The sequence below is a fragment of the Canibacter zhoujuaniae genome (assembly GCF_011752015.1).
Taxonomy (GTDB): domain Bacteria; phylum Actinomycetota; class Actinomycetes; order Actinomycetales; family Microbacteriaceae; genus Canibacter; species Canibacter zhoujuaniae.
On record NZ_JAAIKA010000002.1, the window covers coordinates 57672 to 173014 of the forward strand.

At 54.9% G+C, this 115343-nt stretch carries 101 protein-coding genes, 4 tRNA genes, 1 other RNA gene and 1 pseudogene (1 of these 107 only partly in view); 65 read left to right on the forward strand and 42 right to left on the reverse strand.

From position 1 onward, the window contains the following. The 10 genes from secA to HCQ99_RS04960 all read right to left on the reverse strand — a co-directional run. On the reverse strand, positions 1 to 2127 hold the 5' portion of the coding sequence (gene secA, locus HCQ99_RS04915; RefSeq protein ID WP_166987600.1) for a preprotein translocase subunit SecA. The gene continues 498 nt to the left of window position 1, outside the view; the window shows 2127 of its 2625 coding nt (coding positions 1-2127); it begins with the start codon at positions 2125 to 2127; its stop codon lies beyond the left edge, outside the window. An 86-nt stretch (positions 2128 to 2213) separates the two neighbouring features. Further along, positions 2214 to 2837: a ribosome hibernation-promoting factor, HPF/YfiA family gene (gene hpf, locus HCQ99_RS04920; protein ID WP_166986779.1), complete on the reverse strand. Its 624-nt coding sequence runs from the start codon at positions 2835 to 2837 to the stop codon at positions 2214 to 2216. Positions 2838 to 2939: 102 nt separating this feature from the next. Next, complete coding sequence (locus HCQ99_RS04925) at positions 2940 to 3653, reverse strand: ComF family protein (protein WP_166986782.1); 714 nt, start codon at positions 3651 to 3653, stop codon at positions 2940 to 2942. A gap of 74 nt (positions 3654 to 3727) precedes the next feature. Beyond that, positions 3728 to 5425 (reverse strand): LpqB family beta-propeller domain-containing protein, encoded by a 1698-nt coding sequence (locus HCQ99_RS04930; RefSeq protein ID WP_166986785.1) that lies wholly within the window; start codon positions 5423 to 5425, stop codon positions 3728 to 3730. Further along, the gene (gene mtrB, locus HCQ99_RS04935; RefSeq protein WP_166986788.1) at positions 5401 to 7089 is read right to left on the reverse strand and encodes an MtrAB system histidine kinase MtrB; all 1689 of its coding nucleotides are present in this window, start codon (positions 7087 to 7089) and stop codon (positions 5401 to 5403) included. Before mtrB ends, HCQ99_RS04930 begins: the two co-directional genes overlap by 25 nt. A 9-nt stretch (positions 7090 to 7098) precedes the next feature. After that, the gene (gene mtrA, locus HCQ99_RS04940; RefSeq protein ID WP_166986791.1) at positions 7099 to 7779 is read right to left on the reverse strand and encodes an MtrAB system response regulator MtrA; all 681 of its coding nucleotides are present in this window, start codon (positions 7777 to 7779) and stop codon (positions 7099 to 7101) included. A 43-nt stretch (positions 7780 to 7822) separates the two neighbouring features. Then, on the reverse strand, positions 7823 to 9208 hold the full coding sequence (locus HCQ99_RS04945) for a DUF5719 family protein (RefSeq protein WP_166986794.1): 1386 nt from the start codon (positions 9206 to 9208) through the stop codon (positions 7823 to 7825). Next, positions 9205 to 12123, reverse strand: coding sequence for a glycosyltransferase family 2 protein (locus HCQ99_RS04950; protein WP_166986797.1), 2919 nt, complete (start codon positions 12121 to 12123; stop codon positions 9205 to 9207). The genes HCQ99_RS04945 and HCQ99_RS04950 overlap by 4 nt, the downstream gene beginning before the upstream one ends. A gap of 51 nt (positions 12124 to 12174) precedes the next feature. Further along, a complete protein-coding gene (locus tag HCQ99_RS04955) occupies positions 12175 to 12447 on the reverse strand; it encodes a WhiB family transcriptional regulator (protein WP_424945202.1) in 273 nt (90 codons plus the stop codon). Between the two features lie 202 nt (positions 12448 to 12649). After that, positions 12650 to 13756: a mannose-1-phosphate guanylyltransferase gene (locus HCQ99_RS04960; RefSeq protein WP_166986803.1), complete on the reverse strand. Its 1107-nt coding sequence runs from the start codon at positions 13754 to 13756 to the stop codon at positions 12650 to 12652. A 195-nt stretch (positions 13757 to 13951) separates the two neighbouring features. On the opposite strand from HCQ99_RS04960, the gene sdhC reads away from it, so the two are divergent. The 5 genes from sdhC to HCQ99_RS04985 all read left to right on the forward strand — a co-directional run bounded on the left by sdhC (position 13952) and on the right by HCQ99_RS04985 (position 18663). After that, positions 13952 to 14371 carry a succinate dehydrogenase, cytochrome b556 subunit gene (gene sdhC, locus HCQ99_RS04965; protein WP_279586873.1) on the forward strand — a complete coding sequence of 140 codons (420 nt, stop codon included), beginning with the start codon at positions 13952 to 13954 and terminating at the stop codon, positions 14369 to 14371. Positions 14372 to 14385: 14 nt separating this feature from the next. Beyond that, positions 14386 to 14823, forward strand: coding sequence for a succinate dehydrogenase hydrophobic membrane anchor subunit (locus tag HCQ99_RS04970; protein WP_166986808.1), 438 nt, complete (start codon positions 14386 to 14388; stop codon positions 14821 to 14823). Between the two features lie 30 nt (positions 14824 to 14853). Further along, positions 14854 to 16659 carry a succinate dehydrogenase flavoprotein subunit gene (sdhA, locus tag HCQ99_RS04975; RefSeq protein WP_166986811.1) on the forward strand — a complete coding sequence of 602 codons (1806 nt, stop codon included), beginning with the start codon at positions 14854 to 14856 and terminating at the stop codon, positions 16657 to 16659. Continuing rightward, positions 16659 to 17450 (forward strand): succinate dehydrogenase iron-sulfur subunit, encoded by a 792-nt coding sequence (locus tag HCQ99_RS04980; RefSeq protein ID WP_166986814.1) that lies wholly within the window; start codon positions 16659 to 16661, stop codon positions 17448 to 17450. Before sdhA ends, HCQ99_RS04980 begins: the two co-directional genes overlap by 1 nt. Before the next feature lie 136 nt (positions 17451 to 17586). Further along, positions 17587 to 18663, forward strand: coding sequence for a YihY/virulence factor BrkB family protein (locus HCQ99_RS04985; RefSeq protein ID WP_166986817.1), 1077 nt, complete (start codon positions 17587 to 17589; stop codon positions 18661 to 18663). On the opposite strand, the gene HCQ99_RS04990 is transcribed toward HCQ99_RS04985, so the two are convergent. Then, a complete protein-coding gene (locus HCQ99_RS04990) occupies positions 18660 to 20414 on the reverse strand; it encodes a phospho-sugar mutase (RefSeq protein ID WP_166986821.1) in 1755 nt (584 codons plus the stop codon). The genes HCQ99_RS04985 and HCQ99_RS04990 overlap by 4 nt on opposite strands. Before the next feature lie 50 nt (positions 20415 to 20464). Next, on the reverse strand, positions 20465 to 21277 hold the full coding sequence (locus HCQ99_RS04995; protein WP_166986824.1) for a purine-nucleoside phosphorylase: 813 nt from the start codon (positions 21275 to 21277) through the stop codon (positions 20465 to 20467). Positions 21278 to 21405: 128 nt separating this feature from the next. Between HCQ99_RS04995 and HCQ99_RS05000 the strand changes: the two genes are divergently transcribed. Both HCQ99_RS05000 and HCQ99_RS05005 read left to right on the forward strand, forming a co-directional pair. Beyond that, positions 21406 to 22839: an NAD(P)H-quinone dehydrogenase gene (locus HCQ99_RS05000; protein WP_166986827.1), complete on the forward strand. Its 1434-nt coding sequence runs from the start codon at positions 21406 to 21408 to the stop codon at positions 22837 to 22839. Continuing rightward, positions 22829 to 23212, forward strand: coding sequence for a cupredoxin domain-containing protein (locus HCQ99_RS05005; protein WP_166986830.1), 384 nt, complete (start codon positions 22829 to 22831; stop codon positions 23210 to 23212). The genes HCQ99_RS05000 and HCQ99_RS05005 overlap by 11 nt, the downstream gene beginning before the upstream one ends. Positions 23213 to 23223: 11 nt before the next feature. On the opposite strand, the gene HCQ99_RS05010 is transcribed toward HCQ99_RS05005, so the two are convergent. The 5 genes from HCQ99_RS05010 to HCQ99_RS05030 are packed head-to-tail and all read right to left on the reverse strand — an operon-like array spanning position 23224 to position 29356. After that, positions 23224 to 24933 (reverse strand): sensor histidine kinase, encoded by a 1710-nt coding sequence (locus tag HCQ99_RS05010; protein ID WP_166986833.1) that lies wholly within the window; start codon positions 24931 to 24933, stop codon positions 23224 to 23226. After that, complete coding sequence (locus HCQ99_RS05015) at positions 24923 to 25624, reverse strand: response regulator transcription factor (protein WP_166986836.1); 702 nt, start codon at positions 25622 to 25624, stop codon at positions 24923 to 24925. Before HCQ99_RS05015 ends, HCQ99_RS05010 begins: the two co-directional genes overlap by 11 nt. A 22-nt stretch (positions 25625 to 25646) precedes the next feature. Further along, a complete protein-coding gene (locus HCQ99_RS05020; RefSeq protein ID WP_166986839.1) occupies positions 25647 to 27305 on the reverse strand; it encodes a DNA repair helicase XPB in 1659 nt (552 codons plus the stop codon). An 11-nt stretch (positions 27306 to 27316) separates the two neighbouring features. Continuing rightward, the gene (locus HCQ99_RS05025) at positions 27317 to 29101 is read right to left on the reverse strand and encodes a helicase-associated domain-containing protein (RefSeq protein ID WP_166986843.1); all 1785 of its coding nucleotides are present in this window, start codon (positions 29099 to 29101) and stop codon (positions 27317 to 27319) included. Continuing rightward, positions 29102 to 29356: a hypothetical protein gene (locus tag HCQ99_RS05030; RefSeq protein ID WP_166986846.1), complete on the reverse strand. Its 255-nt coding sequence runs from the start codon at positions 29354 to 29356 to the stop codon at positions 29102 to 29104. Between the two features lie 74 nt (positions 29357 to 29430). Between HCQ99_RS05030 and HCQ99_RS05035 the strand changes: the two genes are divergently transcribed. Together HCQ99_RS05035 and HCQ99_RS05040 are read left to right on the forward strand one after the other, a co-directional pair. After that, positions 29431 to 29808 (forward strand): cold-shock protein, encoded by a 378-nt coding sequence (locus tag HCQ99_RS05035; protein ID WP_166986849.1) that lies wholly within the window; start codon positions 29431 to 29433, stop codon positions 29806 to 29808. A gap of 14 nt (positions 29809 to 29822) precedes the next feature. Next, complete coding sequence (locus HCQ99_RS05040) at positions 29823 to 30413, forward strand: DUF3027 domain-containing protein (protein WP_166986852.1); 591 nt, start codon at positions 29823 to 29825, stop codon at positions 30411 to 30413. Here the strand turns inward: HCQ99_RS05040 and serC are convergent. Next, the gene (gene serC, locus HCQ99_RS05045; protein WP_166986855.1) at positions 30410 to 31525 is read right to left on the reverse strand and encodes a phosphoserine transaminase; all 1116 of its coding nucleotides are present in this window, start codon (positions 31523 to 31525) and stop codon (positions 30410 to 30412) included. The genes HCQ99_RS05040 and serC overlap by 4 nt on opposite strands. Positions 31526 to 31604: 79 nt before the next feature. On the opposite strand from serC, the gene HCQ99_RS05050 reads away from it, so the two are divergent. Both HCQ99_RS05050 and HCQ99_RS05055 read left to right on the forward strand, forming a co-directional pair. Beyond that, a complete protein-coding gene (locus tag HCQ99_RS05050) occupies positions 31605 to 32300 on the forward strand; it encodes an iron-dependent transcriptional repressor DtxR (protein WP_166986858.1) in 696 nt (231 codons plus the stop codon). Between the two features lie 33 nt (positions 32301 to 32333). Next, a tRNA-Arg gene (locus tag HCQ99_RS05055) sits at positions 32334 to 32406 on the forward strand. A gap of 51 nt (positions 32407 to 32457) precedes the next feature. Here the strand turns inward: HCQ99_RS05055 and HCQ99_RS05060 are convergent. Together HCQ99_RS05060 and HCQ99_RS07050 are read right to left on the reverse strand one after the other, a co-directional pair. Continuing rightward, positions 32458 to 33201 (reverse strand): Lrp/AsnC family transcriptional regulator, encoded by a 744-nt coding sequence (locus HCQ99_RS05060; protein ID WP_166986861.1) that lies wholly within the window; start codon positions 33199 to 33201, stop codon positions 32458 to 32460. 24 nt (positions 33202 to 33225) lie between these two features. Continuing rightward, positions 33226 to 33357, reverse strand: a pseudogene (locus HCQ99_RS07050) (AsnC family transcriptional regulator); the annotation flags it as partial. Between the two features lie 218 nt (positions 33358 to 33575). On the opposite strand from HCQ99_RS07050, the gene HCQ99_RS05070 reads away from it, so the two are divergent. From HCQ99_RS05070 to HCQ99_RS05085, 4 genes are read left to right on the forward strand one after another with little or no spacing between them, the layout of a single operon-like run. Beyond that, positions 33576 to 34901 (forward strand): MFS transporter, encoded by a 1326-nt coding sequence (locus tag HCQ99_RS05070; protein ID WP_166986865.1) that lies wholly within the window; start codon positions 33576 to 33578, stop codon positions 34899 to 34901. Positions 34902 to 34940: 39 nt separating this feature from the next. Then, positions 34941 to 36623, forward strand: coding sequence for an amidohydrolase (locus HCQ99_RS05075; protein WP_166986876.1), 1683 nt, complete (start codon positions 34941 to 34943; stop codon positions 36621 to 36623). 24 nt (positions 36624 to 36647) lie between these two features. Continuing rightward, entirely contained in the window at positions 36648 to 38243 is a 1596-nt protein-coding gene (locus tag HCQ99_RS05080; RefSeq protein WP_166986879.1) for a thiamine pyrophosphate-binding protein, read from the forward strand. Between the two features lie 51 nt (positions 38244 to 38294). After that, positions 38295 to 39287, forward strand: coding sequence for a C-terminal binding protein (locus tag HCQ99_RS05085; RefSeq protein WP_166986883.1), 993 nt, complete (start codon positions 38295 to 38297; stop codon positions 39285 to 39287). A 30-nt stretch (positions 39288 to 39317) separates the two neighbouring features. On the opposite strand, the gene HCQ99_RS05090 is transcribed toward HCQ99_RS05085, so the two are convergent. Together HCQ99_RS05090 and HCQ99_RS05095 are read right to left on the reverse strand one after the other, a co-directional pair. Next, positions 39318 to 40580: an FAD-dependent oxidoreductase gene (locus HCQ99_RS05090; protein ID WP_166986886.1), complete on the reverse strand. Its 1263-nt coding sequence runs from the start codon at positions 40578 to 40580 to the stop codon at positions 39318 to 39320. Between the two features lie 68 nt (positions 40581 to 40648). Next, complete coding sequence (locus HCQ99_RS05095) at positions 40649 to 41098, reverse strand: flavodoxin domain-containing protein (protein ID WP_166986891.1); 450 nt, start codon at positions 41096 to 41098, stop codon at positions 40649 to 40651. A gap of 275 nt (positions 41099 to 41373) precedes the next feature. Here HCQ99_RS05095 and HCQ99_RS05100 point away from each other — a divergent pair, with 275 nt between their 5' ends. The 5 genes from HCQ99_RS05100 (at position 41374) to HCQ99_RS05120 (ending at position 47138) form a co-directional block, all read left to right on the forward strand. Then, a complete protein-coding gene (locus HCQ99_RS05100) occupies positions 41374 to 43008 on the forward strand; it encodes an APC family permease (RefSeq protein WP_166986895.1) in 1635 nt (544 codons plus the stop codon). After that, positions 43008 to 44198 (forward strand): cytochrome P450, encoded by a 1191-nt coding sequence (locus HCQ99_RS05105; protein ID WP_166986898.1) that lies wholly within the window; start codon positions 43008 to 43010, stop codon positions 44196 to 44198. Before HCQ99_RS05100 ends, HCQ99_RS05105 begins: the two co-directional genes overlap by 1 nt. 62 nt (positions 44199 to 44260) lie before the next feature. Next, a complete protein-coding gene (locus HCQ99_RS05110; protein ID WP_166986901.1) occupies positions 44261 to 45724 on the forward strand; it encodes a glutamine synthetase family protein in 1464 nt (487 codons plus the stop codon). Then, positions 45724 to 46440: a substrate-binding periplasmic protein gene (locus tag HCQ99_RS05115; protein ID WP_166986904.1), complete on the forward strand. Its 717-nt coding sequence runs from the start codon at positions 45724 to 45726 to the stop codon at positions 46438 to 46440. The genes HCQ99_RS05110 and HCQ99_RS05115 overlap by 1 nt, the downstream gene beginning before the upstream one ends. Then, positions 46437 to 47138 carry a gamma-glutamyl-gamma-aminobutyrate hydrolase family protein gene (locus HCQ99_RS05120; RefSeq protein ID WP_166986907.1) on the forward strand — a complete coding sequence of 234 codons (702 nt, stop codon included), beginning with the start codon at positions 46437 to 46439 and terminating at the stop codon, positions 47136 to 47138. Before HCQ99_RS05115 ends, HCQ99_RS05120 begins: the two co-directional genes overlap by 4 nt. 112 nt (positions 47139 to 47250) lie before the next feature. On the opposite strand, the gene acs is transcribed toward HCQ99_RS05120, so the two are convergent. After that, on the reverse strand, positions 47251 to 49362 hold the full coding sequence (gene acs / locus HCQ99_RS05125; protein WP_166986910.1) for an acetate--CoA ligase: 2112 nt from the start codon (positions 49360 to 49362) through the stop codon (positions 47251 to 47253). Between the two features lie 94 nt (positions 49363 to 49456). Next, complete coding sequence (locus HCQ99_RS05130) at positions 49457 to 49987, reverse strand: hypothetical protein (RefSeq protein WP_166986913.1); 531 nt, start codon at positions 49985 to 49987, stop codon at positions 49457 to 49459. Between the two features lie 9 nt (positions 49988 to 49996). Here HCQ99_RS05130 and HCQ99_RS05135 point away from each other — a divergent pair, with 9 nt between their 5' ends. The 8 genes from HCQ99_RS05135 (at position 49997) to HCQ99_RS05170 (ending at position 59961) form a co-directional block, all read left to right on the forward strand. Further along, positions 49997 to 50779: a CYTH domain-containing protein gene (locus tag HCQ99_RS05135; RefSeq protein ID WP_166986916.1), complete on the forward strand. Its 783-nt coding sequence runs from the start codon at positions 49997 to 49999 to the stop codon at positions 50777 to 50779. Further along, a complete protein-coding gene (locus tag HCQ99_RS05140; RefSeq protein WP_166986919.1) occupies positions 50776 to 50973 on the forward strand; it encodes a hypothetical protein in 198 nt (65 codons plus the stop codon). The genes HCQ99_RS05135 and HCQ99_RS05140 overlap by 4 nt, the downstream gene beginning before the upstream one ends. Positions 50974 to 51071: 98 nt before the next feature. Next, positions 51072 to 52385 carry a uracil-xanthine permease family protein gene (locus tag HCQ99_RS05145; RefSeq protein ID WP_208317176.1) on the forward strand — a complete coding sequence of 438 codons (1314 nt, stop codon included), beginning with the start codon at positions 51072 to 51074 and terminating at the stop codon, positions 52383 to 52385. Between the two features lie 141 nt (positions 52386 to 52526). Continuing rightward, on the forward strand, positions 52527 to 56789 hold the full coding sequence (locus HCQ99_RS05150) for a DEAD/DEAH box helicase (protein WP_208317177.1): 4263 nt from the start codon (positions 52527 to 52529) through the stop codon (positions 56787 to 56789). Further along, on the forward strand, positions 56782 to 57018 hold the full coding sequence (locus HCQ99_RS05155; RefSeq protein ID WP_166986922.1) for a hypothetical protein: 237 nt from the start codon (positions 56782 to 56784) through the stop codon (positions 57016 to 57018). Before HCQ99_RS05150 ends, HCQ99_RS05155 begins: the two co-directional genes overlap by 8 nt. 282 nt (positions 57019 to 57300) lie before the next feature. Further along, positions 57301 to 58113, forward strand: a complete 813-nt coding sequence (locus HCQ99_RS05160; protein WP_166986925.1) for an ATP-binding cassette domain-containing protein — start codon at positions 57301 to 57303, stop codon at positions 58111 to 58113. Further along, positions 58100 to 59374 (forward strand): hypothetical protein, encoded by a 1275-nt coding sequence (locus HCQ99_RS05165; protein ID WP_166986928.1) that lies wholly within the window; start codon positions 58100 to 58102, stop codon positions 59372 to 59374. Before HCQ99_RS05160 ends, HCQ99_RS05165 begins: the two co-directional genes overlap by 14 nt. Beyond that, on the forward strand, positions 59371 to 59961 hold the full coding sequence (locus HCQ99_RS05170; RefSeq protein ID WP_166986931.1) for a hypothetical protein: 591 nt from the start codon (positions 59371 to 59373) through the stop codon (positions 59959 to 59961). Before HCQ99_RS05165 ends, HCQ99_RS05170 begins: the two co-directional genes overlap by 4 nt. Positions 59962 to 60025: 64 nt before the next feature. Here the strand turns inward: HCQ99_RS05170 and mscL are convergent, their stop codons facing one another. The 3 genes from mscL to HCQ99_RS05185 all read right to left on the reverse strand — a co-directional run bounded on the left by mscL (position 60026) and on the right by HCQ99_RS05185 (position 62390). Next, positions 60026 to 60418, reverse strand: coding sequence for a large conductance mechanosensitive channel protein MscL (mscL, locus tag HCQ99_RS05175; protein ID WP_166986934.1), 393 nt, complete (start codon positions 60416 to 60418; stop codon positions 60026 to 60028). A 71-nt stretch (positions 60419 to 60489) separates the two neighbouring features. After that, positions 60490 to 60777 (reverse strand): hypothetical protein, encoded by a 288-nt coding sequence (locus tag HCQ99_RS05180; protein WP_166986937.1) that lies wholly within the window; start codon positions 60775 to 60777, stop codon positions 60490 to 60492. A 14-nt stretch (positions 60778 to 60791) separates the two neighbouring features. Further along, the gene (locus tag HCQ99_RS05185; RefSeq protein WP_424945200.1) at positions 60792 to 62390 is read right to left on the reverse strand and encodes an acyl-CoA carboxylase subunit beta; all 1599 of its coding nucleotides are present in this window, start codon (positions 62388 to 62390) and stop codon (positions 60792 to 60794) included. A 48-nt stretch (positions 62391 to 62438) separates the two neighbouring features. Between HCQ99_RS05185 and HCQ99_RS05190 the strand changes: the two genes are divergently transcribed. Together HCQ99_RS05190 and HCQ99_RS05195 are read left to right on the forward strand one after the other, a co-directional pair. Then, entirely contained in the window at positions 62439 to 63272 is an 834-nt protein-coding gene (locus HCQ99_RS05190; protein ID WP_166986940.1) for a biotin--[acetyl-CoA-carboxylase] ligase, read from the forward strand. Positions 63273 to 63279: 7 nt separating this feature from the next. Further along, positions 63280 to 63861: a PH domain-containing protein gene (locus tag HCQ99_RS05195; protein ID WP_166986943.1), complete on the forward strand. Its 582-nt coding sequence runs from the start codon at positions 63280 to 63282 to the stop codon at positions 63859 to 63861. 60 nt (positions 63862 to 63921) lie between these two features. Here HCQ99_RS05195 and HCQ99_RS05200 read toward each other — a convergent pair whose 3' ends face one another. Further along, positions 63922 to 64515 carry a YqaJ viral recombinase family protein gene (locus HCQ99_RS05200; protein WP_166986946.1) on the reverse strand — a complete coding sequence of 198 codons (594 nt, stop codon included), beginning with the start codon at positions 64513 to 64515 and terminating at the stop codon, positions 63922 to 63924. A 129-nt stretch (positions 64516 to 64644) separates the two neighbouring features. On the opposite strand from HCQ99_RS05200, the gene HCQ99_RS05205 reads away from it, so the two are divergent. The 4 genes from HCQ99_RS05205 to ffs all read left to right on the forward strand — a co-directional run bounded on the left by HCQ99_RS05205 (position 64645) and on the right by ffs (position 66807). Beyond that, positions 64645 to 65358: a response regulator transcription factor gene (locus tag HCQ99_RS05205; protein WP_166986949.1), complete on the forward strand. Its 714-nt coding sequence runs from the start codon at positions 64645 to 64647 to the stop codon at positions 65356 to 65358. 267 nt (positions 65359 to 65625) lie between these two features. Then, positions 65626 to 66135 (forward strand): 50S ribosomal protein L10, encoded by a 510-nt coding sequence (gene rplJ / locus HCQ99_RS05210; RefSeq protein ID WP_166986953.1) that lies wholly within the window; start codon positions 65626 to 65628, stop codon positions 66133 to 66135. Between the two features lie 94 nt (positions 66136 to 66229). Continuing rightward, entirely contained in the window at positions 66230 to 66613 is a 384-nt protein-coding gene (gene rplL, locus HCQ99_RS05215) for a 50S ribosomal protein L7/L12 (protein ID WP_166986956.1), read from the forward strand. Positions 66614 to 66709: 96 nt separating this feature from the next. Beyond that, positions 66710 to 66807, forward strand: an RNA gene (gene ffs / locus HCQ99_RS05220) — signal recognition particle sRNA small type. A gap of 31 nt (positions 66808 to 66838) precedes the next feature. Here ffs and HCQ99_RS05225 read toward each other — a convergent pair. Next, positions 66839 to 68050: an acetate/propionate family kinase gene (locus tag HCQ99_RS05225; RefSeq protein ID WP_166986960.1), complete on the reverse strand. Its 1212-nt coding sequence runs from the start codon at positions 68048 to 68050 to the stop codon at positions 66839 to 66841. Beyond that, a complete protein-coding gene (pta, locus tag HCQ99_RS05230; protein ID WP_166986964.1) occupies positions 68047 to 70173 on the reverse strand; it encodes a phosphate acetyltransferase in 2127 nt (708 codons plus the stop codon). Before pta ends, HCQ99_RS05225 begins: the two co-directional genes overlap by 4 nt. 106 nt (positions 70174 to 70279) lie before the next feature. Here pta and HCQ99_RS05235 point away from each other — a divergent pair, with 106 nt between their 5' ends. The 4 genes from HCQ99_RS05235 (at position 70280) to HCQ99_RS05250 (ending at position 75485) form a co-directional block, all read left to right on the forward strand. Beyond that, a complete protein-coding gene (locus tag HCQ99_RS05235) occupies positions 70280 to 72436 on the forward strand; it encodes a DNA polymerase III subunit gamma and tau (RefSeq protein ID WP_166986967.1) in 2157 nt (718 codons plus the stop codon). Positions 72437 to 72462: 26 nt separating this feature from the next. Next, positions 72463 to 73059: a recombination mediator RecR gene (gene recR / locus HCQ99_RS05240; protein WP_166986971.1), complete on the forward strand. Its 597-nt coding sequence runs from the start codon at positions 72463 to 72465 to the stop codon at positions 73057 to 73059. A gap of 65 nt (positions 73060 to 73124) precedes the next feature. After that, positions 73125 to 74405, forward strand: a complete 1281-nt coding sequence (locus HCQ99_RS05245; protein WP_166986974.1) for an aspartate kinase — start codon at positions 73125 to 73127, stop codon at positions 74403 to 74405. A gap of 21 nt (positions 74406 to 74426) precedes the next feature. Beyond that, positions 74427 to 75485 carry an aspartate-semialdehyde dehydrogenase gene (locus tag HCQ99_RS05250; protein ID WP_166986977.1) on the forward strand — a complete coding sequence of 353 codons (1059 nt, stop codon included), beginning with the start codon at positions 74427 to 74429 and terminating at the stop codon, positions 75483 to 75485. Here the strand turns inward: HCQ99_RS05250 and HCQ99_RS05255 are convergent. Next, positions 75482 to 76414: a metallophosphoesterase gene (locus tag HCQ99_RS05255; RefSeq protein ID WP_166986980.1), complete on the reverse strand. Its 933-nt coding sequence runs from the start codon at positions 76412 to 76414 to the stop codon at positions 75482 to 75484. The two genes, HCQ99_RS05250 and HCQ99_RS05255, sit on opposite strands and share 4 nt — an antisense overlap. A 10-nt stretch (positions 76415 to 76424) precedes the next feature. Continuing rightward, positions 76425 to 79013 (reverse strand): transglycosylase domain-containing protein, encoded by a 2589-nt coding sequence (locus tag HCQ99_RS05260; RefSeq protein ID WP_166986984.1) that lies wholly within the window; start codon positions 79011 to 79013, stop codon positions 76425 to 76427. A gap of 69 nt (positions 79014 to 79082) precedes the next feature. On the opposite strand from HCQ99_RS05260, the gene sp36 reads away from it, so the two are divergent. The 9 genes from sp36 to tmk all read left to right on the forward strand — a co-directional run bounded on the left by sp36 (position 79083) and on the right by tmk (position 86443). After that, positions 79083 to 79265: a Sp36 family protein gene (gene sp36, locus HCQ99_RS05265; RefSeq protein ID WP_243854570.1), complete on the forward strand. Its 183-nt coding sequence runs from the start codon at positions 79083 to 79085 to the stop codon at positions 79263 to 79265. A 1-nt stretch (position 79266) separates the two neighbouring features. Then, complete coding sequence (locus tag HCQ99_RS05270) at positions 79267 to 79740, forward strand: RidA family protein (RefSeq protein ID WP_166986987.1); 474 nt, start codon at positions 79267 to 79269, stop codon at positions 79738 to 79740. Between the two features lie 169 nt (positions 79741 to 79909). Next, positions 79910 to 80905 (forward strand): TadA family conjugal transfer-associated ATPase, encoded by a 996-nt coding sequence (locus HCQ99_RS05275; protein WP_166986990.1) that lies wholly within the window; start codon positions 79910 to 79912, stop codon positions 80903 to 80905. After that, entirely contained in the window at positions 80893 to 81843 is a 951-nt protein-coding gene (locus HCQ99_RS05280; RefSeq protein ID WP_166986993.1) for a hypothetical protein, read from the forward strand. Before HCQ99_RS05275 ends, HCQ99_RS05280 begins: the two co-directional genes overlap by 13 nt. Positions 81844 to 81883: 40 nt before the next feature. Beyond that, positions 81884 to 82177: a DUF4244 domain-containing protein gene (locus HCQ99_RS07030; protein ID WP_341747201.1), complete on the forward strand. Its 294-nt coding sequence runs from the start codon at positions 81884 to 81886 to the stop codon at positions 82175 to 82177. A 28-nt stretch (positions 82178 to 82205) separates the two neighbouring features. Beyond that, entirely contained in the window at positions 82206 to 82577 is a 372-nt protein-coding gene (locus tag HCQ99_RS05290) for a TadE/TadG family type IV pilus assembly protein (protein WP_166986996.1), read from the forward strand. Continuing rightward, positions 82574 to 82921, forward strand: coding sequence for a hypothetical protein (locus tag HCQ99_RS05295; protein WP_166986999.1), 348 nt, complete (start codon positions 82574 to 82576; stop codon positions 82919 to 82921). Before HCQ99_RS05290 ends, HCQ99_RS05295 begins: the two co-directional genes overlap by 4 nt. Positions 82922 to 83009: 88 nt before the next feature. After that, positions 83010 to 85784 carry a type I DNA topoisomerase gene (gene topA, locus HCQ99_RS05300; RefSeq protein WP_166987002.1) on the forward strand — a complete coding sequence of 925 codons (2775 nt, stop codon included), beginning with the start codon at positions 83010 to 83012 and terminating at the stop codon, positions 85782 to 85784. A 26-nt stretch (positions 85785 to 85810) separates the two neighbouring features. Continuing rightward, entirely contained in the window at positions 85811 to 86443 is a 633-nt protein-coding gene (gene tmk / locus HCQ99_RS05305; protein WP_166987005.1) for a dTMP kinase, read from the forward strand. Between the two features lie 92 nt (positions 86444 to 86535). Here tmk and purL read toward each other — a convergent pair whose 3' ends face one another. Then, positions 86536 to 88848, reverse strand: a complete 2313-nt coding sequence (purL, locus tag HCQ99_RS05310; protein WP_208317178.1) for a phosphoribosylformylglycinamidine synthase subunit PurL — start codon at positions 88846 to 88848, stop codon at positions 86536 to 86538. Positions 88849 to 88939: 91 nt separating this feature from the next. Between purL and HCQ99_RS05315 the strand changes: the two genes are divergently transcribed. From HCQ99_RS05315 to HCQ99_RS05325, 3 genes are all read left to right on the forward strand, one after another. Further along, on the forward strand, positions 88940 to 89887 hold the full coding sequence (locus HCQ99_RS05315) for a hypothetical protein (protein WP_166987011.1): 948 nt from the start codon (positions 88940 to 88942) through the stop codon (positions 89885 to 89887). A gap of 110 nt (positions 89888 to 89997) precedes the next feature. Continuing rightward, the gene (locus HCQ99_RS05320; RefSeq protein WP_243854800.1) at positions 89998 to 91758 is read left to right on the forward strand and encodes an ABC transporter ATP-binding protein; all 1761 of its coding nucleotides are present in this window, start codon (positions 89998 to 90000) and stop codon (positions 91756 to 91758) included. Further along, positions 91751 to 93556 (forward strand): ABC transporter ATP-binding protein, encoded by a 1806-nt coding sequence (locus HCQ99_RS05325; RefSeq protein ID WP_166987014.1) that lies wholly within the window; start codon positions 91751 to 91753, stop codon positions 93554 to 93556. The genes HCQ99_RS05320 and HCQ99_RS05325 overlap by 8 nt, the downstream gene beginning before the upstream one ends. Here the strand turns inward: HCQ99_RS05325 and purQ are convergent. The 3 genes from purQ to HCQ99_RS05340 are packed head-to-tail and all read right to left on the reverse strand — an operon-like array spanning position 93553 to position 95440. After that, entirely contained in the window at positions 93553 to 94248 is a 696-nt protein-coding gene (gene purQ / locus HCQ99_RS05330; RefSeq protein ID WP_166987018.1) for a phosphoribosylformylglycinamidine synthase subunit PurQ, read from the reverse strand. The genes HCQ99_RS05325 and purQ overlap by 4 nt on opposite strands. Beyond that, the gene (locus HCQ99_RS05335; RefSeq protein ID WP_166987021.1) at positions 94248 to 94499 is read right to left on the reverse strand and encodes a phosphoribosylformylglycinamidine synthase subunit PurS; all 252 of its coding nucleotides are present in this window, start codon (positions 94497 to 94499) and stop codon (positions 94248 to 94250) included. Before HCQ99_RS05335 ends, purQ begins: the two co-directional genes overlap by 1 nt. Positions 94500 to 94549: 50 nt before the next feature. Beyond that, positions 94550 to 95440: a phosphoribosylaminoimidazolesuccinocarboxamide synthase gene (locus HCQ99_RS05340; protein WP_166987024.1), complete on the reverse strand. Its 891-nt coding sequence runs from the start codon at positions 95438 to 95440 to the stop codon at positions 94550 to 94552. Positions 95441 to 95481: 41 nt separating this feature from the next. On the opposite strand from HCQ99_RS05340, the gene HCQ99_RS05345 reads away from it, so the two are divergent. Then, a complete protein-coding gene (locus HCQ99_RS05345; protein WP_166987027.1) occupies positions 95482 to 96444 on the forward strand; it encodes an SRPBCC family protein in 963 nt (320 codons plus the stop codon). A gap of 75 nt (positions 96445 to 96519) precedes the next feature. Here the strand turns inward: HCQ99_RS05345 and HCQ99_RS05350 are convergent, their stop codons facing one another. Beyond that, on the reverse strand, positions 96520 to 96906 hold the full coding sequence (locus HCQ99_RS05350; protein WP_166987030.1) for a hypothetical protein: 387 nt from the start codon (positions 96904 to 96906) through the stop codon (positions 96520 to 96522). 193 nt (positions 96907 to 97099) lie between these two features. Continuing rightward, positions 97100 to 98347, reverse strand: a complete 1248-nt coding sequence (gene purD / locus HCQ99_RS05355; RefSeq protein ID WP_166987034.1) for a phosphoribosylamine--glycine ligase — start codon at positions 98345 to 98347, stop codon at positions 97100 to 97102. A gap of 23 nt (positions 98348 to 98370) precedes the next feature. Here purD and HCQ99_RS05360 point away from each other — a divergent pair, with 23 nt between their 5' ends. From HCQ99_RS05360 to tatA, 3 genes are all read left to right on the forward strand, one after another. Then, the gene (locus tag HCQ99_RS05360; RefSeq protein ID WP_166987037.1) at positions 98371 to 98751 is read left to right on the forward strand and encodes a sterol carrier family protein; all 381 of its coding nucleotides are present in this window, start codon (positions 98371 to 98373) and stop codon (positions 98749 to 98751) included. A 32-nt stretch (positions 98752 to 98783) separates the two neighbouring features. Next, positions 98784 to 99185 (forward strand): hypothetical protein, encoded by a 402-nt coding sequence (locus HCQ99_RS05365; protein WP_166987040.1) that lies wholly within the window; start codon positions 98784 to 98786, stop codon positions 99183 to 99185. 62 nt (positions 99186 to 99247) lie between these two features. Next, positions 99248 to 99511, forward strand: a complete 264-nt coding sequence (gene tatA, locus HCQ99_RS05370; RefSeq protein WP_166987043.1) for a twin-arginine translocase TatA/TatE family subunit — start codon at positions 99248 to 99250, stop codon at positions 99509 to 99511. A 70-nt stretch (positions 99512 to 99581) separates the two neighbouring features. On the opposite strand, the gene purF is transcribed toward tatA, so the two are convergent. After that, positions 99582 to 101045: an amidophosphoribosyltransferase gene (gene purF, locus HCQ99_RS05375; RefSeq protein ID WP_166987045.1), complete on the reverse strand. Its 1464-nt coding sequence runs from the start codon at positions 101043 to 101045 to the stop codon at positions 99582 to 99584. A gap of 154 nt (positions 101046 to 101199) precedes the next feature. Between purF and purM the strand changes: the two genes are divergently transcribed. Continuing rightward, a complete protein-coding gene (purM, locus tag HCQ99_RS05380; protein WP_166987048.1) occupies positions 101200 to 102300 on the forward strand; it encodes a phosphoribosylformylglycinamidine cyclo-ligase in 1101 nt (366 codons plus the stop codon). 115 nt (positions 102301 to 102415) lie between these two features. On the opposite strand, the gene HCQ99_RS05385 is transcribed toward purM, so the two are convergent. Next, a complete protein-coding gene (locus HCQ99_RS05385; RefSeq protein WP_166987051.1) occupies positions 102416 to 102610 on the reverse strand; it encodes a DUF3073 domain-containing protein in 195 nt (64 codons plus the stop codon). A gap of 149 nt (positions 102611 to 102759) precedes the next feature. Between HCQ99_RS05385 and HCQ99_RS05390 the strand changes: the two genes are divergently transcribed. The 4 genes from HCQ99_RS05390 (at position 102760) to pip (ending at position 108622) form a co-directional block, all read left to right on the forward strand. Continuing rightward, positions 102760 to 103377, forward strand: coding sequence for a hypothetical protein (locus tag HCQ99_RS05390; protein WP_166987054.1), 618 nt, complete (start codon positions 102760 to 102762; stop codon positions 103375 to 103377). 217 nt (positions 103378 to 103594) lie between these two features. Then, positions 103595 to 105370 carry a DEAD/DEAH box helicase gene (locus HCQ99_RS05395; protein ID WP_166987057.1) on the forward strand — a complete coding sequence of 592 codons (1776 nt, stop codon included), beginning with the start codon at positions 103595 to 103597 and terminating at the stop codon, positions 105368 to 105370. A 246-nt stretch (positions 105371 to 105616) separates the two neighbouring features. Next, positions 105617 to 107641, forward strand: coding sequence for an acyl-CoA dehydrogenase family protein (locus HCQ99_RS05400; protein WP_166987060.1), 2025 nt, complete (start codon positions 105617 to 105619; stop codon positions 107639 to 107641). A gap of 9 nt (positions 107642 to 107650) precedes the next feature. Then, positions 107651 to 108622, forward strand: coding sequence for a prolyl aminopeptidase (pip, locus tag HCQ99_RS05405; protein ID WP_166987063.1), 972 nt, complete (start codon positions 107651 to 107653; stop codon positions 108620 to 108622). A 45-nt stretch (positions 108623 to 108667) separates the two neighbouring features. On the opposite strand, the gene HCQ99_RS05410 is transcribed toward pip, so the two are convergent. Next, a complete protein-coding gene (locus HCQ99_RS05410; protein ID WP_166987066.1) occupies positions 108668 to 109576 on the reverse strand; it encodes a LysR substrate-binding domain-containing protein in 909 nt (302 codons plus the stop codon). Between the two features lie 29 nt (positions 109577 to 109605). After that, the gene (locus HCQ99_RS05415) at positions 109606 to 110334 is read right to left on the reverse strand and encodes a VIT1/CCC1 transporter family protein (protein WP_243854801.1); all 729 of its coding nucleotides are present in this window, start codon (positions 110332 to 110334) and stop codon (positions 109606 to 109608) included. Positions 110335 to 110544: 210 nt separating this feature from the next. Between HCQ99_RS05415 and HCQ99_RS05420 the strand changes: the two genes are divergently transcribed. The 6 genes from HCQ99_RS05420 (at position 110545) to tyrS (ending at position 115319) form a co-directional block, all read left to right on the forward strand. Next, positions 110545 to 112056: a leucyl aminopeptidase family protein gene (locus HCQ99_RS05420; protein ID WP_166987069.1), complete on the forward strand. Its 1512-nt coding sequence runs from the start codon at positions 110545 to 110547 to the stop codon at positions 112054 to 112056. Between the two features lie 77 nt (positions 112057 to 112133). Further along, on the forward strand, positions 112134 to 113444 hold the full coding sequence (locus HCQ99_RS05425) for a M18 family aminopeptidase (RefSeq protein WP_166987072.1): 1311 nt from the start codon (positions 112134 to 112136) through the stop codon (positions 113442 to 113444). Between the two features lie 155 nt (positions 113445 to 113599). Continuing rightward, positions 113600 to 113675: transfer RNA gene (locus HCQ99_RS05430), tRNA-Glu, on the forward strand. 22 nt (positions 113676 to 113697) lie between these two features. Next, positions 113698 to 113771: transfer RNA gene (locus HCQ99_RS05435), tRNA-Asp, on the forward strand. Positions 113772 to 113843: 72 nt separating this feature from the next. Then, positions 113844 to 113916: transfer RNA gene (locus HCQ99_RS05440), tRNA-Phe, on the forward strand. Between the two features lie 95 nt (positions 113917 to 114011). Then, a complete protein-coding gene (gene tyrS / locus HCQ99_RS05445) occupies positions 114012 to 115319 on the forward strand; it encodes a tyrosine--tRNA ligase (protein WP_166987075.1) in 1308 nt (435 codons plus the stop codon). The last annotated feature ends 24 nt before the right edge of the window (positions 115320 to 115343 follow it).

Sequence of the window (115343 nt, forward strand, 5' to 3'; positions counted from 1 at the left end):
TGGGTAGAGGCGACCCAGCTCGTTCCAGATACCGTCAAGATCCCAGCCGCCGTCAGCGTTCTGGTGTGCGTTAACAATATTGCGGATGGTGTCTTCTCTAAACTGAGTCACCCGATCACGAATATCGTCACCGTCCAAAATTTGCTCACGATCGGCGTAGATAGCCTGCCGCTGACGGTTTAAAACATCGTCATATTTGAGCACATTCTTGCGGATCTCGGCGTTCCTCGTCTCAACCTGCGTCTGTGCCGACTGAATACCGCGGCTCATGATCTTGCCTTCGAGCACTGCGTCGTCGGGAATGCGTGGATTATTCATCATAGTGCTTGCCAGACCAGACTGGAAGAGACGCATCAGATGGTCGGTCAGAGACAGGTAGAAGCGGCTCTCGCCAGGATCGCCCTGACGGCCGGCACGACCTCGCAACTGGTTATCGATGCGACGTGACTCGTGACGTTCGGTGCCGAGCACATAGAGACCTCCGGCAGCGATTACTTTTTCAGCCTCTTTGGCAACAGCGTCTTTGGTGTTTTCGAAAACCTCGTCCCAAGCAGCTTCGTACTCTTCAGGGTTTTCTTCGGTTGAGAATCCTCGTGCCGTCATCTCCTGCACCGCAAGAAACTCTGCGTTACCTCCGAGCATAATGTCGGTGCCGCGACCGGCCATATTGGTGGCTACGGTTACCGCACCCAGGCGACCGGCCTGGGCTACGATGGCCGCCTCACGTGCGTGGTTTTTTGCGTTCAGCACCTCGTGGCGGATGCCCTTCTTCGCCAACAGACGCGAGAGGTATTCGCTTTTTTCCACCGAGGTGGTGCCAACTAGCACAGGTTGACCCTTAGCGTGACGCTCAACAATATCGTTTACTATCATGTCGAACTTCACCTGCTCGTTTTTATAAACGAGGTCTGGCTGGTCGACGCGCTGCATTGGGCGGTTGGTCGGAATTGGCACAACACCCAGTTTGTAGGTGCTCATAAACTCTGCGGCTTCGGTTTCAGCCGTACCGGTCATGCCGGAGAGCTTTTCGTAGAGGCGGAAATAGTTCTGCAGAGTAACGGTTGCCAGCATCTGGTTTTCCGCTTTTACCTGGACACCCTCTTTGGCTTCAATCGCCTGGTGCATTCCCTCGTTGTAGCGGCGCCCCGGCAGGATACGGCCGGTGTGCTCATCAACGATCATCACCTCGCCGTCCAGCACGACGTAGTCCTTATCGCGAGTGAACAGCGCGTTAGCTTTAATCGAGTTATTCAAAAACGAAATGAGCGGGGTGTTGACTGACTCGTAAAGGTTTTCGATACCGAGGTAGTCTTCAACCTTTTCGATGCCTGGTTCGAGCACTCCAACGGTGCGCTTCTTTTCATCAACCTCATAATCAACGCCGGCAACCAGTGTTTTTGCAATTTTCGCAAAGTCTGCGTACCACCGGTTTGCATCCCCCGATGAAGGGCCAGAAATAATCAGCGGTGTGCGGGCCTCATCGATCAGAATCGAGTCAACCTCGTCAATAATGGCGAAGTAGTGACCGCGCTGTACGCGGGCGTCGGCGCTTGAAGCCATGTTGTCGCGCAGATAGTCGAAACCGAACTCGTTGTTCGTGCCGTAAGTGATATCTGCGTCATACTGTTTCCGGCGTTCTGCGGGGCTCTGGTTTGAGATGATGCAGCCCGTGGTCATACCCAGTGCGCGGAACACGCGACCCATTAGATCTGACTGATACTGCGCCAAATAGTCGTTTACGGTAATAACATGCACGCCGCGACCGGTGAGAGCATTTAGATATGCCGGCATAGTTGCCACAAGGGTTTTACCCTCACCGGTTTTCATCTCAGAGATATTGCCGAGATGCAGGTTTGCGCCACCCATGATCTGTACCGGATAGGGGCGCAAACCGATTGTGCGTTTTGCCGCCTCACGCACAGCCGCAAATGCTTCGGCCATAATGTCGTCGAGAGTTTCGCCAGCTTCGAGGCGCTGCCGAAACTCGGCTGTCTCTTCACGCAGCTCTTCGTCTGTTAACTCCTCGTAAAGTGGCTCTAGGTCTTCAACCTGCTTCGCAATCTTCTCAAGTTGTTTGCGAATACGACCCTCTCCAACACGGAGAATTTTCTCTATCACATTTGCCACGTGCGGCTCCATCAGGGTGTGCGTTAGTAAACCGTCTGCCGGGTTGGCAGACATACGTGACAAATTCTACCAATGCTGTCTGGGAACTACTCAGCCGCATCATCAAGCGAGATGACACCGTAGTTCCAGCCCTTGCGCCGATATACAACGCTTGGACGACCGTTAGCAGCATCAATAAACAGATAGAAATCGTGCCCGACCAGCTCCATCTGATCAACAGCCGCCTCTGCGGTCATCTCGACAGCTGGAAAACTCTTTGTGCGAATAAAAATGGGGGTGTAATCATCTTCCTGACCGTTTTCATCTCGCCCAGCATCGCCGGTGTGTAAACCAAACGCCTCAGGTGGTGCTGCTTCAATATCCAAACCAGCAAAAGCGCCATCAGCAACTGAAATCTTCCCTTTGCGGTGGTCAACCTTACGCTTGTCTTTTGCGCGTCGCACACGCTCCAGCACACGACCGTATGCGATATCGAACGCTGAGAATTTATCTCCGGATGTTGCCTCAGCGCGAATTACTGAACCGGGAACGACAATCGTGATCTCAACACGGTCACCGTGCTCGGGGCTTTTATCACTTGTGCGTGACACCCGCACCTCAAACTTTTGTGCCTTTGGTAGGAGAGAGGCAATCTTCTCTGTCTTGGCACCTACATAATCTTCAAAACGATCGGTGATGCTGACGTTACGTCCGCGAATGATGACGTCCATGATGGCCCTCCTTCAGTGCTACGCAAGGCGGGTGCCACCCAGGGTTGGGGGCAACTCTGCCCGCCTTAACCAAACCATACTCCCCTAAAGATGAGTTTTCAATCAAAACTTGTGACGTTTGGCGCTGCACAGTGTCACAGCCCCAAAAATCTTGCATCCCGTATCTGCAAGAACACTCGCCGCCGCGCTCAAAGTTGCCCCTGTTGTGCAGACATCGTCAACCAACAGTAACTGCGCTAATGGATATCGTTTGCGCAGACGTTGGAAATTACGTCGGTTGACTCGCACCCGCCGCGCGTTTCTCTCCCGATCACCCGCAGAGCTACCAACCTGGGAAGTGCGAAAGTAACTCGCGCGCAGCAACCAACAAACTGGAATTCGTGCCGCAGTAGCGTCACGAAAGCGCAGCAGCAACCGTAGGTGATTGTAGCCGCGCTCACGAGTTTTGCTGCGGCGCGAGGGCATCGGCACCAACACCAACTGCGGCGCAGCGGGGATTTTAGAGACAGCGCCGTTTAGAATAACCCCCAGCAGTTTCGCATACTGTGTTGCCCCCTGATGTTTGTAGCGCAGCAGACACTCTTTCAGAACACCTTCATAGCTTGCGAGATACCAAACTGAGAGGCCCTGAGCAGAATCTGACGTGCGGTAATAGACGGTGCGCGATTGCAGACTCTCTTGACTGAGTGCTCGAATTTGGTGTCGACAGTAGTGGCACAGGAACCTGTCAAAACGGCCGCAGCCAAAACAGTTGCTGGGAAACAGCAGTGCTCGCAGATCAAGGAGCACGCGATACCAATAGGGGTGTGCAGTCATAAAATAATGGTTGTGCAAGCTGGCCCCTGCCAGCACAAAGTTCTGAAAATCTGTGGATAATCTGTGCGAGAAACTCAGATACGTTTGGCCAGCAGCGCGATCTCGCTGGCAGCCTGCGTCCAGCCGTTGGCACCCTGCGGGCGTAGCACAGTTCCGTCTGTATCAAGAACTCGCAATCCGCGGCTGCTGTCTGCGGCGGCCACGCTAATACCGTTCGGCACTACGCCACGGTCGGTCGGCAACAAGCCGACACCGCCCACTGTCACCTTTGCCGCCTCGCTCACGCGGGACAGCACAACAAAGCGACTGCCGTCGATCCAGTCAATATCAACCGCATTACCGGTCTGAGTGAGCACTAGGTGAGCGGCGGGATCCAATCCGTTTGGGGCCCCGTGCGCATCACGGCTGATACCTGATACAAGCACACTGGTTTGTGAGTTGCGGGTGACGAGCATCGCGAGCAGATTGCCGTCAGCAGAGACGCGAATTTGCTGCAGCCCGTCCAACTCCACCGCCGGAACTTGGAACTCGGTGGGTGCGCCCTCGCCGTTCTGCACGAAAATCTGACTGCTGCTACCGGGGGCAGCCGTCCAGACGTAACCCCACGGGTCTAGTGAGGGGTTTAACAGATCCTTACGTGCATCAACCAAAGTCTCGCTATCGCCCTGCACAAGATGCACGCCCTTTGTTGTTAGCACCGCTGCGCGATCACCGGCGATATTCACCATTGCATCAAGGGGTTTTAACTTTTGCAGAGGCTCTGCCAACGCAGTCTGCCCCTCGATTAGTGAGCCGCGCAGCTCACCGAAGCTATTATTGCGCAGCGCGTAGGGGAACTTACTAAGCTCTTCTTCCTGCTTTGTCGCAACCCAGCCCTCTCTGACACTGCGGTTGCTTGCGGTTGAGATTGTGTAGTGATCGAGCACCCCAAGTGGCGCGAGCGTTGCGTTTAACTGGGCAGCGAAAGTGTCTATCGCGGTGTCGCTTAATTCAGCAAATGCGCTCGATAGCTCAACATTGATGCGACCGTCGTCGATCAGTGGCGGTGACTGCAGCGCAACAGAGTTTGGAATAGCCGGGCTGTAGGCGAGCTGATGCATTGCAGAGGGCCCTGCAAGCAGTTGCTCAAGCACCCGCTGCATCAGCAGGGTATCGTTTACAAACCAGCGTTGATCGGCGAAAAGTGTGCCGGTGCTGTCGGGATAGTACAGGCTAATTTGCATCCACACAGTGGTAAACATGCTTCGATCGAGCACGATTCCGACGGGCGCGCGAGAGATGCGCCACTCGTTGCCGACCCGCTCAAACTCAAAATTTAGTTCGCTTGTTTGGCTCTGCGTTGGGTTGACGGTGAGGATGCCATTGCGATCAACCTGGGCGATGGTTGAAATCGAAACTGAGGCGGATGTTTCGCTAATCTGCTGAAAAGGTCTGGTGCCCTCATCGATCAAAGCGATAGCTCGTGGCTCCCAAACGTCAGCAAAAGCGGGAGTTAGGTATTCACGGGCGACAGCATAATCGTGGTTGGCTGATGAGGCGGCCACGAGGAAACCGCGCAACACCTCCTCCTGCGTTGCGCCGGGGAGCGGGCCGCTCGGATCAAAAACCACCTGTTCGTCAGTCTGTTTTAGATTGCTGAGCCCCGTTTGTACACTGCCAGAGGACGGCACACCAGCACAGCCTACTAATGCTAATGCGCTTGTGAGAAGCACAGTCAGCAGTACAAAAATTTTCTTGAAACGGTGCACTAGCGCCCTCCCTTCGAGAGCCATCGGCGCGGACGATCCAACCAGCCGGTTTGCTCTGACTGTGTAGCAGGGTCTGCAACATCTGCGGGGGTCAGCGGCAGCGGCGACAAAAACGTGTCTTGGTTGTCATTTTTCGGGAGGGTCAGCCTGAAGTTGGCGCCGGCATCTGGAGCAGACCAGACATCAAGCACACCGCCGTGTGCCTCAGCATCTTCACGAGCGATTGCAAGCCCTAACCCGGTGCCGCCGAGAGTGCGCTTGCGGCTCGGATCTGCGCGCCAAAAACGATCAAAGACGCGATCCACCTGCGCTTCGGTCATGCCGATACCGTAGTCGCGTACCGTAATCGCAACGGCGCTTGAGTTGGAATCCAGCGTGACGATAATTGGGCGCCCCTCACCGTGTTCAATTGCGTTACCCACTAGATTGCGCACAATGCGACTAATGCGGCGCGGGTCTATTTCAATGGCGTTGTATGCCCCGAGTGGGCGCACCTCGATGATGCTTTGTGAGAGCGGCTGCAGTTGCTCGACCTGTTCCTGCACAAGCTGCACCAGTGATGTGGGCTCAGTGTCCAGCTGGACACGACCGGCATCGTAGCGTGAAATTTCGAGCAGATCATCAAGCAGCATGCCGAAGCGAGTGAGTTGTTCACCCATCACGCTCGCTGCTCGTTTCTCAACAGGTGGGAGATTTTCAGAATTTGTCAGCACCTCGCTTGCCAGGCGGATCGTGGTGAGCGGGGTGCGCAACTCGTGCGAAACGTCTGAGACGAAACGCTGCTGCATAACCGAGAGAGTGTCAAGCTCACTAATCCTGGCGCTTAGGGTGTCTGCCATCGTATTGAAGTTATTGCTTAGAGCATCAAAAGCGAAGTCACCCTGCTGTTCCATACGCGCCTTGGCGTCGCCTGAGGCGAGACGTTTAGAAGCTTCAGCCGCCTCCCTAATTGGAGCAAAAAGCTGCACCGCTGCATACCACACTAGGAGCAACAGAATTATGAGCGTGAATACTCCGGTAACAACAAGGGTGCGGGTGATAAAAGTGAGCGAGTCATCAGTTTCTGCAAATGAATAACCGATGAATAGATCATAGGTGCCGATTCCGGCAGGAAAAACAAGCTCAGTGGCAACAATTATGCCGGGCAGGGTATCCGTGTCAAACCCAGAGGTGGGAAGCTCTACATACTGCCAGAGTTGTTCTGCGTCAGAGGTTGCCGCCGCGTTGCTCAACTCAGTAGTAACCGCCTCCATCACACCAGCTCCGGTGCGAAAATCTAGTGGCGCGTCTTGCGAGGCCGCTTGCCCGGCTTGCCGTCGCACATATATTAGTGAGCTGGAGGAGATATCGCGGATCGCTGAGCGAACTGACAGCATTAGTGATGACAAAGATGAACGGTCGCTCGCATCAGAGCTGTCGATTATTCGCTGTGCGGCAACGGTTGCGCGAGCGCTATCTTCTAAGGCGTTCTCGAGTTTGCTCGCGGTTAAATCTTCGCGCACGCTAGAGAGAATAAAAGTGCCACCAAATAGGGTTAGCAGAGAAGCAATAACCACCGTCATCGTAATAACACGCAACGGCAGGGAATTTTGCCAGCGGCGACGAATCGGGCCGAATACTGGATCGATCCGACGTAAAAACCGGAGTTTGCGCAGCCTCCGCCGCCGCCGTTTTTCTCTAGCAGGCATCGCCTGAGATTACTTCCCGCTACCTGCGCGGTAACCAACGCCGCGCACGGTCACTACGATAGTTGGGTTGTCAGGATCAACCTCAATTTTTGCGCGCAGGCGCTGTACGTGCACATTTACGAGACGATTGTCTGCTTTGTACTGGTAGCCCCAAACCTTTTCCAGCAGAGCATCTCGAGTGAATGCTTGATCCGGATAGCGGGCAAGTAATTCGAGCAGATCAAACTCCAGCGGTGTCAGCTGAATTACCTCGTCACCGCGCTTTACCTCGTGTTTGCTAACGTCGATGCAAACATCGCCAATGCGTAGTTTGCTGTCGTTTGAGCCCTCAATTTTGCGCAACCTGGCACGCACACGCGCAAGCAATTCGGTGGGGTTGAACGGTTTCATGACGTAGTCATCGGCGCCAGCTTCAAGCCCGGCGACAACGTCTTGCGTGTCGGTGCGGGCGGTGAGCATAATGATTGGAGTGCCGCTAGTTTCGCGGATGGTGCGGCAAACCTGAATACCATCCATCCCCGGCAGCATCACATCTAGGAGCACTAGATCGGGCTGCAGAGAGTCAAATTTTGCAACCGCGTCGTTGCCGTCCCCTGCATGTGTTGTCTGGAATCCCTCAGCTGCAAGCACCAGCCCAAGCATTTCAGCCAGATCAAAATCATCGTCAACAATTAGGACGTGCGCGTTCATTGCTTAGGGATCCTTACGTGATGAAAATGGTTTTTAGAAAATTTTACTTTGTATAAACAGTAAGTTCGTTTAGGCGACTGCGGCTCGGCAGCACAGGATAGGCGGCTGCGCCACTATCAGTGAATATACGCACACCGGCATGTATGGCTCCGTCGCTGGCAGGGTCCGTTTTAATAGTAAAAGTTTGGTCGGGGGCGCTCGCAGTAACAGCAGCCCGAGCGGGTATGGTGACGGTGCTTGATTTGCTGCTATCGGCCGTTGCAGTAAGGGTGACGGTTGCTGGTGCGGCGCTGCTGTTTGCGAGATACAGCTGTCCATTGGGAAGGATCGCGCCGGCGGCGCCATTATTTAACGCCGGAGCTGGGGAATACCACACCATATCGGTGTTTGCGCCACGTAGCGAGTCGCCAACCGCCGCTGCGGCAATGTTTGTGTCTGCGATGATTAGCAATCCGGTGCTGTTTTGTGGCACCTCAATTTTGGTGTTCGTGAGGGTGTTTGCGGGCAGATCAACTTCGGCTAAGGCTATCTGCGTGCCAGCGTTGTCTAGTGAGTAGATTGTCGCGTGGCTTGCCGCTCCGGGTGAGATCACCTGGACATCAACAGCGGTGTCTGCGCCGGCATCAGAACCGGCCGTCGCGCGCTCGTTAGCGACACCCAATAGCAAGACCTCATTTGACCCTGCCACCTGTGAAGCGACAGTGTCTACCCCGTGCGGAGTGATGTCAGTGAGTGCGGAGGTGCCGAGCACCGCGCTGACCGCAGCACCGGTTGACTCAAGACGCAACGCAAGCGCCTCTGCGCCGGGGGTGATACCGTTTACCGAAACTGAGCGGGATTCACCGGCGGGCACCAAGAGACCGCTGATACTTGTGCTTTCGAGCTCACCTGCTTGTGTGAACCCCGTGATGTTGACAACAGCGGTTGTGTCGCCCGGGTTGGTGATAGAAACTGTGCTGTTGTTGCCGCCGAGTGTGCGCCCGCCGACAATCCACTGCACTGATTCGGGGGCGGCGCAGGCGTGTGCTGCGAGGCCGCGCAGAGTTGGCTCGTTTAATTGCTGCCAGGCTGCTGCTGCCAGCGGGGTATCGCCGGAGCTGCTGTAGGTGTGGCCGGCGCTTTCTGGCGCACCGATGTTGCGTTTAATTTCACGCTGCGAGGAGCTGGTGGTCACGTACTGCGGGCTGCCGATTGGGGTGACTGCCGCAGGGTTACTCGGATCGGATCCGAGCTGCCCAAACCCACCGTCGCATGCTACTAGGCGGGTGCTGTTGCCAGCAGCATCAACCCCAATCGGTTGCGGGCTCGCCTCCCACGAGGGAAGGGAGATAACGTTGAGCGCGAAAACCGTTGCAACACCGACTGCGGTGACGGCGAAGCCGGTGACTACACGCCCGGTGTATTGACCCAATTTTGTGCGCTTAGTCATCGGCTCTCCTTCCCATTCTCAGCGTTATTTGCGTCGGCCTTTTCATGCAGAATCACGGCCGCATCGGTGTCACGTACGCGCATGCGCTTGCGCCGACGTGGCCGTTTGGGTGGTGTTTCCGTCACTTCGCCAGTCGGCAGTGCTAGCAGGAGCATCGCAAGGAGCAGCACAATCTGTGCCGCCCACAGGGTGTGTGAGGTTAACTGCAAAGCAGAGATGTTTAGGATCGGCAGTTTTGTGTCGAGTTCGGCTGCCTGATTCGCGGATGCAGTCGCGTTCTGCTGTGCGGCTTCTGTAGCAACTACGGTCCAGAGTTGACCCGCCTCAGTTGGGCCGGTTACCTCCAGCGCTACCTGCTGGTCGAAAACTTCTTGGAGGGCGGAGCGCAGCGCTGTGTCTCCGGTGTTGCGAAGCAGCACAAAGCTAACACCGTTTTGCACGAGTTGGTCGTTTAGTTCGGGGGAGCCCTCGCTTGCGAGGATTGCTACCAGCTCAGCGAGCTGTTGATCCGCAGCAGAGAGTTCTGCCGTATAGTGGCCGGTGCGGATCTCGTCGAGCACAGTGCCAGAGCCGGTGATAATCTCAGCTTTAATGCTGTTGTCACCGAGTGCTTCAAGCGCCAGGGTGCGCATATTTTCGTTCGTGCTTCCCGCTGCTTGGATAATTGCCGGCACCGGAGTGCGGGTGTCGCGTGCCTCAGACTGGCCTGTCGCGAGACTTGCCAGCAGCGGAGTCACAACGACCATATTTGCGATAATTGCTATCGCTGCGATTGGTGTTGCAGCTTTCCCGAGCATAGACGATCCTGATGCTGCGAGGGTGATAACTGCGATCCAGTAGAGGGCGAGACCCGAGCCTGTCCACAGCGGCACAACATTTTCGCCGCTGGTTGTGAGGTATGTGTTGGCGCTGAAAATAGCGGTAATGAGACCGAGCCCGCCGAGAATGGAAGCAAAAATCGTGACGTTGACTTTTCCGAGGTAGATGCCGATCGCGGCGAGCAGGGCGAGCGGCGCGAGGAGCACTCCAACCAGGAGGGTTGTCGGCGCATCGGCCAGGCCGAAGTTTGCAAAAATAGCAGCCCAACCTTCAAGCCCGTTGCGTGGAAAGCCGAGCAGCAGGTGCCACAAATTGCCCGGTTCATAAGGAGTGTTTAGACCGGGATCACGCAGCGCCAAAATAGGGTTACCCACTGAGAAGGAATGCCACACGATTGGAAACAGCAGTGCGGCAGGCGCGATTGCGGTAGCAGCAACGCGGGTGATTTGGCGTGGGTGCAATAACATTCCCGCAACCCACATGACAAGCGCCATCGGAATCAGCACCGGTGCTGTCGCAAGCCCTGCCGCAGCGAGGAGCGAGGCGGTGCCCGCCCACGACCAGGATTGATGTGCGCGCGTTGCTGCGATGAGTAGCCACGGCAGAATTACTGCCAGCGCAACTGTCTGCAGCCGGGCGTGGTCGAGTGAGCCCAGCAGTACGGGGCTGAGCGCCCAGCCAAACCCAGAAAGTACACGGCCTGCTGTGGTGTCGGTGAATTGCGCGCCCCAGAACCAGCCGCCCACTGTTGCAAGCGGAATAGCCAGTGCGAGGAAAAGCACAACAGCAAGGGATGGATTAAAGAATGTTGTTGACCCGAGCGCGGCAAGCACCCAAGTGAAAGGATCGGCCGGTATGCCGTCAGCCATTTGTGTGTTTCGCCACAGTTGGGTGAAGTTTGAGAGTGGCGCGGTGCCCCCCGCAGAGATCTGCTGCTCACCCGCGAGCCACCAGGTCAGCGCGGCCGACATCACAATGCTAATGAGCAGTGTGGCAAGCCCGCCCGTAGAAATAAAATGAAGTTCTTTGCGGCTGCGACCCTGCGCTGCGAGAATCGCCTCACGGTCAATCATGCGTGCGGTGCGCACATCTTTCGGATCAGCGCGGAGCGGCCCGACAGCTCCCCAGCCCGCCACATTGTGTTTGCGCAGTCTCCGGCGGGCGCTAATAATTGCACCCGGGTTAAAGAAGACTTTGAGAGCGGCTAGGAGCTCACCGAGCATGTTGCCCGGTTGTTCACGCAGCAGCGCCCAGAAAATACGGAAAAGCCCGAGTAATGGGAGCAGCAGCCACATGCAGAAGGCGGAAACCGGATTTGCGTAAACGATTCGGCGGTGCATGTGTGAGGCGCGGGCGTGGTAGTGGTTGTGTCGCCTGGTTGTCGCGCGTCGATCCGAACGGGGGCCTGCAATACCTGAAAGCGCAACCCGCACGCGCGATTTGGGGGCAACAATTACACGGTGCCCAGCAAGTCTTGCGCGGACGCAAAAATCGAGGCTGTCATCGTAAATCGGCAGTGCCGGGTCAAAACCGTTAAGCTCTCGCCAGACATCGCGCCGCACAAGCACACCGATCGGGCCAACCCCGAGGGTGTCTTGCAGATGGTCATACTGCTGCTGGTCGAGCTCCTGACGGCGCAACAGCCAGCGTGAGCCGTAACGTGTCAGACTTTGACCGAGTTCGACGATACGCTCGGGGTGTTCCCAGTCGATGAGTTTTGGGCCGGCAACCGCTACTGATGGGGCGCTCATCACAACAGATAGGATGGCGCGCAGTGCTTTGGGCTCTGGCGCGGAGTCTTCGGTGAGCAACCACAGCCACTCAGAGACGGCATCGTCTGCGGCTTGCGCAAGCTGCAACGGCTCAATTTGACGCTCTGCTGCCGCTATTGCTGCGCCGAAAGAGGCCTGTTTTCCGGTCGCTACGAGCCTGGTTATACCAGCGTTTAAATACTGCTGTGTAATTTTGTCACTGCGCCCGTTAATAACGCCAATAATTCTGTCTGGTGGCAGAGTCTGACTACCCAGTGCTTCGAGAGTGGCGTCAAGCCATTCGCCAGACTGGGCTACAACGATTGCTGTAACTAAATTGCGCATACTGTTTCATACGATACGCGCGCCTGGGCTGGAAGTGTGTTGCCGCGCCGTTTAGCTTGCTTGTTGGCGGCGGAGTTTGCGGCGTTCGCGCTCTGATAGGCCGCCCCAGATGCCGAATCGTTCATCGTTTGCAAGCGCGTATTCGAGGCACTCTGCGCGCACCTCGCACTGTTCGCAGATGCGTTTAGCTTCACGGGTTGAGCCGCCTTTTTCTGGGAAAAACGCTTCGGGGTCGGTTTGTGCGCACAGTGCGTCTGCCTGCCAGGCGAGGGGGTTAGTGTCGTCGTCAGTGCTGTTACGTCGCACGCCAGGGATCCCAAGCAGCACTGGATCAATATGCCAGTCGCTTGGGACGGGGCCGTTTGCAATTGTGCTCACGCCCACTCCTTTCATCGTACGGCGGCGGGGGAGCCGTTGTTTAGTTATTTAATTACACCCGTGTAATTAGGGTGAAGTCAAACTAAAAAGCAAAAATCCTTAAACTTTTAAGTTAAGGTTTAAGGATTTTCGGCGTGTCGGATCGGCGTTACAGCAGTTGGGCGTTACCGGAGTCGCGCATATGGGAAACAAGTTTTTTGACGTCCTGAGCGTGTGCCTTATTCGTCACAAGCAAAACATCAGGGGTGTCGACGACGACAACATCATCCATTCCCACAACAGTTACAAGCCGCTTGCTGCCCGAAATTACAATGCCGTTTGATTTCTCAGCAAGCACACTAGAGCGCTTTCCCAAAACTGCCAGATCGTTTGCGCGACCGCGCGTCAAGAGGTTTGCGATACTCGCAAAATCTCCAACGTCATCCCAGCTAAAGTGCCCGGAGACGCAGAGCATTTTTCCGGCAGCGGCGGCTGGTTCTGCGACGGAGTAGTCGATAGCAATCTTCGGCAGCGTGTGCCAGAGACGCTCACGGGCTGCCGCTGCGTGCGGAGTGTTCCATGCATCCGCTATTTCATGCAGTGCCGCGACGAGCTCTGGCTCAGACTCCGCCATCTGTTCTAACAGAACGTCGGCGCGAGAGATGAAGATGCCGGCATTCCAGAGTTTGCCGTTGCGAATGTATCTCTCTGCCGTTTTTTTATCTGGCTTCTCAACGAACTTAGCAACGCGGAACACATCCATTGGCGCGATGTCTGGCCGCGGATCCGCCGTTTTTATATAGCCAAAGCCGGTTGCGGCGTGTGTTGGGCGAATGCCGATTGTGACAATTGCCCCCGTTGCCGCTGCGTTAACCGCGGTGTGCACGGCGCGCTGGAAAAGAAATTCATCACCGATGACGTGGTCGGCGGCAAAACTGCCGATAATGGCTTGTGGATCGCGCCGAAGGATCAACGCGGCGGCCAGGCCGATGGCGGCAGAAGAATCTTTGGGCTCTGACTCTGTTACGAGATTTGCTTCGGCAAGATCCGGAAGCTGCTCGCGCACCGAACGCTGATGCGCGTTTCCTGTGACCACCATAATGCGTTTCGGATCGGTGAGCGGAGTGAGGCGATCCCAGGTGGTTGCGAGCAGTGATTTACCGCTGTCGGTTAGATCTAACAGAAACTTCGGGGCGTCAGCGCGGGAGAGCGGCCACAGGCGAGAGCCCACGCCACCGGCCGGAATGACGCACCAAAAGTTTTCATTGTTTTGCATATTAAGCAGAGTAGCGCGCCGCCCGCCATTGGAACGGAGGCGCGGTGGGGCAATAAAAATCAGTAATTAAGCGCCTTAATAACATCAGATGAAGGAGCTTCGTAAATTCTTAAAATATGCCGTGAAAGGTGCGATAATTAGAGACACAGTAATTTCCCGCCAGAGGGTATTTAACATCTATCGAGGAGGATGTTCGTGGCAGCCGAAAGGGCGCAGCTCGCGCAGCCAGCTCAGCCGCAGGGTGAGCGACTGGGCGGCACTTTATACCGTGGAAACGAAGGCATGTGGTCGTGGGTGCTGCACCGGATTACCGGTATCGCAATCTACTTCTTCCTGCTTGTGCACGTGCTAGATACGGCACTCGTTCGGGTCAGCCCGCAGGTCTATGACGTTGTCATTGGCGCATACAAGAACCCAATTATGGGTCTTGGTGAGGTTGCGCTGGTGGGTGCGGTGGTTTTCCACGCACTGAACGGTTTGCGCATTATCTTGGTGGACTTCTGGAGTAAGGGCACCAAGTATCAGCGTCAGATGTTCTGGATTGTGATCGCAATCTGGGCGGTGCTGATGATCGGTTTCTGTGCTCGTCATCTACCAAACGTGTTTGCACACTAGGAGGCTCGTAAAAAATGTCAACTAACGCAAACAATCCGTTCATTAAGAACAAAAAAGTCACCAACTGGGAAAAATGGGGTTGGATCTACATGCGCGTGTCAGGTGTCATCCTGGTCGTGCTGATCTTTGGCCACCTCTTCTACAACCTGGTGCTCGGTGATGGCATTAAAGCAGTAGATTTCGGTTTTGTCGGCGGCAAGTTTGCCAATCCTGTCTGGCAGTGGTGGGATGTTGCAATGCTGTGGCTTGCGATTATCCACGGTTCAAACGGTATGCGCACCATCGTGAATGACTACGTAAACAAGCCGAACCTTGCAAAGGCTTTGAAGGTTGCAATCTGGTCTGCTGCAGCGCTGCTCATTCTGCTCGGCACCCTGGTCGTGTTTACCTTTGACCCCTGCCTGCCGGGGGCGCCTGAAGAGCTCGTTGCGAGCTTCTGCTCTTCCCTCTAAGTTTCGAGAAACAATTTTTAAGGACTGAAGTTGACTGACAACACAGCCGCAGAGGTAACCGTCAAAGACGGCGTAACCTATCACAAGTACGATGTCGTAATCATTGGCGCTGGTGGCGCCGGAATGCGTGCAGCGATTGAAGCCGCCCCAAAGGCACGCACCGCGGTAATCACCAAACTGTACCCAACCCGATCACACACCGGTGCGGCGCAGGGCGGTATGGCCGCTGCCCTTGCCAACGTGGAGGAAGACGGTTGGGAGTGGCACACCTACGACACTGTTAAGGGTGGCGACTATCTTGTAGACCAAGACTCGGCAGAGATTCTCGCGAAAGAAGCGATTGAAGCGGTTATTGACCTTGAAAACATGGGTCTGCCGTTTAACCGCACCCCAGAGGGAAAGATCGACCAGCGTCGATTCGGCGGTCACACCGCAGAGCACGGTAAGCGTCCGGTGCGCCGTGCGTGCTACGCAGCCGACCGTACAGGGCACATGATTTTGCAGACCCTGTACCAAAACTGTGTAAAGCACGAGGTGGAGTTCTTCAACGAGTACTACGCACTCGATCTTGCAATGACCGAAGATGCGAACGGTCAAAAGCGTGTGTCGGCTGTTATCGCCTACGAGCTTGCAACCGGGCAACTGCACGTATTCCAGGGCAAGTCATTCGTGTTTGCGACAGGCGGTTTCGGTAAGATCTTCAAAACCACCTCGAACGCACACACCCTCACAGGTGATGGTGTCGGTATCATTTGGCGCAAAGGCCTGCCACTGGAAGACATGGAGTTTTACCAGTTCCACCCAACAGGCTTGGCGGGTCTGGGCATTCTCCTCACAGAGGGGGCGCGCGGTGAGGGCGCAATCTTGCGTAACGCCAGCGGTGAGCGTTTCATGGAGCGTTATGCGCCAACCATTAAAGACCTCGCACCGCGCGACATTGTGGCGCGTTCCATGGTGCAGGAAGTGCTGGACGGTCGTGGCGCCGGGCCACACAAAGACTATGTCTACCTTGACTGTACCCACCTTGGTGCAGAGGTGCTTGAAACCAAGCTGCCAGATATTACGGAGTTTGCCCGCACATACTTAGGTGTCGATCCGGTTGTTGAGCCGGTGCCGGTTTACCCAACCGCACACTATGCAATGGGTGGGATCCCAACCAATAACGACGCAGAAGTTTTGCAGGATAACGACACCGTTGTGCCCGGCCTGTATGCCGCAGGTGAGTGCGCTTGTGTGTCTGTGCACGGCTCGAACCGTCTCGGCACCAACTCACTGCTCGATATCAACGTCTTTGGTAAGCGTGCCGGAAATAATGCTGCCGCTTACGCTAAAACAGCAGATTTCGTGCCGCTGCCGAACGACCCGACCAAAAACGTCCGTGAGTGGGTTGACCGTCTGCGCCACACAACCGGCACTGAGAGCGTTGCGGGCATTCGCCGTGAGCTCCAGGAAGCAATGGACCAGGGCGCACAGGTGTTCCGCACCGAAGAGTCACTAACCGCTGTGCTTGAAACTATCCGCAGTTTGCGCAAGCGCTATGAAAACATCGCTATCCACGACCGCGGTCAGCGCTACAACACTGACCTGCTTGAGGGGATCGAACTCGGATTCCTGCTCGATCTTGCAGAGATTCTGACGTTTACCGCCCGCAACCGGAAAGAAAGCCGGGGCGGTCACATGCGTGATGACTATCCAAAACGTGACGATGTGAACTACATGAAGCACACTATGGCTTACAAGGTTCAGGCAGACTCAGAGCTGCCTGAAGACCGCATCCGTCTTGACTGGAAGCCAGTGCGCATGACTCGATACGAGCCACAGGAGAGGAAGTACTAATGAGCACCGCAACAGTAGACGCTCAGAGTGTTGAGACGGCTGAAGCCGTTGAAGCTGCGGCACCAGAAGCCCCGCAGCCGTTCACTGTCACCCTCCTAGTGCGTCGCTACAACCCAGAAGTGCGTGAAGACGCCTACTGGGAAGACTTCGACGTTGAAATGTATCCGACAGACCGGATCCTTGACGCACTGCATCGCATCAAGTGGGAGCAAGACGGCACCCTCGCGTTCCGTCGCTCGTGCGCACACGGTATCTGCGGCTCAGACGCTATGCGTATCAACGGTCGCAACCGCCTGGCGTGCAAGACCCTGATTAAAGATCTTGACATCAGCAAACCGATCTACGTTGAAGCGATTAAGGGTCTGCCACTTGAAAAAGACCTCATCGTCGACATGGAGCCGTTCTTCGATGCGTTCCGCGCTGTGCAGCCGTTCCTGCAGACTGAGGCGAAGCCTGAGGGTGGAAAAGAACGCCTGCAGTCAATTGCGGATCGCGAGCGGTTTGATGACACCACCAAGTGCATTCTGTGCGCAGCCTGCACCACTTCATGCCCAGTATTCTGGACCGACGGCCAGTACTTTGGCCCGGCAGCGATCGTGAATGCGCACCGCTTCATTTTCGACTCCCGTGATGAGCAGGCTCAGGTGCGTCTCGACATCTTGAATGAGACCGAGGGCGTCTGGCGCTGCCGCACCACCTTCAACTGTTCAGAAGCCTGCCCGCGCGGTATTCAGATTACTAAGGCGATCGCCGAGGTTAAGTCTGCGCTGGTGTCTGGCAAAGTGAAGTAGTCGTAGACTATTCAGCACCGTTTGCTAGAAATAGGCTGAACTGTTTGCAATAACCGCTGCTGGGGAGAGTTTCCCAGCAGCGGTTTTGTTGTGAGACGGTAAGCGCAGCATTTTCAAAGACCGCTAAAATGTCAGGGTGACTAAGACCAATGACACAGCAGCGACTGCGGGCGCAGAAACAGCCAACCACGGCAAATCATTGAAAGACAAAGTACTGGCGCTCGTTGAGAAACTACAGCGCTCACGCCCGTTACGCGCAAACACGAACCTCACCGAAAATGGTGGCGAGGTGCTGTCTGCCGGCATGAGTTTCCAGGCACTTTTTGCAGTCTTTGCCGCCCTCTGGGTTGGGTTCAGCAGTTTTGGTTTCTACCTGCGCAGACAGCCGGAATTGCTGAAAGCGCTGATCGAAAATCTAGACACCCTGATTCCTGGCCTGTTTGGCGAGGGTGGTGCGATTGACGTCCAAGACCTGCTCGATAGTCCGGCGCTCGGCTGGTCAAACGCGATTGCTATTGCCTCTCTGTTTCTATTGGTGCTTACTTGGTTCAACAGCACCCGCTCTTCAATTCGTCTAATTAACGGGCTAGATGCCGTCCCCGGTCGGAACGGCATTATATTGAAGCTGCGCGATCTGCTGTTTGCAGTTGGTTTTGGGGTGCTCATTCTACTGTCGTCAGTGCTGTCGATCAGCTCTACCGCGGTGCTAAATTTCATTGAAAACCTCGAAATCCTGCCCGCTGACTCGTGGATTTTCGGCGGTCTCGGCACCCTCCTACGCTTTGGCACAATGTTCTTACTTAACTGGTTCGTGCTGTTTGCCATTCATAAATGGCTGGCTGAGCTCAAGATTCCAGCTAAGCGCATTTGGTTGGGCACGATCCCAGGCGCTATCGGGCTCGTAGTGCTCACCGTGCTCGGTTCTTCCCTGCTCGGCGGAGCATCTAGAAACCCGCTGCTCGCTTCCTTTGCGGTCATTGTCGGTTTGCTGCTCTGGTTCAACTTCATTTGCCGTGTGCTGCTGTTTACCGCGTCTTGGATCGCTGCCGGCGAAGATAAATCCTGCGGCCTGCCCGCTGCGCTGCGCGAAAAAGATTTAGAGCGGGCGCACTCTGAAGAAACTCTCGCCAACGCAGGTATCGCCTACACTGGAGCAGAGTCTGGTGCGATTGACATCAACAGCATTGAGCCCGCTGCCCGAGTAAAACGCTAGACCGCAAGCAGTTTGTGGATCGCGGTTTCCAGCTCGACAAGCAACCCCTCAGCCGCCTTTTTTCGCTCGGCAACTGTGCCCTCAGTGACGCACACATCAATGTAGAGTTTCAGTTTTGGCTCTGTGCCACTCGGGCGCACCATGACACGGCTCCCACCAGCAAGATCAAAACGCATAACGTTTGCGCGCAGTGTGCTCTCCGGGTGCTCAGCAAGATCCTGATAGTTGACTACCGAAACAGTGCCAAACTGTTCTGGTGGATTTTGTCGCAGCCTTTCCGCGAGAGCTAACACCGCCTCAGACGACTCGAGTCGCACAGTAACTTGAGTGCTTGCGAATGCTCCAAACAGCTCGTAGGCGGCGTCGAGCTCATCCCATAAAGTTTTGCCCTGCGCGTGCAGTGCAGTCAGCATTTCAGTGGCTGCGACAGCTGCCGAAATGCCGTCTTTATCACGAATTATGCTGGGGTTGACAAGATACCCCAAGGCTTCCTCAAAACCGAAGATCAGGCCGGGCACGCGCGACACCCACTTAAAACCAGAGAGGGTTTCAAAGTATGCGAGCCCGTAGTGGTCAGCCACAGTCTTGAGCGCGGGGGAAGAGACGATTGTGCAGGCGAGCGCCGGTTGCGGCTCAAGAGCCGATAGCGCAAGACCCTTTTCGGCGGCCCTGGCAGCAGCCTGGCGTGCTGCACGCCAGCCCAAGAGGAGGCCAAGCTGATTGCCGGTTAACATTTTCCAGCGGTCAGTTTTGGCTCCGTTAGCATCGCGTTCAGGCAGTGCGATTGCGAGGCGATCCGCGTCAGGGTCGTGGGCGATAATCGCGTCAGCGCCCACGAGCCTGGCGCGGGTGATGGCCAAATCTAGCGCTCCCGGCTCTTCTGGGTTTGGAAAGGCAACGGTTGGGAAGGTGCCGTCAGGCTCCACCTGCTCGGGCACGAGCTCAAGCTCTGGCAGGCCCGCAGCCGCAAATAAAGACACCGTTGGGGCGGTTCCGACACCGTGCATCGCCGTATAGACGAGCTTCGGATGGACTGCGGCTCCCTGCTGCTCGGCGTCGAGCACTGATTGCGCCGTAGCCCGCAGATAAGCGTAGATGATTTCTGCACCCACAAGCTGCACTCCGTCTGCGTTGCGAGGGTAGTCACTAATTGGAGTGGCGGCTACCTCATCAATAAACTCTGCGATTAAATCGTCAGCCGGTGGCACAATCTGCGATCCTGCATCAGCGTCACCAAGATATACTTTGTATCCGTTATCGTTTGGTGGGTTGTGGCTCGCGGTGATCATCACCCCAGCCGCAGCGTTTAAATGTCGCACAGCGAACGCGGTTACGGGAGTCGGCAGTGGGCCCGGCAACAGATGCGCATCAAACCCGGCGCCAGCAAAGATTTCTGCGGCATCACGGGCAAATATCTCTGAGTTTTTACGCGCATCAAAGCCGATAACAACGCGTTTTTTTGCAATCTCACCCTGCATAAAGCGCAGCTGTAGAAACTTCACGAAACCGGCGGTTGTTTGCTGCACAACCACCCGATTCATACGCTGCGGCCCCGCACCAAGCTCAGCCCTAAGACCTGCGGTGCCAAACTTCAGTCTGCCGGAAAAACGCTGCGTAAGATCGTGCGCTGCGGCCCGATCCTCCCCCAAAGCCTGATCGAGCAGAGCCTGTAACTCAGATGCTGTCGTAGGATCGGGGTCGGCGGCGATCCACTCGCGGACGCGAGTTAGCAGTTCTTGGGCGAGTGTCATGTGCGGCCTCTCGTTATTAAGTGCATGAATAGTGCAGCGTGTGTTGCGAGTTATGGCAGCCGGTGCACAATTTTGGTGAGCAGCTCACTCAGGCGAGACTCAGCCGCTTTGCCTGCGGCAATAACCTCTGCATGGCTGAGCGGTTCATCCTGCAAACCCGCAGCCGGGTTGGTGACAAACGAAAGCCCCAAAACCTTTAACCCGAGAGAGCGAGCTGTGATAGCCTCTAGCGCGGTAGACATGCCAACCGCGTCAGCGCCGATCGTCTGTAAGTAGCGAATCTCTGCAGGTGTCTCAAAGTGTGGGCCGGGCAGCTGAGCATACACGCCCTCGCGCAGCTCCGGCGCCACCTCGCGAGCAATTGCGCGCAACTCTAGAGCGTAAAGATCGGTCAGATCAACAAACTCTGCGCCCTTCAGCGGGCTGACGGCGGTGAGATTTAGATGGTCACTGATCAGCACAACCTCACCAACCCCGTAGTCCGGGTTGACTCCGCCAGCGCCGTTGGTGAGCACGAGAGTTTCAACGCCTGCGGCATGTGCAGTGCGCACACCGTGCGCCACCGCATCAACCCCGCGCCCCTCATAAAGGTGGGTGCGCGCCCCAATAATTAGCACATTGCGGCCGTCAGGCAGACGTAAAGCGGTGAGCTTGCCGGAATGGCCTATTACACCATTCGCATGAAAACCCGGCACCTCAGAGGCCGGCACCTCAGCAATAATCTCACCCATCGCCTCGGCGCTTTTGCCCCATCCAGAGCCCAAAGTGAGGGCAATATCAAACTTTTTAACCCCGCTTTTTACAAGCAAAGTCTTGGCAGCTTCTGCTGCGAGGGCACTATTTTCCTGCTGTAAGTCACTCATATTTAGAGCCTAAACCCCCTTCCTATGAGTTGCTAGCGCTGCTGCTTGGTTTCTCTAATTTGGCTGCCGCTGAGGCCGGCAAACACAGCCGACAAACACGGTGTCGCAAGCAAAGTAGACTGATTAGTATGGGAAACAGTGAGCGCAAGCATCGGATTGTGATCCTGGGTGGCGGCCCGGGCGGGTATGAGGCAGCTTTCGCAGCGGCACAGCAGGGGGCTGAGGTCACCCTCGTAGAGCGCGCCGGTGTTGGTGGCTCAGCGGTGCTCACAGACGTCGTGCCCTCAAAGAGTCTGGTTGCAACCGCAGACGCTGTCGCCGCTGTGCGTGAGAGTGAACAGCTCGGTGTGCAAACCACAGTGCCCGGCGCAGCAGGTAAACCAGTGCGACCAGAGGTTGTTGTAAACTTCGCAACCATCAACAAACGTCTTATGTCTATGGCAGCAGCACAGTCGGTAGATCTGCAGCACATGCTCGAAGAAGACGGCGTGCGCATTGTGCACGGAGAGGGGCGGATCGAAGCACCTGGCACAGTTGTTGTCGCCACAGCCAAGGGCGGGAAAGACTTTGACACTATTACGGCAGACACTATTGTGGTTGCCGTTGGCGCAAGCCCGCGCGAGCTAGACTCAGCAAAACCAGATGGTGAACGCATCCTCACATGGAAACAGCTCTACGATTTGAAAGAGCAGCCGGAGCACTTAATCGTCGTTGGTTCGGGTGTAACCGGCGCTGAATTTGCAAGCGCCTACCGCATCCTCGGCAGCGAGGTCACGCTGATATCGAGCCGTGAGCAGGTGCTCCCTGGTGAAGATAAAGACGCGGCAGAGCTAATCCAAAACGTTTTTGAGAGATCGGGTATGCACGTGCTCTCAAGGTCGCGCGCCGACAAAGTTGAACGCACCGCAGATGGCGTGCGAGTGACCCTCGCAGACGGGCGTGAAGTATTCGGTTCACACTGTCTTATGGCCGTTGGCTCAATCCCAAACACTGCCGGTATCGGTCTTGAAGAACTCGGTGTGCAACTGACAGAGAGCGGGCACATTAAGGTCAACCGTGTCGCCTCGACAAACGTCCCTTCAGTCTATGCAGCGGGCGACTGCACCAACTTTTTCCCGCTCGCATCGGTCGCGGCAATGCAGGGACGCACCGCCATCATGCACGCTATGGGTGACGTGGTGCGCCCAATCGATCTGCGCAATGTCGCATCAAACGTTTTCACCTCACCGGAGATCGCAACCGTCGGATACTCTGAGCAAGATTTAGAGGATCTCGGTGAGCTGCACACTCGATCTGTGGTGCACAAAATTCCGCTCGGCGTAAACCCGCGAGCAAAAATGTCGGGTGTCAAAGACGGTTTCGTCAAGATCATTGCCTCAAAGCGCACAGGCGTTGTGCAAGGCGGTGTGATCGTCGGGCCGCGAGCGAGCGAACTCATCTTTCCGCTCGCGCTCGCGGTTGAGCATATGCTCACAGTAGACCAGATAGGCAGCGCCTTTGCTGTCTATCCTTCCATGACCGGTTCAATTAGTGATGTGGCGCGTGATTTGCATGTTCGATAGTTTTTCAATCCAAAAGAAATCAGGGCGCATTATTGCGCTCGCTATGGCTGGCTTGTTGGCGGTAGGGGTGGCAGGTTGCAGCCCCACCAAGCCGGAGGTAACAGCCTCTGCGGAGGGGGTGACCGCCGCGGTTGAGGTGAGCGCTGTAGACAACGCATACTATCCGCAAACTGTGACAGTTAAAGTCGGTGAGGCTGTGCGGTGGACGTTTGACGGCGGTGCCAAACACGACGTTGTTGCAGCTGATGGCTCTTTCGTGAGTGAGCTGCAAAAGGGTGGCTCATTCACACACGTTTTCACCGAGCCCGGCAAATATGACTATGACTGTTCGATCCACCCAGAGATGCGCGGCACAGTTATTGTCGAGGAGTAAACGCTACGAGATTAGTCGGCGCTGGTAGAGCCCGCGTCACGGCGCACACGGCGCCCGATGCGGCGCACACGCCCGGTCTTCGCTGTTCCCTTCGCAGCAGCTCCTGCTGCCTGTGCGCTGCGGCTCTGCTCAAACACTGTGGCGGCATCGAGCCCAGACTCAGAAGTTTCAAGCCCGAGGATTGGCTCGGCGAGTGGCAGCTCGACCCTGAAGGTTGCGCCGCCGCCCTCGGTCTCAATGCAGCGGACTGTGCCGTTGTGAGCATCAACAATAGAGCGCACGATTGAGAGCCCCAATCCGCTGCCACCGGTTTCACGGTTGCGGGAGGTGTCTGCGCGCCAGAAACGATCAAAAATTTTGTCGCGAATCTGTTCTGGCACGCCGTCTCCGTGATCACGAATCTCAAAAACGGCGTGCTCTCTACTGCAGGTGACAAACACCTCAATCGGAGTGCCCTCATTAGTGTGGCGGAGCGCGTTACCGATTAGGTTGGTCATCACCTGACGAATTTTGTGTTCATCGCCAAGCGCTCGCGGGTTGTGCGGGCACTCAATCGCGGTGATCACACGATTTGGTGCCTGTGCCATACCGTCGAAGGCGGCATCGCGTGCAAACCTGTTTAGGTCAAGCGGTTTTAATTCAAGCTCACGTTTCGCGTCAAGCCGTGCCAGGTTGAGCAGATCTTCAACGAGTGAGGTCATGCGGATCGCTTCCTTCTCGATACGATCCATAGCCTGCTCTATATGCTCAGTCTCCTGCAGCATACCCATCCGGTACATTTCTGCGTAGCCGCGCAAAGAGACCAGCGGCGTGCGCAGTTCATGGCCGGCATCACCAACAAAGCGGCGCATTTTATCGATTGTTTCGGCGCGCTCATTAAAGGCGTTATTGATCTGGTCGAGCATCACGTTTAGTGACGTTCCCACATGGCCGACCTCCGTGTTTGGCGACGCCACATGAATACGTTTGGAGTAGTCACCGCGTGCGATTTCTCTAGCGGTTCGTTCAACCTCAGTGAGCGGTTCGAATGCAGCAGAGACGAAGATCCGCGTGAGCGCTGCGCCCAACAGAATCACCGCAATCCCAAAACCGGCGAAGATGCCAATATATTGCGCAGCAACCTGTTCGATTAGTTCGGTGGATCCGGCAACAAGCAGATAACCATCGATGTTGCCAAAGGCTGAGCCATAGACAGGAACCACTACGCCGCGCCAAACGACGCCATCATCGTCGGTGAAATGGACGATTTGGTCTATCTCACTGGGGCTCTCCTCGATGTCGAGGTCGTTATCATTGCCCTGCGGGAAACCGCCGCCAAGTCCGTGACCGCCGGGGGAGACCGCTTCTATCTGCAGATCATCAATCTCAAGATGTTCGATCTCGGGCAGCACCGCAGCCTCAGAGTTTCGATTGTCGTAGAGAAAGTCTCCCTCCGCATCAAACATAGCTACGTAGTTGCGCCCCGGCGCATAAATCACATCGTTCCGGGTTATCTGATCCTGCTGCGCCCCGGGTTGCAGGGCGCTCACAGGGTTATTGCTGATAGCTCTGAGCTCAGTATCTTGGTTTGCGTAGAGTGAGGGTTTCAGCAGTGACATTGTGCCGACACCAGCAACCAACAGGCCGAGGCTCAAAATCAGCACCGTCACACCGGTCATTTTGGCGCGCAGAGGCACATCAGCCCAGCGCTGCAGCAGTGACCGATTAGTTTTAATCTTCATCAACCTTCAGCATGTATCCAAAACCGCGCTTTGTTTGAATCAGTGATTCCTCAGTGAGCGGATCAAGCTTGCGTCGCAGATACGAGATATAAGACTCAACGATGCCAGCATCGCCGTTAAAATCGTACTCCCAAACATGATCGAGGATCTGGGTTTTTGACAGCACGCGGTTTGGGTTCTGCATCAGATAACGCAGCAGTTTGTATTCAGTCGGGCTGAGCTCAACAGAATTATCACCGACCTGCACTTCATGGGTGTCCTGATCCATGCGGATCGGCCCGATAGTGAGTGCGGTGTTGTCCTCTTCGGGCACAGTGCGGCGCAGAATTGCTTTAATGCGGGCAATGATCTCATCGAGGCTGAACGGTTTAGTAACGTAGTCATCGCCACCAACGCTTAAACCTTTGACCTTATCTTCCACATCATCTTTTGCGGTTAAGAACAGGATTGGGGAGGTGTAGCCTGCCTCCCGGAGCCGCTCGGTTACGCTAAAGCCGCTCATGTCGGGGAGCATCACGTCGAGCAGGATGAGGTCTGGTTCCTCTTCCAACACGGCAGAGATGGTCTGTGCGCCGTTTACAACCGCGCGCACACCGAACCCAGCGAAGCGCAAACTGGTCATTAGCAGTTCGCGGATGCTTGGCTCATCATCAACGATTAGGATTCGTGGACCTTTATTTTGCTGTGGCATAAGCTTAGTTTCTTATAGTTACCTATGAGTCTGCTGAATATTTGGCAGCCAGGTCTTGAACTGTCAGCAGCTCATAGGCGTAACCCTGTTCGGCGAGAAAGCGCTGCCTGTTTTGCGCAAAGTCCTGGTCTACTGTGTCGCGTGTCACTAGCGTGTAGAAGTGGGCCTGCTTGCCGTCTGATTTCGGGCGCAGAATACGCCCGAGCCGCTGCGCCTCCTCCTGACGCGAACCGTAGCTGCCTGAGATCTGGATCGCGACAGACGCCTCAGGCAGATCGATAGAAAAGTTAGCAACCTTTGACACCACAAGAGTCTGCACTCGCCCCGCTCGAAAGGCTGCAAACAGTTCTTCACGATCGCTCGTTGGGGTTTGCCCGGTAATTAACGGCACGTCCAAGGCCTCGGCTATCTGCTCGAGCTGGTCAATATACTGACCAATAATAAGGGACTGCTCACCGTCGTGGTGGGCTAAAATTTCCCGCGCAATATCTATCTTCTGCCTTGCGGTAGAGGCGATCCGATAGCGTTCGCGATCCTCTGCAGCGGCGTATTGCATTCTGGTATCGGCGTCGAGATCGATCCGCACCTCAAAACAGGTTGCCGGGGCGATGAACCCAGCGGCGGTCAGCTCATGCCACGGCACATCGAAACGTTTTGGCCCGATGAGACTGAAAACGTCACCCTCCCGACCGTCTTCGCGCACGAGTGTGGCGGTCAGCCCGAGGCGGCGTCGCGCCTGCAACTCGGCGGTAAGTTTGAACACAGGAGCCGGCAGCAGGTGCACTTCGTCGTAAATTATTAGCCCCCAGTTTTCGACACTCAGAAGCGATAAATGCGCATAGTTGCCGCCGCGTTTTGCGGTCAGAATCTGGTACGTCGCTATCGTAACGGGTTTTATTTCCTTGACTTCGCCTGAATACTCACCGATGTCATCGGGTGTTAGATCGGTGCGTCGCAATAGCTCTTCTCGCCACTGCCGGGCACTTACTGTGTTGGTCACTAGGATCAGTGTTTTTGCTGAAACTTCGGCGATTGCGCCAGCGCCGACAAGAGTTTTTCCAGCGCCGCACGGCAGCACAACAACGCCCGAGCCGCCGCGAGTAAACGCTGATACGGCCGCACGCTGATAGTCACGCAACTGCCAATCATTCTCTACCAGGGCGACAGCGTGCGGGTCACCGGGGGTGTATCCCGCATGATCTGCCGCAGGCCAACCGCGCTTTAGAAGCTGCTGTTTTAGCTCGCCACGCGCCCAGTCTGAAACCTCATAAGTGCTTTCGTTGCGTTCACGCAGCAACAGTGGCGCGATCTTTTTATCGGTTACCACCTCGCGCAAAATGTCTGGTCTGTCACTTCTGATGAGCAGCGCGCCCTCTGCATCACGCACGATCTCGAGTTTGCCGTAGCGTGCAACAGTGTCGCAGATACTGTTTTTAACTGCCTCCGGAATCGGAAACTTTGCGTAGGAATTAAGTGTGTCTAGTATTTCTTCGGCATCGTGCCCTGCGGCGCGTGCGTTCCACAGCCCGAGACGAGTGATGCGATAGGTGTGAATATGTTCCGGTGCGCGCTCAAGCTCGGCAAACACGGCCAAGGCTTCTCGTGCAGCGCCCGCCTGTGGGTGATAGGTTTCCAACAACACAGTGTTGTCGCTCTGCACGATTAGCGGGCCAAAACTCATAACTATCCAGCCTACTCTGGCCGGGATAGAATCTCAGCTTCACAAATCGCACTCACCGGCACTGTTCGCTCTACCTGCTGAACTGCATCGTAGAGGCGCACACGATCTGCGCTTAAAGTTTTTGCTACCGCAACCACTTCTATTTGACCTGTGTTAGAAGTGAGTAGTAAACGAAGGTTTGCGCCGGTGTGTATCGCGTACTCTAAACAGATTGAGATGCGGTCTGCGCTGCTCTCTTTGAGATGCGCAGCAGTTTTTGTGAAGTCTTTAGCGGGCGGAGTGTTGGTGCGCCTGTGCCTTGGTTGCAGCTGCGCTGCCGCGGCAAGCATTTCTGAAAATGGTCGCTGTGCGACAAAGTAGTGAGCATCCTGTAAAACGGCAGAGATATTAAGCGGCGCGAGCGGGCTTGTGAGTGTCGTTTCGCTGGACCCTGGCGTGAGTGAAAGCGCCTGCAGGGCGCGATCCTCATGCATTAATTTGGCTGTGTTTACTGATTTTGTATGAAGCAGTGTGAGCCGGCCAGACTGGTGTGGCGTTAAGCGCACAACCCGGTCAGAGTCGCGTATGTCTTTGATTAAGAAAGTGAGTGAGCTGGGTACGTCAGTGATGCTTAGCTCTGCCAACAGGCTCAACCACTCCTGCGTGGTGCGACTGTCGTTGAGCACACCGCGTGCGATGCTGGCTTCAGTGAAGCGGTAGACCGTCGCCACGCCGCTCTGCTCAATATCTGCCAACTCTAAAAGCAGAATTTCTGTTTCTGGCGATAGCGGTTGCGGCGCAATAGCCGACAGATCTGGTTGGATAATCACCTGCTGGCCGGGGGATGGCAGTAGCGCGCTAAGTTCTGTGGCAGCTTGGTTCAGCTCGTTGATGCTGCTCACTGCGGGAACTGCAAGCAGCTGCAACAGAGTCGCATCAGATTTCAGCTGCTGTGCGCGTTTTGGTGACTGCGGGCTGAGCTGTGCAAGCAAGCGGCTAACGGCTGTCAGCGCGTCGGTTTGGGTCACTGCAATTTCGGCAAGCAATTGCGGATCGGCGCTTGAGTATCCGGCTGCAGCGAGAATTCGCCAGCTAGCGGCAGTATCTGCGGTGAGCCACTCTCGTAACTGTGCGCCCGCGCTTGAAAAACCAGTGCTATCTGTTAGCAGGTTACAGTCTAAAGCGAGGTTTAAAAGCATTAAAGTTTGGTGCTCACTGAGCGCGAGCGTTTGCGCTGCTCGGGTAAGAGATTTTGTGACGACTCTGGTGGTGTCATCGAGACTGATGGGGTTGCGGATCAGGTGCACGCAAAGCTGGGTTACCTGCGCGACGGCTGTCGCGGCGTGCGTCCACCAATTTGTGCGATCTGTTGGGCTGTTATAAATCGCAAAGTTTTGTGTGTCACGGTCGGGTATGAGCATCGCGCGCCAGCGCTGCGCTGCGTGCTCGAGTGCTGCAATATCAAGCGACGGCTCTTCCGCTGTGTTAGCAGTCGCATGCACGGTGCGCGCCCAAGATTTAACAGGGTCTGGTATGCGCGTCGATCCGCCCCTCTCTTTGTATGCTAACCCGAGAGTGTGCAGAGTTTCTAGCCAAGCTGCTGGGGCGGTGTGTGCGACAGCGGGGTGGGCAAGCGCCGCAAGCTCGGCGCGTGTGAGAAACGCACTGCAGGCGTTGAGACTGTTCGGCTGCAACAGCTGGGCAGCAAGCCGTACGAAAGTATCTGCTCGGCGCGGTTTTCGTAACGCGATGAGGCTCAGCAGATGCTCGAGCGAGAGGGCGCTCAGGTGCTCCGCAAGATGCAGGATATCCGGCATCTATTTTGCTAACTGCTTTTTGCGACGCTTCCTGGAATCAAGAAAAAGCAGGGTGAAGAGCATCGCGAACCCGACCGGGAGGCCAACGTAGGCGATCCAGACAAGCTGGCGGATCCCGTTGCGGTTGAGCTCTTCAGGTGAGAGAAATACCGCAAAGATAAGTGTTACAAAAAATGCGAGCACCGAAATTAGGATCAGTGAAACCGAGCCCCACCCGAGGAATAATTCTAGCCGTGACGACTGTTTTTTACTCACAGGGCTAAGTCTAGTCGACAGCGCAATTACGGCGCTAAGCTAGGTGTGAAGAAAACTGTAAAGAAAGAGGGCATATGCCAACCGGAAAAGTTCGGTTCTTTGACGAAGAAAAGGGATTTGGTTTCATCTCAGGTGAGGGCGGTCAGCAGGTTTATGTGCACGCCTCGGTGCTTGGTGATGACGATGAGCTGTATCCTGGCGCCCGTGTTGAATACTCCGTGGTTGACGGGCGTCGTGGCCCGCAGGCTCTCTCGGTAAAACTGCTAACCGCCCCACGCCCGGTGCGTCGCAACCGGAAGCGCCCAGACGATTTGACGGTTATCGTGGAAGACCTGATGAAGCTGCTCGACGCTGCGGGTGAGAAGCTCAAGGTTGGTCAGTATCCGGATCGGAAGCAGTCGCGCATGCTGGCCACTCTGTTGCGCAGCGTGGCAGAAGAATTTGACGCTTAGAGATTAAAAAATACATGGCAGTAAACACTGAAGATAACGGCAGCGAAAATATCGTGCTGGAGCTTGACGCCGCAACTATTGAGCAGGGAGTCAAGCTCGCCCGTGAAACTCTGTTAGCAGACTTAGCCACAGCCGAGGAAGTCGGCGAACTTGTGAGCGTGCGAGCAGAGGCGCCGCGGGTGGCCACAATACTGTTTGCATACAGCGGCACGACCTACGAAGGTTGGTTGTGGGCGGTGAGCGTGACTCAGGTCGCAGATGATGCACCGCTGACCGTGCTTGAAACTGAGTTGATTGCGGGAGAGAATTCCATTGTGGCGCCAGAGTGGGTGCCATGGAGTGTGCGTTTGGCACAGTTCCGTGAGGCACGCGCGGCTGCGGCCGCCGAGGAAGCTGCAGCTGCCGCCGCCGCTCACGAGGAGCTTGATGAAGACGACGTTGACCCCGAAGACGATCTGCTCGAAAATGACTTCACGGATTTTGACGACGAGATGGACGGCATCGACATCGATGAGCTTGACGACTCCGACAGTGAGGACGAGCTTGACAGCAAGGACGAACCCGATAACGAAGACGAGTCTGCTGAAGACTCAGAAGGCGATTAGTCGAGGCGCTCAACCACGTAGTCGATGCAGGCGATCAGCTTTTCAACGTCTGCCGGATCAATCGCAGTGAATGTTGCAATACGCAACTGATTGCGACCGAGCTTACGGTATGGCTCAGTGTCCACGATGCCGTTTGCGCGCAAAGCTTTTGAAATCGCACTTGCGTCAACATCTGCATTGAAATCGATTGTTGCAACCACCTGTGAGCGCGCATCAGCGTCAGCTACGAAAGGAGTTGCGAAACTGCGCTCTGCTGCCCAAGTGTAGAGCAGCTGTGATGAGTGCTTGGTGCGCTCAGACGCCCACTCAAGGCCACCCTGTGAGAGGATCCACCGCAGCTGCTCGTCCATCAACGCCAGCGGCGCGATAGCCGGGGTGTTGAGAGTCTGCTGGAGCCTAGAGTTATTAACCGCGGTTTGCAGGTTCAGGGTGTCTGGAATGTAGCGGTCGGTGCCGTCTATCTCTGCGATGCGTGCGATAGCAGCAGGGGACATTAGCGCAAACCAGATACCCCCGTCACTCGCGAAATTCTTCTGCGGTGAGAAATAGTAAACATCAACATTAGCGGCATCAAAGTCGATCCCACCGGCGGCGCTTGTTGCATCTACAACGGTCAGTTGCCCATCTTTGCCGTAGCGGCGGATCGGGCTCATAACGCCGGTCGAGGTTTCGTTGTGTGCGTACGCGAAAATATCGACATCACTGGCGTCAACATTTTGCGCGAGGGTGCCAGGTTCACCCTTGATAACCGCAGGATCCGCAAGCCACGGAGCTTTTTTAGCAGCCGCAGCAAACTTCGAGCTGAACTCACCACAGGTGGCAAACTGGCCTTTTTCTTTGATGAGTGAGTGCACAGCCGCATCCCAGAAGCTGGTTGCGCCGCCGTTACCGAGCACAATTTCGTAACCCTCCGGTGCCCTGAAAAGGTCACGCAGCTGTTCTTGCACACTATTGACAAGATTCTTAACCGAAGCCTGCCGGTGCGAAGTGCCCAGCACAGTCGGCTGCAAGCTTGCCAGGAAGCTCACCTGCTCATCGCGGACTTTTGAAGGCCCGCATCCGAAGCGGCCATCGACGGGACGAATTTCAGCAGGAATCTCAATATGCGCCATACTCCTATTTTAAACGGCATTTTTCAGGTCTGCGGCACTATGCTTGAGGATAATTGCGACCATCAAGGAGGATTCTCAAGTGACCGACCTCATCGATACAACAGAGATGTACTTGCGAACGATCCTCGAGCTGGAGGAAGAGGACATCGTTCCTCTGCGCGCCCGTATTTCTGAACGCCTGTCTCATTCGGGGCCGACGGTGTCACAAACAATTGGGCGAATGGAGCGCGATGGGCTGGTTGTGGTGACCGGCGATAGACACCTTGAACTGACAGACAGCGGTCGCACGCTGGCGGTGCGAGTGATGCGCAAACACCGTCTAGCGGAACGGCTCTTGCACGATGTGATCGGGCTCGAATGGGAGTATGTCCACGATGAGGCGTGCCGCTGGGAACACGTTATGAGCGAGCGAGTCGAGCGCCGCATTCTGGAACTTATTGAGCAGCCCACAAAGTCACCATACGGGAATCCGATCCCCGGCCTGGAAGAGTTGGATGTCAAAACACGCGGCATGTTTTTGATGAGTGTTGTCGATGTTATGACCGTCTTTACAGAAAACGCAATCGACGACTTTGAAGCTGAGATTGCTAGGCTTGCCGAGCCTGCGCAGGTGGATCCTGAGCTGCTGCGCGCATTCGATGCGGCGGGCATTAAACCGGGTGCGCGGGCAAGTTTTGTGCTTGAAGATGAAATTGTGCGGATCGCTGTTGGGGTGTTTGAGCCGCTGGAAATTAGTCGCGCGATGGCTGCACACATTTTTGTGATTGAGCAGTAGGCTCGAGCGCGAACCGGTAAGCTGGTTTAGCCAGCCCCAGTAGCTCAGTGGATAGAGCACTTCTCTCCTAAAGAAGGTGTCGGAGGTTCGATTCCTCTCTGGGGCACTAAAACCACTGCGGCAGTGGTGTGGTGAATCAAAGCAAGGCTTGATTAGCTTAAGCTTCCCGCAGGCTGCGAGCGTAATCTTCTTTTGCTGTGTTGATGTGCAGCCAGGAGGAAATCTCGCCGACCAACCCGGTGGCACGCAGTGCTTCTAAAAAGTCAAAAATGACTCGAGGAGTGGCAGCAGTCACTGTCACGATCAGGTCAAAAGAGCCTGAACACGTTGTAGCAAAATCAACCTCTGGGCGGCCGCGTAAGAACTCGAGCACAGGATCTAGCGGCCCACACAGGGAGATCCCCAACCCAATCGCTATCTGCGAGTTAATGACACCGCGCTCTTCAACCGCCGATATGCGAATTACATTCGCCTCAACCATGCGATTCACGCGGGCGCGCACGGCTGACGGGCTAAGATTCACTTTATTTGCAATTGTGCGATAGTTCATGCGGCCGTCAGTTTGCAACAGATCGACGATCTGCCGATCCCGCTCATCGAGGGTGATATCTCCGCGATACTCAGCAACAAAAAAGCCCTTAACCACCCGCAGATAGCGGTTTGTTTTGACGCGCTGCACACGAGGTAGGCCCCGCAGATACTCGAGAAACAGTTGCAGCTCTGCTTCTGTGCGCAAACGTGATTCAACAACGACATTGCTGCTGCCTGTGACAGATGACACAAACACGGTCTCTGCCCGATCCTTGAGAAGCTTGAGCAGTTCAGCAGTGGGGCCATTAACCGTCACAAGGTGATGCGCGAGCACGCGATCCCCAGAATATCCAGGATCGAGCGCCGCCACTACACGTAATGCGCCGGATCTAAGGAGTCGGCCCAGACGATCGGCAACAACCGCTCGCGGTTGCCCAATATCTGCAGCGATAGCGCTGATGCTGGCGCGCCCGTTGTGCTGCAGTGCTGCAATGAGCGCAGTATCTAGAGACGGTTTCTGAATGATTTCACACCCTTTGTGGCTAAATCGTTATTAAAAAATGTTTGTTCCGGAAATGATCAAAAAGTTTGCATAACGCGTTTCAGACACTTATTTTAACGTCGATTTTATCTAAAATTACACAAATGATTTGTATATCACGCAATCGCATTGATTATTACTCACATATGATCGTTAAATCTGGATAGTATCTCCCACATACCTGTAGGCAAGGGAGCTTAATAATGACTGCAACTCAAACTTGGACCCCCGCAGAGCGCAAACGCGCGTATCGTGCCGGTTGGGGCGCCTTTGTCGGTACCACGATTGAATGGTACGACTTTTACGTCTACGCAACGGCTGCCGCAATATACTTTCCAACGCTGTTCTTTCCGGAACAGGATCGCTTCGTCGGAACGATCGCCGCGCTCGCAAGCAGCGCAGTCGCTTTTTTCTTCCGCCCGCTCGGCGGAATCATTTTCGGTCACATCGGTGACCGTCTCGGCCGCAGACCCGCTCTTGTTATCACTCTGGTAATGATGGGTGTCGCCACTGTCGCAGTAGGCTGCCTGCCGACATACGCGGCGATTGGGGTTGCAGCGCCGATCCTTCTTCTCCTGTTCCGCGCTGCGCAGGGTTTGGCTGTCGGCGGAGAGTGGGGCGGTGCCGCACTCATGAGCGTGGAGAGCGCACCGGCAGATAAGAAGGGCTTTTTCGGCGGCTTCACGCAGCTGGGCAACCCCGGTGGCGCCCTCCTAGCGACCGGCATCTTCTATGTGATGGAGTTGTTTGGCAAAGAGTGGATGATGGAGTGGGGCTGGCGCATCCCATTCTTGCTGAGCGCAGCCCTCATCGCTGTGGGCTTTTGGGTGCGTAAGAAAACTGAAGAAACCCCGGTCTTTGAGACTGAGGTGGAATCAGCAGAACAGGGTGCGCCCGTGTGGTATGCGATCCGCCGCAACTGGTGGCCGATCATTCTCGGAGCTTTTATCGTGCTGGTGCCGTCAGGTGGCTACACCATGGCAACCACATTTGTGCAGAATTACGCAACGAGCCCAGCCATCGGATTTAGTGAGCGGCATATTCTGCTTGCGATGACCATCGCATCTTTTGTGGAATTCCTGGTGACACTGCCGGTTGCGGCCCTCGCAGACAAGCTTGGCTCAAAGAAGGTGATGTACATCGGCTTAATCGGTGCGGTCGTCTGCATGATCCCGCTAATGCTCGCAATCGGTGGGCAGCAGCTGGCTTTGACCTACATTCTCGTATCCCTGATCCGTATCGCGATGAGCGCAACCTGGGCACCGCTCGCAACTATCATGGCGCAGATGTTCCGCCCGCAAGCACGCTACACCTCAATGTCAATGGCATACGGTCTCGGTGCTGCGCTGTGGGGTGGCCTCATGCCAATTGTCTCGGTCACGCTTGTGGAAATGACCGGCACAGACTGGAGCGTTGTGTGGCAGTTTATTGTGATGGCGGCGCTAAACTTCATCGCCATGTGGCTCGCGCCGCAGTACATCGATGAGCTGCCCAGAACCACCGCTGTGAAAACAACCGGCGCACGATAGAGGCTTGATGCCTGATTCCCATCCAGGCGGGAATACATTATGAAATCACTTGCAACATTTGATGACCGTAATTCTTCCCTAACGATTGTGACCGCAGAGCGTATTCACACTCTGAACCCTGCTGCTGAGAGCGCAACTGCGCTGCTTGTGCATAGGGGATCAGTGCTCGCCGTTGGCTCTGTTGCTGAGATCGAACGGATCGCGCTGGCGCAGCAGGAAGAAGTGAACAGGGTGGACTATCCAGGCGCAACAATTGTGCCCGGCTTTATAGATGCGCACGCTCATCCGCTGATGTACGGACAAATGCTGTCATGGGTGGATGTTGGGCCGGACAAAGCTAAGAACATTACGGAGATTGTTGCCCTGCTGCGGGAGGCAGAAAAGCAGCTTCCGCCGGGGGCTGCGCTGCGCGGTTACGGATACGAACAGCGCAACCTAGCTGAACGGCGACACCCCACCCGACAGGAGCTCGACCAGGTCTCAACATCACGCGAGGTCTACATTATGAACGCCTCCGGGCACGGCGGGGTCGTAAACTCCTTTACCTTTGCAGTGCACGGAGTGACGCGTGACACACCTAACCCGGACGGTGGCGAGTTTTTTCGAGACGCTAAGGGAGACCTTACCGGTGAGCTCTCAGACGCCGCCGCCAATGTGCTGACCGGCACCCACGGTGTCAAAATTGGCCACCACGGCCCGAACTTTCATCTCAGCGATGAGCCCGCCGAGCACCGGCGGCAGCTGCGCGCTGTGCAGACCGAATTCTTTCGCGGCGGAGTGACCACTGTCGGTGATGCGCAGGTGAGCAAGCGTGAAATGGCCGCCTATCTTGACCTGGCTGAGCACGGCGAGCTGAAGATGCGTGTCTCGATGTATTTTCTGTCGCATCTGCTTAACCAGATTCTTGATCTTGGGCTGGTTGCTCCATTCGGCAACGCCCGCCTGGCAACAGCAGGCATCAAGCTCTATGCTGACGGCACCCTCGGCGGCTGGACCGCGTATTTTCCTGAAGGATATGCGGGGGATCCGTGCCGCACTGGGCTGCTCTATCACTCACCTGAGGAATACACCGAGCTGGTGAGACTGGCGCACGCAGCTGGGCTGCAAACCGCAACCCATGCCCAATCGCCAACTGCGATTAAAATGTGCGTCGATGCAATTGAGGCTGCACAGCTTAAGTATCCGAACGCAGATGCTAGGCATCGCATCGAGCACTGCGGCCTGCCCGCCCCTGCAGAAATCACCAGAATGGCAGCCCTCGGGATCCGCCCCGTCAACCAGACGCAGCACTATTACAATTGGGGCGAAGGCGTGACCCAAGCGATTGGGACACCCGGTGAGCGCTTCAATCCGCTCGGAGAGTTTCGCGACGCGGGAGTGCCGATCACAATCTCATCGGATGCTCCGGTGGCACCGCCGAAACCACTCGAAGCGATCCAGGCAGCCGTGACCCGTGTCACACGTCGCGGTGTGCAGCTGGGAGCTGATGCGCTGCGCATCTCAGCACGTGAGGCGCTTCTGGCGCACACGTATGAAGGCGCGGTCACACTCGGGCGCGAAAATGAATTGGGATCGCTTGCGGCGGGAAAACGCGCCGACTTCGCCGTGCTCTCAGCCGACCCCCTGTCTGTTCCAGCGGAGCAGATAGGTAAAATTTCTGTTTTGAGCACTTGGATAGACGGCGAATGCGTCTGGGACACCGACACTGATAACCCACTATAAACACAGCATGTAGAGAGAAAATATATGCCTACGACACAGAAGCGCACTACCGGATGGGTTGTGCTGGAAACCCTAGCCAACTACGGCATTAACACTGTCTTTGGGATCCCCGGCACACACAACCTTGAGTTTTATCGACCACTCGAGACGCTGGGTATCCGGCCGGTGACGACCCGACACGAGCAAGGAGCCGGCTACGGGGCAGATGCCTGGTCGCTCCAGACGGGGCTGCCTGGTGTTGTGATCACTACGAGCGGTCCCGGACTATTGAACGCGCTCTCAGCAGCAGGCACCGCATTCGCAGAGTCACGACCGATGATTATTCTCTCACCCGGTGTCGCCCTCGGCGCAGAGTTCTCTGACTCAGGCACACTTCACGAAACTAAGGATCAGCTCTCAGCTGCTGCCGCGATTGTTGAATGGGGTCGCCGAGTGAAAACCGCAGAAGAAGCGGTTGCGGCGGTGCACGACGCCTTCGAGCTGTTTGCGACGGGGCGCCCACGACCGGTTTACATTGAGGTGCCACTAAACATCCTTGAGCAAGAAACCTCGATCTCTGCCTCTGAACTTGCCGCAAAACAGTTCGAGCCGGTGCCAAGCCCCGATAAGAAACTGATTGCAGAGGCTGCTGCGCTGCTTTCTGATGCGGTGAATCCGGTGATTCTGGCTGGCGGCGGTGCGCGACGGGCGGGGCAAGAGATACAGGCTCTCGCTGAAAAACTTGCTGCTCCGGTGGTTACAACACTCAACGGCAAGGGCGTTATCGATGAGCACCATCCACTCGCACTCGGCTCTAATCTGCGTCTTGCAGCTGCAAGAGAGGTAGCTCAGAAAGCTGATGTCTTGCTGGTGGTCGGATCAAAACTCGGTGAGGCTGAACTCTGGGTGGATGCCTTGCGCGCGCAGGGCAAAGTTGTGCGCATTGATGTGCTCGAATCACAGCTCAACAAGAATCAGCCAGCAACCGTTGGTATTCGTGCCGACGCGGCTGCAGCCGTGGCCGCGATCACAGAGCTGCTTGACGATGCGGATCGCACCTCGGCCATTGACGTGCCCGCAACACTTACCGCAATTAGACAAGAATCCGAAAAGCTCGACGCACTCAACACCTCGGTCGGCCAAGCGATTGCGCGGGCGCTGCCGGAAGATGCGATCCTGACCACAGACTCCTCAAAGATTGCCTACTGGGGGCTGCTGAACATGTTGCAGGTGCGCAACCCGCGCTCTGTGGCCTATATGGCAACATATGCGACGCTCGGATATGGGCTGCCGGCCGCGATCGGTAGCAAACTCGCATCCCCAGAGCGGCCTGTGGTCGCGGTCACCGGCGACGGGGCATTTATGTTCAGCTTCAACGAGATGCTTACGGTTGTTGAACAGAATCTTGACATCGTCATTCTGGTTGTTGACAACGGCGGCTTTGCCGAGATTAAAGACAACGAGATCGCGGCAGGTATCAACCCGGTTGCCGTTGATCTCGTGCAGCCGGATTGGGCTGCGCTCGCTAACGCTTGTGGCGGTGCAGGCACACGCATTAGCTCCGCAGAGGAGCTTGATAAGGCTATTGAAGCAGCAGTTGCTGCTGGCGGTCTGCAGCTCATCCATCTGCCACTCGCATAGCTCCGTTTTACCTGTTTAGGCCAGCCGCCCCACTGTTTTGGAGGATCCATTATGAATGAAAACCAGAAGCCGGTTGCGGTTTACACAGATATGGACGACACCGACTTTCAAAGCGGTGTGCGTCTGCTTGAAGACGCCGGATTTGAGGTGCGATACCTCGGCACGCGAAACACTGAACGCATTATTGCCGCGTCACAGGATGCGGAAGTGCTCTTGCTCGGTTATGCGGAGGCGCCGCGCAGCTTGATTGAGGCACTGCCCAAGCTGAAACTTATCGCCTTAATGTCGATGGGCTTTAACAATGTTGATATTGAGGCGGCGAATGAGCACGGAGTGTGGGTCACAAATGTACCGGGTGCCGCAACCGAAGAGGTTGCAACGCACGCGCTCGCACTGCTGCTCGCCGCTGTGCGGCAGCTGTCGTTCTACACCGCACACGCGGTTGCAGATGCTGAACAGTGGAACGCTCGCGCTCCGCTTGCCCCTGTGCGCCTGAGTGAGAAAACACTCGGCGTTGTGGGGCTCGGCCGGATTGGGAAGGCCTTCGCCGCGATCGCCGGACCGTTGTTTCAAAGGGTTGTGGGCTACGATCCCTACCTTCCGGACACCGACGAAACCCGCGCAGAGCTTGCGCGCTACGGTATTGAGCGCAAAAGCCTTGCAGATTTGCAGAGCGGCGCTGATGTGCTTTCCCTGCATGTGCCGCTGACGGATGAAAACGAGGGGATGATCAACCGTGCGTTTATCGCAGAGCTTCCCGATGGTGCAATTATTGTGAACGTCTCACGCGGTGGGCTGATCGACTCACAAGATGCCCGTGATGCGCTCGATGCGGGGAAGCTTGCGGCTCTCGCTCTGGATGTGCTTGATGAAGAACCGCCGGCAGCAGACCATCCTCTTCTCTCTCACGACCGCGTTGTGCTCACCCCGCACATTGCGTACTACTCGAATCGAACCGATGCAGAATATGTTCGAATTCAAGCCGAGAACGCTACGAGCTGGCTAGCAACCGGGCGCCCAAAGAACCCCGTAAACACTCCCTGAGATTGAGCAGCTGCAGCAATAGCCTGTCGATTAGTGCTGTGAGGTCGGTTGCATACCGGCCTCTTTCAGCATCTCCTCGATGCTATCGAACTTGTGTCGCGCCCGCCCACTGCGTGCGGCCTCAATCTCCTTCTGCTCGATTCGCTTCCAACCGTCATAGTCGATTGTGCTGCCGGGGGTGAGATTGAGTCCGGCCACACCAGACTTTGTGCTGTTAAGATCGGCGAGATCCGCACCAATAATTTTTGCAAGCTCAAGCGCATCGATTCGCTGTGAGGCGATTGTGCCCCGAGGCCCGCGGCGAGCCCAGCCACCCACGTAGAGACCTTGTTCAATCTTGCCGGTCTCGCGCCCTGCCTCAGTAACCGGAACAAGCGGATCACCCTGAAAGCCAATGGCGGTGATAACACTGTCGGTCTTTATTAGTGCGTGGGTGCCATCTTCGCCCACGATTTCGAGTGTGTCTACGAGATTGCCACCGTGCACTTCGTGCGGTGCGAACCCAAACCACCAGTGAATAACCCCACGTAGCTCTGGGTCTGCATCGGTGCATTTATCCTGCAAGATGGTGAGGATATCCCGCCGATTCTCGTTTGTCACCGCGGCTAGGTCACCCGACCCAAAGTGAAGTTCATGGCGCACATGCTCAAAGTGAGTCATCTCACGCAGCATGGAATCATCGAACTTCGCTTGATCAACACCGCTGCGACTGACGAGGTGGAGCTCACGGAGCTTCCCGCTAAGCTGCTGATGATTGTCGTCGTGCACATCTGAGCCGGTAAACTCAGTGCCGTTCTTAGTCAGGAGCCGCATGCAGTCGATCGCTACGTTTCCCGCCCCGACAACGATGCAGACTTCGCCGAGCGAGTAGTCAAGTGGCAGCTTTGCTTCGGGGTGACTATTTAACGCGCGGGTGATGTATCCGGCACCAACCACACCGGGTGTAGCGCTTCCTGGGATGTCGAGTTGCCGATCCTCATGGAGTCCGGTTGCGACAATAACCGCGTCGAAGTGCTCGCGGATCGTATCTAACTCAACGTGCTCGCCAACATTGAGATTGCCAACGAACTTGACACCCTGACGCTCGAAAAGACGCGCAAATTGCTTTGTGACACCCTTGGTGCCCTGATGGTCAGCTGCAACACCAAACCGCGCAAGACCGAATGGAACTGGCAGACGATCAAACACCGTAATTTCTGCATTTGGGACGGTCTTAAGCAGCGCCTGTGCAGAGTAGCAACCCGATGGCCCAGAACCGATAATGGCTATTTTAGGTGAGTTTGAGTCAGACATCATTATCCAATCAATGCGCGTCGTTGCAGACGAAGATGTATTAGCGAATAGGCGGCGTTGTGTGTGATTTATTCAAAAGCTGCGAGGGCCTCTGGTGCCCATGCAACCGCAAGATCCGATGCATCATCCGGTGATGCCGCATCGTGACGCCCATACTCCCCAACACGAGATGCGCCGAGCGATTCAAGAGCGGCAACTACTCGCTCGCTGCCCTTCGAATAATTTTCGTAAGTGCTGTCGCCAAGCCCAAACACTGCGAATCGCACGCCAGTAAGATCGGGCTTTTCATTTTCTAGTGCGGCAACAAACGGCTGTGCGCTGTAGGGCAGATCGCCCTCGCCGTGTGTTGAACAGATGATGAGATAGCGATCGTCGCTATTAAACGCATTTACGTCAACGTTTGCAAGATCATCTACATCAAGATCTTCGCTAGTTTCTGCTGCAAGAGCATCTTCGATATCGGATGCGACAAGCTCCGCGTTACCGCTCTCGGTGCCAAACAGAATGCGAACAGCCATTAGAGACTTCCCTTCTTGGGTGCAACGCTGCACCCTGATTTACTTGAACCAGTAGTAACTTTATCTATTTTGCGAACTTCGGTGAGCAAATGCAAATGGACACGAACACGGCGCGGCGAGCAGCAGAAAAGCCTGAAACTTCGAGGTTTTATGCGACGTTAGGCAGCTACGAAGATTTAACACGCGGTGCGGTTAAGGAAATTTTGCAAAAGCGCTAACATTGTGATCTAATTCCTTTTTGTCAAAGGCAATGACGCTGAAGATAAGGATATCTAATGACTGATAGCACCACAGTAGCTGCTCTCTCAAATGCTCATGATGAGCACTCAGAACAGGGATTCAAACGTGAAATGGGTTTCTGGGGAAACCTCGCGCTTGGATTTACGTATCTATCTCCCGTAGTAGGTGTTTACACCACCATCGGGCTCGCGCTTGCGATAGCGGGCCCGATTTCATTTTGGACGCTTGTAGTCGCGGGCCTCGGGCAGCTACTTGTTGCTCTTGTCTTCGGCGAGATTGTCTCCCAATACCCGATTGCCGGCGGTATTTACCCTTGGAACCGCCGCCTCTGGGGCGCAAAATGGGGGTGGATGAGTGGTTGGGTATACGCAGTCGCGATAAACGCCACGATTGCTTCCGTTGCGTTTGGTGTCGGGCCGTTCCTCGGCGCATTCTTGGGAATCGAGACGAACCCAGGCACAAACGTGATTCTTGCTCTGGTGGTGATCGCCTTCTCCACGCTCATGAACTTTGGTGGAACCAGACTCCTGTCAGTTGTTGCGTTTATCGGTTTCTCGCTTGAAATTATTGCAACCATAGTAATCGGAATTTGGCTGCTTGTTGCCGCTCGTCAGCACGACCTCAGCGTATTCTTCACCGATTTCCGCCCACTAGACGTACAAGAAAACGAACCACTGTTTGTTGCATTTGCTTTCTCTGCAATCCTTGGAATCTTCCTGTACTACGGTTTCGAGGCAAACGGTGACGTCGCAGAAGAGGTTAAGGATCCGGGTCGTGTGATCCCGAAAGCGATGCGCACCACGCTTTACGTTGGCGGTGTTGCCTCAATGTTCATCGGCATGGGCTTGATCCTTGCAATTCCAGATTATGCAGCGGTGATTCGCGGTGAGAACACAGACCCGGTCACTGGAATATTCCAGACCACATTCGGCCCAATCGGTTTTAAAATCGTGCTGCTGCTCATTATGATCTCGTACGTATCGTGCACGATCTCCCTCCAAGCAGCTGCATCACGACTCCTATTTTCAATGGGACGAGACAAGCAGCTTCCAGGTTGGAGCGCACTGCGCAAGTTCTCTGTGAAACGAGCTGTTCCGCCGTACGCGCTGCTTGTTGCGGGTATTCTGCCAGCATTGATCGTGGTTGTGTCGCTCTTCTCGGCCGACGCGCTGATTGCGGTTATTTCGTTTGCATCACTCGGCATCTACCTCGCCTTCTTCTCGGCGGTGCTTGCATCATTCCGTGCTCGCCTAAAGGGATGGCAGCCAAAGGGGCCGTTCAAGATGGGCCGTTGGGGATGGCCAGTGACCATCGCTGCCGGTCTTTACCAAATCGCTGCGATGATCATGTTGGTTTGGCCGGTTGAAGACGCTGAAAACTGGTTCCAGCGCTATCTCGTCTCTGCTGTCGGTGTGATAGTGCTTGTAATCGGTGTCATCTATCTCTTTACTACACGTCCAGACAAACGCGGTGGTGGGCCAGCAGGTGACGCACACACGGGTGTCGTTAACATGCACTACGCAAGTCCAATTGCTCCATCCGAAGAAATTGTTGATATGGCCGTGCTCCTTTCTGGCGGCAAGCCACACTACTACCCCCACGCTCCTCAAAATGAGTCGAGCAGCGATTCGTCAGCGAAAAATTCACAAAATACTGAAGGGGAAAAATAATGTCGGAATCCGCGTACCTAGATATTGCTGATAGCAATTTCGCTATCAGCTCTGATGAAGTTGAACAGGCACGAGAAACAAATTGGTACGCAAAAACTAACTACGGGCTTGCGGTGCTCAGTTATGAAGACAATGCTGCTTTGATGAAGAGTAAAAATCTTAAGCAGGGCAGTGCTGAGTGGCCTGATCTGAACGGTGTCCACAGTGGTGTCTTCTATGACTGGTGGAAAGAAAACCTGCTTGTGCTTGAAGGTGACGATCACGACCGCTTGCGCCGCCTTGTGCAGCCAGCCTTCTCGCCAAGAAAGATTAAAGATCTTGGCGATCGCTTCGATGCCTTAGCAAACGAGCTTATTGACAACTGGATTGATAAGGGTGAGGTTGAGTTTGTTGAGGAGTTCGCAGCTCCGTTTGCCACCCGTGTTCTGTGCATCATGCTTGGGATCCCTGAAACTGAGTGGGCTCACATCAACGATCTAGGGTCGAAGGTCGGCGCAGCGCTTGGTATCACCATTAAGGAACAGATCGAAACTATCGATGCTGCGTTAAAGGAGCTGCAGCAGTATGGTCGCGACCTCCTCGAGGATCGTCGCAAGAACCCACAAGACGATTTCGTGACGCGACTTGTTGAAGCAAACGCAGAGGGCGACCAGCTGTCTAACGAAGAGCTGGAGAACATGATTGTGCTCCTCATTTTCGGAGGCATGGACACCACCCGAAATCAGCTGGGGCTTGCGCTGTCGTCGTTTGCGAAACAGCCTGACCAGTGGGAGAAGCTTGCGGCGGATCCTGACAAGTATCGAAAAGCCGCTGTTGAGGAGGCACTGCGTCTGAACCCAACCACTCGCTGGGTGACACGCGAAGCGGCTGAAACGTTTGAGCACAAGGGCTTGACGATTGAAAAAGGCACCACAGTGCACATGTTCACTGAAACCTCTGGGCGTGACCCGGAGGCGTTCGAAGATCCAAACAGGATTGACCTCGATGCCGTCCGCAAACCTCACTTTGCTTTCGGCGGCGGTGCTCACCACTGCATTGGTCACTTCGTCGCGAGGTCTGACATGATGGCGGCACTGCCTGCGCTGGCAACCCGCATCACTGATCTCAAACTTGGTGAGGATCAGGAATGGCTGCCAGATTCAGGAAACACGGGCCCAGAGCGTCTTCCCGTGTCTTTCACAAAACGCTAACGACCCGGTGTGCGCGGCAACGATGCAGCGGCACATCACATAAATAAAAATCGGATGGAGATATGGCCACTACAGAAAAATCACAGGTTGGAGCAAAGATCGTTGCAGCGCAGAAGGCTGGTAAGGATCTTGCAAAAACCTTTCACAAAGAACTCGAAAAAGCTCTCGCTGACAACGGTGCGGCGAGCCGCCACCGGGAGAACAATCTAAAACAAGAGACTGTTGCAGAGCTGAGTGAAAAAATTGAGCGTTCAGGAGTGAAGTACATCTACTATATGCTCCCAACGCTTGGTTCACGCACCGTTGCGAAGATGGTTCCAGCAAAACACTTTGTTCGCAATCTCGAAAAAGGAATCGCATTTCACCGCACCGCGTTGAGCGATTTGCAAACGAATATTTTCGGCAACCTTATTGGTGGCGGTGTCGATGCGAAGGAATTCATCGGCCTGCCAGATCCGGAAACTTTCCAAGCACTGCCTTGGGACGGTGAGGTTGGTCGCATCTTCTGCTCAGCATACGAGCCAGATCACTTCAACGAGGTTGGCGGGCGGCCACTGCAGGTGGATTCACGCGCTACCATGAAGCGGATCCACCAGGTTATGAAAGATGTGTTCGGCCTGACGATGAAATCTGGCACGGAGCCTGAAATGGTCTGGGCTGGTGAGTCGATTAAGACGAATATTATTCCTGGCCACAGCCCCGCCTATCAGGTGGACAACCTTGAGGTCATGCGACCTATATACAAGCGTGTGCAGGAGTATGCAACAGAGCTTGATTTTGACATGATCGAAGGCGACTTTGAAGACAGGGGTCAGATCGAGCTGAACTGGATGTTCGATGAGATCGAGAACACAGCGGATCGTCTTGTCACCTACCGCCAGATCTGCAAGCAGGTTGCTCGCGAATTTGGTGTTCAAGCAAGCTTCATGCCAAAACCTTACGCCGGTTCAATGGGTAACGGCTGCCACCACAACATTTCACTGTGGGATGAGGAAGGCAACAACACCTTTGAAGACCCGGGCCGCACTGAGCTGCACCTGTCCCAAATCGGCCGGTGGGTTGTCGGCGGCATCCTGAAGTATGCGCCCGGCATGATGGCAGTCTTCTCGAGCACCGTGAACAGCTACAAACGCTTTTGGGATCCAGGCCAGTTTGCGCCAGCTCGCGGCAACTGGGGTCTTGATTCACGCGGCGCTATGGTGAGAATCTCGGCAAACGGTCGCGCGGAAGTGCGCGTACCAGATGCTGCGGTGAACCCGTACCTGTCACACGGCCTGCTTGTTGCTGCGGCTGCGGCTGGTATCGGTGAGCAGATCGAGCCACCAAAGCCTGACACTGAGGGCGATGCGATGCCGATGAACCTTGGTGATGCACTTGAGTTGTTTAAATCAAGCGAACTTGTGCAGGCCGTGCTCCCGCCAAAACTGGCAGAGCTTTACTATGAGATGAAATATGATGATTGGGCTCGCTACTGCGGTGCGATTACCGAGTGGGAGTTCAACCAGTACTGGGAGGCGATCCCCTAATGACAGAAAAACTTCGATTGGCGTGTATCGACTCACCCGCGATGCCACTGTTTGGGCTCGCAGATGCGAACGGTGTGCGCGACGGTTATGAACCAGAGGTTGCTAAGCTGCTCGCTGAAGCAACCGGCAGGGTAGTCGAGTGGGTTATGATGCCCTGGGATGACATGCTGCCATCGGTGCAGCAGCACCGTGTTGATGCAGTGCTGTGCGGCCAGGGAATTATCCCCTCACGAGAAGAGCAGGTCGACTTTGTGCGACCCTATGCGGTCTTCAACGAATCGGTGCTTGTTAGGGCAGGAGATCCGGCGCGCAGCCCTGAAGATCTCAACGGGTACAAGGTTGCTGCGATTGCTAACAGTGCAAATATGCGATTGGCAGAAACTTTCCCTGGTGCTATTCTGGTGCCGTTCGGAGCCAGCGATGATGTCTTCTCAGACATGATTGAGGCGGTTCGATCCGGTGAGGTTGACGCGATGGTGGATGATGATGTGGTGACGGTGCCGCTCGGTGAAGAAGCTGACTTTGATCTAGCATTCACCGCAGAAACCCGAAACCCGTGGGGCGTTGGGGTTGCGAAGGATTGCCCTGAGATGTTCCGTCTCCTCAACGATGCGATGACCACGATCATCGAGAACGGAAAGCTCAAAGCAGCGTGGAACAAGTGGTTTCCGCATCTGCCGTATCCGGAAGAATCCTTAGAGGGAGCAACTAAGTGAGTGAAAAACCGCTGATCGGAGTCCCTGCTATGTCCTCTGCGCAGGTCAAGGGGCTCCGCAAGAGCGGATCCACAGTATCGGATACCGTCGTGAAAGCTATTACGGCTGCCGGCGGAATTCCCGTGCTTATCAGTCCCTTTGCGCCTGATGAGATCTGGGATAGCGTAGCGGGAATCGTCCTCCCCGGTGGGAACGATGTGACCCCGAGCCGATACGGGCAGGATCCTCACCCAACTTACGGACCAACCGATTTTGAGGGTCAGGATGAGGCCGATCTGCGTGCTATTTCTGTTGCTGAAGAACGCCGCATCCCTGCGCTTTTAATTTGTCGTGGGATGCAATTGTGGAACGTGCACCGTGGCGGTGACATGATTCAAGATATTGAAAATTCAAAGGATCATGTGGGAACAGAGCATGACGTTGCGATTGCTTCTGACTCGCTTTTGCATTCTCTGTTCGACGGGGCTGACACGGTTAACGTGTCAAGCTATCACCACCAGGCGCTTGGCCGCATAGGTGATGGGCTGCGCGTCGTCGCGCACGGATCAGACGGCACCGTTGAGGCGATTGAAGATCCAGAGTTCGAGATCGTGGCGGTGCAGTGGCATCCAGAAGACCGTTTCGAGCGTATCGCGTCTGACGCGCGATTGTTTGAATGGGTTGTCGCGGCCGCGAAATCACACAGAACCACAGCGTAAACCACGCATCACGGCGCGCTGGCAGGAGGAAATACCTGTCAGCGCGCCGCTGTGTGTTTACCGCACGTCCCAACAGAGGGCGGCGGTACGGGATTAACGGCGGCGGTCTCTGCTACCGCCCAAAGAGCCTAGCCAAGAATCCTTTTTTCTTCTTCTGTTGGGGCGTTGCCGATCCGACAAGCGCCGCAGCCTCGCCGCCTGTCGAGCCAGGGGTGAGCGCAGCAGGCCCAACCCCATCATGCTCATCAACAGCGGATGAGATGTCTAGCACGACATTAACGTCGGTCAGTGTTGTGGTGTCGCCAATTTCACGGCCCTCGGCAATATCGAGCAGCACGCGACGCATAATCTTGCCCGACCGTGTCTTTGGCAGCTCATCAACTATGAACACATCGCGTGGGCGCGCAATCGGGCCAATAATGTTCGCAACGTGTTTTTTCAATTCAGCTTCCGCGCTGTCTGCGGTCACCAGATGCTGTTGACTCTTCAAAATGACAAAGGCCGCAACCGCTTGGCCCGTAGTTTCATCAGAGGCACCCACAACCGCTGCTTCGGCGACAGCGTGATGCTCAACCAGCGCTGATTCAATTTCAGCGGTAGAGAGACGGTGCCCAGACACGTTTAGTACATCGTCCACACGACCGAGAAGCCAGACATCTCCGTCGTCATCAAACCGCGCGCCGTCACCGGCAAAATACTTATCGCCAAATTTTGACCAGTAGGTGTCAATGTAGCGTTGATCGTCACCGAAAACGGTGCGCGCCATTGACGGCCACGGCCGCTCAACCACAAGCAAACCACCCGAACCGTGCGGCACCGGCACAGCCTCATCGGTCACGATATTTACCGCGATCCCCGGCAGCGGCACCTGAGCAGATCCCGGCTTTAAGGTGGTGAGCCCCGGCAGCGCAGAAATCATGATCGCACCGGTCTCAGTTTGCCACCAGGTGTCAACGATAGGGGCAACCCCGCCGCCGATCACCTCGTGATACCAGCGCCACGCCTCCGGGTTGATCGGCTCACCGACGGATCCGAGCAGGCGCAGAGATGATAGATCATACTGCGCGGGCACTTGGCGCCCAACTTTCATGCAGGAGCGAATCGCGGTTGGCGCAGTGTAGAAAATTGAGACTTTATATTTCTCGATGATCTGCCACCAGCGACCCCAGTCAGGAGTGTCTGGGGTGCCCTCGTAGAGCACCTGCGTTGCACCGTTTGCGAGCGGGCCGTAAACAACATATGTGTGACCGGTGATCCATCCAACATCGGCGGTGCACCAGTAAACATCTGTCTCCGGCTTCAAATCAAAAACATTTGAATGAGTTGTCACAGCCTGCGTGAGATAGCCACCACTGGTGTGCAAAATGCCCTTCGGCTTGCCGGTTGTGCCGGATGTGTAGAGAATAAACAGCGGATTCTCGGCGGGGAACCCAACCGCTTTGTGATCCCCCTCAAACGCGGTTATCTCCTCGTGCCACCATAGGTCACGCCCGTCTACCCAATCGACATCTTCACCGGTGCGCTGCACAACGATAACACGCTCAACGCTTGATGTTTCACCATCGTTACTAGCAAGCTGAAGAGCCGCGTCTACCGTTGGCTTTAATGGTGACACTTTGCCTTTTCTAAAGCCTCCGTCAGCCGTGATAACAAGCTTCGCCGCAGCATCGTCGATACGTGCTCTGAGACTGTCGGCGCTGAAACCACCGAATATCACCGAGTGGGTTGCGCCCAGACGCGCGACCGCGAGCATCGAGATAACTGCCTCAGGAATCATCGGCATATAAATCGCGACCCGATCCCCCGCCTGCAGCCCGAGAGCTGCGAGCATGTTCGCAGCGCGTTTCACCTCGAAGGTGAGCTCCTTATAAGTAATGGTGCGAGTATCACCACGCTCACCCTCAAAATGCAGCGCAACACGGTCTCCATTGCCCGCGAGCACGTGGCGGTCAAGACAGTTAAAGGCCACGTTTAGTTCACCATCTGCGAACCATTTCGCAAACGGCGGATTCGACCAATCTAAAACCTCAGTAAACGGTTTTGACCAGGTTAGTCGCGTGCGCGCCTGCTCAGCCCAAAAGGCATCAGGATCAGATTTTGCGGTGTCGTAAATAGTCGCATCACTGATATTCGCCTGCGCTGTAAATTCAGCCGGTGGCGCATATGTTTCGCGCTCCAGCCCGTGCAGCGAGAGACTTTCGATTGTGCCGTGATCTTCAGACATTGACTTACCCCGTTGTTTGCCGTTAAATAACTGCATTAATTATAGACAACTCCGCTGTGGATGCTCTTTCACGGGCAGAGTTTTACAGTTAAATTTAGCTGCGCGAGTTCTCTAAAATTAGTGACACCCGATCGCGCAAATAGGCTTCTAAACTTGGCGCCTGCGCAAGATCCGCTGCGGCGCGCCAGCGCACTTTCAGGGTGTTACCGGAAAGCGCAATCACAGCTTGCGGATCTGCCGCCAGAGCTCGCAAATCCTGTTCGTCTTGCGGCATTTTTGTGCAGCCAAAATTTATCACCGTGCCAGTCGCATATCCGGAGTCGTATGCGAGCCCGGCAAGATCGCGTCGATACTCCTGCGAGTTTGAAACAACGCCAAGACGTTCCCGTTTTGCGGCACGGGTCTGCCCCTCGGCGCACCAAATTTCACCACTTTCTGTCAGCAACAGCACCCCGACTCGATAGGCTTCACCCAGTGTCTCCAGGCGCCATTTGCCACCGAATAGCAGGAGTTTGCGACGCCTACGCCAGTTTGCGAGCACCTCAGGCCGCGCACCAGCATTCTGCAGATCGCGCACAGCTTCAAGCACAAGCTTTGGAATCTGAGACTGCACAAAATCTGTCATGCTTAAAGTATGTCTAAAAATGCGAGTGTGCATCACGAGGTTGAGCTGAAGTTTGAGGCGCCAGTTGGAGCTGAGCTGCCAGAGCGTTGGCCCGCCCACTTAGACCCTGAGCCGATTCAAGTGGTGCAGCTTGAGGCGGTCTACTTCGATACGCCCGATCGCGCGCTTGCCAAGGTGGGCACTGCGGTGCGGCGGCGTGCCGGTGGGCATGACGCAGGGTGGCATATTAAAACCCGGATTAATGAGACTACGCAGGAAGAGACCAGCTGGGAGTTTTGCGACGAAATTCCGGCGGGTGCGGCTACACACCTCAACACTCTTGTGCCAGGCAGCGCGGAGCGGCTTGAAGTTGTTGCGGAAATACGTACTGAGCGTAAAATCACGTTTCTGCACGATCAGGCGACCGTTGCCCGTTACGAAATCGCCGATGATGCCGTAGTCGCTACAGACCGGACGAATGGCGTCACTCGAGCTTGGCGGGAATGGGAGATTGAGGCACTCACCACGGATCACAGCGCGCTGCAAACACTGCAGGAAGCGCTGCTCGCTGCGGGTGCTGCACGCTCTCTCGCAGATAGCAAAATAGCGCGCGCGGCAGGAGCATTAATTCCGCGGGCGCTAGCTAGCGGGGTTGCGGCGGAAAGGATCGCGGCGCTAGCTGTGCAAGACCTTGCGGATCGGCTTGCCGCACAGGAACTGCAAGCCGACACAGCTGATGTAACGACTTCTGAACGAAACACCCGTATTCAAGAATTACGCGGCATCGCGCGGCGGATTGGTGCAAACAAATGAGCAAAAAGGTAACCCGCAAGCAGCGTATCGCGCAGGTGGTGCTCGGGATTTGTGTTGGTGTTGTAGTCGGTTTTGTGTGTGCGCTCATTTTTAACTTCTGGTTGTGGACTCTCACCGGCGCCGTTTTCGGTGCGATTGTTGGCTTGGTCACCACACCGGGCGGCCCAGAAGAGCATGTGAGAAAGCGCCGTTAGACGGGTGCAAATCCCTTGCTGCTGTGGCGCCTAGGCTCTTCACTAGAATTGGGTGTGTGCTTAACAGGCGCTAATTAAACTGCAATGTTTGGAGAATAATGTTTGATTGGAAGCTACACGGTAACGGTAAAAACGTGGCTCCGGATGCGCGTGTGCTTCCAGAAGAGCGTATGACATGGGCGCGCACCATCGGGTTTGGTGCGCAGCACGTGATAGCGATGTTTGGCGCGACCTTCCTAGTGCCACTGATCACAGGTCTGTCACCGACAGCTACACTCTTCTTCTCTGGTTTAGGCACCCTCATCTTCCTTGCGATTACGGGTAATCGGGTGCCGAGCTATCTCGGTTCTTCTTTTGCGTTTATCGCCCCAATCGGGGTGGCAATTGCGGCTAACGACGGGGATACAGGGGCCGCGGGCTTCGGGCTTTTTGCAACGGGTTTGCTGCTGTTCCTGATCGGTTTGCTGGTGCATTTTGTTGGCTCGGGGTGGATCAACCGACTGATGCCACCTGTTGTGATGGGCACAATTGTGGCGCTGATCGGTTTCAACCTGGCGCCGGTTGTGCGCGACAGCTTTTCTGTTGCACCGTATATAGCGCTGATTACAGTCAGCTCAATTCTTCTGATAACCGTGGTTTTCAGAGGGTTTATTGGGCGACTCTCAATCGTGCTCGGAGTCATAGTTGGCTACATTGCGGCGCTTCTTGCCGGGCAGGTTGATACTAAAGCAATTGTGGACGCAGCGTGGTTCGGGCTGCCGTCCTTTAATCTCATGGCTAATCCGTTTGCAAACCCGGCTCTCTGGGGTTTGCTACCCGTTTTTCTGCCGGTGGTGCTGGTGCTTATTGCCGAAAACGTTGGGCACGTAAAATCGGTTGGGCTAATGATCGATCGGAACCTTGATCCGGTGACCGGTAGAGCACTTTTTGCTGACGGTATTGCCACTGCCCTCGCAGGTTTCGGTGGCGGTGCTGGCACCACCACTTACGGAGAAAACATCGGTGTTATGGCAGCCACTCGAGTGTTCTCAACCGCTGCCTATTGGGTTGCGGGCCTGTTTGCGATAGCGCTCTCTTTCTCACCTAAAATCGGTGCGGTTATCAACTCAATCCCGGCCGGAGTGCTCGGCGGCGTCACAGTTGCACTGTACGGCCTGATCGGTTTAATTGGGGTGAAAATTTGGATCGATAACCGGGTTGATTTCAACAGGCCGGTAAACCAGTTCACTGCCGCTATTGCGCTGATTGTTGGTATCGCTAACTTCACCATCGAAAGCGGTGATTTTTACTTTAACGGTATCGCCCTCGGCACCGTTGCAGCGCTCGTTGTTTACCACGGTATGAGTTGGGTCGGGCGGCTGCGCGGTGACCGCAATCCTGATACGGCGGATCGGGCAAACTTGACGGCCTAGTTAGCTGATCCGGCTACTTCTCTGCTGCGTGCATGCTGAAGCAGAGTTAGCGCTGTGTGTATGTGCGTTTTCTGGAATATAAATCACAGCTAGTCGGCGCTGTTCGGGGAAATTCAAAGAATTTCGCAATAGGCTGTTTAGGTGTGGTCTTTTGGAAAGTTATTTGGTCGTAACAGCAACGCCGGCAATGGTGCTGGTCAAGAGCTGCCTGCAGACACCGGTGAAACAGAGGTAATTCACACTGGCCGTTTTGAACCAGGCGCTTTTACAGCTGGCCCGGTAGAGACTGGGCCGGTTGCGCCCACACACCCAGCGGGTGCGCAGGCTGCTGAGGCGCGGGCTGCGAAGGCAGATCATCCTGCGCAGGGAGACAACCGCGCTGCTGAGGAAGCGGTTGCTGAGCAGCCGGTGCTGAAAACAGCGGGGAGTAAAAAATCGCTTAGCGGCACTGCCGCAGAGGCTGCAACCGCACAAGCACCACATGCTGAGAAGCCCGCTTCGATGCCGGCTCCGACTCCAAAATTTGATGTGCTCCACGCTTCCTGGCGGGAGGCTACTGCCCGTCTCGGTGGCGTTAATCCACTGTTGCACTTCGAGGATAAAGAGCGCAACCGCATTGATCTTTCGACCACACACCCAAGCGGTCTTGCGCAGTTTATTACCGGCCAAAAAACCCTTCTTTCTCAACTGATACGCGATGATGTTGCGTTGCGCAAGGCGAAGCGTGCTGCGGCTAATGTTGCTGCGAAGGCTCTCGAGATGCGAAATGTGCGCGGGCTTGAGACTGTGCACCTTGGCGTTGGTATCGCTAAATGGGTGTTCGAGGGGGAGAGCTTTGCAGCTCCCGTGCTTTTGCGCCCGCTCGCTATTCGCCGCTATGGCCGCGATTTTGAAATCAAACTGAAGGGCACGGCGACTGTCAACCCTGAGTTAATTCGGGTGCTCTACCAACAGTTTGGTATTGCGATAGACGCTCGCACTCTGCTCGCGCTATCGCAGTCCGAGGGTGTTTTTAAACCGCAACCTGTTATCGACCGTCTCCGGATGATGGCTGCAGGGGTTGCGGGTTTCACCGTTGAGCCGCGCCTTGTCGCCTCATCGTTTAGCGGAATATCACACCGTATGGTGCAGGACTTAAAAGACCTTGACACCCCTGTTTTGCGTGCTGTCGCAGGTGATCCGACCGCGATCGAACAGCTGCGCCGTGCATACAAGCCGGTGAACCCCACGCCGTTAAACAGTCGCACACCTGAAAATGATCGACTGCTCTATGACGCTGATTCGCAGCAGGATGACGTCATTAGTCAGATTGCTGCCGGGCACTCACTAACCGTACACACCCTGCCGGGCACCGGCGGCACCCAAACCGTCGTTAACGCTATCGGTGAGCTAGTGCGAGCAGGTAAACGAGTGCTGGTTGTCTCCCCGCGTCATGCAACCATTGAAGGAATTTCGCACCGTCTAAACCGAGTCGGTCTGGGCGGTCTCGCCGTGACCCCACGACGGCTGCGTCGCTCACTTGTGGAGGCGATTCGCAGAAATGAGGTCAGCAACCAACAACCAGCTGTTGACGTTGATCAGGCGTTGGTGCGCCTGCGCAATCTGCTGATTGATTATCGCGATGCGCTTGATACCGAAGACAAACAGCTAAACGTGACACCGTTAACGGCGCTGCGAGAGCTGGCGAAACTTTCGATGCTTCCCAACGCGCCACAGACAACTGTGCGCCTGAGCCATTCCGCGCTGCAGTCACTGGCGCTTGATCGTAGCGCTGTTGCGGATGCTTTGATAGAGGCAGCGCGACTTGGTCAATTTGATTACGGGCCGGCAGACTCGCCCTGGTACGGGGTGAGCTTTAACAGCACAGAAGAAGCGCGCAGCGCCTATTCACGCGCAGTGGATTTGGCTGAAACCAAGCTGCCGCGCCTGCACTCAGTAGCCGGTGAAATGATTGTGCAGACTTCACTGCGCCCATACGAAAGCATCACCGAGCTGGGGATTTACATTCGCCTGTTTGAGGGTATTCGTGAGACCCTAGACCGTTTCGTGCCAGAGGTTTATGAGCGGTCGCTCAGTGAGGTCATCGCGGCGCACGCACCGCGATCCGCAAACGATACTATGTCAGCGGCAAACCGCCGCCGCCTGAAGAAACTAGCGCGTGAGTATGTGCGGCCGGGTGTGACCGTAAACGATATGTTTGAGCGTTTGAAGGCGATTCAACAGCAGCGGGTGCTGTGGCATCGGTACTGCACTATTCCTGGTGCGCGCCAAGAGGTGCCGCTCGGCCTAGCTGAGGTCGCAGCAAACTTTGAGCGTGTCTACGATGACCTTGAAAAGCTTGATGCGGTGCTGGGTGTAGCTAGCGATGACCAGCGGTTACGCAACCTTTCAGTTTCAGCTCTCGCACATCGCATTTCCGCCCTTGCGCAGGAGAGTGAAGTCCTTAAAAATATTCAGGAACGCACCGCGATCATGGAGCAGTTGCGTGACGCTGATCTTGGGCAGCTGCTTGATGATCTGTCAGCACGCCATGTGCCAGCCGATGAAGTTGCGGCAGAGTTAGAACAGGCGTGGTGGCAGACCGCGCTGGAAACGATGCTGCATAATAATCCCGCCCTGCTCAGTGCAAATACCGGTGTTGTGGAGCGTCTCGAGTCTGATTTCCGTCTCGTTGATGATGCGCATGCGGGTGCCAATGGCGCAATTCTTGCGTCGCAGTTGGCTGATATTTGGCGAGTCGGAGTGATAGACCACCGGAATGAGGCGAAGGCATTGCGTGAGGCTTTGCGCGCTGGTGGTGCAAGCCCGACCGCTCTTTTAGAAACTGCTCCAACGCTGATGAGTATTTTAGCGCCGGTGTGGGCGATGAGCCCGTACGAGGTGTCGCTTCTGCCTTCGCAGATGCGCTTTGACACTCTGCTGATAGTTGATGCTGCCGGCATCTCGCTGGTTGAAGCTGTTGGCGCTATTCGGCGCGCCAAGCAGGTTGTTGCTTTCGGCGATCCGGTGATTCAGCAACCCTCAAGCTTTGAGGTCGGTGTGCGTGAAACAGATAGCGTCGCAGCTGGCGCTCAGCCACTCACCGAGAGCGTTTACAGTGCGCTGCGGAAGGTGCTGCCAGAACTGCAGTTGACGCGCAGCTATCGGGCGGGCGGGGCTGATCTCACCAAACTCGTGAACGAGAAGTTCTATGAGGGTCAGATTGAGTCGATGCCGTGGGCAGGTTCTTTCCTCGGCCGTTCGAGTCTTGTGCATGAGTATGTGCGCGGCGGTCAGGGCTTGCCAGATCCGGAAAGCGGCGCTGTTGAAAGCACCGACGCTGAGGTTGAGCGTGTAGTTATTCTCGTATTAAAGCACGCTGAGGAGCGCCCGAATGAGTCGCTGATGGTTGTCACCGCCAGCGCAAAACACGCTGTGCGTGTGTGGCAGTCGGTGCTGTCTGCTTTTGCGAAACGTCCTGAGTTGCGCGACTTCCTGTTGGGTGAGCACGCCGAGCCGTTCACGGTTGTGACGATCGAACAGTCGAGTGCGCTCAGCCGCGATCGCGTGATTTTCTCGATTGGTTACGGGCGCACGCCGCACGGGCGTGTGCTGTCTGATTTTGGCCCGCTCAGCCAGCCGGGCGGTGAGCGTCTTATCGCGGTTGCGATGACGCGTGCCCGTCGTGCGATGACTGTTGTCAGCTGTTTCAGAGCGCAGCATCTTGAGAGCATCAATCCTCGTTACGGTGTGCATCAGCTGGCTGCCGTGCTGGGAGCTGAACCGGCTCCGGAGATTGAGGCAACGCTGCCAGCAGAGCCTGACTCTATGGTTGCTGAGCTGGCAGAACGGCTGCATCGCTTGGGTCTGAAGGTGGCTTTGAACTATCAGGGTGTGATTCCGATTGCGGCGGCGTTGGGTGATCGCGCGATTGCGATTGACATCGATTTCAGCGGCGAAGATGAGAGTATGAGGCACACTCTGCGTTTGCGCCCGGCGCTTTTGCGTCGTCTCGGGTGGCACTATCAGCGGGTGCAGAGCTTCGACCTGTTCAGCGACCCACAAGAGGTTGCGGAGCGCGTGGCGGGCATCATCGGTTGGGATCGCGAAACCGCTGCTGCTCGCGAACGGCTGGCAGAGCAGGAGACTGTCGCATATACCGAAACAGAGATCGTGAATGTTGTTGAAAATGACACAGCCACTATCTTTGAGGAGCGCGCAGCCGGAGCGGCGGCGGTAGCTGAATTTGCCACCACTGTTGCTGAAGCTGAAGCTGAAACTGAAACTGAGGTGTTTGACAGCGCAACTGAAACCGCTCAGGGAGTGGAGGATGGGTCTGCAGATTCGCACTCTGCAGGTGCTGTGGAAGCTGCTGCAGAAGCGGAAGATTCTTCAGAAGCGGAAGAATCAGCCACCGATGACTAAGGCAGGGCAGTCTGAGAGTGCAGAGCGGGAAGGGCGCAAAAGTCGCCGCGTGACGCGCCCGACACCTGCTTACGTAGATGACGCTCCGACGCTCGGTGCGCTAGACTCGCAGCCGCTTGCGGATCGCCCAGAAACCTGGGGTGATCAGCCTTTTGGTGGGAATGAGAAGTCTGAGAATGCGGCACGTTTGCGGGCAGAGGTGCCGCCTCATTACGGGAAAACCCACTAGATTACGCACTCTAATGTAGATCTATAATTGCATAAGCAATTAATATTTGCTTTTCTTGTTAAGGCGTGCTACCTTTGTCAAAAATTTAATATGAGGCACTTCGATAGCAAATTTTTTGCTAAGTCGCAGCAATATACTGTGATACCCCAAAATAATCAACGACGATCAATATCGGTGGGTAATCATGTACACACAAACGATTTCAAAACCCAATAACAAACAACAAAGTAATTCTCAATTTTTACCCGTGGGTGTGCAGCGTCACAGTGTTAGGTGTGAAAGTTGGTTGCTAAAGTGGCTGCTGCTCCGATAGTCGAGGTTATCGGAGCAGCAGCTTCTTATAGGCGCATAGGAAAACCTCAAATACAGGGTTTAGATTTTGTTGCCAATGATGAGATAACCGCGCTTATCGGTAGAAACGGTGCGGGAAAATCAACCCTCATGAAAACCATCCTTGGGACGGTGAGGTTGCGTACTGGTGAGATTCAAGTGCTCGGGTTCAACCCTTTCCTGCGCCGCGAAAGACAGCTGCTTATGTCGGATGTTGGCTATTTACCGCAGCAGTTTGGTTACGTGCCAAGTTTTACTGTGTTGGAATTTGTTGCCTACGCGGCTTGGCTGAAAGGGCTTCCTTCAGCTACAGCAAGAACCTGTGCGGAACTTGCGCTCGAACGGGTTGGCATTACTGAGCTTCGCAGTAAGAAGATGGGGCAGCTCTCAGGTGGCATGCGAAGGCGAGCAGGAATCGCTCAAGCAATTGTTCACAGCCCAAAACTATTAATTCTGGATGAACCAACAACTGGTCTTGACCCTGAGCAGCGGGTGAAGTTTAGAAAACTGATAAGTGATTTAGCAGAAACTAGCGCAGTTATTTTAAGCTCTCATCTGGTTGAAGATGTGCGATTTCTCGCCCAGAAAATAACAATTCTTGAAGCCGGTCAGAACTGTTTTACAGGCACCCCAGCAGAGCTTGAAGCACAGGCGCAAACCGATCTGTTAGATGCAACATTACGCAACGCAGAAATAACTCCGCTTGAGAAGGGATATCTGAAAGTAATTTCCAAAGATAGAGGGGAGACAAATGTTATCCCTTGAACTGCGCACATCACCGTTTAAATATGGTGCCTTCGTTATTTATGCGGTTGCAGTAGTGTTTGCGGTTTCTAACTCGTATAAGTGGTTAGCAACTTGGACTAGCGTCACCACTGAAATGCTTGCGGCGCAGGCCTATATTGCTCCGCTTATTTGCTGTTTAGCCGCTTGGAGTGGTTTGCGCAGCAAAAGACAAAAAATGCATGAAACAGAAGCTGCAGCCGTGCGTTCGGTGGCGGCAGTAAGAGCGTTACAGATATTGGCTGATGCGTTCTGGCTTGTAGTAGCTTCGATGGTGGCCTTTTTAGTTTTATTACTGCGTGGTGTGTCTCTATCTTTAAGGGGTACACCAGTGTGGCCGGCGGTGTTGATGGCGCTGTTTGTCTGCCTGCTTTATTTAGCTATAGGGCATACAGTTGCTGCTCTAATTTCACACTGGGCTGCGATACCGTTGGCCGGCGCAGTTGCATTGGCTATATATGTATCTCGAAACTATTTTTGGCAAATCAGGTCTTTATTGTGGCTGAGCCCGATGAACTATCAGGATGGTTTTGCGGTAACAGTACCTAACCCGCTGTTTTATAGTGGCCAGTTGCTTATAGTGGGCGGTTACATTTTAGCCTTGCTCGTGGTTTATTACCTTGTGCGAGGGTCGCGCAAAACTCTGCGGCTCACAACCTTTGCGCTACTTGCCGTGCCGGTTTTGATTGTTGGTTTTGCAACGGTAAAAACTAACAATAGTCCGATGCTAGCCAATCAGCCGAAAATGGTAACTGTTACTGATCCGCGAACAGGGTTTAAACTAACGCTCATTGAAGAATATGAACCCTTAGGTGCTGAGATTGCTGCCGGGTGGGGAAGAATCTCAGAGTTGTTTTCGGAATCAGATTTGCGATTCGACTCACTGCGTCAGCTGACCGATGATGATTTTGATTATTCGGATTTGCCTAAAGGTACCGTTCCGCTAAGCATAGCTTCAAGACCCATGTTTGAGGACTCGGTGGACGTTATTTGGCTGAATCAAATAACTAATTGTGAGCCATTCTCTGGTGAGTTAGGGCTTGCTGGTGATGTAGTAGTTGCTGCTTGGCTTGCTGATCTTAGACAGTTGCCATCTAATGTTGGAGGTGCTAGTAAGGCCGAGATCGATCGTTTAAACTGGCTGCATTCGCTGTCGATTGAGGAAGCTAAAAAATGGGTTACTGAGCATACATATAATATGCAAAACTGCGCCTGGAATAAATCAGATTTTGGATCGCTATGAAGCTGTTTTTGCGCAGCAGGAGCTTTTGGCTGATAGCGGTAACTGTTTTTCTGTTAGAGTTTTCACTGATTTACTGGGGCAGACCAGCGTTTGTTATGCATCGCGACCATTCAGCTATCGCTCTGCCTTTAAGCGTTTTTGCACAGTCGCTTGTGGGTTTCGCTAGCGCTATCACTCTGACTTCGCAAAATGCTTGGCTTGAGATCTTCACTGCGAGAAGACTGGGGTTTAACCGCGTAATTCAGTTCCTCATGCTGAGCGGCTGTGTTGGTGTAGCGCTTCTGTTGGTCGCTTGGCTATTGGGTGCTCAGGGGTCACTAGACGCCTTTGCGCCGTTGCGTGCAGCGCTTGGCATAATGAGTATTGCGGTGATTGCTACAGTTCTTATGGACTACTGGATTGCTGCAAGCTGTGGAATTATTTTTATTTTTATTCCTCTGATTATTAACCCTAAATCTAATCTTTTGTATGCGGTTATCGCTTTTGTGGGCGCTGATGCCCAGTATGCCTGGTGGACGGTGGGTGTTTTATTTGCTGCAGCTGTCATCGTTTTACAAACCGGCATCTGTTGCCGGGTTAAAGAGTGATGATCAGTAAAAAATATGGTGCGACCAAATCATCCCTGGCCGCACCATATTCGTAAAGCAGTTTTTACTGTTTGTTTGCGAGTAGGTCGCGTATCTGCTTTAAGAGCTCTTCCTGTGTTGGCCCCGCCTCACCTTCGGGCTCGACAACACCCTTCTTTGCAGCTAGACGATCATTTACCTTATTCATCGGGGTGATCACGAGGAAGTAGATCACAGCGGCAACAATAAGGAAGTTTACGATGGCGGTGAGAATGGTGCCCGGCATAATCTCGGCACCGTTTATGGTGAAGGCGCCCAGCGAGTCGAAGTTCGGTGCGCCAAAAATGGCCCCGATCAGGTTTAGCAGCTGAGTCGTGAAGTTCTCAACGATCGGGCCAAACGCGCCAGCAATAATCACCGCAACAGCAAGCTCTACAACATTGCCGCGCAAAATAAAGTCTTTGAAGCCCTTAAGCATAATTATTTAATTCCTTTCACAGTTTGCTAACCTGACCATAGCCGAGTATAGCTAGCAGTATCAATGTGTGGTTAGCGTTCGCCAAGCCTGTTGAAGTCTTCCATATTGCGCACCTTGCGTTGCGACCTGCGCCACGGTTCGCGCTCTATGCGCGCACGGTGACGCACACGCCCGCTCTCTTCACTGCGCAGCGTGTGGAGTGCGGCTACCACCGCGACTTTTTCGTGCACTGAAAGATTTCGAGTAACAAACTCAAACTCTGCGGCGTGCACGGCGTCATCAACCGAGAGTTCGGAGCGCTTCGCCGCATCACGGTCGGCAGCGCTCGGCGGGAGATGCTCAAAACTAAATTCGCTCATCGTAATCTGACACCCTACAGCGGAATATTGCCGTGCTTCTTTTTCGGCATATGTGCGCGCTTACCGCGCAGGCCGCGTAAGGCTTTCAGCACCGCAAGTCTTGTGCCAGCAGGCTCGAGCACATTGTCTATCTCGCCACGCTCGGCGGCTAAGAATGGGCTGGTCACCTCAGCGGTGTATTTTGCCGTAAGTTCAGTGCGCAGCGCCTCGACATCTTCGCCAGCGTCCTGAGCCGCCTTAAGCTCTTTGCGATAGAGAATATTCACAGCGCCAGCACCACCCATTACCGCGATTTCAGCTGTCGGCCAGGCAATGTTGAAGTCTGCGCCCATCTGCTTTGAACCCATCACAATGTAGGCTCCGCCGTAAGCTTTTCGAGTAATGATGGTAACCAGAGGGACTGTCGCCTCAGCATACGCGTAAAGCAGTTTCGCGCCGCGCCGGATCACACCGTTGTATTCCTGATCGGTACCCGGCAGGTATCCGGGCACATCAACCAGGGTCAGAATCGGAATAGAGAATGCGTCACAGAAGCGTACAAATCGTGCGGCTTTTTCAGATGCATCGATGTTCAGTGTGCCTGCCATCTGATTTGGTTGGTTTGCCACAATGCCAACAGTGCGACCTTCGATCCGCCCAAAACCGATAACCATGTTCGGTGCAAACAGCGGCTGCACTTCTAAGAAGTCGCCTCCGTCGAGCACCGACTCGATAACCACCTTCATATCGTAGGGTTGATTCGGGCTGTCGGGGATCAGATTGTTTAGTCGACGATCCGCCTCAGTGATTTGATATGCGGTGTCTGTGTCATAGATAGGAGCCTCTGCCAGATTGTTATCTGGCAGATAACTCACAAGAGTGCGTGCGTAATCGAGCGCGTCTTGTTCGTCTGCTGCCAGATAGTGTGAGACTCCGGAGGTCTGGTTGTGGGTGGCAGCCCCGCCGAGCTCTTCAAAACCGACATCCTCACCGGTTACGGTTTTAATCACGTCAGGCCCGGTGACGAACATGTGGCTGGATTTGTCGACCATAATTACAAAGTCGGTGAGAGCGGGAGAATAGACGGCGCCGCCTGCAGAAGGCCCCATCACAATCGAAATTTGCGGAATCACACCCGAACACATCGTGTTCCGTTTAAAAATTTGGGCATACTTCGATAGTGAGACAACGCCCTCTTGAATACGTGCGCCGCCAGAATCCAAGAGGCCAATGATCGGCACACCGGTTTTCAGTGCGAACTCCATCGCCTTCACGATTTTCTCACCCGCAACCTCACCGAGCGAGCCACCAAAGGTTGTGAAGTCTTGAGAATACACAACCACCTGGCGGCCGTGAATCTCACCAGCACCGGTGATCACAGAATCACCGAAGGGACGATTCTTTTCCATCCCAAATGCGGTCGTGCGGTGACGCACATACTTATCAAACTCAACAAATGAGCCAGGATCGAGCAGCTCATTGATGCGCTCACGCGCCGTTAACTTGCCGCGGGCGTGCTGCTTTTCAGCGGCAGCGGCATCACGGTCGCCCACCGCCTGCTGATACTTAATGCGGTGATCCGCAATGCGGCCAGCGGTCGTAGTTAGATCTGGAGTTGCATTTGCCTCAGTCACGTTTTCGATCCTACCTGCATAATCCTCTTACGACTTAAACTATTTGTTGTGGAATTACTACAAACATCGCAGTTAATTGATACCCACTTTCTTCCGGCGGTCGCTTCAACCAACGATGTTGCAAAAGAAATCAGCGCGACGCAAGCAGCTCCGTCACCGTTTCTGGTGGTCACTACTAATCAAACAGCGGGCAGGGGCAGGCGGGATCGAGTGTGGCAGACTCCGCCAGGTGTTGCGTTAGCCACTTCTGTCTACACGCCTAATTGGCAGGCTGTCGCGACTCCGGTTAGTTGGGCTCCGCTGCTTGCCGGATACGCAATCTCGCAGGCGCTCGCAAAATGGTTGCAGGTTTTTGTTAAATGGCCAAACGATGTGCTTGTGTCTCTGCCTGCAGAGCAGACAGATGAGTTAGCGGAGCGTCGTGGGGGTGCCAAACTGTGTGGCGTGCTTTGCGAAACAACCGGCGACGGAGGAATAATTTTTGGCGCCGGTGTTAACGTTTTTACCGCACCAGCGCAGACTGCTGAAGGCGGTGTCAGTATAAAAACTGCGCTTGAGGCGCTCGGCAAAAATCCACTCTCTGCGACGAGTTTTGAGACTCCAGAGGGCCATGCACTGGCTGATGAGCTGCTGCAGCGTTATGTTGCAGAGCTGCTCTCAGGCATCGAATTGGCCGGTGCCGATCCGCAAACATTTCAACGGCGGATCGCTCAAAATCTTGCCTCAGTAAAACGCCGGGTGCGAGCACTGCTGCCGGGAGGTAAAACTCTGAGTGGGTATGCAGTCGGTCTCGGAGCAGCTGGAGAGCTGCTAGTGCGTGATGAGCGCGGCCGCACAGTAGCTGTCGCATCTGCGGATGTTGAGCATTTGCGTTTAGACTAGGAGGGCTATGGCTTATGAATCAACAGAGTATATTGACGAGCCGGAGCGCATTATCGTGCGTTTTCGCCGTCACGGTGCGGTGCTAACCGGCCCGCTCTTAGTGCTGTTGATTTGTGCGGTGCTGGCCGGGGCTTTTATCGGAAAATTTGCAGCTGCCTGGGCTAATTTGTTGGTTGCCAGCGGAATAGCACTGCTTTTAATCGTTGGGTTTGTCGTGCCATTTTTTAAGTGGTTTGCGGGGCGCACAACCATCACCACCAGGCGGGTTATTGTGCGCGGCGGTGTTTTTACGCGCACACGTGAAGAAATCAGTATTGTGCAGGTGCGCACTGTGGCATCACGGCGGAGCCCGCTGCAGCGCCTCGTTGGCGCCGGTGATATCGACCTAACAGTAACCGATTCGGATGCAATGCGTCTTATTAATGTGCCCGGTATCGCAGCCATCTCTGAGGTTTTACAAGAACAGATCGAGAAGCACTATAACGCGCAGGCTCGCACCCAGACGGGGTATTATGCCGGCGGTGTCCCGCAGCCGAATGTGCCGCAGGCGGATGCTGGTAGCAGTTTTGTTGCCAGGCGTCGCAGCTAGCCTGCGTGCGGTGACCTAGTCGGAGTGGCAGCCGCTGTGGGTTAGTGCGCTATCGCAGTCCTATCTGCGCTGTTCGTCAGCGAGTTCGTGGAGACGCTCGATCAACTCATCCGCCAGCTGCACAAGATCTTTGATGGCGCGCTCATTGCGCTCAACCCACATCCACTGCGGATGATCTGAGACCGGAATGAAGTTACTGTGCTGCTCCCACACAAAGAGCGTGCGTTCGGCTTCGAGCACGTGCTGCTGCCAGTAAATCTGCCGCAGATAGTTGCGGGGCACGCCTTTAAACGGCTTATTTGTTGTTTTAATCTCTGACAGCTCGATAATGCCGTTATGCTCACGAATCCCGTCGGGTGTCGCCAGGTGACGACGATTGTTGGGAGCATGATACAACGCCTGGCTCGGATGAATACCGAAATTGGTTTCAACCCAGGCGGCGATGACTGGTTCGCGCTCTATGCCGTGTTGGGTGTAGGCGTTCCCAAACCCACCACCGGAGACACCTTTAAGAAGTTTATTGCGAGCGGTAGATTCGATAGAGGTGCGGCTAGCGAGCTTTGCAACATCACTTGCGGTGATACCGGCATACCGCGCCTGTAGCCACTCGGCATGATTGCTGCCGTCAGTAACTAAACGCTCTAGAAAACTCACTCAAATATTCTGCCAGTGGCTGTGCCTTTGCACTCTGGGCGTGGCGGAGTTTCGTGTTTTGGGGGATGCGCAGGCTGACCGCAGGTCGGTCATAGATAATTCATAGGAATATTGTAAATAATTGAGTCTATGGCCCCACAACTTACTCGCTCAGGCGGTGCCGCACTGCGCGCACTCGTGGTAGACGATGAAGAATCAATTCGCTCACTGGTGGCGATGGCCCTCCGCTACGACGGATGGGAGGTTGAGCTCGCCGAGAATGGCGCTGTCGCGATAGAAAAGGTGCGCACCTTTGACCCTGATGTTCTAGTGCTGGATATTATGATGCCAGAAATAGACGGTTTGGGCGTGCTCTCAAAAATCCGCAGCGAAGGATACTTGGTGCCCGTGCTCTTTCTCACCGCGAAAGACTCTGTTGAGGATCGGGTGCAGGGGCTGACGGCCGGTGGTGATGATTACGTTGTGAAGCCGTTCAGCCTAGAAGAACTGATAGCGCGGCTGCGCGGCCTTGTGCGACGCTCACAGCTTGCAGCCCCACAAGAACCGGACGCTATTTTACGTGTCGGGAATCTCAGCCTCAACGAAGACAGCTATGAAGTTTCGCGCGGCGGGACGAATATCGAGCTCACATCAACAGAGTTTGACCTTTTGCGCTACCTGATGAGCAACCCGGGGCGGGTGCTCTCAAAGGCGCAAATTCTTGACCGCGTGTGGTCCTATGACTATCAGGGCAAAGACACTGTGGTTGAGCTTTATATCTCCTATCTGCGGAAGAAGATAGATGTGCTCGGCGATAAAATGATCCACACTGTGCGCGGTGCGGGCTACATGATCAAACCTTAAGCCCCGCGGGTGATGGATTTCGAGATCGCCTGCTTGCGCGGATCCGCACACATCAGGTATATTAGATATCTGGCCAAAGACCGCCGGTAAGAGAATATTCTCTCGTAACGGGCCTCGAAAGAGAGCCGACCTGCGCAGGTACGAGTTTTTACTCCTTGAGAGTCTGCTCTGTGCGTGCGCACGGAGCTTTTTTAGTTTTACTGGAAAAGCAAGGTGTGCGGCCCCCGACAGCAACCGCTGCCGGGTCTAGAAAAGTTAGGGAGCGCCATGGCGACGAAGGATGCTGCGGTTGTTGATCTTCAGAAGAAGTTTGAAGAGTCAAACGCCGTCTTGCTGACCGAGTACCGCGGTCTGACTGTTGGTGAGATGCGCGAGTTGCGCAACTCATTCCGTGCAGACGCGTCGTACGCCGTGGCGAAGAACACACTGGTCAAGATTGCCGCAAACAATGCGGGCATCACCGAACTCGACGATCTGCTGAGCGGCCCAACCGCTGTTGCTTTCGTTACCGGTGACACCGTAAATGTGGCAAAGGGCCTGCGTGACTTCGCTAAGGCACACCCTCAGCTCGTAATTAAGGGCGGCATCTTTGATGGCAACGCTCTTGACGCTGCTGAGGTGAACAAGCTCGCTGATCTCGAGAGCCGCGAGGTGCTGCTTGCAAAGGCAGCCGGCGCAATGAAGGCATCTCTGTCCAGCGCAGCTGTTCTGTTCAACGCCCCAATGGCCGGGTTTGCCCGTGCCGCAGGTGCGTTGCGCGACAAGCAAGAGGCATAACAAACCGAGATCGGTTTACCAAAAAACTAAATTGCTCGTAACGCACGGGCGAAAATGTTCACAGTAGTGAGCGATAAATTCAAGGAGAAATAAAATGGCTAAGCTTTCAACCGAAGAGCTTATTGAGCAGTTCAAGGAGCTCACCCTCATCGAGCTCTCAGAGTTCGTAAAAGCATTCGAAGAGACCTTCGAGGTTTCTGCTGCTGCTCCAGTAGCAGTTGCTGCTGCACCTGCTGCAGGTGGCGACGCTCCTGCAGCTGAAGAGAAGACCGAGTTTGACGTTGTACTCGAGTCAGACGGCGGCTCAAAGGTTCCAGTTATTAAGGTTGTGCGTGAGCTCACCAGCCTCGGCCTCGGTGAGGCAAAGGCACTCGTAGAGTCAGCTCCAGCAACTGTTCTCGAAGGTGTTAAGAAGGAAGCAGCTGAGGAAGCAAAGACCAAGCTCGAAGAAGCTGGTGCTACCGTTAAGCTTGCTTAAGTTCTGTGTTAGTCACGCGCTCGTCGCGTAACTAACGACGCCCCGGGTTTCCTGTGTGTTGCCCGGGGCGTTTTGTATTGTTTCGGGTAAACTAAATACCGGCTCCTCGTGCGACGTTATCTTGGTTAACTCCCCCAGGGCAGAAATGCAGCAAGGGTACCTGAGCTCTGACGGGTGTGCGAGGGCCGTTTTGTTTCTGTGGAGCTCTTTCTAGAGCACCGCCGCTTATAGGTTTTCGAGAGTCACCGACGAACCTGCCAGGGTGAATGCCTGCCTAGCGATTGCGAGCTCTTCATCGGTGGGGATTACTAAAATTTCAACCTGAGAATCAGCAGCGCTGATACGCCGCGCGCCAGTATTAGGAGCAGCGTTTAATTCAGGATCCAGCTTTAACCCAAAGTTTTCTAACCCGGCGCAAATCAGCTCGCGTGGCAGGCTTGCATTTTCTCCAACGCCAGCGGTGAATACGAGCGTATCCAAGCGACCAAGATCAAGCATATAGGCGCCTATATATTTGCGGACGCGGCGGGCATAGACGCCAAGCGCCAAATTTGCTGCAGCATCTCCGGCAGCTGCGCGCCTAGTGACATCACGCATGTCAGCATCACCTGTCATGCCCAACAGGCCACTGCGTTTATTAAGAATATTGTCAATTTCATCGACGCTGAACCCAGCTACTCGATTGAGATAAAAAATTATTGAGGGATCGAGGTCACCGGAGCGTGACCCCATAACAAGCCCTTCAAGCGGCGTCATTCCCATCGAGGTGTTGACAGATTTGCCGTCTTTTACTGCGCAGACACTAGCGCCGTTGCCGAGGTGCAGCACAATTTGGTTTAGGTCAGCAAGCGGCCGTTTCAGAAAATCAGCTGCCGCCTGCGACACAAACTGGTGACTTGTGCCGTGAAAACCGTATCGGCGCACACTGTATTTTTCACTAATTTCCGCATCAATCGCGTAGCTGTATGCGTCTTTAGGCATACTCTGATGAAATGCGGTATCAAACACCGCAACGTGCGGAGTGTTCGGAAACAGTGCGCGTGCCGCCTGTATGCCCGCGTGCTGGCCGGGATTGTGCAGTGGTGCAAGTGGTGCGAGCGCTAAAATACGTGCAGCAACCCGATCATCGATTAACGTTGGCGCGATAAACTCTGCGCCACCCTGCACTACACGGTGCCCCACGACCGTTAGCTCGAGATCACCCAGCGGGGCGCCGGTCGCATCGAATGCCTCGCTCATCGCTGCGAATGCCTGTTCGTGATCCGCAATGGGGAGAGTGCTGTTGTAGGTTTGCGCCCCAGCCCTGTGATTGAGAGAGGCTGTAGGCTCACCGATCCGCTCTATTAGACCGCTTGCGATGCGTGTTTCAGTGGTGGCATCGATTAGCTGATACTTGAGTGAGGAAGAGCCGCTATTGACGACAAGAACCGTGCTCATTCTGTCTCCCCATTACCGGTTGTAGCCAATCCCGCCTGCACCGCGGTAATCGCGATAGTGTTCACAATATCGACAGTGGTTGCACCACGAGACAGATCATTAACCGGCTTGTTTAACCCTTGCAAAACCGGGCCGACTGCGATTGCAGCAGCCGAGCGTTGCACCGCTTTATAGGTGTTGTTACCGGTGTTGAGATCAGGAAAAATAAACACAGTTGCTCGCCCCGCAACCTCAGACCCTGGCAGTTTTGCTGCGCCGGTTGCAGGATCGCTAGCCGCATCGTATTGGATCGGGCCTTCGATAAGCAGGTCGGGGCGGCGTTCCTTAGCTAGCTTGGTGGCTGCCCGCACTTTATCAACATCAGCTCCAGAACCCGACTCGCCGGTTGAGTAGGAGAGCATCGCGATACGCGGCTCAACTCCAAACTGCGCGGCTGTGTCTGCAGAGGAGATTGCAATATCAGCAAGTTGTGCAGCGGTCGGATCGGGGTTAACCGCACAGTCCCCGTAAACCAACACCCGATCTGCAAGAGCCATGAAGAAAACGCTCGAAACAACAGAGGTGCCCGGTTTTGTTTTAATAATCTCGAAGCTTGGTTTAATTGTGTGGGCGGTTGTGTGCGCAGCGCCAGAGACCATTCCGTCTGCCAAACCCATATGCACCATCATCGTGCCGAAGTAGCTGACATCGGTGACGCGCTCGCGGGCGGTTTCTAGCGTGACGCCTTTGTGCGCACGCAGACGAGCGTATTCAGCAGCAAACTCTTCAACTAGGTCACTATTTTCGGGGTTGATGATCGCCACCTTAGACAGGTCTAGACCGAGCTCTCCCGCACGCCGACGCACCTCGGTTTCATCACCAAGAATTGTGAGCTGCGCAATGCCGCGAGACAGCGCAGTGCTCGCTGCGCGCAGCACCCGGTCATCGTTGCCCTCAGGAAGCACTATGTGGCTGCTCGTCGCAGACGCCCGCTCAAATAGGTCGTAGGCAAACATCAGCGGGGTGCGGACGTTTGAAGTATCCACCGCCAGCAAACGCTGCAGCTCGTCAACGTCAACGTGTGAGGTGAACAGCTCATAAACCGTGTCGAATTTACGCTGTGCGGTCTCTGAGAGAAGACCTCGAGCGCGGACGATAGCCTGCACTGTATCGAAGGTGCCGCTGTTTACACGGATAATCGGCAGGCTTGATTTGATGCCGTCGAGGAGCCGTTCAACATCGGGCACAAGCGGAAAATCACCGTTCATAACCACAGCAGCGATCGTGGGGAAAGTGGTTGCTTCGTGCGCCATAACTACCGCTAAGAGGGTTTCACTGCGATCTGCCGGCACAACGATGACGGCGCCCTCTGTGAGACGCCCGAGCACGTGCTCCATGTGCATGCCGGCGATAACAATGCCGCGAATTTCTCGGTCAAGCAGCTCTGCGTCGCCGCGCACCAGAGTGCCACCAATCGAATTGAGCACTGTTGCAACACTTGGAGCAACAAGCAGTTCGTTTTCGGGGATTGCCCACACAGGAGAATCCGGCACCTCTTTTTGAACCGTGCTGATGATCTCGTCTAAGGCATTAGCGTCTGCCCGGTTAATAACAGTCGCGATATGGCGAGCGTGCGCCTCTTTCAGTTGAGTTAACGCGGAATCCACGGTTGAAGCCAGCTCGCGTGGGGTGCGCGCCGGTAGCTGCCCAAGGGTTTCTAGACCGCTTGCATCGCGCCCTCCGATAACCAGCAGCACCGGAGCGTCCAGATTTGCAGCAATTTTTGCGTTGAAAGCAAACTCCGTCGGAGCGGGAATATCTGTATAGTCGGATCCAACAATTACGACCGCGTCACACTTCGACTCAAGTTTCTTATAGCGTGAGACGATTTCCGACAGCGCTTGCTCAGGATCATTGTGGGCTGCTTCGTAGGTGACGCCGATGCTCTCCTCATAGCTCAAATCGCTGTGCGCGGCAGCGATGAGCAGCTGTAACACCCGATCCTTAGTTTCACCAGAGCGGATCAGCGGACGGAAAATACCCACCCGCGGTGTTTGCTTCAGCAGAGAATAGACAACCCCGAGTGCAACAGCGCTTTTTCCTGATCTGCCATCAACAGCGGTGAGATAAATTCGTGCGGTCACGCTTTAAGGGTAGCCGAGGTGTCATTAAAAATCATCGTAAATTTGCCTGTTAACAGCTTCCTTCCGGCCTTAGAAAGTCACAGTTGCGGCCGGTACGATAGATGACATGGCTACCGCACTATACCGACGCTACCGTCCCGAAAATTTCGCTGAGATGATCGGGCAACAGCATGTTACTGAGCCGCTGATGGCGGCTTTACGTAACGGTAAAGTGGGTCACGCCTACCTCTTTAGCGGGCCGCGCGGGTGCGGTAAAACAACTTCAGCCAGAGTGTTAGCGCGCTGCCTGAACTGCGCTGAGGGGCCGACAGATATGCCGTGCGGTAAGTGTCAGAGCTGTGTTGAGCTCAGCCGCACCGGGGGCGGCTCGATTGACGTAGTTGAGATAGACGCTGCAAGCCACGGTGGTGTTGATGACGCCCGCGATTTGCGTGAGCGTGCAACCTATGCGCCAGCACGCGACCGCTACAAAATATTCATCATCGATGAAGCTCACATGGTGACATCAGCGGGCTTTAACGCACTGCTAAAAATCGTGGAAGAGCCACCAGAGTATTTAAAGTTTATTTTTGCAACCACCGAACCTGAAAAGGTTTTGGGGACGATCCGCTCACGCACGCACCACTATCCGTTTCGGCTTATCGCGCCGGGCACACTCGGTGATTATGTGGAACAAATATGCCAGGCTGAGGGCGTAAATTTAGAGCCCGGAGTGCTTTCGCTATTAGTTCGTGCAGGCGGCGGATCTGCGCGCGATACCCTCTCAATTCTCGATCAGTTAATCGCCGGTAGTGACGGTGATACGGTTTCTGTGCAGCGTGCAACAGCGCTGCTCGGCTACACGAGCGCAGAGTTGATTAATGAAACAGTTTCAGCGCTCGCAGCGCGTGATGCGGCAGCCGCATTCAAGGTGATCGAGCGGGTTATTCAAACCGGGCAAGATCCGCGCCGCTTCACCGAAGACCTGCTGAACCGGATGCGCGACCTTATTGTCATCGCCGCAACGAGTGTGGAGGGCGCAGACAGTGTGTTTCGAGGCGAGTCGCAAGACACACTCACCGCCATGTTCACGCAGGCACAGGCTTTTGCGCCAGCGGAGCTCTCTAACATTGCTGATACGGTGAGTGCGGGTCTGGACAGTATGGGTGGCGCAACCGCGCCGCGACTGCAGCTTGAGCTGTTAATTGCGCGCGCGCTCGCGGTGCCATCCGGCGGGGCAACCGGGGCTCTTCCCGCCGGTAGCGCTAGCATTCCCGCAGGCACTGCTGCGCGACAAGATACGCAGGCAGCAGCAGCGACTGCGCCCCTCCAAACCGGCACACCTTTTCCTGCTGCACAGCCTCCGCAGCAGGAAAAGCAGGCGACGCCGCACTCTGGTGCGTCATCCGCAGGAGAGAGCCTTAATGCGCTCGCCGCTACCCGCGCTTTCTTGGCAGAGAGCGAGCCGGACCGCACTGCAGAGCCTGCTCCCGAAGCCCAGACATCTGCGGTATCGCCTGAGAATGCCGCAGATGTGCGCGCAAATCTCAAAGCTCAGATGCAGCGAATTGAACAGGCCCCACCCTCAACTGAGTTTTTGCGTGATACCGCAACAGCACAACCCGAGACAGCCGGCGCAGACCTTGAAGGCGACGCACTCTATGCGGTCTGGGGCGAAGTGCTTGAAGAACTAGCAGTGGGGGATGAAACCGTTTTTCGTGCCGCAAATCTTGCGGTGCCACTGCGCCTCAAAGAGGAGAAATTTACCGTCGGTTTTCGTAGCCCCCACGATCTGCAAACCTTTAGGAGTACGGCTGCAACAGCGGTGCGAGACATTCTTGAGGGTGCTCTGGGGTTTACGGTTGGTTTTGTTCCGCAGCCGGTTGCTGCAGATCATCCAGTGCCTCCGATTCCGGGTATCCGTGACAGCTCCGAGCCTGAGGAGCCTTCTCCCGCGGGTAATTTGGTTACCGCAGAAGCATTGGTTAAAGCAGCGCTTAACGCGCCCTCAGCTAATGCTGGCAAGATACAGGCAGAGCCCGTTGACTCTGCTGATCCCGCTGAGCAGATAGCTGCACCTCAACCACCCGCCACTGACCGCTCACCCGCGATACAGCCCCAACCAGCACAGCAAGAGCAGGCGCAGCACGAGCAGACCCAGCAGCGAGTAGTGACTGAGAACGAATCTGACGACACGACAGAGAAGGCCAACGCTCTCCCAGATATCGAGCGGTACGGTGAAGCTGTTGTGCGTCAGATCCTGAACCCGACAGTGCTCGACTAACCCCCGCGTGAAGGTGAAACCAATTTATGTATGACGGCATTATTCAAGAACTTATTGATGAATTCGGTAAATTGCCCGGTATCGGGCCAAAATCTGCGCAGCGCATAACCTTCCACGTTGTGCAAACAGAAAGCTACAATCCCAAACGGCTTGGTGAGTTGCTTGCGCAAGTGCGGGATAAGGTCAAGTTTTGCCGTGTTTGCAAAAACGTCACCGAGGCGGAAGTGTGCAATATTTGTCTCGATGAGCGCCGCGATCCAACCCTAATCTGCGTTGTGGAAGAGCCGAAAGACGTTGTGGCGATTGAGCGCACGCGGCAGTTCCGCGGCCGCTATCACGTGCTGGGTGGTGCTATCAGCCCGATCGACGGTATCGGCCCGGACGATTTGAGCATCGCAGAACTGATGCAGCGACTCGCAAGCGGTGAGGTGCAGGAAGTTATTATTGCCACCGACCCGAACCTTGAGGGGGAAGCCACTGCCGCCTATCTCTCGCGGATGCTGAACTCAATGCAGATACCTGTGTCACGTCTCGCATCCGGTCTGCCAGTCGGCGGAGACCTTGAGTTTGCCGATGAAGTAACGCTCGGGCGCGCATTTGAGGGGCGCACAAAACTGTCCTAACAATACACAGTAAATACAGATAAACTGAGTAAGTTAGTCCTCATACTCGCTAGCAAGGAGTTGCAGTGGCACTTGTTGTGCAGAAGTTCGGTGGTTCGTCAGTTGCTGACGCCGAGAGCATTAAGCGTGTCGCTAAACGCATTGTAGACACTCGACGCGCTGGCAATGATGTGGTTGTCGCGGTGAGTGCGATGGGGGACACAACCGACGAGCTACTCGATTTAGCCAATGAGGTGACGCCGATACAAGATCCGCGCGAGCTCGATATGCTGCTCACCGCCGGAGAACGCATCTCCATGGCGCTGTTGGCGATGGCGATTAAGGCGCAGGGCTTAAACGCAGTATCATTTACCGGCAGCCAGGCTGGCATGCTGACCGACGGAAAATACGGGGCGGCAAAGATCGTTAGCGTCACCCCAGGCAGAGTGCAGAAGGCGCTCGAGCAGGGTGCGATTGCGATTGTTGCGGGCTTCCAAGGGTTTAATCAGGGCACCGGCGATGTCACCACCCTCGGGCGGGGCGGATCAGACACAACCGCGGTTGCTTTGGCTGCTGCTCTAAAAGCAGACGTTTGTGAAATTTACACCGATGTTGACGGTGTGTTTACAGCGGATCCACGCGTTGTGCCACTGGCGCGCAAACTTGATGCAATAACCAGCGAAGAAATGCTTGAGCTTGCCGCAGCGGGTGCGAAGGTGCTCCACTTGCGTGCTGTGGAGTTCGCGCGCCGGCACGGTGTGACCTTGCACGTCCGATCATCATTCGCAGGCCACCAAGGCACTTTTGTTTACGACCCAGAGCAGGGTATCCCGGAAGGAATCACCATGGAAGAGCCAATTATCGCCGGTGTCGCAGCTGAAAAAAATGACGCAAAAATTACCGTCGTCGGTGTTCCCGATGCACCGGGACTGGCCGCACAGATCTTTACAATCGTCGCTAAGACTAACGCCAACGTTGATATGATCGTGCAAAATGTTTCACACGCCGCTGAGGTGCCGCGCACGGATATCAGCTTTACTGTGCCAGTAGAGCAGGGGCGCACAGTTGTTAACGCACTGCAGGCAGAGCAGGAGACGCTCGGTTTTGAAGCACTGCAGTATGACGATCAGATCGCGAAGATCGCACTCGTGGGTGCTGGTATGCGCACAAATTCGGGTGTTTCTGCAAAACTGTTCAAGGCACTCTACGAAGCGGGTATTAACATCGAGATGATCTCCACCTCAGAAATCCGTATTTCGGTTGTGACGCGTGCCGACATGCTCGAGGAAGCGCAGCGTGTTTTGCACACAGCGTTCGGTCTGGATGCCGAAGAAGAAGCTACCGTTTACGCAGGCACCGGCCGCTAAAAGTTTTTGAAGGGTAAGAAAATGTCAGCAAATCTCTCAGTCGCTGTTGTTGGCGCAACCGGTCAGGTTGGCGGCGTGATGCGGGATCTGTTAGCCAAGAGCGATATTCCGCTGGGATCTGTGCGGTTGTTTTCAAGCGCCCGCTCGGCTGGCTCAGAGATCGAATTTAAGGGCTCACCAATTGTCGTAGAAGATATCGCAACAGCCGACTTTTCGGGCATAGATATCGCACTGTTTTCAGCTGGCGGCGCAGCTTCAAAAGAGTACGCTCCGAAGTTTGCAGCAGCTGGCGCCACAGTGATTGACAACTCAAGTGCCTGGCGTCTTGATCCCGAAGTGCCGCTGGTCGTTAGCGAGGTGAACCCCCACGCAATTGCGGAGGCCAAGAAGGGCATTATCGCAAACCCGAACTGCACCACAATGGCTGCGATGCCTGTGCTGCGCCCGCTGCATAAAAAAGCTGGGCTTGAACGGCTGCGGGTTGCAACATATCAGGCAGTGAGCGGATCAGGGCTTGCCGGCGTGCAAGAGTTATACGGGCAGACCGCAGCACTGATTGAATCAGGGATCGCGACCGACCTTGTTTACGACGGGCACACTGACGCTACGCCAGCGCCAGCGGTTTACGTTGCTCCAATCGCCGCGAATGCTGTGCCGATTGCGGGCAACCTTGTCGATGACGGCACGGGTGAAACTGATGAAGAGCAGAAGCTTCGCAACGAAAGTCGAAAAATTCTAGAAATTCCAGATTTGCTGGTAGCCGGCACATGCGTGCGCGTACCGGTATTCTCCGGGCATTCCCTGGTGATTCACGCAGAGTTTGCAAACGATATCACCTGTGAAGAGGCGAGTGAACTTCTCGCTGCTGCGCCAGGAGTTGAGCTGCGCGACCTGCCAACCCCACGCGCTGCGGCGGGTATTAACCCGAGCCTGGTTGGGCGTATTCGCAAGGATCAGAGCGTAGACGGCGACCGCGGTCTGGTGCTCTTTATTGCGAATGACAACCTGCGTAAGGGAGCTGCCTTAAATGCGGTGCAGATCGCTGAGCTTGTTGCACAGCAGAAGCTGACTGCAGCTTAAACGAGTGTGAGCAGTGAGATCTCGGGCCGGCAAGCAAATCTTGCCGGGGCCGTGATCGCTGTTCCCAGTCCCGCAGAAACGTTAAGAAATGCTGCGTTTTGCGCGGTATACCAGACGCTCAATCCGCGTGCTTGCGCGTTCGGCAGATCGCTGTTTGAGGTCAGCGCTCCAAATCCTGGAATGCGCAGCTGACCGCCGTGGGTGTGTCCTGCAAAAATTAGCTGTGCGCCACGATCTGTAAGCTCATTCAGCGAGTTTGCGTATGGGGCGTGCACAACACCGAAACGCAGCGCAGAACCACGCTGGTGCGATATCTCGTTTTCTTTCAGATTCGCCTCTAGAGCTGCAGTATCGTCAAGTTTTATATGCGGATCACCAAGACCCAGCCACTCGATTTCGTGCTCTCCCACATGTGAGCGTGCGGATCGGTTGTTTAGGTTCAGCGCACCGAGATCTTCAAGCATCGCAGTCAGACGGTCGTTGTCAATGTCTGGCTGTTTTTTGGTTTTTTTAGCTGTGTGGGGTTTCAGATACTTCAGCGGGTTCTTAAAAACTGGGCCGTAGTAGTCATTTGAGCCGTGCACAAAAACTGTGGTTTCTGCGGCTTCAATAAGGGGTTTTAGAGCGTAGCGGACGGCCTCAATTGATTCTTTGTGGCCGGTTAGATCTCCGGTTAGCACAACAATATCCGGCTGCAAGCTAGCCTGCTGGCGCAGCCAGTCGATTTTGCGATCCTGCCACGGCGCAAGGTGCAGATCAGAGATATGCGCTACCCGCAGTGGTGCTGCACCGGATGGCAATACAGCTACCTCTTTTTGCCGCACAGCAAAAAGGTTGCGTTCAATTACGGTTGCCCAGGTGGCAGCGGCTGCGCCGGTTATACCGGCTGCAAGCACTGTTTTTGTAAAACTGTTTAGCGATTTATTCATATGTTTGGTGCTAGCAGTCGAGGGTTAGAACTACCCTGCTACGGGTGGTTGCTTCAGAGCCTTCTGCCGGTGACACAGATACAACCGTTTTTTCGGGATTCGGAGAAGCATCTGTCTTACACTGCATAAAGACATCGTTGTATCCGGCAGCGTCTAGGACGTTAGCCGCGTTTTGTGCGGTGCCGTCGATCAAGCCACCAGGAATGGTTGGCAGCTTCACTTTACCGCTGGAAGGGTAGAGAGTGATCAACGATCCGGAAGGAGCCTGCGTGCCGCCAGCTGGTGCGGTGCGCACGATGTTTCCCTCCGGAACTTCTGAATCCTCTTCAGGAGCTACAGAGACCTGGAAGCCCGCAGCGGTGAGCACCCTGCGTGCCTCGTCTACACTTCGTCCGTCTACGTTCGGCACTTCTTCAGTTATTTGGCGCACGCTTGCATCACTTGGGCCGGGGAAGCGATCGCCACCCCATATTGCGTCAGCACTGTTGGTAATACCCGCAAAGATATTTGTTGTGATGCGGTAGAGGCCGGCCTCAAAGAGGCTGACGTCTCCGCGTACGTTACCGCTCCAAACAGCTGTGGTTACATTGCTGTTGCCGCCTACCCACCAGTCGTCTTTGTAGTTATCGGTGGTGCCTGTTTTACCGAAGCGTGGTATTCCGGTCGGTGAGAGGGCAGGGCGACCCAGGCCGTTAGTCATATAGTGCTCTAGGCCGTAGAGGGTGGTGTTTGCAACATCAGGTGAGATGGACTGACGGCAAGAGCTTTGCGTGAAGTCAACAGCTGCATCTTCAGAGTCTGTGATTGCCTCAATTGGCACTGGCGTGCAGACAACACCACCGTTTGCAAAGCCAGCGTAAGCGGCAGCAACGGTGATAGGCGCTACTTCGTCATTGCCGTTGTAAACACCCGATGGCACACGAGCAAGATTGCGAGTGCCATAGTTTGGCTGCTCTGGGTTTGGGTTCTCAATCGCGCGGTGCATACCCATGCTCTCTGCGAGATCGTAGATGCCGCACAGGTCCATCTGTTTGGTCATCGACACAAAACCACCGTTAAGTGACTGGTCAAGCGCAATTAGAGGCGTGCCGTATGAGTTACCGCGGTTGTTGTCGTTCTGGAATTTGAAGGTGCCGTAACCATAAACTCCGCCATCCACACAGCTTGCGCGGAAGTCCTGCTCGCGTTCGGTGCGACCACCAGCCATGTTCACGCGCTCATGCATTGAATGGCCGTTGCGGATCCATTCGGCGAAGGTAAACGCCTTTACGACCGAACCGTACTGGAAGCCGGAGGATCCTCCATATTCGTAATCAGTGTTGAAGTTGATACTCGTGTAATCAGGGTTTTCTTCGAGTTCAGGATCCTGGGTAAACGTCTTGTTCTGCACCATCGCCAGAACCTTACCCGTGTCGTTGTCAAGAGTTACAGCTGCGCTACCGTAGTCGATGCCCGGAGCGCTTGCTGGCGCATTATTGCGCATTGCCTCTAATGCTGCTTGCTGCAGGTCGAGATTGATTGTGGTGAAGATGTTGAATCCACCGTTTTGGAAACGGAACCAGCGCTCTTCAACGTTTTCGCCAAACTTTTTGTCATTCTGAATGTAGCGGGTGACGTAGTCACAGAAAGTGCCGAGACCCCGGCTTTCTGCCATCACACAGCCACTTTCAGGAACAGAGAGATTCACTTCGATTGGAGTCTCGATGTATTGCGCGTGCTCTTCTTTCGTGATCATCCCTTCACGCAGCATTGAGTTAATGATTTTATTGCGACGTTCTTTGTTGCGCTCGTGATTATCGGGGTTCGCTAGACTCAGCGCTGACGGAGAGTTTACAATCGCGATCAGGCTTGCTGCCTCTGGAACAGTTAGATCCGCAGCTGATTTCGAGTAGTAGGCGCGGGCAGCTGCTTCGATACCGTAGGTTTGACCACCGTAGTTGGCAATGTTTAGGTAACCGAGCAGAATATCCTGCTTAGAATATTTTTTCTCGAGTGAGATAGCCAGCCGCATCTCTTTCAATTTGCGGTCTAGATCCTGGCGGGTTGCGTTGTAGTATGCCTTTTCGCGTTCTTCCTTGTTCGGGAGCATCTCAGCTTCCTGAATCAGGATATTGCGGACGTACTGCATCGAAATTGTTGAAGCACCAGAATCATTGGAGCTTGTGACATTTTGTACGACAGCACGCGCAGCCGCGATAATATCAACCCCGCCGTGGTGATAAAAACGCGGGTCCTCTTCTGCAACAGCGGCGTTTTTAACGTTGTCACTAATTTGATCCCAGCCGACCATCTGGCGATTTTGGGCATAAAAACGTGCGAGCAGCACGTTGTTGCCGTCTTTGTCTTTTGCGTAGATGTGTGATGGTTGTGAGAGTCTACCCGGATCGATGTGCGATGGCAGATTCTCAAAAAAACTAATAACGGAGCTTGTTGTGGCGCCGGTTAATGCGAGCGCGGGAGTCACAGCAACGGTGATTAGAAGACCCGCAATAACGCTCAGCGCGCCTGCGCCGAGCAGCCCGCCCAACATGCCACCGGGTGTTCGCCGGGCGAATTTACGGGTCTTTAAACGCTGAGAATTTGAAGACTGGTCGGTCATAGAATATAACTCTAGTCCGCGTAACTGAAAACCGGTGCGCGCGATGCAGACAGAACGGAGAACTATTTCGTGAGCGAAGCAGAAAATACGTCAGAAGTGGCGCCAAAATGGGAGTATTTTGTCACTCCGTTGCTATTACATAACGAAGCACAAATTTTGAATAACTGGGGAGCCCAGGGATGGGAACTGGTGCAAATTATTACCGGTCCTGCTGGCGGAAATGTAGCGTACTTGAAGAGAAAGGCCAACTAATATGGCGACGATTGAAACTCGAATTAAGGAACTCGGTTATGAAGTGCCTGAGGTGCCGGCACCGGTTGCTGCTTATGTGCCAGCGACCCGTGTCGGAAATTTTGTTTACACCAGCGGGCAACTGCCGAGCATAGCGGGTCAATTGCCGGAAACCGGAAAGGTTGGCGAGGGCGCAGGTTTCGTCTCTCCTGAGCGCGCCGCTGAACTTGCTGAAATTTGCGCCCTTAACGGTATCGCTGCTGCGCGCGGGGTGCTTGGTGACCTAGATAAGATTGTTCGCGTCGTAAAGGTGACCTGCTTTGTCGCATCTGATCCGAACTTTACCGGCCAGGCCGGAGTGGCCAACGGCGCTTCGCTCCTGCTGGGCAAAATTTTCGGTGATGCCGGAATCCATGTGCGCTCTGCAGTCGGTCTGACGGTGCTGCCGCTCGATGCGCCTGTTGAAATTGAGTTTGTCTTTGAGGTAGAGGATTAAACTCCCGCGCACCGTAACTTCCGCCCCCGTTGCAGTCGCCGTTGTAATTTCAGCTGCTGTTGCGGGGGCTTAGTTTGTAACAGCTTGTGGGTAACAGATATTTATACGGTTTATCCACAAATATTTTTTTGTTTGCGGGTCTGACAAATATGCGCGCTTCACTTGAAGCATGTCGTTTGATTCGATCCTTCAGGAGCAGCCACGCACCAGCACGCTTTCTGTTGCAACGCAGCGTGCGCTTGGCTGGCTACTGCCGCTCACAGAGGAGCCCGGCGTGCGCGATATCCTCGTGCGGGCTGAGAGCGCTGATAGCTGCAGCGTTTGGGTTGATGCGGGGAGCGGGCTTAGGCGCATTCAAGCACCTAAAATTGGGGCTGCGCAGTTGCGGGCGCAGGCTGTGGCGTTACTTGCGGCTGGTGGTCGGCAGCTTGATGAGTTGCGACCGTTACAGGATGCACATTTGGGCAATGGTATCCGCGTGCACGCAGCGCTCAGCCCTGTTGCAGCTTCTGGCCACTGCTTATCCATTCGAGTGCCTAGCAAAACCACACTCACCTTGGAAAACCTTGTTGCCGCTGGTTCCCTGACTGCTGCCGGGCATGCCCGCCTTGCAGAGGCTATTAGATGCCGTGAAAATGTTTTGATCGTTGGCGGCACCGGCAGCGGAAAAACTACTCTACTCGCTGCGCTGCTGCAGCAGGTGCCAGAATCAGAGCGCATTATTACGATTGAGGACGTTGCCGAGCTTCGCCCCGGTCACGCACACCATATCAGTCTTGAAACACGGGTTGCCAACAGCGAGATGGTTGGTGAGATAACGCTAGAAGTGCTGCTGCAGAATGCTCTGCGGATGCGGCCTGATCGTCTCGTGCTAGGCGAGTGCAGAGGGCCTGAGATAGCGACTCTGCTCTCAGCGTTGAACACCGGGCATGACGGCGGGGCGGGCACCCTGCACGCCTCAACTGTAGATGATGTGCCCGCTCGCGTTGAGGCATTAGGGGCATTAGCTGGCTTGGCTCCAACAGCGATTGCCAGACAGTTTGTGTCAGCGATTGATCTAATTGTGCATTTGGAGCGTGTGCAGAGTAAACACCGAGTTTCTAAATTCGGCGTGCCCTATCTAACAGATGCTGGCCTGTTGGGAGTGCGTGTATGCGTGCTGTAATACGAGAATTTGAGAGCGTAAAGCGTGAAGTCAGCACAGTGTTTGCGAGCGTCTGGCAGCGGCAAGCTGACAGAGCGCGATTGCTGATCACCGGTGATGAGATGGTGCTACGTCACGCGCTGCGAAAACTGCAACAGCAGAATCTAATGTTGCGCGCTGGGATGCTCTCTGCCAGAGTCTCTGAAGCCCAGCCCTTTCAGCTGCCCACTCGGCGGGTGATAGCCCGTGAAATTGAGGCTCTGTACGCATGTTTAGACAGCGTCGCAACTGAGTCTGGCGCCCCGAGATCATTAGCGCTTGAATCCCTAAGCACAAACATTGCAGCACTGCTTGAATTGCGAAAACGGCGCAGACTGTTAGCGGCCGGCCCACAAGCTTCAATGTTTTTGATTGCACTACTGCCGGTGCTTGCGATTGCGGTTGGAGAGCTTTTAGGGTTTGCGCCACTTTCTGTGATGTTCACTCCAATCGGTGCTGTGCTTGCAGTAGCCGGGTTTTCACTGCTTTTAGTTGGGGTGAGATGGTTGCGCAGAATGATTACCGCAACTCTGTCAAAGGAAAACCTTGTTGGTTTTGAATGTGAGCTTATGGTGCTAGCGCTTGCGGGAGGCATGCCGCTGCAAGCAGCGCAAAAATGCGTTGCTAATGCGATCCTCGAGAGCGGATCCACCTGGCTTAGTGTTGACCAGTTTGCGCCGCACGGCGCGGTTGCTGGGGCGCTGGTCACTGCTGAGCTGACATGCACCGGGGCAAACAGCATCTTACTTGCAAACGCTGCCGATTTGCGAAGAAAGTCGCTGGAGCAGCTGGAGATTGCAGCAGAGCAGCTCGGTGCAAAACTGCTTTTACCGATGGGACTCTGCGTGCTCCCGGCCTTTGTGCTCTTGGGGGTTGTCCCCGTGATTATTTCGATGCTGGGCCAGTGGAGTATTGGCTGATAAATCGTGCCTAATTCAACTCTCTATAGAAAGGAATTTCATGCAACGCCTAATTGAAAAAATTCGTAGTTTCCGCACTGCCGCACGTGTGCAAGGTCGCAAACTGAAACACATTATTAAACGTGGGAGTGATTTCACTGAGCGTGCTCGCATGCTACGTGACGCCCAGAGAACGGGTATTGCTTCTGACCGTGGTGCGGTCACGGCAGAATATGCGATTGTGATTATGGCTGCGGTGGCCTTCGCTGGGCTGTTAGTGGTGATTATGCGCAGCGGCACGGTGCAAGAGATGCTCACCAACCTGGTGCAGCAGGCGCTCGCCTCAGCGGGTTAACGCCGTAACCGATGCGAAGGAAACACCTATGAGTGAGCGAGTGGTCAAGAGAGCTGTTAGTCGGTGTAAGAGTTTTATTGCCGCAGACAGCGGCAGTGTTAGCGTTGAATTTGCCTTAATTTTGCCGGCTGTGGTGGCTCTTTTGGCCCTCGCAATCTCGGGAATACTAATTGTGTCGCAACAAACTACAGCGATATTTGTTGCCTCACAGGTAGCACGCGCTGAGGCCAGAGGAGATACTGCTTCGATAGGGGCGGGAATAGGCGATAACTTTACCGTGGTATCTCGCAGCGATGAAGGAATCTTTCACTGTGTAGAGGTGCAGGGTAGGGGAGTATCGGGGCCGCTCAGTCATATTTTGACAACGGGCAAAAGCTGTGCGGTAAGGAGTGCAGAATGAGCGCCCCAACAACCGTCGCATTTGTCGCTGTGACCGCAGTAGTCGGGTTGGCGCTCACAGCAGCCGCGGGAGCGCAGGCAAATACGGTAGTTGCTGAGAGTGCTGCTGATAGCGCGGCGCTTGCTGCGGCTGACGCTGTTAACGGATTCACCGCATTAGATCCCTGCGACAGTGCCACTCAAACAGTGAACCGTATTGCGTGGGGAAGAAGAATTGCAAAACTGCAGTTAGTGGGGTGCGAAATAGAACCCGATCTGGGTGAGGCGACGGTGACAGTCTCATACACAGTGCTCGGGTTATCCCGCGAACTGAAGGCTCGGGCAGGCACACCTGAGAATTATTAGTTGGCGATCACAAATGTATTTATAGTAGTGTCTTGACTGAAAACCCCCAGACGCATCAACTACGGGTGTATTAAAAATAAGGAGCCAAGTGGCAGCCTCGAAAAAATTAGTTATCGTAGAGTCACCGACGAAAGCCCGCACTATCAGCGGTTTTCTTGGCAATGATTACGAAGTTATTGCATCGGTGGGGCACATTCGTGACCTCGCTGAGCCAGCGAGCCTGCCCGCAGAACTGAAACAGGGTGCGTTCGGAAAATTTGCCGTTGATGTTGAGAACGGTTTTGAACCCTACTACTTGGTTGCCGACAATAAGAAAAAAACAGTTGCAGAGCTAAAACGTGCGATCAAGGGGGCAGACGAGCTGTGGCTCGCAACCGATGAAGACCGCGAGGGTGAAGCCATCGCGTGGCATCTCTTAGAGGTGCTGCAGCCTAAGATTCCGGTGCGTCGTATGGTATTTCACGAGATTACTAAAGAAGCTATCGACGCTGCTATTGAGAACACACGTGACATCGACACCAATCTTGTTGACGCCCAAGAAACACGTCGAATACTCGACCGCCTCTACGGTTATGACATTTCACCTGTGCTGTGGCGCAAGGTTGCGCCACGCCTGTCAGCAGGTCGAGTGCAATCGGCTGCAACCCGTTTGGTGGTTGATCGGGAGCGCGAACGTATGGCTTTTGTTAGCGCTGATTATTGGTCAATCAACGCTGACTTTAGTGCGACTGCGGGGGGTGAAGCCTTTAACGCACGTTTATCAAAGTTAGACGGTGCACGGCTTGCTACCGGTCAGGATTTTAACGACAGCGGCAAACTGAAGCAGAAGAGCGCCAACGCACATTTGCTGTCTAAAGATGAAGCGCAACAGCTTGCAAGCACCCTAGCTGCGCAAGCGACCGTGTCTGCCCGCGAAACTAAACCCTATCGGAGACGACCTGCTGCCCCTTTCACAACCTCAACTCTGCAGCAGGAGGCTTCGCGCAAGCTCCGCCTCAGCTCACGACAGACTATGTCTTTAGCGCAGGCACTTTACGAAAATGGTTACATCACCTATATGCGTACAGATTCAACCAACCTCTCGGAGCAGGCGACAACCGCCGCCCGGAAGGTTGCAGTGAGTCTTTATGGTGCTGAGTCTGTGCCAGCTGCGCCAAGAGTTTACGCAAAGAAGTCTAAAGGCGCGCAGGAAGCTCACGAGGCGATCCGGCCGGCCGGTGCTGATTTTAAGCATCCGTCAGAGTTGGGTAACCTCACGCGCAGTGAGCAAGCACTATACGACCTCATCTGGAAGCGCACAGTTGCCAGCCAAATGGCCGATGCAGCTGGTTCAACCGACACACTAACGCTTGGCACCTCAGCGCAGATAAATAATAAGACTGTCGCGCTGGAGTTTTCAGCTAGCGGCACCGTGATTACCTTCCCCGGTTTCTTAGCGGCCTATGAAGAGGGTAGCGACGATAAAGGCACCGGCGAACAGCTAGAAACCCGGTTGCCGAAACTTGAGGTCGACTCACCTCTCGAGACACACAACCCAGAGGCGAAGCAGCACACTACAACTCCACCAGCGCGTTACACTGAGGCGAGCCTGACGAAACGTTTGGAAGAGTTGGGTATCGGTCGCCCTTCAACCTACGCAACGATCCTCTCAACGATTATGGATCGCGGATACGTCAATAAGCACGGCCAAGCCCTCGTGCCAAGCTGGATTGCGTTTAGCGTTGTGCGTCTGCTTGAAGAGCACTTTGGTGAGCTTGTTGACTACGACTTCACCGCTACAATGGAGGAGGATCTTGACCGCATCGCAGCCGGTGAAGCTGACCGTGCTGCTTGGCTTGGAGACTTCTATTTCGGCACAGATTCACACCCCGGTTTGCGCGGTGTTGTAGATAATCTCGGTGAAATTGATGCACGGGCGATTAATACCCTGCAGCTGACAGACAAGATCGCACTGCGCAACGGCAGGTATGGTCCTTATCTAGAAGTGCTCGATGATAAGAGCAAGGTTGATGAGTCAGGCGAGATTAAGCCGCGCATAGTGAGCCTGCCAGAGGGAATAGCCCCTGACGAGCTTACGCCAGACAAAGCGAATGAGCTTGCAAACGCTGAACCCGTAGAGGATCGAGTGCTCGGCGTGCATCCGACAACCGGACGCAACATTGTTGCAAAGAGTGGCCGTTTTGGCCCTTATGTCACCGAACAGTTGCGTGACGGTGAGCAGCTGCCAAAGGGTGAGAAAGTCTTAACAGCTTCACTGTTTAAGACAATGACCCCAGAAACCGTTGATTTTGACACTGCGGTTGCGCTGCTGAGCCTGCCACGCACCGTTGGGCAGGCAGCAGACGGAGAAGACATTCTCGCGCAGAACGGTCGCTACGGCCCCTATCTGAAGAAAGGCTCTGAAACCCGTTCTCTGCCGAGTGAAGACGCTATTTTTGAAATAACACTCGCCGAGGCGGAGGAGCTGCTTGCGCAACCAAAGTATGGTGCGCGTAAGGCTAGCGCCGCATTGCGTGAGTTTGCGGAAGATCCCACTAGCGGTAAGCCCATTAAGGTTAAAGACGGTCGTTTTGGTCCCTACATTACCGATGGCGTCACTAACGTGACGGTGCCGCGTGGTGAGAACATCGATGAGTTAACCTTCGAGCGTGTGGTTGAACTCCTTGCTGTTAAACGCGCGAAAGGGCCGGCTAAACGCGGCGCAGCCAAAAAAGCACCCGCTAAGAAGGCGGCTGTGAAAAAAAACGCAACTAAGAAAGCGGTAGATCCGGCGCGTTCTGCCGCGGCGAAGAAAGCAGCAGCAACCCGTAAAGCCAACGCGGCCGCTAAGGCTGCAGCTGCAGCTGCAGCGGCGACTGAGTAAGCACTTAGGCAGTTAGCGTGTCGGTTATGGAATCCGGTATTTGGGTAGTGCTTGAGGGCGGCGACGGTGCGGGCAAAAGCACCCAAGCGCGACACCTCGCTGAGCGCCTGCAAGGTTTAGGGTGGGATACGATCCTCACACGCGAGCCGGGCGGCACCGACCTGGGTGCTAAGATCCGCGAACTTCTTTTACACGGTGAGCACGTAGATCCGCGTGCTGAAGCGCTGCTCTACGCAGCCGACCGCGCCCATCACATCGCTAATGTTGTGCAACCCGCGCTTGCCGCTGGGAAAGCGGTAATCCAAGACCGTTTTATCGACTCTTCTGTGGCCTATCAGGGGGCTGGAAGAGGTTTTTCACCGACAGAGATTCTTAGTCTAAATGACTGGGCGGTTGCTGGTGCTCGGCCAGACCTTACTGTGTTACTCGATATCGATGCTGATGCATCACTGAGCAGAGCTGCTGCGCGTGGTGGCAAGTTGGATCGGGTGGAAGCGGCAGGATCTGAGTTTCATCGACAGGTGCGTGCTGGTTTTCTAGCGCAGGCGAAGGCGCAGACAGCAGCGGGCGCAAACTATTTGGTGTTAGATGCAACGAGCTCGCCTGAGAAACTCTCTGAGCAAATCTGGGCAGCTGTGTCTCAGCTGCTGAACTCTTAAATCTGTTTGAGCGCAGCGCACGGTTTTGTAGTTCTGCTGCACACATAAGAGAGAGCAGCAGAACTATGACCCCGTGCTATTAGAACGAGCGGTTAGCCACCAACTACCGGGCCGAAAACTGCAGGCAGAGTGCCACGGTGAGCGGTGCGTAGTTCCTCAAGATCGATTGAGAACTGATCCTGCACCTCAAGCGTCGCAGCATCACCCTTACGGTCGGTAACGCCGATGCGGAGCACAGGATAGTTGCGACCCTCACACAGGCCTTGGAACTTCACATCTTCTTCGCGCGGCACAGATACGAGCACACGCCCCTGACTCTCACTGAAAAGAGCAGTGGTGGCGTCAACCCCGTCGCGACTGATAATTTCATCAAGCCAGACGCGGGCACCCACCCCAAACCGGAGTGTTCCATCGACAAGCGCTTGTGCTAGTCCGCCCTCAGACAGATCAACTGCGGCAGACATAATACCCCCTTGGGTAGCGCTCTGCAGCAGCTCGGCAAGATTGCGCTCAGCGGCAAGATCAACAACTGGGGGTTTACCACCAAGGTGTGAATGCACTGCTTCGGCCCATGCTGAGCCGTCGAGCTCTTCACGTGTCACCCCGAGAAGGTAGAGATTTTCACCCTCATCCTGCCAGCCTGATGGAACGCGGCGCGCAACGTCGTCGATAATGCCGAGCACACCAACAACAGGGGTCGGATGAATTGGTTTGTCGCCGGTCTGGTTGTAGAGCGAAACATTTCCGCCGGTGACCGGCACCTCCAGCGCAAGGCAGGCATCTGACAGGCCCTCAATAGCCTGCACCAGTTGCCACATCACTTCAGGGTTTTCGGGGCTTCCGAAATTTAGACAGTCGGTTACAGCGGTTGGCACTGCGCCGGTTGTAGCAACATTGCGGTATGCTTCCGCAAGCGCGAGCTGCGCGCCAGCGTATGGATCAAGCTGACAGTAGCGTCCGTTTGCGTCGGTTGAGATAGCGACGCCGAGACCGCTCTCTTCATCAACACGAATCATACCCGCGCCATCAGGGAACGACAGTGCAGTGTTACCGAGAACGTAGGAGTCATACTGGTTTGTGATCCACTCCGGTGACGCCTGATTGGGGTGTGCGGTAACAGCTAACAGCTGTGCCCGCAGCTCGTCGCCGGATGCGGCTCGCCGCAGTGCTGACGCAGAATCTGCTTGGAGCGAATCAATCCAGCTTGGGTATGCAACCGGGCGATCGTAAACTGGGCCGTCAACTGCAACAGTGCGCGGATCGACATTCACAATCTCTTCACCGCGCCAGTTGATTATCAGGCGGCCAGTGTCAGTGACCTCTCCGAGCACACTCGTCTCAACATCCCATTTCTTGGTCACTGCCAGGAAAGCGTCAAGCTTGGCAGGAGAAACAACCGCCATCATGCGCTCCTGAGATTCTGACATCAGAATCTCTTCGGCGGTGAGGTTCGGGTCGCGCAGCAGCACACTGTCGAGCTCAATGAACATGCCGCCGTCACCGTTGGCGGCGAGCTCTGAAGTTGCACAAGAAATACCGGCAGCACCAAGATCCTGGATACCCTCAACAAGATCCTCTTTGAAAAGCTCCAGGCAGCACTCGATGAGCACCTTCTCGGCAAACGGGTCTCCCACCTGCACAGCAGGCCGCTTGGTTGGGCCGCCCTCACTGAAGGTGTCAGATGCCAGAATTGACGCGCCACCAATGCCATCACCGCCGGTGCGTGCACCAAAAAGCACCACTTTATTGCCAACACCTGACGCGTTTGCGAGGTGCAGATCCTCGTGGCGCAGCACGCCGACAGCGAGCGCATTTACAAGCGGGTTTGCCTGGTAGACACTGTCAAACACAGTTTCACCGCCGAGATTTGGCAGACCAAGACAGTTTGCGTATGAGCTGATTCCAGACACTACACCGTGCACAACTCGCGGAGTGTCTGCATGATTGATATCACCAAAACGCAGCTGATCCATAACCGCAACCGGGCGCGCACCCATCGAAATAATGTCACGGACGATGCCACCAACACCTGTTGCAGCACCCTGGAAAGGCTCGATATAAGACGGGTGGTTGTGGCTTTCCACCTTAAAGGTGACAGCCCAGCCCTCACCAACATCGATCACGCCGGCATTTTCACCCATGCCAACCAGCAGGCGCTCCCGCATCTTGTCGGTGACTTTTTTACCGAACATGCGAAGATACTTCTTCGATGATTTATAAGAGCAGTGCTCAGACCACATTACTGAGTACATTGCTAGTTCGCCGCTGGTTGGGCGCCGACCGAGAATTGTACGGATTTTTTCGTACTCGTCACCGGTCAAGCCGAGCTGATCGTAAGGCTGCACCTTTTCAGGGGTTGCAGCAGCGTTAGCGACGGTATCAGGGGCTGGAATGTGGTCGTTCACGTTTCTCCCAAAAGTTGGCTGATGCTCCAAATATTCTATCTGTTTTTGGGGTTATAAGCACTATCGAAGCTCACCGTTGTAAGGTGTAGCCATGAACGAAAATATTAAGGCACACGAGTTGGCAGCGTCGCAGGCAGCTCAGCCTGAAACAGGGCCGCAGTCCGCTCCAAACTCTGGCGGTCAGTTGGCGCAGCTACCGCTAGCTGCAAAGATCAGTATTGTTCTGCTCATGCTTGCAGGTTTTATCGCCGTTGTGCCTTTGCTGCTGCAGTCACTCGATGTTGGATTTGGGCGAATCGTTTTCACGCTCGGCGTAATTTCAATCTTTGTGACAGCTGTCACCACTGCCATCCTGCAGTCGCGCCAGGGCTCATGGATACAGTTGTTAACACTGGTTAGCTCTGCGCTCGGCTTAGTCTTCGGTCTGCTCGTGCTCTGGGTGCCTAGTTACGGTTATTACGATTATGATTCTTACAGCCGCGTGGTTCCGCTCATAGCTGTTGGGCTAATGTTCCTTGTGGTGTGGGGGATCGCAATCGGCGTATTGCGTCTGGTGCGCGCTAGGAACGGCGAGGATACAACGTTGCAGCTGCGTAGCGCATTGGTTACAATTGCGCTGTTTTTTATCGCTGCGATCTTGACAGGTGTTGAGATTGTCGCTGATGTAGCGGGTTTCTACATGATATCTGGCTATCACAGCTGGACACTCGCTGCGCTGATTTTTGGAGCGGTGGGCGTGGGAATTACTGCTGTTTTGGTTACGGCGCTGCGCCCAGCAAAGCAGACAGAAAAATCAGATTTAGGCACCCCGCAGCCGATCTCGCATGAAACAGTAGTCGCAGAATCAGAGCCGCCTGTCACCGAGACTGCTGCGTCTGAAGGGGAGCTACCTGTGCCAGATGAGAACGGCTTGCTGCCCTGGCCGACCTTTGCAGACGGCACTCCGTTGCCGGCAGACGCTAACGGGCAGCCAGATTTCTCTGTCCCGGGGGCGCCGTATCCGCCGCATCTCCTCTTACAACAGCAGAATGAACAGTGATCTAAGCTGACTATGCGCTCCGGTGTGCATTGAAACTTATCGTGTTGCAGCGACTGCGCCCGTTAAATGCCCCTGACTGAGAGGGTTCTACCCGGTGCTAAGATAGCCAAGTGTCTTTACTCTGGTTGATTCGGAGCCATATCGGCCCGCAGAAGTGGTGGCTTTTGGCCGCGGTCTTGCTGCAACTAGTGGGCACTGTTGCTGGGTTGCAAGTGCCTGCGCTCAGCGGTCGTGTAATTGACGAAGCCGTCGCGCAGGGGGATACTGACGCACTGCTCCATTTAAGCGGTTTGATGGGGGCGGCATCCCTAACTCAGATCGTGCTTACGATAGCCTCCATGTATTGCGGTATACGTGTTGTGGAGGGCATCGCGCTGAACGCACGTGCCGGGCTTTTTCAAAAAATTTTGCAGCTGGATACTGCGCTGGTGACAGAGATTGGTGCAAGCACACTTCTCACTCGCGCAACAACCGACTCCAAAGCTGCGCTGCGTTTAGTGCTTTTTGGTATACGTGTCCTTATTTCAACACCAATCATGGTGGTTGGTGCATCAATTCTTGCGGCGCGTGAAGACCCCGGCATGATGTGGATCGTGCTGACTATGACAGTGATCCTCACACTGTTTATCTGGGGTGCAGTGCGTTATGTGATTCCGCTGATGGTCGAGCGACGCAAACTGACAGACAAAATTGCGCGCATCGTGCGTGAGCAGATTATCGGTGTGCGTGTTTTGCGGGCGTTCACTCGGGAAAAATTTGAGGAAGCGCGATACGCCGAAACCAACGATGTGCTGACTGGCCGTATTTATAAGGTCGATATATTTTTCGGATTCTTTTTTCCGTTACTCAACCTGTTCACCTGGATCGCAAGCATTGCTGTCATGTATCTTGGGGCGATACGAGTTGACGCAGGGGCAATCGAAGTTGGATCGTTAACCGCTATAGTGCAGTACATTTCGCAAATTATGGTGGCAATTATGATTGCTTCTTTTGCGATTATGGAGATACCTGAGGCGGAGGTTTCGGCAGGCCGTATACGCGAGATCTTTAATTTTAAACCTCGTGTTAATTTTCCGGCAGTTGGATCGCAGCAGCTTTCCGCTGCCAATGCGAGCGGGCTTGAAAGCGGTGTGCAGCTCGAGTTTGATGGCGTCACTTACCGTTTTGAGGATGCGGAAATTCCTGTTTTAGAGGATATTAGTTTCACCGTCCCGGCTGGTACCACGACTGCGATTGTGGGATCAACGGGCGCCGGAAAATCGACGCTCTTAAATCTTGTATTACGCAGTTTTGATCCGGTTTCAGGAGAAGTTCGGATCGACGGGCGCGATTTGGCAGACTATTCACGGCATGAACTCAGCGCTATGACTGCTGTTGTGCCGCAGAAACCGTACCTGTTTAACGGAACAATCGCCTCAAACCTGCGGTTCGGTGCGCCACACGCCAGCGATGAAGAGCTGTGGGCTGCGCTTGAGGTGGCGCAGGCGGCGGATTTTGTGCGCGCTAAAAACAAACAGCTTGATGCGCCGATCTCACAGGGTGGAACAAATGTTTCTGGTGGACAGCGGCAACGGCTAGCAATTGCGCGCGCACTTTTGGCACGTCCGCGCATCTACTTATTTGATGACTCGTTCTCTGCACTCGATGTTGCAACCGATGCACGCTTGCGTGCGGCTCTGCCCGGATGGACCGCGGGAGCGACGGTGCTTATTGTCGCCCAGCGCATTGCGACCGTGCTTGAAGCTGACCAGATCCTGGTGCTCGATGAAGGCCGCCTAGTGGGAGCCGGCACACATTCCGAGCTGCTTACAAGCAACACCGTGTATCAGGAAATAGTTCGTTCGCAGGGAGGAGTCAGCGCTAATGGCTGAGGTGTTTAACCAGCGTGAGACCCGCGCATTTTGGCCCTCTCTCTGGAACATGTTTAAGCTGCTCAAGATTGAACGAAAATGGCTCGTCAGCTACCTTCTAATGCAGCTGTTATGGGCGGTGCTGGCTGTTTTGGCTCCGATTCTGCTCGGTGTTATGACAGATGCGATAGTTGATGGTGCGGGCAGCTCAGACGGTATCGACTTTGTAATAATGGGGCGCCTTGCTGCGTTACTTGCAGCAACCTGGATTTTGTGTTTTGCGCTCGAAGCTGCGGCGTCTTGTATATTTGCGAGAATACTCTACCGGGTGATGCATCGCTTGCGTCGTGAGACTGAAGAGAAACTGCATCGTCTGCCGTTGAACTTTTTTGACTCACGCAAACGAGGCGACATGCTCGCCCGGCTTACCAATGACCTCGACAATATACACGACGGTATGTTTGCTGCTGCCTTTGACTGTTTTCACGGGCTGGCGCTCCTAACTGTGCTGACAGTCGTCATGTTCGTGCTGTCATGGCCACTGGCAATCGTGACATTTATTGCGCTGCCGTTGCATGTGCTGCTTGTGAGCACAGTAGGCCGTTTGTCGCAGCGTAAATACGGTGAGATGATGCGGGTTACCGGTGAGTTGAACGGGCAGCTCGAAGAGATGATTTCAGGGCATGAACTGGTGCGTGCTTTCGGTCGCGAACAAGAAATGACGACACAGTTCACTTCTGTTAACCACCAACTGTACGCGACATCAGTCGGCGCGCAGACGCTGTCAGCAATGATGATGCCGCTATCTCGCGGCATCGGATTCTTAATTTTTGCGCTCACCGCTTTCCTCGGTGGTTATCTGGTCATTTCAGCAGTGATCACAGTTGGGCTCGTGGTGATGTTCATGAACTTCTCGCTACGTTTCTCTGAACCGCTTCTTGAAATAGTGGGCATGATTCCGAGGTTGCAGTCTGCGGTCGCGTCTAGTGAGCGTATTTTTGAGCTGCTTGATAGTGACGAAATACAGCCAGAGACGGCAGCCCAGACACTGCCTGACAACGCTACAGGGCACATTCGTTTTGAATCGGTTAGTTTCTCCTATGATCCTGAAACACCACTAATCACCGATCTTAATCTTGAGGTGCGGCCGGGTGAAACTGTTGCTATCGTGGGGCCAACCGGGGCTGGTAAAACAACGCTTGTAAACCTCATTATGCGTTTTTACGAGCTTGATGGCGGCCGGATCACGATTAACGGCGTAGACATCACACAATTATCACGCACATATCTGCGTGAACGGGTCGGTATGGTGCTACAGGATGCCTATCTTTTTACCGGCACTGTGCGGGACAATATTCGGTACGGGCGTCTCAACGCAACTGACGCAGAGGTAGAGGCTGCCGCGAAAGCAACAATGGCGGATCACTTTATCCGCTTGCTCCCTAACGGCTACGATACGATGCTTGAAGAAAACGGCGCGCAGCTGTCAGTCGGGGAGCGGCAGCTGCTGACAATCGCGCGTGCCTTTATTGCGGATCCGGCGATTTTGATCTTGGACGAGGCAACTAGCTCGGTTGATACTCGTACCGAGCTGTTGGTGCAGGAAGCAATGAATCGTTTGCGTCAGGGGCGCACATCATTCGTCATTGCGCACCGCCTGTCAACCATCCGTGACGCTGAAATGATTGTCATGATGGAGCACGGCCGAGTGGTTGAGCAGGGGACGCACGCCGAACTCATAGAGCTTAAGGGCGCCTATTCTCGACTGCTTGCAGCGCAGTATGCGGCAGCGTTAAGCGAAGAAGAAACCGAAGTTTAAGCTGTAACGAATGAGCGCACAACGCTCTCAAACATGCGCAGTCCGTCGAGACCTGAGCGCATTGCTTCCGGGGTGTCAGGGCCAAAGCCAGGCTCTACCGCGTGTTCAGGGTGCGGCATTAAGCCCACGACATTACCCTGTTCGTTTGTCAGACCTGCGATATCGTTTAGCGAACCGTTCGGATTGACACCCGCGTAGCGGAAGGCAACCAGGCCTTCACCCTCTATACGTTTTAAAGTTTCAGCGTCAGCGATGTAGCCACCGTCACCATTTTTAAGCGGGATGGTGATCTCTTCACCTTGGTTGAATAGTCTCGTCCAAACGGTTTCATTGTTTTCAACAATTAGCTGCTGATCCCGTCGAATAAACTGCTGGTGTGCATTGCGGATCAGACCACCAGGTAGCAGATGCGCTTCAACAAGAATCTGGAACCCGTTACAGATGCCCAACACCGGCATTCCTGAGTTGGCAGCAGAGATAACTTCAGTCATAACTGGCGCAATCGCCGCAATAGCACCCGGACGCAGATAGTCACCATAGCTAAACCCGCCTGGCAGCACAATCGCGTCAACACCCTGTAGATCGTGGTCGCCGTGCCACAGCGGCACTGCTTCAGCGCCGGCGCGACGAACAGCGCGCTGTGCATCTCGATCGTCGAGCGAACCGGGGAATGTGACAACTCCAACACGCATTATTCTGCGACCTCAGCTACCGCAACAACGTCTTCAATAACCCCGTTTGACAGCACATCTGCAGCGATCTGCTTTGCCTTTTCGAGAATTTCTGGGGTGACATCACCGTCGACCGTGAGCTCAAAGCGCTTTCCTGCGCGCACGTTAACAAACTCAGTTGCGCCACCGCGCGCAAGTGCGCCCGCAATCGCCTTACCCTGTGGATCAAGCAGCTCCGGCTTTGGCATTACTTCAACAATGATCTTTGCCACGCAATATCTCCTTATAACGCGGTGAGTGATGACACGGTTAATTCTATCGCTTATGAAACAGGAGTTTCGCCCGTCAACCTTTCAAATAGTTCACGATAGCGGGAGACTGTGCGGGTGACAATATCGGCCGGTAAAACCGGCGGTGTGCTCTCTTGCGCGCGATCCCAATTTGCAAGCAGCCAGTTGCGCACAATCTGTTTATCAAAACTCTCAAGGCGTGCTGCGCCCTCGTTTGCTGCATACACTGCCGCATCCCAGTAGCGGCTGGAGTCGCTTGTGAGCACCTCATCTGCGATAACAAGCTCACCATTTTGCGGATCGATACCGAACTCAAACTTAGTGTCGGCGAGTATGACCCCCGCAGCCTGAGCTTTCTCACGGGCGATATTAAAAATGCGCAGCGAAGCATCTTGCAACTGTTTTGCGCGATCCGCCCCGACGAGTTCAACAGTTTGTTCGAAGGTGGTATTTTCATCGTGTTCACCCTGCGGTGCTTTATAAGCTGGGGTGTAGATTGGCTCACTGAGCAGGTCGCCGTCCGCTAGCCCACCAGGTAGCTTGATTCCGCAGACTGATCCTGTTGCCTGGTATTCCTGGTACCCGGAGCCGGTGATTGCGCCACGCACAACACATTCAATGGGGAGCATTTCGAGTTTTTTTACAACCATTGAACGGTCGCGAACCGCAGCGGGAGCCAGTTCCTGGGCGTCTGGAAGCAGATGGTTGGGCATATCAATCTGTTTGAACCACCAGTGTGAGAGCCCGGTTAAAAGTGCGCCCTTGCCGGGAATTTCTGGCTCGAGTAAGAAATCAAAGGCGCTAATCCGGTTGCTTGCAACCAGAAGTAGGCGATTGTCAGAGCCATCTGCGGGCACGTAGAGATCCCGCACCTTACCCGAAGCCAAGTGCCGCCAATTTTCAAAGCTTGCATTTAAAGTCACCTTTTAAGTCTGGCACGGGTGGCTAAGGTAATCTAGTTAGCATGAACACAATCGCTCCTGTAGTTGTTCGTGAGACCGTAGCAGCTCCGCGCGCTGAGGTGTGGCGCTTGCTGTCTGATCCCGAAAAGGCAGAGCTGTGGTGCCCTGAGCTGACGTTCACCCCAGGTCGCGAGAATAGGGTCGCGACTGACGAACTGTACGGAACCTTTGACGCTTGGGTTGATGGGCATGTTTTTGGCTGGCGTTGGGCTGACAAAGAGGGGCAGCAGACCGCCGTGCTCTTGACCGTTAGAGCAATGCTTGATGACACCACCGTGACAATCACTGAAAGTGCTTTTGCTGAGGGATCAGAGGGGGAGAAGCGAGCCGCTGCCGCAACTGAGCGTTGGGGGCAGGCGCTGCAAGCTCTCGCTGCGTTAGACATCGCTGACGCGCTTGCCGCGCCACAATCTGACGAGGGCGCTGTGGTTGCTGACGTGGAAAATTCTGATCATGATGAAATTGCTGTGCTTGCAGACGTTGAAAACGAGTCTGCCCCAGAAAATGTCTTAATAGATGAAGGCGGCCCGATTGACATTCCTGAGGGTGAGCTGGTGACTGCTGATGCAGCTGATGCAGCCATGGAAGCAGGCCCGGAGGGTGATGTTGAGCTTGCGGCTGAAGTCGCATTTGAAGATGAGGGTGGTGCGCTAGCTGCATCGGATGAAGAAGAACCGGTATCAACTGACGAAGATACTGTTTCTGCAGCAGAAGCTGATGAACCTGTTATGACAGCGGATGCTGACGGCTTTGAAGCTGAGCTTAAAGATGCTGTTGATACTGCAGATCTTGATGAATCTGATGAGATTATTGAAACTGACGCCGTTTCCTTCTTTGAAGAGTTGAGCATGGAAGACGCTGTAACCGATATTCCACAGCCTGATCATGCAGAGACTGAGGTTGACAGCGCTGATGCGCCTGAGGAAGATGACAGGCCAAAAAAACGCCGCTGGTGGCAGTTTTAGATTCAGGCGCCATTCTGTAAAAATTGAAATTATTTACAGAATGGCGCCTGAGTTGTTTAGCGAGACCTTAATCATTTAAAAGGGCACGCAATCAGGTATCCACTTGGCTGCCTTTGCTTTGAATTCATCTGTGCCGATCACTTCTATGTCCGGGAATGGGCGGCCCTGGTCGTAGTCGTTGTATATTGTTCCAAATTTAGTGATACCGTTTTCATCTTCTGCACACTGCATAACTATAACCTCAGCACCCTTGGGTAGGAAACTGACATCTCTGGCTACGGGTTCTGCTCCCTCGAAGTAAAACTCGTCGACATCGTAGAATTTTACTTTGTCTTTTCCTAAGTCTTCTATCGGGCTCCAAACACTATTTGTCAGATATCGTGCGACGTAATGATGATTAGCGCAGCCCGTCAGGGAGAGTAATGCGATCGCTGAAATACACGTGAGCCGCTGAAGTTTCATCATTCCACCCTGCATGAAATCCCAGTGGGCTCAAAAGCGCGTACAGATTTAATATGTAGTTTCATAACCTTCCCCTTTGAAAATTATGCCCAATTTGGGTGTATTTAAAATACACCTTGCATCATAAAATGTCAAATTGATTGGACGTGTAATTTTCGAGATATCGCGGAAGTGTTATTCGCTATTAAGAAATTTAAGCTTTTGCGGCGATATCGCTGCGGAATTGCCCGCCCGCAAGCCCGAGCTTTGCGATCCCGCTGTAAGCCGCAGAGCGCGCTGCAGAGACATCTGAGCCGCGCCCGACCACTCCGAGCACCCGCCCGCCGGTAGCGGTCCAAACGCCGTCTGCGCCTAGAGCAGTTGCGGCGTGCACAGCGTGTACGTTCGGCAGCTGTGCCAGTTTAGCAAGCCCGGTTATCTCACGCCCTGTGGTCACCTCACCCGGGTAGCCTTCGCTTGCAAGCACAACGATGACAGCCGCGTCAGAATTAAACTGCGGTGCAGACAACTCGGCCAGGCGGCCCTCAGCAGACGCTAAAAGATACTCGCTGAGCGGGCTTGCCAGGCGGGTGAGGACCACTTGAGTTTCAGGATCACCGAAACGTGCGTTGAATTCAATAACCCGAATTCCCTTTGCGGTCACAATAAGACCGCAGTAGAGCAGCCCCACAAATGGTGTGCCCTGTTTTGCAAGTTGATCGATGGTTGGTTGCGCAACTGTGCGCTGCACATCAGCGACAAAACCCTCAGGCAACCAGTTGAGTGGGGAGTATGCGCCCATCCCTCCGGTATTAGGCCCCTCATCGTTATCGAAGATGCGCTTGAAGTCTTGTGCGGGAGTCAGTGGCTGCACAGTCTTGCCATCAGCAAAGAAAAATAGCGATACTTCTCGGCCGTCGAGAAATTCCTCAACCAAAACCTCACCGTGCGGCGCCCAAGTTTCAACGTGGTCGATCGCCGCCTCAAGATCTTCGGTTACCAACACGCCCTTACCGGCTGCCAGCCCGTCGGCCTTAATGACGTAGGGGGCGCCAGCAAAATCAGCGAGCACCTGTCGCGCATTTGCTGGAGTGATTGGCACCGCACGTCCCGTTGGTACACCCGCCTGCTCCATAACATCTTTTGCGAACGCTTTTGACCCTTCAAGCTGTGCTGCTGCTTGGTCTGGCCCAAACACGGGCACGCCCGCTGCGCGTAATGGGTCTGCTACACCCGCGACCAGCGGCGCTTCAGGGCCAATCACCACAAGGTCAAAGCTTTCTGCTGCAACGAAGTCGTGCACCGCTTCGGGGTCTGTGATATTAAGCTCTGCGCAGCTCGCGCCGGAGGCGGCGATACCTGCGTTGCCGGGTGCGCACACAACCTCGTGCGCTTCTTCATTGAGCAAAGAAATAACGATCGCATGTTCACGGGCGCCTGAGCCAAGCACAAGAATTTTCACGCTATCAAGCCTACTATTAAGACGTGGCAAAGAAACGGAAAATTGACCCAGTTGAGGGTCGTAAGGTGCTTAATTTTTATCGCGATCGGATCGCGTCTGGTGAGCTTGTGGATCGTTCAACCGCCGCAACCGCAACCCGTTATCTGCTGGAAGAGTTGGCGTTAATTGCGCCCGGAAATAGTGTCGAGGTGCGCGTGCCGCCCTATGGGGCAGTGCAGTGTGTTCCTGGGCCAAAGCATCATCGTGGCACGCCCCCTAACGTAATTGAGCTGTCGCCACACAGCTGGTTTTTGCTCGCCACAGGGCAAAAAACTTGGTCTGAATTGCTTGCTGCGGGTGAGATAAACGCGTCCGGCACTCGCGCAGACCTCTCTAAACTGCTGCCAATTATGACACTGAAATAAGCGCACAGCATGGAGTGGAATAATTGGTAACTGTGACTGAAACACTTGGTGAGACTCAAGAAACACGGCAGCAAACAACGGTGAAGGTTGAGCGTTCGGTGCGCTACAACCGACTGTTACTGCTGGGAACTCTCGCCGGAGCTGTGCTTGGCGCGCTCATCTCTACGCTGTTTCCGGTTGCTGCAGAGGGTAATTACACCGCAGGTCAGATAGCAGGGTTTTCTGCTGTGCTTGGCGGCGCTGTGGGTCTTTTGGTGATGGCGATAGTCGCGCTAATCTTGGGGGCAGCAGCTAAAAATAAGCGAGGCACCGCTGCGGCTGTGCACACAAAAACTGTCATTCCAGGTGCTGACTCGGGGGCAGAAGCTGTTGCTGAGGGCTCTATCTACAATGAGGGTGTTGCGCCAAAACACGGCACCGGCACAGCCAACTAACCGCCCTCCCAGGTGCGTGTGGGATAATTTTTTACAGTCGATTTGATGATGGGGGCTTCTAAATGTTGGTAAGCGGTTTTGTGGGTAACGCACTGAGTGGGTGGCACCTGATTATCATTCTGCTTGTTATTCTGCTGCTCTTTGGTGCACCGAAGCTGCCACAGCTTGCAAAGAGCATCGGACAGTCAGCAAAAATTCTGAAAAAAGAAGTCAGCGATCTGCACGACGATAAGCCTGCCGCGACTAAAGAGAACGAGCGGGTAGATAATGTCAGCGACAGCTCTGTTACTGGCAGCAACACCACCGATTCTGCAGATCAGAAGTAGCGCCTTAGGTCGAAACACCGCAGCGTTTACGGCCTTAAATTTTACTAGTCTCTAACTCGCCCGAGAGTTACTAGCTCGTCTGGTTAGCTTCGAGCCAGTCAAGATACTCTGCTGTTACGCCACCGGTGATGTAGTTGCCGGTGAAGCACGCCTGCTCAAGAGTCGTGAAGCGGTCTTGGCCTTCGAGAATTGCCTCGTTCATGCCCTCAACGGTTTGATAGACCAGTAAATCTGCTCCGATAAACTCGGCAATTTCTTCGTAGGTGCGCCCGTGCGCGATGAGCTCATCACGCGTGGAGATGTTAATACCGTAAACATGTGGCCACACGACAGGTGGCGCTGCTGAGGCGAAAATCACGCGTGCTGCACCCGCAGCGCGAGCCATATCTACGATCTCTTTAGAGGTTGTGCCACGCACGATTGAGTCGTCTACGATGCAGACGGTCTTACCCTCAAACTCAACCTCCATCGCGTGCAATTTTTGGCGCACGCTCTTTTTTCGTAGTGCCTGACCCGGCATAATAAAGGTGCGGCCGACGTAGCGGTTCTTAAAAAACCCTTCACGGTATTCGACGCCGAGTTTGCGGGCAACCTGCATTGCCGATGGGCGGGCAGAGTCCGGAATCGGCATAACCACATCGATTTCGCTTGGATCGATGTGGCGTGCGATCTCTTCGGCAAGCTTGTCTCCAAGCCGCAGCCGCGCATCATAAACAGAAATTCCGTTCACAACAGAGTCGGGGCGTGACAGATAAACGTACTCGAACGCGCATGGGGCATATTCGGCGGTGCCGTCTGCGCACTGGCGACTCTGTAGCTTGCTCTGCTGATCGATAAAGATCGCCTCGCCAGGTTCAACGTCGCGCACAATCTCAAAACCACCAGACTCCAGCACGAGCGATTCAGAGGCTACAACCCACTCGTCCTGACCGTTTTCGGCGGTGCGACGCCCTAAGATGAGCGGACGAATTCCGTGCGGATCGCGGAATGCTAGGAGGCCGTATCCTGCGATCAGCGCAATTGTTGCATACGAGCCCTCGACTCGTTTGTGCACAATTGAAACAGCGTCGAATACTGCGTCAGCTGTCAATTCTTCTTCAGATGCTGTTTTTTGCAGCTCGTTAGCCAGCACGTTTAGCAGTAGTTCAGTATCGCTGTCAGTGTTCAGGTGGCGGCGATCAACGCCGCGCAGCGCGGCAGTGAGTTCACGAGTGTTTACAAGATTCCCGTTGTGCACCAGAATGATGCCGTACGGCGCGTTAACGTAAAAAGGCTGCGCCTCTTGTTCGGTTGCGGCAGATCCGCGAGTTGCGTAGCGAACATGGCCGAGGCCGATATTGCCCAGCAGCGAGCGCATATCGCGTGTGCGATAAGACTCACGCACCTGCCCCTTGGTTTTAACAATATGCAGGCTGCTGCCATCGACCGTTGCGATGCCTGTCGAGTCTTGGCCGCGGTGCTGCAAAAGTAGCAGACTGTCGTAGATTTGTTGATTTACGGGTTCGCTGGCAACAATGCCGACAATGCCACACATGGGTTGGTGCCGCTCCTAAGCGTGAAGTAACAGTCGCGCAACCGACGCTCGGTTGCGGGTTTCTACAGGTCAAGTTTCGCACATTTTCACTTGTAAACCAAAGGCGTTAGTGCGCCAGCCGATCCGCAAGAATAGAGGGCTGTAGAATCGAGCTGTGAAAGAAAAATCGCTGTACGCTGAGTCTGGTGTAGATACTGCCGCGGGTGATCTCGCGGTTGAACTTATGAAAGAGGCGGTGGCGCGCACGCACGGCCCTGAGGTGCTCGGCGGAGTCGGCGGTTTTGCGGGTCTTTTTGATGCCTCCGCGCTGCTCGGTTACAAGCGGCCACTGCTGGCCAGCGCAACCGACGGCGTTGGCACTAAGGTTGCGATCGCGCAGGCTATTGATAAACACGACACTATCGGGCAGGATCTGGTCGCGATGATCGTAGATGACATTGTGGTCGTTGGCGCGAAGCCCTTGGCGATGACCGACTACATTTGTGTTGGTAAAACGGTGCCCGAGCGAGTTGCAGACATTGTGCGCGGCATTGCAGAGGCGTGTGCGGCAACAGGTACCGCACTCGTTGGCGGAGAGACCGCTGAACACCCAGGGCTGCTAGGCGAAAATGAATACGATGTTGCGGGCGCTGCTTTCGGCGTTGTTGAGGCTGACGCTGTGCTCGGGCCGGAGCGTGTGCAAGCGGGCGACGTGATTCTCGCCATGGGGGCTTCAGGTTTACACTCAAACGGTTATTCTTTGGTGCGCAAAATTATTGCGGATCGCGGCTTAACCTATGCAGACACCGCTGCTGATCTGGGCACAAGCTATGGTGAAGCACTGCTTGAGCCGACAAAACTTTACACCGCACAGCTGTTAGCGGCGATTAACTCACACCCGGGTGCAATCCATGCGTTAAGCCACATTACCGGGGGCGGTATTGCAGCAAATATCGCGCGTGTGCTGCCTGTTGGCACTTGGGCTGAAATTGACCGAAGCACTTGGTCACCGCTGCCGGTGTTCAGGCATCTTGTCGACCTGGCTGATGCAACCCTCGGCGAGGTTGAAGGAGCCTGGAACCTGGGCCTCGGCATGGCGGCTGTGGTTGCCGCTGACCAGGCAGATGCGGTCGCAAACACTTTGCGCGCTGCCGGGCTTGATGTGTGGCGTGTTGCTGAAGTGCAGGCTGGCACACGCGATCTCACCGGCTTTGAAATCGGGGCAAAGGGAGTTAACGGAGGCGCTGTGCGTCTCGTCGGGGAGTACGCCGACTAACCAGCTCTGCCGGATCCACAGCACTATATAGCCTGCCTCTTATCTGCACTAGATGAGAGGCAGGCTAACGCTAGCAGCTTATGATAGTTGCACTGGTGTGCGAGTGCGATCGAGCTTAGTGTTCGTCTTCGTCGCCGTAGTCAGAGTCAACGTTGTATTTTTCAGCGTACTCCGCCCACGGATCTTCCTGCTCAGCGCCGCTTGCGCTGTGCAGCTCCCGCTCGAGCTCTGAGAGATCGGTGCTCGGGCTGTAGTACTTCAGCTGACGAGCTACCTTGGTGTGCTTAGCTTTCTGACGGCCGCGCCCCATGCGAGACCCCCTTACACATCGTGGCCGCGTTTAGACGCAGCAAAACCTAGAAATTAAACGTATGAAAGGCATACTAGCATTATTTCGAGAGGTCGTCTTCCAGATTCAGCGAATTCGCGGTTTTCTGTGTGACGAGTAGACTCTCCTTTATGAGAAAGCGTGCGCTAGTTTGGGTCTTCGGCCTCTCCCTGCTGATCCTGATTATCGCCCTTTCTTTCGTGGTTGTGCCGATTTTAACTCACCAAAACCAGGGGGTTGCCGGGCAAGTCCGCGCGCACCTCGGTGACACTGCGGTTACAGCAAAAGGCGATGATGGGCGCGAACGTACGCTGGCTCTTGCGGGAGTCGACGATGATAGTTTCGACCCCGCAAATCTTGTGCCAGGTCAGACGGTAACTGTGCGCGGTGCGGGGTATGATTCTGCGCGCGGTATTTACGTCAGTTTCTGTAAAGCTCCCGCTTCGCCTGAGCAGAAACCAAGCCCCTGCCTCGGTGAGGTGCCGGCTAGCGCAGATGCGGCCGCTGCTGTGCAGGGTGAGATGCTGTCGTCTGCCTGGGTTTCGGATGATTTTGTCTGGCGCAATTTTGCAACCCACCAATATTTGGATGCGGAAGCTGGAACGTTCACAGTCAAATTGGTTGTTCCTGAAGCTGCCATCGAGGGGCTTGACTGTCGTGTTGAAGCCTGTGTTCTCGCAACCCGCAATGATCACACGGCGGGTGGTGACCGGGTGCAGGATCTGGTAATCCCGGTAGTTATTCACTGATCTTGTAAGAGGTGTGCTACCGTTAGAAGGTTGGCTGCAGCGGCAAGGCACTGTGAAACGCAAGCGGTCAAGAGCTTTCATCGCTGATCGGAAGCACCCCAGACCGGTTTATTTGTTTATTGCGGTTCGGTTCCATTTACCAAATACCTGCAGAGTAGCTAAAGTCGCGCGTGCACTGCGCTTACTTTTGCCATGCTGTGCTATAGAAAGAGCACCAATGTCTCGTAAAGCTAAGCGCGGTTTTAAAGCGCCCAAAAATTATGATCCCAACCGCGGTAAAAAGAAACCGCACCGAAAAGGTTTGTCTGCCAGAGCGGCGACAGAGCGCGGGGAAAGGGCGGATCGCGGCTATTCTCGTGATACGCGGCGCCCAGAGCGCAATTTAGGTGAACGGCACGATAAAAAACGTGGCTACAGCCAAGATCGGCACTTCGCCGGTGAGCGCCGTGACGATCGGGGTGAGGGTCGCCCGCTAGGCCGGCGTGGGGGTCGTCGCGACCGCGATTTTGTTCGTGGGGCGCGTGATAATGCTCGCCGTGACGAGGGTCGCGCGTTTGATCGGCGTGAACGTGATTATGATCGCCGGGATGACCGCCGCGACTTTGGTCGTAGGGAAAACCGCAGCGGTGACCGCCGCGACTTCCGCGCAGAGCGCCGTTTCAACGATCGTGCAGAGCGCGGATCCAAAAAATTTGGACGCGATAACGCACGCCAAGGGTTCCAGCCGCCGGAAGATATCGTGCTCGAAAAACTCGAGGCGATTGAAACCTCTGCCGCTGATGTTGAGGGTGTGGCCTTTGCCGATCTGGGCTTGGGTGACCGCTTAGTATCCGCGCTAGCCGATATGGGTGCTATCTCTCCATTCGCAATTCAGGTAGCGACAATCCCGGACGTCATTGCGGGACGTGATGTGCTTGGGCGCGGCCGCACAGGGTCTGGTAAAACTATTGCCTTCGGCGCAGGTCTGGTTGAGCGACTGTTACAGCTGAAGAGTGAGGGTCTTTTCGATAATGATCCACGGCCGCCAAAACGTGAGAGAGGAAAGCGCACCCCGATGCAGCAGGGGCGCTTCCCGAAGGCGCTGATCCTCGCGCCAACTAGAGAACTGGCGCTGCAAATTGACCGCACTGTGCAGCCACTCGCGCGTGCCGCCGGTCTCTTCACCACGCAACTTGTTGGCGGGGCGCCGATTGAAAGGCAGCAGCATGCGCTGTTGCGGGGTATCGATATTGCGATCGGCACCCCCGGTCGTGTCGAGGATCTTATCGAGCGTGGCAACCTCAATATCGGTCAGGTTGCAATCGCGGTGCTGGATGAGGCCGACCATATGGCAGAGTTGGGCTTTATTGAGCCGGTGCAGCGGATCCTCCGCCAAACTGCGCCGGGTGCGCAGAAGCTGCTGTTCTCTGCCACCCTAGATGCGCAGGTAACCAAACTCGTGAAAGAGTTTTTGGTGGAGCCGAGCGTGCATGAAGTTGCCGACGAGAAGCAGGGCAGTCTCGATCACCACGTGCTCGTTGTGCTGCGTGAAGATAAGAATGATGTGCTAACGGAGATCATCGAGCAGGGCGGTGATCGCACGATTGTGTTTACGCGCACGCGCGCCTACGCTGAGACCCTGCGAGAGCTTTTTGAAGACTCCGGAATTAGCGCGGTTGATTTGCACGGCAATCTCAGCCAGAGCAGACGAGAGCGCAACCTCAAGCGGTTTACAGACGGCAAAGTTGGTGTTTTGGTGGCAACAGATGTCGCTGCTCGTGGCATTCACGTGGATGATGTGAAGCTGGTTGTGCAGGCGGATCCGCCAGACGACTACAAAGCCTACCTGCACCGTTCGGGGCGCACCGGGCGCGCTGGGCGCAACGGCATCGTTGTAACGGTGATCCCGCGCAACCGCCAGAAGCGCACCAGACAACTGTTTGAAAACGCGCAGCTGCGGCCGGAATACTTCGGTGACTTTACCCCCGGTCAGGCGCAAGACTGGCTGGTTTAGCCGAGTTTAATTCACGTCACAGAACTATTTAGAAGTGACTGCAGCGTTGGCAGCTGCAGAAGCAAAACGCTAATAGGCCGCCTCAGTTTCGGAAGTTTCCAAAACTGAGGCGGTCTTTTTGTGTGACTCCTACAATATGACACCGTGGCATTTCAACTGTGATTGTGAGTGCCGGCAATAGACGGGCGCTAATTGTGCAGAGCCATTAGCCTGACAGTGGATATTTCAGATCTTTAAGGAGCTGTCATGGTCAAAGATGCCGCACAACAGGAAACCCCAAAGATTGACATTGCTATCGTTAGCGATGCGCTGCTCGGCACTTGGAAAAAGGAGCGGATCGCCTCCCGCAGCCTGGCAAGCCAAGAGCGTTTTCAAAATACACCGGGCCAGTCGATGCAGGAGCATCGGGAAGACACTCTGAAGCGCCTAGCAATGCTTGTTGAGGAGGGTGCGATTCAGCGTGCTTTTCCAAAGGAGTACGGTGGTGAAGACAACCATGGCGGAAACCTAGCGGCCTTTGCAGAGCTTGTCTTCGCCGATCCTTCCCTCCAAATTAAAAGCGGTGTGCAGTGGGGCCTGTTTGGGTCTGCAATTTTGCACTTAGGCACCAAGCACCATCATGACCTGTGGTTGCGGGATGTGCTCGAATTGAAGATTCCGGGCGCCTTCGCCATGACTGAAATCGGACACGGTTCAGACGTCGCATCGGTGGCAACAACAGCTACCTATATTCCGGAAACCGAAGAGTTTGAGATTCACACGCCATTCGCCGGCGCCTGGAAAGAATTTCTTGGCAATGCAGCACTGCACGGCCAGGCTGCGGTTGTTTTTGCCCAACTGATTACCAAGGGTGTAAATCACGGAGTGCACGCCTTCTACGTGCCTATCCGAGATGAGAATCTGCAGCTGTTGCCGGGTGTTGATTCGTTTGATGACGGTTTCAAGGGCGGGTTGAACGGTATTGATAACGGTCGGCTAGCTTTTGATCATGTGCGCATCCCGCGCACTAATCTGCTTAACCGATATGGCGATGTAGACGCTGCGGGTAATTACAGCTCACCTATTGCAAGCCCTGGTCGCCGTTTCTTCACGATGCTTGGCACTCTCGTGCAGGGGCGCGTATCGCTCGACGGCGCAGCAGTTAACGCTATGAAATTGGGGCTTGCAACCGCTATCACCTACGCCAACGAGCGCCGGCAGTTCCCAGGTGCCGACGGCAAAGAATCGCTGCTGCTCGACTACGGTTTGCATCAGCGACGCCTGCTACCGCGCCTTGCGCAGACATTTGCAATGCAGTTTGCGCACGAACGCCTGCTGCATGTTTTTGATGAAGTTTTCTCTGGCAAGAATGACAGCGACGAAAACCGTGAATCCCTAGAAACACTGGCGGCAGCCCTAAAGCCGCTTTCCACATGGGCGGCTCTCGATACCCTGCAGGAAACCCGCGAAGCTTGTGGTGGCGCTGGGTTCATCGCAAAAAACCGCATGGTGACACTGCGCCAGGATCTTGATATTTACGCTACTTTCGAGGGCGACAACCATGTTCTGCTGCAGCTGGTGGGTAAGCGATTGCTCGCCGATTATGCGAAAAGTTTTGCAGACGGCGGGCGTGACGCCATCGTGAATGCGGCAAAAACACAGATTGTTGACAGACTCAGCCGCTTCGGGCTGCGGCAAGCGGTGCAAGACGTTACCTCACTCGGCCAGACCGCACGCGCTGTTAATGAACTGCAGGATCCTAATTTCCAGCAGTATCTGCTGACAGACCGGATCGAAACAATGATCTCTGAGATCGCGCAGGCACTGCGGGAGGGGAAGAAAGCTGGGGGAGCTGCCGGTCAGGCCCAAGCCTTCAACGATAACCAAGCGAAGCTTATTGCAGCGGCGCGCGCACACGGCGAGCTACTGCAGTGGGAGTCATTCACCGATGCACTTGCGCAGTTTGAGGGAGACACTCTAACTGTGATGACTTGGTTGCGTGACCTGTTTGCATTTAGCATCATTGAGCGCGATGCTGCATGGTTCCTGCGTCGTGGGCGGATCTCAGGTGCGCGATATGACGCTATGGAGGCATACGTTACCCGTCTGCTCGGTCGCTTGCGTCTGCAGGCTGACGATCTGGTGAAGACTTTCGGCCTTACTAAGGAGCTCGTGCGTGCTGAGATTTTTACCGGCATCGAAGCTGAACGGCAGGCCGAGGCAATGGCTTATGTTGCCGAAAAGAAGGCTGCCGGTGAGTGGCCGGTTTCAGAGAAGACGCTGAAGAAGTAGACTCGCTGTATGACTGAGAGACGCGCACTGTATCCAGAAATTGAGCCGTACGACCAAGGCATGCTTGAGGTCGGCGACGGTCACCAGATCTACTATGAGCAGGTCGGTAACCCAGACGGCAAACCTGTTGTTGTGTTGCACGGTGGGCCGGGCGGCGGCTGCGTCCCGACAATGCGTCGTTTCTTTAATCCTGAGAAATACCGCATCGTGCTGTTTGATCAGCGCGGCGCGGGCTGCTCACTGCCGCACGCTAGTGAACCGGAAGCTGATCTCAGCACCAACACCACCTGGCATTTGGTGGCTGACATAGAGCGGCTGCGGGAGCACCTCAGCATCGACAAATGGCAGGTTTTTGGCGGATCTTGGGGATCCACGCTCTCTTTGGCTTACGCCGAGATCCATCCAACACGTGTCACTGAGCTTGTGTTGCGCGGTATCTTTACACTGCGCCGCAGTGAGCTCGAATGGTTTTACCAGGAGGGTGCATCCCATCTGTTCCCGGATGTTTGGGAGGAGTATCTCGCGCAGATTCCGGAACCAGAAAGAGGCGATTTGATCGCCGCCTACAATAGGCAGTTGTTTGATCCGAACCCTGAGGTGCACGTACCGGCTGGTGTTGCCTGGAGTGTGTGGGAAACCTCGACCGTGAAACTGTTTATGGATGAGGCAGATATCGCCGCTACCCGGAAAGATGAGAAGTGGTCTGTGGCGTTTGCGCGCATCGAGAATCACTACTTCACCAATGGCGGTTGGTTTGAAGACGGTCAGCTTATTAGAGACGCGCACAAACTTGCGAACATTCCAACCGCGATAGTGCAGGGGCGATACGATGTCTGCACCCCACCACGCACCGCTTGGGATTTATACGCGCAGCTTCCGCACGCTGATTTCACAATGGTTCCCGACGCTGGACATGCGTCAACCGAACCGGGAATTATCGACGCTCTGGTGCGAGCAACCGATAAGTTTGCACAGCAATAATTTTTTTTTTAAAGCGCTGCAGTTAATGTGCGCTAGCAGGGTGATTTAGCGTCGTTTTTTCCGGCCGGCCGGTTTTGGTGGGCGACTATTGCGGTGACCCCGATTTTTGCTGCTAGCAAGCTGTGCGCCACGTGAGTTTGGCGGCGGTTGCTGCTTCCTGCGACGCTGACCGCTTGTTTTGCGCTGTGCTTCGTTTGCGGCTGCTGCGATCTGCGCGGGTGATTCTTGCGAGTTAGTGCTGGGGCGGGAGGTGTCTCTGGCGCTAGCAGCACCGCGTCCGCGCAGCACTCCGATGAGATCCTGCACCGCCGCACGATTGTGTTTGCTGAGCCAAACTGCGAATATTGCGTAGCTGCTTATTTCGATAGCGGAATTAATCGGCACAACCTTATGCTGTTTTTTGTTTGCCACGTTGCGTGCAAGTGGGAGGGGGAGCACAGCCTCACCAACACCGGTTGCAACAAGCTCAGCTAAAGCGACAGCGTCAACCGGAAGCCAGCTAGCGTCGTGCCACGGTTCTGCGCTACTCCAGTCGTCTCTGTGTAGTTTGTGGTCGAGAAGCCTTACATCTTGCAACTCGGCAATAGTTGTGACGCCCGAGAGAATAGCGAAGACGGAATCTGCGGCGGTTAAAACAGCGTTTGCCTCGGTGTACAGCCGCACAGCTTGCAGCTCACCCAGCGTATGTTCACTGGGGGGCAGCGTTTCGGGTGCGCGGACAAGAGCCACGCCGCCACGGTTTAACACTTCTGTGAGGGTGAGGGTCTGCTCGTCGCTAAAAACGGCATCTGGGCTGTAGACATCAAGATCAAGGGGGTGCGGCTCAAGCGGAATTGGATATTCTGCTTGCTGCCAGCGGCGCACCCATTTTGCGGGGGCCGTGCCGCGACAGAAACCCAGTATTAGAGATGGTGAGTGACTCGCTCCTGCCTCGAGCACGGCATCTTTCTGCATACGGTCAAGACTAGCGCGGAACAGCTGTTTTAGCCGGCTGTGCTGACATCGAAAATCATTCCGATCGCGTATGTCACCCCTACCGCGATTCCACCTAGCAGAAGCTGGCGGAGCGCCCCTCTGAAAAGATTTCTCTTCGCAAAATGCGCAGAAAATGCGCCTGTAACGCACAGTCCAATAGCGCCGAGAATCAGACCCCAGACCAGCGTGCCAAAGCCGAAAATATAAGGCAGTATCGGAATGATCGCACCCGCACTGAATGAAAAGAAGGAAGAGAATGCAGCAACCCACGGGGAGTTGCGATCTTCAACAGTAAGACCGAGTTCGTGCGCGAGATGCACTTGCAGCGCCTTATCCTGGTTTCGGTGCACCTCTTTAGCCGCGATCTGCGCGGTTTGGGCGCTCATTCCGAGACCGACAAACTCCTGTGCCAGTTCCATCTCTTCGCCGGTCGGGTTTCGTTTGAGAGCTGCCGCTTCAACCGCAACTTCCTTGTCGAGCTGCTCGTTAGCGGCCCGCACAGATGTGTACTCTCCGAGCGCCATGGAAACCGACCCGGCTAGGAGGCCGGCGGTGCCTGTTACCAGCACAATGTGCGGCGCGGCGCCGGCTGCGGCGATACCGGCGATTAGGCCGATGTTAGAGACCAAACCGTCCATTGCACCAAACACGGCAGCGCGCAACCAGCCATTTTGGATGTTTGCGTGCTTGTGATCGTATTCGTGGGGGTTTGCGAGGTTTACTTCTGTTGTAGCCACCTGTAAAGCCTATGTCTCGCTTGCTTGCCAAGCAAATATTTGGGCTGCAATTAGGCATTGCTTGCCTTAGTTGTGTATCAGCAGCTCAGGTGCTGCTCTCGTAGTGCCTGAACTGTAGGATCCGAAAAAATTTCATACTCACTATCAGTAATTGATACACCAACTTTATTCACTGAGCTGCAATTTAGTGGAACGGTCTAGAGTAGAAGTATGAATGTGATTATCGACGCTGAATTCAATCCCGTTCCATCGCTACAACAAATTGCAAAGGTGCAGCTTGCAAAAACTGCGCCAAACGCAGCAGCCGTAGCCGTATTTGTAAAGTCTGAAGGTGCTCTGCCAGACGCACTAGACCTAACACGTGAACAGCTTGAGCTTGCTGGGTTCGCGGGCAAGAAGAGCGATGCTTTGCTGCTGCCGGGTGAAACTGTCAAGGTGTTAGTTGGCATTGGCAAGGGGTTTAAAACAGCTGCTGAGATCCGCAATGCTGTTGCGTGCTTTACCCGCAACGCAGCTAAATTTTCTGAGCTTGCCGTTGAGCTTGATGCCCTAACCCTGGATGGTGTGCCTGCGCGTGAGGCAGCGCAAGCAGCGGCAGAGGGCGCCCTGCTCGCACGCTATGCCTATGAGCCGCTGAAGAATAAACAAAATCTTGTAGCGCTAGAGACGCTGACACTCATCGGTGAAAACTCTGAGGCTGCAGCAGGAGCCGAGCGTGGAACTATTTTGGCCACCGCCGACCGCTTAGCGCGAGATCTCGGAAACACTCCACCGCGCCACCTAAACGCTTATAAATTCGCCGAAGTTGCCGAGCGTGTAGGCCCAGAATACGGGCTTGAAGTAGAAGTTTTCGGGCGCGAAGAAATCATTGAAATGGGCCTCGGTGGCCTGCTCGGTGTAAACGCTGGATCGGTGCAGGATCCGCGCCTCATCAAAGTCAGCTATCGGCCAGAGGGCGCAACTGAGCACATCGGCCTGGTGGGTAAGGGCATTATGTATGATTCAGGCGGCATCAGCCTGAAGCCATCAAACGCCTCACACTGCTCCATGAAGATGGACATGATGGGTGCGGCAGCTGTGTTCTCTGCAATGACAGCCCTGAAAGAGCTTGGGGTTAAGACACGAGTCACCGGGTTCCTGATGTGCACCGATAATATGCCGTCCGGCAGCGCCACCAAACTCGGTGACGTGCTGACGATGCGCAACGGTAAGACCGTTGAGGTGCGCAACACCGACGCAGAAGGTCGCCTGGTGCTCGGTGACGGCATCGCGCTCGCAGCAGAGCTAGAGGTCGACGCAATCGTTGACGTCGCGACACTAACGGGTGCTGCGATGATGGCACTCGGCACCCAAACTGCAGCCGTTTTCGCAAATAACGACACCGTTGCCCAGCAGTTACAGGATGCGGGTAAGAAGAGCGATGAGACCCTTTGGAGATTGCCGCTCGACTTGCGTCTAAAGAAGGCAATGAAGTCAAACGTTGCAGACTTTGCAAACATCGGGGCGAACGAAGGCGGCGCGATTACCGCGGCGCTCTTCCTGAATGAATTTGTTGCCGGCACGCCGTGGGGGCACATCGATATAGCAGGGCCGATGGAGTCAAACTCAGACGATCTGTGGCGCTCAGCCGGATCAACCGGTTACGCAACACGACTGCTCGCTGAGTTTGCAGCCGACTTTAAAAAGCCGAGCGGTGACACCGTTGGAACGGAACTCGAGTAAATAAAATACCGCCTGTCTGGGCTCTTGCCTCACCTCCCTGCAAGAGTCCAGGGGTTTATTTAGGAGATTTAAGAGACATGAGCAACGCTGCCCAGATCGATCTTGAAAGCATTTCAACTCGCGACGAATACATAACGGCATTCGCCGACTTTATTGAGGCAAGCCCCACATCTTTTCACGCCGCCGACACTGTCGCGCGCATGCTGAACCGTGCCGGGTTTGAGTGGCTCGATGAGTGCGACTCCTGGGCGCCGTTGGAGGCGGGAGCTGCCGGTTTCACAGTGCGTGACGGCTCGCTAATTGCGTGGCAGGCCGGAAGTTCAGTGACGAAGAATTCCCCATTACGTATTTTTGGGGCGCACACCGACTCACCGGGGTTCGTGGTAAAACCAACACCGGGCAGCTCTGCTGCCGGTTGGCAGCAGCTTAATGTTGAGGTTTACGGCGGCCCGCTCTTAAACTCTTGGCTTGATCGTGATCTAGCGGTTGCCGGGCGAGTGTTTACCAGAGACGGGGAGAAACGGCTGATCCGCACCCCAGCGATTGCCAGAATTCCGCAGCTTGCTGTCCATTTGGATCGGGAGGCTAACAACGGTCTAAAACTGGATCGGCAGGAGCACACCCAGCCGGTGATCGGGCTGGGAGAGGTTGACGCTTTAACCGCGATTGCGTCTGCGGCCGGCGTGGCACCCGACGAGCTAGTGAGCTGGGATCTGCAACTCGCCGACACCCAGAAACCGCGCCGGATCGGTGCTAGCAATGAGCTGTTTGCCGCTGGTCGCATGGATAATCTATCGTCAACCTTTGCGGGTGCCTACGCGCTTGCATCCCTAGCTCAGGCTGAGCACAATGCGATAAATCTGCTTGTGCTGTTTGACCATGAAGAGGTTGGATCGCAGAGCCACTCCGGTGCAAAGGGAACGTTTTTAGAGGATATTATCGTGCGCCTGTACACCGGATTGGGTGCTACCGCTGAGGATATTTTGCGGGTTAAAGCAAACTCGTGGCACGTCTCAGCGGATGCGGGGCATGCAGTGCATCCGAACTATAGCTCAAAGCACGACCCGCACACCAGGCCGTTCGCCGGGAAGGGTGCAATGCTAAAGATTAACGCTAATAGGCGTTACGCAACCGACGGAGCTGGCGCGGCGATGTGGGTGCGAGTGTGTGACGGTGCGGGCGTGCCGCTGCAGCAGTTTGTGGCAAATAATTCTGTGCCGTGCGGCTCCACGATCGGATCGATTGCGGCGGCAAATAACGGTATCCGCACAGTTGATGTTGGCGCGCCGCTGCTGTCAATGCATTCTGCACGTGAGTTGGCGCACGTTGATGATTTGTGGGGGTTAGCGCTTGCTACTGCACAGTTTTATCGTGTGCCGCGCCTGTAGATGAAAGGTTTGCGACCGGCTTTGACCGTCCCGCGACACGCCATGCAGTTTGGCGTGTTTACGGGAAATTGCCCGCTTTTTAGCAGAGTGATTTGCGGGGAGCGCAGAAAGTGTCGTAAGCTTTAACTCGGCGAAGATGACGGTTCAACGCTTTCGGCCCCATCGTCTAGAGGCCTAGGACGTCGCCCTTTCACGGCGGTAACACGGGTTCGAATCCCGTTGGGGTCACCATCTTCTCCTCATAATTTAATACGGCCCTGTGGCGCAGTTGGTTAGCGCGCCGCCCTGTCACGGCGGAGGTCGCGGGTTCAAGTCCCGTCAGGGTCGCAAAGATAGAGAGCCCTTTTCAGATGAGAAGGGTTTCTTTATCTAGAGTGACAAACTCCGGTGAGTCGCTCAGGCTCTGTAGCTCAGTTGGTAGAGCGTTCGACTGAAAATCGAAAGGTCACCGGATCGATGCCGGTCGGAGCCACAAACACTCCCGTGCAACATCTGTCACGGGAGTTTTTGCTTTTCTGGGCTTACCAGCCACTACCACTGTTGGTGGGACTGAGTAACATAGTGAGCATGACGATAAACACCTCAGCTATCTTGGCAGCGCAATCTAACGACCCATCTTTCGAGTCGATTTATGATGAGCTCGAATGGCGCGGCCTGCTGAGCGTCTCCACAGACCCTGAGGCCTTGCGCAAAGCTCTCACAGAAGAGCAGCTCACCTACTACTGTGGGTTTGATCCGACAGCCGCCAGCCTGCACCTTGGGCACCTTGTGCAGTTGCTGTTTATGCGCCGCCTGCAGTTGGCGGGGCATAAGCCTTTGGGGCTCGTCGGCGGATCCACCGGTCTGATCGGTGATCCGCGCCCAACAGCGGAGCGCACCCTCAACTCGCGGGAGACGGTTGCGGAGTGGGTCGATGCGCTGCGCAGTCAAATTGAACGCTTTTTGAGCTTTGAGGGTGATAACGCTGCCCGCATGGTGAACAATCTTGACTGGATGGCTGATGTTTCTGCGCTCGACTTTTTGCGTGAGACTGGGAAATACTTCCGTGTTGGGGCGATGATCAAGAAAGATGCTGTTGCTGCGCGTCTAGCTAGTGATGAGGGCATCAGCTACACCGAATTCAGTTACCAGATCTTGCAGGCGATTGATTATCTTGAGCTGCACCTGCAGTATGGGTGCACACTGCAGTCGGGTGGGCAGGATCAGTGGGGCAACCTTGTTGGTGGTGTCGATCTTGTGCGACGTGTCACCGGCAACAGCGTGCATGCTGTGGGAACGCCGCTTATCACCAATAGCGACGGCACAAAGTTTGGGAAGAGCGAGGGCAATGCGATCTGGATCGATGCGGCGCTGTGCTCACCGTACGCTTTCTACCAGTTCTGGCTGAATCAGGCTGATGCTGATGTTGTGGATCGCTTAAAGGTTTTCACCTTCCTGACACGCGCGGAAATTGAAGACTATGCGCGACAGGTTGCAGAGGAGCCGTTTAAGCGAGCTGCGCAAAAACGGCTCGCGTTTGAGGTCACAGCCTTGGTGCACGGTGAGGCAGCGGCGCAGCATGCGGTGGACGCATCTGCGGCACTCTTTGGGTCTGGCACTTACGACGCAGTGCCAGAAGATGTTCTGGCAGAAGCGCTGTCGGGGCTGCCTGAGGTGCGAGGTGGCGGAGAGCTCACTGTTGAAGATGCGCTTGTGCAATCCGGTTTGGTGAAATCTCTTTCTGAGGCGCGTCGTGCGATTGCGCAGGGCGGGGCGTCGGTTAACGGTGTGAAGATCACTGCAGAGGGTGAGACTGTTGCCGCCTACGCCGGGGATCGGAAGCTGGCAGTGCTCGGTCGCGGCAAGAAACAGAAGGCAGCTGTCTACCTCGACTAGGCCCAGAAAACCGATGCGACACGC

What these genes read in the sequence shown, in the direction of transcription:
- hpf (WP_166986779.1), bottom strand. Translation starts at nt 2,837, where the DNA reads ATGGACGTCATCATTCGCGGACGTAACGTCAGCATCACCGATCGTTTT.
- HCQ99_RS04925 (WP_166986782.1), bottom strand. Translation starts at nt 3,653, where the DNA reads ATGACTGCACACCCCTATTGGTATCGCGTGCTCCTTGATCTGCGAGCA.
- HCQ99_RS04930 (WP_166986785.1), bottom strand. Translation starts at nt 5,425, where the DNA reads ATGGCTCTCGAAGGGAGGGCGCTAGTGCACCGTTTCAAGAAAATTTTT.
- mtrB (WP_166986788.1), bottom strand. Translation starts at nt 7,089, where the DNA reads ATGCCTGCTAGAGAAAAACGGCGGCGGCGGAGGCTGCGCAAACTCCGG.
- mtrA (WP_166986791.1), bottom strand. Translation starts at nt 7,779, where the DNA reads ATGAACGCGCACGTCCTAATTGTTGACGATGATTTTGATCTGGCTGAA.
- HCQ99_RS04945 (WP_166986794.1), bottom strand. Translation starts at nt 9,208, where the DNA reads ATGACTAAGCGCACAAAATTGGGTCAATACACCGGGCGTGTAGTCACC.
- HCQ99_RS04950 (WP_166986797.1), bottom strand. Translation starts at nt 12,123, where the DNA reads ATGCGCAATTTAGTTACAGCAATCGTTGTAGCCCAGTCTGGCGAATGG.
- HCQ99_RS04960 (WP_166986803.1), bottom strand. Translation starts at nt 13,756, where the DNA reads ATGCAAAACAATGAAAACTTTTGGTGCGTCATTCCGGCCGGTGGCGTG.
- HCQ99_RS04970 (WP_166986808.1), top strand. Translation starts at nt 14,386, where the DNA reads ATGTCAACTAACGCAAACAATCCGTTCATTAAGAACAAAAAAGTCACC.
- HCQ99_RS04980 (WP_166986814.1), top strand. Translation starts at nt 16,659, where the DNA reads ATGAGCACCGCAACAGTAGACGCTCAGAGTGTTGAGACGGCTGAAGCC.
- HCQ99_RS04990 (WP_166986821.1), bottom strand. Translation starts at nt 20,414, where the DNA reads ATGACACTCGCCCAAGAACTGCTAACTCGCGTCCGCGAGTGGATCGCC.
- HCQ99_RS04995 (WP_166986824.1), bottom strand. Translation starts at nt 21,277, where the DNA reads ATGAGTGACTTACAGCAGGAAAATAGTGCCCTCGCAGCAGAAGCTGCC.
- HCQ99_RS05000 (WP_166986827.1), top strand. Translation starts at nt 21,406, where the DNA reads ATGGGAAACAGTGAGCGCAAGCATCGGATTGTGATCCTGGGTGGCGGC.
- HCQ99_RS05005 (WP_166986830.1), top strand. Translation starts at nt 22,829, where the DNA reads ATGTTCGATAGTTTTTCAATCCAAAAGAAATCAGGGCGCATTATTGCG.
- HCQ99_RS05010 (WP_166986833.1), bottom strand. Translation starts at nt 24,933, where the DNA reads ATGAAGATTAAAACTAATCGGTCACTGCTGCAGCGCTGGGCTGATGTG.
- HCQ99_RS05015 (WP_166986836.1), bottom strand. Translation starts at nt 25,624, where the DNA reads ATGCCACAGCAAAATAAAGGTCCACGAATCCTAATCGTTGATGATGAG.
- HCQ99_RS05020 (WP_166986839.1), bottom strand. Translation starts at nt 27,305, where the DNA reads ATGAGTTTTGGCCCGCTAATCGTGCAGAGCGACAACACTGTGTTGTTG.
- HCQ99_RS05025 (WP_166986843.1), bottom strand. Translation starts at nt 29,101, where the DNA reads ATGCCGGATATCCTGCATCTTGCGGAGCACCTGAGCGCCCTCTCGCTC.
- HCQ99_RS05035 (WP_166986849.1), top strand. Translation starts at nt 29,431, where the DNA reads ATGCCAACCGGAAAAGTTCGGTTCTTTGACGAAGAAAAGGGATTTGGT.
- HCQ99_RS05040 (WP_166986852.1), top strand. Translation starts at nt 29,823, where the DNA reads ATGGCAGTAAACACTGAAGATAACGGCAGCGAAAATATCGTGCTGGAG.
- serC (WP_166986855.1), bottom strand. Translation starts at nt 31,525, where the DNA reads ATGGCGCATATTGAGATTCCTGCTGAAATTCGTCCCGTCGATGGCCGC.
- HCQ99_RS05070 (WP_166986865.1), top strand. Translation starts at nt 33,576, where the DNA reads ATGACTGCAACTCAAACTTGGACCCCCGCAGAGCGCAAACGCGCGTAT.
- HCQ99_RS05075 (WP_166986876.1), top strand. Translation starts at nt 34,941, where the DNA reads ATGAAATCACTTGCAACATTTGATGACCGTAATTCTTCCCTAACGATT.
- HCQ99_RS05080 (WP_166986879.1), top strand. Translation starts at nt 36,648, where the DNA reads ATGCCTACGACACAGAAGCGCACTACCGGATGGGTTGTGCTGGAAACC.
- HCQ99_RS05085 (WP_166986883.1), top strand. Translation starts at nt 38,295, where the DNA reads ATGAATGAAAACCAGAAGCCGGTTGCGGTTTACACAGATATGGACGAC.
- HCQ99_RS05090 (WP_166986886.1), bottom strand. Translation starts at nt 40,580, where the DNA reads ATGTCTGACTCAAACTCACCTAAAATAGCCATTATCGGTTCTGGGCCA.
- HCQ99_RS05095 (WP_166986891.1), bottom strand. Translation starts at nt 41,098, where the DNA reads ATGGCTGTTCGCATTCTGTTTGGCACCGAGAGCGGTAACGCGGAGCTT.
- HCQ99_RS05100 (WP_166986895.1), top strand. Translation starts at nt 41,374, where the DNA reads ATGACTGATAGCACCACAGTAGCTGCTCTCTCAAATGCTCATGATGAG.
- HCQ99_RS05105 (WP_166986898.1), top strand. Translation starts at nt 43,008, where the DNA reads ATGTCGGAATCCGCGTACCTAGATATTGCTGATAGCAATTTCGCTATC.
- HCQ99_RS05110 (WP_166986901.1), top strand. Translation starts at nt 44,261, where the DNA reads ATGGCCACTACAGAAAAATCACAGGTTGGAGCAAAGATCGTTGCAGCG.
- HCQ99_RS05115 (WP_166986904.1), top strand. Translation starts at nt 45,724, where the DNA reads ATGACAGAAAAACTTCGATTGGCGTGTATCGACTCACCCGCGATGCCA.
- acs (WP_166986910.1), bottom strand. Translation starts at nt 49,362, where the DNA reads ATGTCTGAAGATCACGGCACAATCGAAAGTCTCTCGCTGCACGGGCTG.
- HCQ99_RS05130 (WP_166986913.1), bottom strand. Translation starts at nt 49,987, where the DNA reads ATGACAGATTTTGTGCAGTCTCAGATTCCAAAGCTTGTGCTTGAAGCT.
- HCQ99_RS05135 (WP_166986916.1), top strand. Translation starts at nt 49,997, where the DNA reads ATGTCTAAAAATGCGAGTGTGCATCACGAGGTTGAGCTGAAGTTTGAG.
- HCQ99_RS05140 (WP_166986919.1), top strand. Translation starts at nt 50,776, where the DNA reads ATGAGCAAAAAGGTAACCCGCAAGCAGCGTATCGCGCAGGTGGTGCTC.
- HCQ99_RS05145 (WP_208317176.1), top strand. Translation starts at nt 51,072, where the DNA reads ATGTTTGATTGGAAGCTACACGGTAACGGTAAAAACGTGGCTCCGGAT.
- HCQ99_RS05155 (WP_166986922.1), top strand. Translation starts at nt 56,782, where the DNA reads ATGACTAAGGCAGGGCAGTCTGAGAGTGCAGAGCGGGAAGGGCGCAAA.
- HCQ99_RS05165 (WP_166986928.1), top strand. Translation starts at nt 58,100, where the DNA reads ATGTTATCCCTTGAACTGCGCACATCACCGTTTAAATATGGTGCCTTC.
- HCQ99_RS05170 (WP_166986931.1), top strand. Translation starts at nt 59,371, where the DNA reads ATGAAGCTGTTTTTGCGCAGCAGGAGCTTTTGGCTGATAGCGGTAACT.
- mscL (WP_166986934.1), bottom strand. Translation starts at nt 60,418, where the DNA reads ATGCTTAAGGGCTTCAAAGACTTTATTTTGCGCGGCAATGTTGTAGAG.
- HCQ99_RS05180 (WP_166986937.1), bottom strand. Translation starts at nt 60,777, where the DNA reads ATGAGCGAATTTAGTTTTGAGCATCTCCCGCCGAGCGCTGCCGACCGT.
- HCQ99_RS05195 (WP_166986943.1), top strand. Translation starts at nt 63,280, where the DNA reads ATGGCTTATGAATCAACAGAGTATATTGACGAGCCGGAGCGCATTATC.
- HCQ99_RS05205 (WP_166986949.1), top strand. Translation starts at nt 64,645, where the DNA reads ATGGCCCCACAACTTACTCGCTCAGGCGGTGCCGCACTGCGCGCACTC.
- rplJ (WP_166986953.1), top strand. Translation starts at nt 65,626, where the DNA reads ATGGCGACGAAGGATGCTGCGGTTGTTGATCTTCAGAAGAAGTTTGAA.
- rplL (WP_166986956.1), top strand. Translation starts at nt 66,230, where the DNA reads ATGGCTAAGCTTTCAACCGAAGAGCTTATTGAGCAGTTCAAGGAGCTC.
- HCQ99_RS05225 (WP_166986960.1), bottom strand. Translation starts at nt 68,050, where the DNA reads ATGAGCACGGTTCTTGTCGTCAATAGCGGCTCTTCCTCACTCAAGTAT.
- HCQ99_RS05235 (WP_166986967.1), top strand. Translation starts at nt 70,280, where the DNA reads ATGGCTACCGCACTATACCGACGCTACCGTCCCGAAAATTTCGCTGAG.
- recR (WP_166986971.1), top strand. Translation starts at nt 72,463, where the DNA reads ATGTATGACGGCATTATTCAAGAACTTATTGATGAATTCGGTAAATTG.
- HCQ99_RS05250 (WP_166986977.1), top strand. Translation starts at nt 74,427, where the DNA reads ATGTCAGCAAATCTCTCAGTCGCTGTTGTTGGCGCAACCGGTCAGGTT.
- HCQ99_RS05255 (WP_166986980.1), bottom strand. Translation starts at nt 76,414, where the DNA reads ATGAATAAATCGCTAAACAGTTTTACAAAAACAGTGCTTGCAGCCGGT.
- HCQ99_RS05260 (WP_166986984.1), bottom strand. Translation starts at nt 79,013, where the DNA reads ATGACCGACCAGTCTTCAAATTCTCAGCGTTTAAAGACCCGTAAATTC.
- HCQ99_RS05270 (WP_166986987.1), top strand. Translation starts at nt 79,267, where the DNA reads ATGGCGACGATTGAAACTCGAATTAAGGAACTCGGTTATGAAGTGCCT.
- HCQ99_RS05275 (WP_166986990.1), top strand. Translation starts at nt 79,910, where the DNA reads ATGTCGTTTGATTCGATCCTTCAGGAGCAGCCACGCACCAGCACGCTT.
- HCQ99_RS05280 (WP_166986993.1), top strand. Translation starts at nt 80,893, where the DNA reads ATGCGTGCTGTAATACGAGAATTTGAGAGCGTAAAGCGTGAAGTCAGC.
- HCQ99_RS07030 (WP_341747201.1), top strand. Translation starts at nt 81,884, where the DNA reads ATGCAACGCCTAATTGAAAAAATTCGTAGTTTCCGCACTGCCGCACGT.
- HCQ99_RS05290 (WP_166986996.1), top strand. Translation starts at nt 82,206, where the DNA reads ATGAGTGAGCGAGTGGTCAAGAGAGCTGTTAGTCGGTGTAAGAGTTTT.
- HCQ99_RS05295 (WP_166986999.1), top strand. Translation starts at nt 82,574, where the DNA reads ATGAGCGCCCCAACAACCGTCGCATTTGTCGCTGTGACCGCAGTAGTC.
- tmk (WP_166987005.1), top strand. Translation starts at nt 85,811, where the DNA reads ATGGAATCCGGTATTTGGGTAGTGCTTGAGGGCGGCGACGGTGCGGGC.
- HCQ99_RS05315 (WP_166987011.1), top strand. Translation starts at nt 88,940, where the DNA reads ATGAACGAAAATATTAAGGCACACGAGTTGGCAGCGTCGCAGGCAGCT.
- HCQ99_RS05325 (WP_166987014.1), top strand. Translation starts at nt 91,751, where the DNA reads ATGGCTGAGGTGTTTAACCAGCGTGAGACCCGCGCATTTTGGCCCTCT.
- purQ (WP_166987018.1), bottom strand. Translation starts at nt 94,248, where the DNA reads ATGCGTGTTGGAGTTGTCACATTCCCCGGTTCGCTCGACGATCGAGAT.
- HCQ99_RS05345 (WP_166987027.1), top strand. Translation starts at nt 95,482, where the DNA reads ATGAACACAATCGCTCCTGTAGTTGTTCGTGAGACCGTAGCAGCTCCG.
- HCQ99_RS05350 (WP_166987030.1), bottom strand. Translation starts at nt 96,906, where the DNA reads ATGAAACTTCAGCGGCTCACGTGTATTTCAGCGATCGCATTACTCTCC.
- tatA (WP_166987043.1), top strand. Translation starts at nt 99,248, where the DNA reads ATGTTGGTAAGCGGTTTTGTGGGTAACGCACTGAGTGGGTGGCACCTG.
- purF (WP_166987045.1), bottom strand. Translation starts at nt 101,045, where the DNA reads ATGTGTGGCATTGTCGGCATTGTTGCCAGCGAACCCGTAAATCAACAA.
- HCQ99_RS05385 (WP_166987051.1), bottom strand. Translation starts at nt 102,610, where the DNA reads ATGGGGCGCGGCCGTCAGAAAGCTAAGCACACCAAGGTAGCTCGTCAG.
- HCQ99_RS05390 (WP_166987054.1), top strand. Translation starts at nt 102,760, where the DNA reads ATGAGAAAGCGTGCGCTAGTTTGGGTCTTCGGCCTCTCCCTGCTGATC.
- HCQ99_RS05395 (WP_166987057.1), top strand. Translation starts at nt 103,595, where the DNA reads ATGTCTCGTAAAGCTAAGCGCGGTTTTAAAGCGCCCAAAAATTATGAT.
- HCQ99_RS05400 (WP_166987060.1), top strand. Translation starts at nt 105,617, where the DNA reads ATGGTCAAAGATGCCGCACAACAGGAAACCCCAAAGATTGACATTGCT.
- pip (WP_166987063.1), top strand. Translation starts at nt 107,651, where the DNA reads ATGACTGAGAGACGCGCACTGTATCCAGAAATTGAGCCGTACGACCAA.
- HCQ99_RS05410 (WP_166987066.1), bottom strand. Translation starts at nt 109,576, where the DNA reads ATGCAGAAAGATGCCGTGCTCGAGGCAGGAGCGAGTCACTCACCATCT.
- HCQ99_RS05420 (WP_166987069.1), top strand. Translation starts at nt 110,545, where the DNA reads ATGAATGTGATTATCGACGCTGAATTCAATCCCGTTCCATCGCTACAA.
- HCQ99_RS05425 (WP_166987072.1), top strand. Translation starts at nt 112,134, where the DNA reads ATGAGCAACGCTGCCCAGATCGATCTTGAAAGCATTTCAACTCGCGAC.
- tyrS (WP_166987075.1), top strand. Translation starts at nt 114,012, where the DNA reads ATGACGATAAACACCTCAGCTATCTTGGCAGCGCAATCTAACGACCCA.